This window comes from uncultured Brachyspira sp., from assembly GCF_910578695.1.
Taxonomy (GTDB): Bacteria; Spirochaetota; Brachyspiria; order Brachyspirales; family Brachyspiraceae; genus Brachyspira.
Genome location: NZ_CAJTQJ010000007.1, coordinates 1 through 94,411, shown reverse-complemented (window position 1 = coordinate 94,411; position 94,411 = coordinate 1). Strand labels below are relative to the sequence as shown.

The 94,411-nt window shown below is 27.1% G+C and carries 74 protein-coding genes and 2 pseudogenes; 26 read left to right on the top strand and 50 right to left on the bottom strand.

Translation table 11 applies throughout. From position 1 onward, the window contains the following. Window positions 1-148: 148 nt before the first annotated feature. Entirely contained in the window at window positions 149-1,582 is a 1,434-nt protein-coding gene (pyk, locus tag QZ288_RS03995) for a pyruvate kinase (RefSeq protein WP_295155265.1), read from the bottom strand. 142 nt (window positions 1,583-1,724) lie between these two features. Between pyk and QZ288_RS03990 the strand changes: the two genes are divergently transcribed. Further along, window positions 1,725-2,264, top strand: a complete 540-nt coding sequence (locus QZ288_RS03990; RefSeq protein ID WP_295155262.1) for a hypothetical protein — start codon at window positions 1,725-1,727, stop codon at window positions 2,262-2,264. On the opposite strand, the gene rsmA is transcribed toward QZ288_RS03990, so the two are convergent. The 4 genes from rsmA to QZ288_RS03970 all read right to left on the bottom strand — a co-directional run bounded on the left by rsmA (window position 2,261) and on the right by QZ288_RS03970 (window position 5,561). Then, window positions 2,261-3,106, bottom strand: coding sequence for a 16S rRNA (adenine(1518)-N(6)/adenine(1519)-N(6))-dimethyltransferase RsmA (gene rsmA / locus QZ288_RS03985; protein WP_295155258.1), 846 nt, complete (start codon window positions 3,104-3,106; stop codon window positions 2,261-2,263). The two genes, QZ288_RS03990 and rsmA, sit on opposite strands and share 4 nt — an antisense overlap. Further along, window positions 3,096-4,649: a hypothetical protein gene (locus tag QZ288_RS03980; RefSeq protein ID WP_295155255.1), complete on the bottom strand. Its 1,554-nt coding sequence runs from the start codon at window positions 4,647-4,649 to the stop codon at window positions 3,096-3,098. The genes rsmA and QZ288_RS03980 overlap by 11 nt, the downstream gene beginning before the upstream one ends. A 167-nt stretch (window positions 4,650-4,816) precedes the next feature. Further along, on the bottom strand, window positions 4,817-5,245 hold the full coding sequence (locus QZ288_RS03975) for a tetratricopeptide repeat protein (protein ID WP_295155251.1): 429 nt from the start codon (window positions 5,243-5,245) through the stop codon (window positions 4,817-4,819). 10 nt (window positions 5,246-5,255) lie between these two features. Further along, a complete protein-coding gene (locus QZ288_RS03970) occupies window positions 5,256-5,561 on the bottom strand; it encodes a hypothetical protein (protein WP_295155226.1) in 306 nt (101 codons plus the stop codon). A 210-nt stretch (window positions 5,562-5,771) separates the two neighbouring features. Here QZ288_RS03970 and QZ288_RS03965 point away from each other — a divergent pair, with 210 nt between their 5' ends. The 4 genes from QZ288_RS03965 (at window position 5,772) to QZ288_RS03950 (ending at window position 10,365) form a co-directional block, all read left to right on the top strand. Continuing rightward, entirely contained in the window at window positions 5,772-6,425 is a 654-nt protein-coding gene (locus QZ288_RS03965; protein ID WP_295155223.1) for a hypothetical protein, read from the top strand. A 14-nt stretch (window positions 6,426-6,439) separates the two neighbouring features. Beyond that, complete coding sequence (locus tag QZ288_RS03960) at window positions 6,440-7,177, top strand: hypothetical protein (RefSeq protein WP_295155220.1); 738 nt, start codon at window positions 6,440-6,442, stop codon at window positions 7,175-7,177. 232 nt (window positions 7,178-7,409) lie between these two features. Further along, the gene (gene gyrB, locus QZ288_RS03955) at window positions 7,410-9,320 is read left to right on the top strand and encodes a DNA topoisomerase (ATP-hydrolyzing) subunit B (RefSeq protein ID WP_295155217.1); all 1,911 of its coding nucleotides are present in this window, start codon (window positions 7,410-7,412) and stop codon (window positions 9,318-9,320) included. 73 nt (window positions 9,321-9,393) lie between these two features. Continuing rightward, entirely contained in the window at window positions 9,394-10,365 is a 972-nt protein-coding gene (locus QZ288_RS03950; protein WP_295155214.1) for an NAD(P)-binding domain-containing protein, read from the top strand. A 272-nt stretch (window positions 10,366-10,637) separates the two neighbouring features. Here the strand turns inward: QZ288_RS03950 and QZ288_RS03945 are convergent, their stop codons facing one another. Both QZ288_RS03945 and QZ288_RS03940 read right to left on the bottom strand, forming a co-directional pair. Continuing rightward, window positions 10,638-12,485 (bottom strand): bifunctional UDP-sugar hydrolase/5'-nucleotidase, encoded by a 1,848-nt coding sequence (locus tag QZ288_RS03945; protein WP_295155211.1) that lies wholly within the window; start codon window positions 12,483-12,485, stop codon window positions 10,638-10,640. Window positions 12,486-12,556: 71 nt separating this feature from the next. After that, window positions 12,557-12,919 (bottom strand): hypothetical protein, encoded by a 363-nt coding sequence (locus QZ288_RS03940; protein WP_295155208.1) that lies wholly within the window; start codon window positions 12,917-12,919, stop codon window positions 12,557-12,559. 239 nt (window positions 12,920-13,158) lie between these two features. On the opposite strand from QZ288_RS03940, the gene lexA reads away from it, so the two are divergent. Further along, the gene (gene lexA, locus QZ288_RS03935; RefSeq protein ID WP_295155205.1) at window positions 13,159-13,785 is read left to right on the top strand and encodes a transcriptional repressor LexA; all 627 of its coding nucleotides are present in this window, start codon (window positions 13,159-13,161) and stop codon (window positions 13,783-13,785) included. A gap of 25 nt (window positions 13,786-13,810) precedes the next feature. Here the strand turns inward: lexA and QZ288_RS03930 are convergent, their stop codons facing one another. Both QZ288_RS03930 and QZ288_RS03925 read right to left on the bottom strand, forming a co-directional pair. Next, window positions 13,811-14,308, bottom strand: coding sequence for a YajQ family cyclic di-GMP-binding protein (locus QZ288_RS03930; protein WP_295155202.1), 498 nt, complete (start codon window positions 14,306-14,308; stop codon window positions 13,811-13,813). 66 nt (window positions 14,309-14,374) lie between these two features. Beyond that, the gene (locus QZ288_RS03925) at window positions 14,375-15,865 is read right to left on the bottom strand and encodes a glycogen synthase (RefSeq protein WP_295155199.1); all 1,491 of its coding nucleotides are present in this window, start codon (window positions 15,863-15,865) and stop codon (window positions 14,375-14,377) included. Between the two features lie 165 nt (window positions 15,866-16,030). On the opposite strand from QZ288_RS03925, the gene QZ288_RS03920 reads away from it, so the two are divergent. Further along, window positions 16,031-17,557: a UDP-N-acetylmuramoyl-L-alanyl-D-glutamate--2,6-diaminopimelate ligase gene (locus tag QZ288_RS03920; protein ID WP_295155196.1), complete on the top strand. Its 1,527-nt coding sequence runs from the start codon at window positions 16,031-16,033 to the stop codon at window positions 17,555-17,557. A gap of 34 nt (window positions 17,558-17,591) precedes the next feature. Here QZ288_RS03920 and QZ288_RS03915 read toward each other — a convergent pair whose 3' ends face one another. Genes QZ288_RS03915 through rplI form a run of 3 tightly spaced genes read right to left on the bottom strand, consistent with a single transcriptional unit; the run spans window position 17,592 to window position 20,371 of the window. Further along, on the bottom strand, window positions 17,592-18,398 hold the full coding sequence (locus QZ288_RS03915; RefSeq protein WP_295155193.1) for an ABC transporter permease: 807 nt from the start codon (window positions 18,396-18,398) through the stop codon (window positions 17,592-17,594). Between the two features lie 21 nt (window positions 18,399-18,419). Next, window positions 18,420-19,820 (bottom strand): replicative DNA helicase, encoded by a 1,401-nt coding sequence (gene dnaB / locus QZ288_RS03910; protein WP_295155190.1) that lies wholly within the window; start codon window positions 19,818-19,820, stop codon window positions 18,420-18,422. 26 nt (window positions 19,821-19,846) lie between these two features. Further along, window positions 19,847-20,371 carry a 50S ribosomal protein L9 gene (rplI, locus tag QZ288_RS03905; protein ID WP_295155187.1) on the bottom strand — a complete coding sequence of 175 codons (525 nt, stop codon included), beginning with the start codon at window positions 20,369-20,371 and terminating at the stop codon, window positions 19,847-19,849. A gap of 196 nt (window positions 20,372-20,567) precedes the next feature. On the opposite strand from rplI, the gene QZ288_RS03900 reads away from it, so the two are divergent. After that, window positions 20,568-21,083, top strand: a complete 516-nt coding sequence (locus QZ288_RS03900) for a flavodoxin family protein (RefSeq protein WP_295155184.1) — start codon at window positions 20,568-20,570, stop codon at window positions 21,081-21,083. Window positions 21,084-21,150: 67 nt separating this feature from the next. Here the strand turns inward: QZ288_RS03900 and QZ288_RS03895 are convergent, their stop codons facing one another. Both QZ288_RS03895 and QZ288_RS03890 read right to left on the bottom strand, forming a co-directional pair. Continuing rightward, window positions 21,151-21,963 carry a TatD family hydrolase gene (locus QZ288_RS03895; protein WP_295155182.1) on the bottom strand — a complete coding sequence of 271 codons (813 nt, stop codon included), beginning with the start codon at window positions 21,961-21,963 and terminating at the stop codon, window positions 21,151-21,153. 28 nt (window positions 21,964-21,991) lie between these two features. After that, window positions 21,992-22,330, bottom strand: a complete 339-nt coding sequence (locus tag QZ288_RS03890; protein WP_295155179.1) for an HIT domain-containing protein — start codon at window positions 22,328-22,330, stop codon at window positions 21,992-21,994. Window positions 22,331-22,519: 189 nt separating this feature from the next. Between QZ288_RS03890 and QZ288_RS03885 the strand changes: the two genes are divergently transcribed. Both QZ288_RS03885 and QZ288_RS03880 read left to right on the top strand, forming a co-directional pair. Continuing rightward, window positions 22,520-23,326 (top strand): ZIP family metal transporter, encoded by an 807-nt coding sequence (locus QZ288_RS03885; protein ID WP_295155176.1) that lies wholly within the window; start codon window positions 22,520-22,522, stop codon window positions 23,324-23,326. A 24-nt stretch (window positions 23,327-23,350) separates the two neighbouring features. Then, window positions 23,351-24,286, top strand: a complete 936-nt coding sequence (locus QZ288_RS03880; RefSeq protein WP_295155173.1) for an alpha/beta fold hydrolase — start codon at window positions 23,351-23,353, stop codon at window positions 24,284-24,286. A 39-nt stretch (window positions 24,287-24,325) separates the two neighbouring features. Here the strand turns inward: QZ288_RS03880 and QZ288_RS03875 are convergent, their stop codons facing one another. The 6 genes from QZ288_RS03875 to QZ288_RS03850 all read right to left on the bottom strand — a co-directional run bounded on the left by QZ288_RS03875 (window position 24,326) and on the right by QZ288_RS03850 (window position 34,471). Beyond that, window positions 24,326-25,054 (bottom strand): hypothetical protein, encoded by a 729-nt coding sequence (locus QZ288_RS03875; RefSeq protein ID WP_295155170.1) that lies wholly within the window; start codon window positions 25,052-25,054, stop codon window positions 24,326-24,328. A gap of 114 nt (window positions 25,055-25,168) precedes the next feature. Beyond that, window positions 25,169-32,140, bottom strand: a complete 6,972-nt coding sequence (locus QZ288_RS03870; protein WP_295155167.1) for an ABC transporter — start codon at window positions 32,138-32,140, stop codon at window positions 25,169-25,171. A gap of 95 nt (window positions 32,141-32,235) precedes the next feature. After that, window positions 32,236-32,571 carry an STAS domain-containing protein gene (locus QZ288_RS03865; protein ID WP_295155164.1) on the bottom strand — a complete coding sequence of 112 codons (336 nt, stop codon included), beginning with the start codon at window positions 32,569-32,571 and terminating at the stop codon, window positions 32,236-32,238. A 121-nt stretch (window positions 32,572-32,692) separates the two neighbouring features. Then, on the bottom strand, window positions 32,693-33,214 hold the full coding sequence (locus tag QZ288_RS03860; protein WP_295155161.1) for a hypothetical protein: 522 nt from the start codon (window positions 33,212-33,214) through the stop codon (window positions 32,693-32,695). 7 nt (window positions 33,215-33,221) lie between these two features. Next, window positions 33,222-33,752, bottom strand: coding sequence for a hypothetical protein (locus tag QZ288_RS03855; protein WP_295155158.1), 531 nt, complete (start codon window positions 33,750-33,752; stop codon window positions 33,222-33,224). A 134-nt stretch (window positions 33,753-33,886) separates the two neighbouring features. Further along, window positions 33,887-34,471: a TetR/AcrR family transcriptional regulator C-terminal domain-containing protein gene (locus QZ288_RS03850; RefSeq protein ID WP_295155155.1), complete on the bottom strand. Its 585-nt coding sequence runs from the start codon at window positions 34,469-34,471 to the stop codon at window positions 33,887-33,889. A gap of 304 nt (window positions 34,472-34,775) precedes the next feature. Here QZ288_RS03850 and QZ288_RS03845 point away from each other — a divergent pair, with 304 nt between their 5' ends. Continuing rightward, entirely contained in the window at window positions 34,776-37,955 is a 3,180-nt protein-coding gene (locus tag QZ288_RS03845) for an efflux RND transporter permease subunit (RefSeq protein ID WP_295155152.1), read from the top strand. Between the two features lie 149 nt (window positions 37,956-38,104). Here QZ288_RS03845 and QZ288_RS03840 read toward each other — a convergent pair whose 3' ends face one another. The 3 genes from QZ288_RS03840 to QZ288_RS03830 form a co-directional block, all read right to left on the bottom strand. Continuing rightward, on the bottom strand, window positions 38,105-39,574 hold the full coding sequence (locus QZ288_RS03840) for a hypothetical protein (RefSeq protein ID WP_295155149.1): 1,470 nt from the start codon (window positions 39,572-39,574) through the stop codon (window positions 38,105-38,107). A gap of 186 nt (window positions 39,575-39,760) precedes the next feature. Beyond that, window positions 39,761-40,510, bottom strand: coding sequence for a GNAT family N-acetyltransferase (locus QZ288_RS03835; RefSeq protein WP_295155146.1), 750 nt, complete (start codon window positions 40,508-40,510; stop codon window positions 39,761-39,763). A gap of 142 nt (window positions 40,511-40,652) precedes the next feature. Beyond that, window positions 40,653-42,425, bottom strand: coding sequence for a SpoIIE family protein phosphatase (locus QZ288_RS03830; protein WP_295155143.1), 1,773 nt, complete (start codon window positions 42,423-42,425; stop codon window positions 40,653-40,655). Window positions 42,426-42,578: 153 nt separating this feature from the next. Between QZ288_RS03830 and QZ288_RS03825 the strand changes: the two genes are divergently transcribed. Further along, window positions 42,579-43,556, top strand: a complete 978-nt coding sequence (locus QZ288_RS03825; protein WP_295155140.1) for a tRNA-dihydrouridine synthase family protein — start codon at window positions 42,579-42,581, stop codon at window positions 43,554-43,556. A gap of 68 nt (window positions 43,557-43,624) precedes the next feature. Here QZ288_RS03825 and QZ288_RS03820 read toward each other — a convergent pair whose 3' ends face one another. Both QZ288_RS03820 and nagE read right to left on the bottom strand, forming a co-directional pair. Next, window positions 43,625-44,356: a PTS transporter subunit EIIB gene (locus QZ288_RS03820; RefSeq protein ID WP_295155137.1), complete on the bottom strand. Its 732-nt coding sequence runs from the start codon at window positions 44,354-44,356 to the stop codon at window positions 43,625-43,627. Window positions 44,357-44,482: 126 nt separating this feature from the next. Beyond that, window positions 44,483-45,943, bottom strand: a complete 1,461-nt coding sequence (gene nagE, locus QZ288_RS03815) for an N-acetylglucosamine-specific PTS transporter subunit IIBC (protein WP_295155135.1) — start codon at window positions 45,941-45,943, stop codon at window positions 44,483-44,485. Between the two features lie 196 nt (window positions 45,944-46,139). Here nagE and QZ288_RS03810 point away from each other — a divergent pair, with 196 nt between their 5' ends. Next, window positions 46,140-46,604, top strand: coding sequence for a PTS glucose transporter subunit IIA (locus QZ288_RS03810; protein WP_295155132.1), 465 nt, complete (start codon window positions 46,140-46,142; stop codon window positions 46,602-46,604). Between the two features lie 49 nt (window positions 46,605-46,653). On the opposite strand, the gene QZ288_RS03805 is transcribed toward QZ288_RS03810, so the two are convergent. The 5 genes from QZ288_RS03805 to QZ288_RS03785 form a co-directional block, all read right to left on the bottom strand. Then, window positions 46,654-47,991, bottom strand: coding sequence for a sigma-54 dependent transcriptional regulator (locus QZ288_RS03805; protein ID WP_295155129.1), 1,338 nt, complete (start codon window positions 47,989-47,991; stop codon window positions 46,654-46,656). Beyond that, window positions 47,984-49,180, bottom strand: a complete 1,197-nt coding sequence (locus tag QZ288_RS03800) for an ATP-binding protein (RefSeq protein WP_295155126.1) — start codon at window positions 49,178-49,180, stop codon at window positions 47,984-47,986. The genes QZ288_RS03805 and QZ288_RS03800 overlap by 8 nt, the downstream gene beginning before the upstream one ends. Before the next feature lie 58 nt (window positions 49,181-49,238). Next, window positions 49,239-50,597 carry a TldD/PmbA family protein gene (locus QZ288_RS03795; RefSeq protein ID WP_295155123.1) on the bottom strand — a complete coding sequence of 453 codons (1,359 nt, stop codon included), beginning with the start codon at window positions 50,595-50,597 and terminating at the stop codon, window positions 49,239-49,241. 2 nt (window positions 50,598-50,599) lie between these two features. Next, window positions 50,600-51,988, bottom strand: coding sequence for a TldD/PmbA family protein (locus QZ288_RS03790; RefSeq protein WP_295155120.1), 1,389 nt, complete (start codon window positions 51,986-51,988; stop codon window positions 50,600-50,602). A gap of 156 nt (window positions 51,989-52,144) precedes the next feature. After that, window positions 52,145-53,086, bottom strand: a complete 942-nt coding sequence (locus tag QZ288_RS03785) for an ADP-ribosylglycohydrolase family protein (protein WP_295155118.1) — start codon at window positions 53,084-53,086, stop codon at window positions 52,145-52,147. A gap of 96 nt (window positions 53,087-53,182) precedes the next feature. On the opposite strand from QZ288_RS03785, the gene QZ288_RS03780 reads away from it, so the two are divergent. After that, window positions 53,183-53,578, top strand: coding sequence for a secondary thiamine-phosphate synthase enzyme YjbQ (locus tag QZ288_RS03780; protein ID WP_295155115.1), 396 nt, complete (start codon window positions 53,183-53,185; stop codon window positions 53,576-53,578). A 63-nt stretch (window positions 53,579-53,641) separates the two neighbouring features. Here QZ288_RS03780 and QZ288_RS03775 read toward each other — a convergent pair whose 3' ends face one another. From QZ288_RS03775 to QZ288_RS03765, 3 genes are all read right to left on the bottom strand, one after another. Next, window positions 53,642-54,319: a hypothetical protein gene (locus tag QZ288_RS03775; RefSeq protein ID WP_295155112.1), complete on the bottom strand. Its 678-nt coding sequence runs from the start codon at window positions 54,317-54,319 to the stop codon at window positions 53,642-53,644. Window positions 54,320-54,327: 8 nt separating this feature from the next. Further along, entirely contained in the window at window positions 54,328-55,014 is a 687-nt protein-coding gene (locus QZ288_RS03770; protein ID WP_295155109.1) for a hypothetical protein, read from the bottom strand. Window positions 55,015-56,203: 1,189 nt separating this feature from the next. Next, window positions 56,204-58,141, bottom strand: a complete 1,938-nt coding sequence (locus tag QZ288_RS03765) for a hypothetical protein (RefSeq protein ID WP_295155106.1) — start codon at window positions 58,139-58,141, stop codon at window positions 56,204-56,206. A gap of 276 nt (window positions 58,142-58,417) precedes the next feature. On the opposite strand from QZ288_RS03765, the gene QZ288_RS03760 reads away from it, so the two are divergent. Further along, the gene (locus tag QZ288_RS03760; RefSeq protein WP_295155103.1) at window positions 58,418-59,188 is read left to right on the top strand and encodes an HAD-IIA family hydrolase; all 771 of its coding nucleotides are present in this window, start codon (window positions 58,418-58,420) and stop codon (window positions 59,186-59,188) included. A 343-nt stretch (window positions 59,189-59,531) separates the two neighbouring features. Further along, window positions 59,532-60,473, top strand: a complete 942-nt coding sequence (locus QZ288_RS03755) for a DMT family transporter (RefSeq protein WP_295155101.1) — start codon at window positions 59,532-59,534, stop codon at window positions 60,471-60,473. A 114-nt stretch (window positions 60,474-60,587) separates the two neighbouring features. Here the strand turns inward: QZ288_RS03755 and QZ288_RS03750 are convergent, their stop codons facing one another. The 9 genes from QZ288_RS03750 to QZ288_RS03710 all read right to left on the bottom strand — a co-directional run bounded on the left by QZ288_RS03750 (window position 60,588) and on the right by QZ288_RS03710 (window position 72,633). Then, entirely contained in the window at window positions 60,588-61,145 is a 558-nt protein-coding gene (locus tag QZ288_RS03750) for a flavodoxin domain-containing protein (RefSeq protein WP_295155098.1), read from the bottom strand. A 162-nt stretch (window positions 61,146-61,307) separates the two neighbouring features. After that, on the bottom strand, window positions 61,308-63,344 hold the full coding sequence (gene obgE, locus QZ288_RS03745) for a GTPase ObgE (RefSeq protein ID WP_295155096.1): 2,037 nt from the start codon (window positions 63,342-63,344) through the stop codon (window positions 61,308-61,310). Window positions 63,345-63,494: 150 nt separating this feature from the next. Continuing rightward, complete coding sequence (locus QZ288_RS03740) at window positions 63,495-64,703, bottom strand: OmpA family protein (RefSeq protein ID WP_295155094.1); 1,209 nt, start codon at window positions 64,701-64,703, stop codon at window positions 63,495-63,497. Between the two features lie 18 nt (window positions 64,704-64,721). Next, complete coding sequence (locus tag QZ288_RS03735; RefSeq protein WP_295155092.1) at window positions 64,722-67,565, bottom strand: methyl-accepting chemotaxis protein; 2,844 nt, start codon at window positions 67,563-67,565, stop codon at window positions 64,722-64,724. Window positions 67,566-67,657: 92 nt separating this feature from the next. Next, window positions 67,658-69,070 carry a F0F1 ATP synthase subunit beta gene (gene atpD / locus QZ288_RS03730; RefSeq protein ID WP_295155090.1) on the bottom strand — a complete coding sequence of 471 codons (1,413 nt, stop codon included), beginning with the start codon at window positions 69,068-69,070 and terminating at the stop codon, window positions 67,658-67,660. 64 nt (window positions 69,071-69,134) lie between these two features. After that, complete coding sequence (locus QZ288_RS03725) at window positions 69,135-70,040, bottom strand: inositol monophosphatase family protein (protein WP_295155088.1); 906 nt, start codon at window positions 70,038-70,040, stop codon at window positions 69,135-69,137. 28 nt (window positions 70,041-70,068) lie between these two features. Then, window positions 70,069-70,848: an MlaD family protein gene (locus QZ288_RS03720; RefSeq protein WP_295155086.1), complete on the bottom strand. Its 780-nt coding sequence runs from the start codon at window positions 70,846-70,848 to the stop codon at window positions 70,069-70,071. A gap of 32 nt (window positions 70,849-70,880) precedes the next feature. Beyond that, window positions 70,881-71,660 carry an ABC transporter ATP-binding protein gene (locus QZ288_RS03715; RefSeq protein ID WP_295155084.1) on the bottom strand — a complete coding sequence of 260 codons (780 nt, stop codon included), beginning with the start codon at window positions 71,658-71,660 and terminating at the stop codon, window positions 70,881-70,883. A 1-nt stretch (window position 71,661) separates the two neighbouring features. Beyond that, window positions 71,662-72,633, bottom strand: coding sequence for a type I phosphomannose isomerase catalytic subunit (locus QZ288_RS03710; RefSeq protein WP_295155082.1), 972 nt, complete (start codon window positions 72,631-72,633; stop codon window positions 71,662-71,664). Between the two features lie 302 nt (window positions 72,634-72,935). On the opposite strand from QZ288_RS03710, the gene frr reads away from it, so the two are divergent. Genes frr through QZ288_RS03695 form a run of 3 tightly spaced genes read left to right on the top strand, consistent with a single transcriptional unit; the run spans window position 72,936 to window position 75,114 of the window. After that, a complete protein-coding gene (gene frr, locus QZ288_RS03705; protein WP_295155080.1) occupies window positions 72,936-73,484 on the top strand; it encodes a ribosome recycling factor in 549 nt (182 codons plus the stop codon). Next, window positions 73,481-74,203 carry an isoprenyl transferase gene (locus tag QZ288_RS03700; protein WP_295155078.1) on the top strand — a complete coding sequence of 241 codons (723 nt, stop codon included), beginning with the start codon at window positions 73,481-73,483 and terminating at the stop codon, window positions 74,201-74,203. The genes frr and QZ288_RS03700 overlap by 4 nt, the downstream gene beginning before the upstream one ends. A 5-nt stretch (window positions 74,204-74,208) precedes the next feature. Next, window positions 74,209-75,114 (top strand): phosphatidate cytidylyltransferase, encoded by a 906-nt coding sequence (locus tag QZ288_RS03695; protein WP_295155076.1) that lies wholly within the window; start codon window positions 74,209-74,211, stop codon window positions 75,112-75,114. Between the two features lie 154 nt (window positions 75,115-75,268). On the opposite strand, the gene QZ288_RS03690 is transcribed toward QZ288_RS03695, so the two are convergent. The 4 genes from QZ288_RS03690 to QZ288_RS03675 form a co-directional block, all read right to left on the bottom strand. Then, a complete protein-coding gene (locus tag QZ288_RS03690; protein ID WP_295155074.1) occupies window positions 75,269-76,858 on the bottom strand; it encodes an amidohydrolase in 1,590 nt (529 codons plus the stop codon). A 36-nt stretch (window positions 76,859-76,894) separates the two neighbouring features. Further along, a complete protein-coding gene (locus tag QZ288_RS03685) occupies window positions 76,895-78,778 on the bottom strand; it encodes an ATP-binding cassette domain-containing protein (protein WP_295155072.1) in 1,884 nt (627 codons plus the stop codon). Window positions 78,779-78,859: 81 nt separating this feature from the next. Next, window positions 78,860-80,275, bottom strand: coding sequence for a UDP-N-acetylmuramoyl-L-alanine--D-glutamate ligase (murD, locus tag QZ288_RS03680; protein WP_295155069.1), 1,416 nt, complete (start codon window positions 80,273-80,275; stop codon window positions 78,860-78,862). 111 nt (window positions 80,276-80,386) lie between these two features. Next, window positions 80,387-81,265 carry a cation diffusion facilitator family transporter gene (locus tag QZ288_RS03675; protein WP_295155067.1) on the bottom strand — a complete coding sequence of 293 codons (879 nt, stop codon included), beginning with the start codon at window positions 81,263-81,265 and terminating at the stop codon, window positions 80,387-80,389. Between the two features lie 204 nt (window positions 81,266-81,469). Here QZ288_RS03675 and fabD point away from each other — a divergent pair, with 204 nt between their 5' ends. Further along, window positions 81,470-82,384 carry an ACP S-malonyltransferase gene (gene fabD / locus QZ288_RS03670; RefSeq protein WP_295155065.1) on the top strand — a complete coding sequence of 305 codons (915 nt, stop codon included), beginning with the start codon at window positions 81,470-81,472 and terminating at the stop codon, window positions 82,382-82,384. A gap of 124 nt (window positions 82,385-82,508) precedes the next feature. Here fabD and ahpC read toward each other — a convergent pair whose 3' ends face one another. Next, the gene (ahpC, locus tag QZ288_RS03665) at window positions 82,509-83,072 is read right to left on the bottom strand and encodes an alkyl hydroperoxide reductase subunit C (protein ID WP_295155063.1); all 564 of its coding nucleotides are present in this window, start codon (window positions 83,070-83,072) and stop codon (window positions 82,509-82,511) included. A gap of 251 nt (window positions 83,073-83,323) precedes the next feature. On the opposite strand from ahpC, the gene pepF reads away from it, so the two are divergent. Continuing rightward, on the top strand, window positions 83,324-85,144 hold the full coding sequence (pepF, locus tag QZ288_RS03660) for an oligoendopeptidase F (protein ID WP_295155061.1): 1,821 nt from the start codon (window positions 83,324-83,326) through the stop codon (window positions 85,142-85,144). A gap of 98 nt (window positions 85,145-85,242) precedes the next feature. Further along, a pseudogene (locus tag QZ288_RS11755) lies at window positions 85,243-85,446 on the top strand (TM2 domain-containing protein). A 120-nt stretch (window positions 85,447-85,566) separates the two neighbouring features. Here QZ288_RS11755 and QZ288_RS03650 read toward each other — a convergent pair. The 3 genes from QZ288_RS03650 to QZ288_RS03640 all read right to left on the bottom strand — a co-directional run bounded on the left by QZ288_RS03650 (window position 85,567) and on the right by QZ288_RS03640 (window position 90,767). After that, entirely contained in the window at window positions 85,567-89,181 is a 3,615-nt protein-coding gene (locus tag QZ288_RS03650; protein ID WP_295155057.1) for a DNA translocase FtsK, read from the bottom strand. Between the two features lie 36 nt (window positions 89,182-89,217). Next, window positions 89,218-90,027, bottom strand: a complete 810-nt coding sequence (locus tag QZ288_RS03645) for an undecaprenyl-diphosphate phosphatase (protein ID WP_295155055.1) — start codon at window positions 90,025-90,027, stop codon at window positions 89,218-89,220. A gap of 113 nt (window positions 90,028-90,140) precedes the next feature. Then, window positions 90,141-90,767, bottom strand: coding sequence for a hypothetical protein (locus QZ288_RS03640; RefSeq protein WP_295155053.1), 627 nt, complete (start codon window positions 90,765-90,767; stop codon window positions 90,141-90,143). A gap of 87 nt (window positions 90,768-90,854) precedes the next feature. Here QZ288_RS03640 and QZ288_RS03635 point away from each other — a divergent pair, with 87 nt between their 5' ends. The 4 genes and pseudogenes from QZ288_RS03635 to QZ288_RS03620 form a co-directional block, all read left to right on the top strand. Then, window positions 90,855-91,598: a hypothetical protein gene (locus QZ288_RS03635; RefSeq protein WP_295155051.1), complete on the top strand. Its 744-nt coding sequence runs from the start codon at window positions 90,855-90,857 to the stop codon at window positions 91,596-91,598. A gap of 10 nt (window positions 91,599-91,608) precedes the next feature. Further along, window positions 91,609-92,508 carry a tRNA pseudouridine(55) synthase TruB gene (gene truB / locus QZ288_RS03630; RefSeq protein WP_295155049.1) on the top strand — a complete coding sequence of 300 codons (900 nt, stop codon included), beginning with the start codon at window positions 91,609-91,611 and terminating at the stop codon, window positions 92,506-92,508. Between the two features lie 228 nt (window positions 92,509-92,736). Further along, window positions 92,737-93,852 (top strand): aminopeptidase P family protein, encoded by a 1,116-nt coding sequence (locus QZ288_RS03625; protein ID WP_295155047.1) that lies wholly within the window; start codon window positions 92,737-92,739, stop codon window positions 93,850-93,852. Window positions 93,853-94,223: 371 nt separating this feature from the next. Beyond that, window positions 94,224-94,411, top strand: a pseudogene (locus tag QZ288_RS03620) (class I SAM-dependent methyltransferase); the annotation flags it as partial.

Genomic DNA, 94,411 nt, shown 5'->3' with positions numbered 1-94,411 from the left:
ATGAACATATTATTATATATTCATATCTTAAAATCAATTATTTTGTGTAGATTTTGCCATTATGTTTTTCTTTTGCCGCCAAAATTTTATTTATATTATAAAAACATATTATAAAAAAGTATTTATTAATATAAAAATAGTATATAAATTAATGTATTATAACTACACGAACACTATTTTCCTGCCATCTTCCCTGCCATTTGCTTCCGCTGACAAGTATAGCAGTATCGCCGTGTTCTGCTAAATTATGCTTAACTAATGTATCTTCTAATATATCAATTTGTCCGCCATGACTAATACCTGCACTGAAATTCAAATCCTCAGGCATAAGTATAGTATAAACATTATGATATATAGAAAGCATATTACATAAATCAGAATCAGCAGACATAAAAACAATAGCAGTTTTAGGTCTTTTTTTAGATAAATTTTTAACAGTAAATCCAGACCTTGAAAGTGCAATTATCACTTTATTATCTAAACAATATGATAAATATGAAGCACTGTCAGATAAAGCATCATTAACTCCCATATCCGAATATGATAAATTATCATGCAGAGATTTTGTAATAGATTTTTCTGCAGCTTCTACTATTGAAACCATAGCCTTAACAGACTCTATAGGATAATCTCCTGAAGCAGTTTCAGCAGACATCATAACTACATCAGTACCGTCCAAAACAGCATTAGCAACATCGCTAGCCTCAGCTCTTGAAGGCACGGGGCTTTTTGTCATACTCTCAAGCATTTGAGTGGCTATAATTGTGATTTTTCCCATATCATTAGCCATCTTTAATATTTTTTTCTGCCAAACAGGAACTTCTCCGAAAGGTATTTCTACGCCTAAATCTCCTCTTGCCACCATAACTCCGTCGGAATTCTTTATTATATCTTCTAAATTTTCTAAAGATTCTGTATTTTCTATTTTTGATATAATACCTACATTCCTAAAATTATTATCATCTAAAATTTTTCTTAATCTGATAACATCTTCAGCTCTTCTTACAAAACTCATTCCTAAATAATTAGCACCGCTTTTTGAAGCAAATAAAGCATCGCTTATATCCTTTTCTGTAAGAACCTCTGTTGTAACATGAGCACCGGGAAGATTAATTCCTTTTCCGCTTAATATAGTTCCTCCTGTTATAACTTTGCATACCACAAGTTTAGAAGCCTCATCACTAGATTCTGCTATTAATTGTATAGTACCGTCAGCTATCAAAAGCATAGAACCAGCTCTTACATCGTATGCTATATTAGAATGAGTTGTGGGAATAATATTTTCATCATTAGTTTCTTTATATCCGCTTAATTTTACTATATCTCCTTCTTTTACAAATATAGAATCTTTCAATTTGCCTATTCTTATTTTAGGTCCCTGCAAATCAGCAAGTATAGCTACAGGCTTCTTCAAATCGCTTGAAACTTTTCTTATTATATTTATCCTTTCTAAATGTTCCTCATAACTGCCGAAAGAAAAGTTTAGTCTGCATACATCTGCACCATTTTCTATAATCTTTTTTACCATATCTTCATTTGACCATCTTGGTCCTAAAGTCGCTATTATTTTTGTTTTTCTCATTATATTTTTACATATCCTTTAAAAATTAAATATTAAAAAATTATATCAAGTATAATATAAAAAAAATATTTATTTTTGTAAAAAAAATAAATATATGATAATTTTTGCTTTAAAAATATATATTATAATATATAATAAGTCTATGAATAAAGTAATAGTAAAATTATTGATTGTAATGATAATATTGTCATTATTTTCATGTATGCAAAAAAATAAAACTATAACTCTTGCAGATATAGAAATGGATATACCAGAAGACTTTAAAGCAGGTTTTTTAGATGGAACAGTTCAAATTGATAATACAGTAGCATTTCACGAATCGTATGGTGTAGAAAGACATACAGCAATATATACTATTGTATACACTAAATATAAGCCTATGTACAGCGGAATGGTGAGTTTAGAAAAAGCAAAAAATAATGTTATAAATGGTTTGAGAAATCATTATGCTGCAAAAGAATTCAGAGTAGTTTCAGAAGAAATTTCTAAAAATCTTCCGAATTCATACGAGGTTTTAAGCAGTTTCTATTACGGACCTAATAAAACATATCATAAATCTCTTATAATGATGCATGATAACGGCATACTTCAAATAATGTGTATGTATAATGCAAATAGCAAGAAAGATGAAAAAACAATAAATAATATTATTCAATCTGTTAGAATTATAACAAATAATTAAATATATTCTGATACAATATTAGAAAGTTCTATTACTTTACTTAGATGCAAAGTTTCTCCTCTTATATTTTCATCTATATTTGATTTTTTTAGTATTTTATCAATATTTTCTTTATTTATATTTAAATACGGAGAATTAATAAAATTATTTTTTATAGTTTTTCTTCTATTATGAAACAAAGTTTTTGCCACTGATTTAAATACTTCTATCATATTAATATCAACTTCCTTCGGTATGATGCTTATTATAGAAGAAGTAACTTTAGGCACAGGGTAAAAAACATCTTTAGAAACATTATACTCCAATTTAATATATGACATAAAGTTGGCAAATAAAGTCAAAGAAGAATAATTTTCTGTATTTTCTATTGCTGTTAGTCTTTGTGCAAAATCGCTTTGAACCATAAATACAGCATAATTCCATTTATTATAAGATTTTTCCAAAAGCCATTCCATTATAGGACTTGCTATATTATAAGGTATATTTCCATAAATATCATACTTATTTTTTAAGCTGCATATATCAACTGTTAATATATCTTTATGTATTATATTAATATCATCAAATTTTTCTTTTAAATGATTATATAAAGCATTATCATATTCTACTATCATAAGTTTTTCTTTATATATAGAGTAAAGCATATTGCTTAAAGCTCCAAGTCCGCCCCCTATTTCTAAAGCATATTCTGACCTTGATAAATTATCTGGTATAATACTTGCAATATTATATGCAATATTTCTATCGCATAAAAAATTCTGACCTCTGTTTTTATTTGGAAATATAGATTTATCTTTTAAATATGATATTATATCTCTCTTTGAATATAAATTATCTAACATCTCTAGGTATTCTTACCATTTGGAATATAACAAAGAATGTAAAAAATACTGATAAAACTACTATAAGAACAGTAGTTATAGTAATATGCGAAAACATTATCATTAATGCAGCAAGATAATTTATCAATACTCTATAAACTATAGAAAATAATAATGTCCCTAAAACACCTGTAATTCTATTATAAAAACGGAACTTTTCTGCAGCTATAGAAAGCCTGAATCTAAATGAATAATAAGCTATTATTACAAATAATAATAAATATGTTACTGGTTCTATATTCTTTATTAGAATCTCTAAATTAATCTCTTTATCTGAATAACCAAATTTTGTTATTTCCTTTCTTAAGGTATACAAATCAAATAAACTTATATATTTTAAATTTAAATAGCTGAAATTTTTTATAATATTTAATGTGCTATATGATATATTTATAGGAATAATTTTGCTGTAAGAATCATCATAAATATATTCATTTTTATTAGAATCAAAATATGCTTTCAGTACAATATTTTTTATATTATTAGTTGATTTATAAGAATCTGCTACCTTTCCAAAAAGAAAATTATCGCTTCTTATAATCTTTAATTCATCATCTAATTCTATAAGAGAAATATCAAATATATACAAATGGTTTCTAAATACAGCACTGCTTGATGATGATAATAAAATATTTTTTCCAAGCATTAAATTAATTCCATTATGATTATATTCATGAGAATATTTTAATAAATCAGCATCATCAATATAAGCCTTTCTTAATTCTCTTGCTTCTCTAATAAAGAAATCATACATACTTACAGCATCTCTTATTATAGAATAATAATTATTTACTTCAGGAATTTCAGGAGCTTCTGAATAAATTTTAGAAATACTATTATAAGCATTCCATAAATTTCCGCTTTCATACATACTTATAGTTTCTGACAGTCTTGCATATACAGATATATCTTTAGCCGTATTTCCATAATAAATGGGCTTTTTATTTCTTGCTATACTGATTCTATTTAGATAATATAATGCCAAAGGATTATTTTTATCTAAATTCAATATATCAGTAAAATATTTATTTGCATTATTATAATTAGATAAGCTGAATTCTCTAGTACCAAGACTCATTAAATTATTAATATTTTCTGCTTCTTCTCTATGCATTCTCTCATAATGTTTTTTCTTTTCTTCTTGTATAGTTTTTATCAAAAGCAAAGTATTTCCGTCATTTTTATCATAAAATAAAGCTCCTTCTGCAAAATTATATGCCTCGTCCAAATTTCCAAGAGCTAATTGCTCTCTGGCTAATTCATAAGCTTCATTTTTTAATTTTAATTCATGTTCATAATATATATTTGCATCTACTGCATTATTATGATTATTAAGACTTGAAATAAGAAAATCTGTGAAATAAAAATCGTATAATATATAAAATCCAACTAAAATAAAAATAACAGATATTGGAACTGCTATAACTTTAGAAATACTTTCCTGATTCAAATATTTAGCTTTAAAAAATGAAAAATAGATGCATAAAGATATTATATACGGCATATAACTCTTATAAATTATCAAGGTGTACAAAATATATGTAATTAGAGAATAATTTCTGCCTTCTCCTCTGGTATATAAAACATATATTAAAATTATAACAAATACACTGAAAACACTAAGTATAAGAAAGCTTAGTATAATACTAGAGGTAATGCTATGTTCTTTTTTCATGAGTCTATATTTTCTTCAGTATTTGCTTCCTCTTCTATAACTTCCAAAGGCTTTAATTTAGGCTTTTTTTCATAAATATCCTGCATAACCTTCTGGGCTAAAATTCTCGGAGGCAAAACTGTAAAATTATTTATAACTATATTAAAATATTTTAAAGCCTCTTCATACTTATTTTGATAATAATAGCAAAAACCTATTTCATAATATGCCCATGCTACATCTTTAGCATAGTTATCTCTGTCAAAATTGTCTATTATATACTGATAATAGGCTATAGCATTTTTATAGTTTTTACCAAATTCATTATATGCTTTTTCAGCTATTATTTTAGGATAATTTTCTTCCTCCACAGAAATTTTAACTGCTGAAGCACATGAAATTAATAAAAAAACAAGTACAACTAAAAAAACAAAACTTTTTTTCACTAAAAATCCATTATTTCTTTATAGTATAAACTTCATCGCGTACAGGCAAACTTTTTCTTAAAGACTTAAGGAAACTTCTCAAATCTCCCATCTCTTTATAATCATCACATTTTTCTACTGTTCTCCTAGATACCGTAAAGTACTTGTACATTTTTTCTTCCCCAAGTTTTTTACGCCATTGCTCCTGTGTGCATTTTACTCTAAGCAAATATTGGTTACCGTCTATACCGCTAGACTTTCTAAACAAGATGCAATATCTGCAGTTGGCACAATATATGCCTGCTTCTGACAACTGTTCATTTTGTTCTTCGCTCATAAATACTACCATAAATATATTTATTTTTTATATTACAAATATAATATATTTTAAGATTAAAGTCAAGATTATAATTCTCGTAATAAAGCTTAGAATATATTAATACTTGCAAGCTTAGTCAAATAAAAAAATATGCTATTATTTTTTTATTATTGCTAACTAATATTTTTTATTATTGCTAGCTAAAAATATTACGAGAATAATAAAAGTATGAAAAAAATAATATTAATAATAATTACACTATATATTTCTGCATATACTCAAAATGCAGATATTAATTTTCAGGATATTTATAATAAAATGAAAGAAAAATATTCTTCAATGTATCCTAAAAAATTTGAGGCATATATAGACGGAAAAATAGTTCAAAGACAAATAGATACTATACCAGCCAAAAGCTATACAAAAACAAAAAATGATATAAAATTAAAATTCACTTTCTCTCAAGGAAATAAACCTTCTATCATATTGGAAAATGTTGATAGTTTTTACAGAAATATGTTTTCTGTATTTGAAGGTGCATTAGAAACTATAGGTTTTTATACTTTAGTCGCAGATGCTGATGATTATAATTCCTTATCAAAAAAATTCACTTTTGAAGCTGTAAAAGAAAATAAAAATGACTATTATATAACATTAAGAGCAAAAGGACAGAATGCAGATTACAGCGTAAATTATACAGTAAATAAAAACACTTATATAATAGAAAGAGCAGAATATTATAATAAAAAATCTAAAATATATGATGTATATATTTTTTATGAAGAAATGAATAATTATATACTTCCAAAAACTATTAAATATAAAAGTTCTGACGGGAAAGTAAATTCCGAAATAGAATTTAATGATATAAAAACTTATTAAACGGATGCAAAATTATGAAAAAAATACTATTAATTATAACTTTTTCAATATTAACTATACCTCTGTATGCTATTGATGTGCAAAGTTTATTTAATCTTTCAGGCAATGGAGAAATAGTTTATTATAAAAGCGATGATATAAATAATGCCGATTATACTCAGGCAGAAAAATTAAAATCCGAACTTCAAAGCAAGGGATATAAAGTATATTCTATAGTTATTGCTGATATACTTCATAAAGTAGGAAATGAATTTATAGCTTTAGTATCCTCCGTTCAGGGTGATAAAATTTTAATATATAATAAAGATAATGAAGAGTTTTCATATAAAGCGGATAAAATAGGAAAGAATGCAGCTGTAGATTTAGAAAGTTTTTATGATAAGCAAAATGAAGTAGGAATAATAAAATACTATATTATAAATGATAATGGAACAGACAGAGAGATATATATGTATATGTTTAGAATAGACGGTTCTAATATAAAATTTATTGCTGATATAGTTTTTTATAAAGAAATTAATTCTATGAAAAGTTCTGTTATTACTCAAATGGATAATATATTTAAAGATATTGACGGAGACGGGATATATGAAATGCTGGTAGAATCCAAAGAAATAGTGGGCGGAAGTAATGAAAGAATTGAATATCAAATATACAAGTTAAGTAAAAGCAAAGGCAAATATGAATGCATTATGTCATCTTGGCTTGAAGATAAGCCTGTAGATTTATCAAAGTATTTTAAAGAAAAATAATTAATATAAAAATTATGAATGTCTGACATTGTTAAGAATGTCAGGGATTATAGGCATAAAAAACATTAGATGAATTATTAGACATTTATATAATAAAGCAAAAATATTCTAATATTTTTATCAAAAATACTGTAATTTAAATTTGTAATATTACTTTATTCATTATATAATATGCATATTAAAGTTTAAAAATAATAAATATTAATAAATATTTAAGAGGAAAATTACAAATATGGCTGCAGAAAAAACATATAGCTCGAAAAATATTCAAGTTTTAGAGGGATTAGACCCTGTTAGAAAGCGTCCTGGTATGTATATCGGTTCTACAGGCATTCAAGGTCTGCATCATTTAGTATATGAAGTTGTAGATAATAGTATAGATGAAGCTATGGCAGGATATTGTAAGAATATAACTGTTACTATAAAAAAAGATAATATAATAGAAGTAGAAGATGACGGAAGAGGAATACCTGTTGATATGCATCCGAAGCTTAAAATTTCTGCTTTGGAAGTTGTAATGACTAAACTGCATGCAGGCGGTAAATTCGATAATGAAACATATAAAGTATCAGGCGGTTTGCATGGCGTAGGAGTATCTGTAGTTAATGCTTTAAGTACAGAATTAATAGCCGAAGTGAGTAAAGACGGCAAGCTTTATAAACAAGTATATCATAAAGGTGTTGCTGAAGAACCTGTAAAAGAGGTTGGAACAAGCTTAAAAACAGGAACTAAAGTAACATTTAAAGCAGATGCTGATATATTTGAAACAACAGAATATGACTATAAAATACTTGCAAATAGATTAAGAGAATTAGCATTTCTTAACAGAGGAATAAAAATAACACTCAAAGATGAGAGGGAATCCAAAACTATTAGCAATGATTTTTATTATGAGGGCGGTATAGAAATGTTTATTACCCACCTTAATGAAAATAAAAAAACATTGCATGATAAGCCTATATACCTTCATAAAAATGAAGATAAAACAGATGTAGAAGTTTCTATGCAGTATGTTGATGCATATAATGAAAATATATTCAGTTATTGTAATAATATTAATACTACAGAGGGCGGTACTCATTTAGTAGGATTCAGAACTGCTTTGACTAGAGTTTATACTGATTTTGCTAAAAAGCTTGAATTGGATAAAAAAAATAAAATAACATTTATGGGAGAGGATACCAGAGAAGGATTAGTTGCTGTAGTATCTGTAAAAATACCTAATCCTCAATTTGAAGGACAGACAAAAACAAAATTAGGCAATACAGAGGTTAGAACTGTAACAGAAAAACTTGTAGTTGAAGGCTTGAATGATTATTTTTCGCAAAACCCTAAAGTTATAAAAGCTATTTTAGAAAAAATCATATCCGCCGCACAAGCGAGGGAAGCTGCTAGAAAGGCAAGAGACTTAGCAAGAAGAAAAAATGCATTGGAAAGCGATTCATTACCGGGAAAGTTAGCCGACTGTTCAGAACAGGAAGTTGATAAATGCGAAGTATATCTTGTAGAGGGAGATTCTGCAGGCGGTACTGCTAAAGGAGGAAGAGACAGACATTTCCAAGCTATTTTGCCTCTTAGAGGTAAAGTATTAAATGTAGAAAAAGCAAGACTTGATAAAATAATAGATACTGACAGTTTAAAGCCTATTATTGCTGCATTAGGATGCGGTATTGGGGCATCATTTGATATATCAAAAATAAGATACGGAAGGATTATTATAATGGCTGATGCTGATATTGACGGCTCGCATATAAGAACTTTGCTTTTAACTTTTTTCTTTAGGTATATGCGTCCTTTGATAGATTTAGGACATATATTTATAGCCGTTCCTCCCCTATATAAAATAAGTTTCGATAAGAAAAATTTTGTATATGCTTATTCTGATGAACAGAGAGATAAAATATTAGGCGAAAATAAAGACAGAAAATATGATATACAAAGATATAAAGGTTTGGGCGAAATGAATGCCGATCAATTATGGGAAACTACTATGAATCCTGAAACCAGACTTATGTATCAAGTAGTTACAGAAGATGCTGAAAAAGCTGATCAATTATTTTCTATGCTTATGGGAGATGAAGTTAAGCCTAGAAGAGATTTTATTGAATCTAATGCAAGGTATGTTAAAAATTTGGATGTTTAATATTTCTTATATTTTTATTGTATATTTTTTTTTAAACTAGTATAATACAAATGCATACTAAAGGAGATAATAAATGGATAATAAATATGACTTGATTATTGTAGGAGGCGGACCTGGAGGAATTGCTGCTGCTGTTGAGGCTGCTATACTAGAAATGCCTAAAGTTCTTTTAATAGAAAAGGGAGATAATCATTCTACTACTATTAGAAAATTTTATAAAGATGATAAAAGAGTAGACAAAGACTATAAGGGAGAAAGTTTAGATTTAAGAGGAAATATAAAATTTGAAACTGCAACTAAAGGCGATGTATTAGATTTATTCAGTGAATGCTTGTTTGGAAACTATATAGAGGCTATGTTTAATACTGAAGCTGAATCTATCAAAAAAAACGGAGAATATTTGGAAGTAAATACTTCTGATAATAAAAAATATATATCAAAATATGTTGTAGCTTCTATAGGTAAAATGGGAAAGCCAAATAAGCCTGATTACCCTATACCTGCCAACTTAAATAATGCAGTGAATTTTAATATTTATAAATGCAAAGAAAATGAAAAGGTATTAGTAGTAGGAGGAGGCAACTCTGCTGTTGAATATGCTTATTTGCTTGGTAAAGATAATGATGTTACTATAAATTATAGAAAATCAGAATTTACAAGACCAAATGAAAAAAATTTGGAAACTATAAAAGAGGATATCTCAAGCGGAAAGGTAAAAGCAAAATTAGGAATTGATATTAAATCTATAGAAGATAAAGAAGGAAAAATTTTAGTTCATTATAGTGATGGTACAGATGATATTTATGATAGGGTTATATATGCTTTAGGAGGATCTGCTCCTGTAGATTTCTTGAAAAGATGTAATATAGAATTAGATGCGAATGGAGTGCCTATGGTTAATGAGAATAATGAAAGTTCTGTGCAAAATCTATTTATAGCAGGAGATATACTATATAAATCAGGCGGCTCAATAGCTAAGGCTTTGAATGCAGGATTTGATATAGTAAAATATATACATAATTTAATTAATACTAAAAATGCTTAATTCATCAAATAAAAAAACTTAAATTAATTTAAACTGAAAATTTTGTTTTTGTATAAATGAAACAGCTAAACAGCAGATAATTTTATGATAAAACAAAAAGTGAAAAATATTTTTTGTTTTTAAAATCTATATTATAAATTATTTTAAACTATATAAAAAAAATATTCTCTCTAAATAATAAAAACTCTAAAGTTTATTATATTATCATATTTAGTAAAGAATTAAAAAATAAGTAATTAATATAAACTTAATACTTTTTATTTTATTAAATTTTAATTATAAGGATACAATAGCTTATAATCTTTTTTCTTTGCAGCTTCAACATAATTTTCAGGCACTGCTTTCCAATTATTAAGTTTTTCTACTGTAACAGCATTATTTTGTTCTTCAAACCAATTTATTATATAGTATCTCAAATCTTTATCAGTGGATTTTAATACTAAATCCATATTCTGTAATGTTTTTAAATCTATACCTGCACCTTGTATAAGATGTCCGCCGCCGCCGCTTCCTCTATAAGAGTTAATAGCAACTTTATATTCTTTATCCAATTCAAATGCCCTTCCGTCAGATAATGACTCTATAATAACCTTTTCACCATTAGGCTTAGTAACATCAATAGTATAATTTAATCCTGCAGAACTTTCATAATTATATATAGGAGTTACAGTATCATAAGAATTATATCTATTATTAAATATAAGCTCGCCATTTAAATCCTTTTTAAAAGCTATAATATGATCATTAATATCATTCATAGTATTAAACCATCTTCCATAAGAATATTCCATAGCATCTTTAATCTGTTTTCCTGTTAATCTCATAATATAAAAGAAATTCTCATAAGGATATAAATTAAACATATCTTTTACTTTTATAATTCCATTATTTAAAACAGCATCTTTACTTAAAGGAGCGGCAAAAGAAATATCTGCCTTTTCTGAAAGTTCTTTTTCTGCTATTGTAAACTGCAGATTATGTATAAAGCTTAAAAAATAACTGTCTCCGAATACGGCTTCATCTGAAACTAATTTTGTATTTAAATTACCTATATCTCTTCCAACCCATTTTTCTATATTTTTTTTAGCATCAGAAAATTTATATAAAAATTCTTTATCAGCTTCAAATTTAGAAGGATCTACAAGCTCTCCTTTTAATTCAGCATTCCATAATTTATTATCTTTATCATATTTCATACTAACATCAATAGAAACAATATATCTCGCAGCATTAACTCCGCCGTATATAGGAACTATTTTTCCGCTTGGACTTTTTACTTCTTTATTTTTTTGTTTTGTAATTTCATCATACCCTAATCCGCTCCATCCTTGATGATCATGTCCTACAAGTACAATATCAAAACCATCAACTTCTTCTGCAACTAACTGACTTGCATTCTCATTTTTATATCTTTCTTTATCATCTGTATAATTAGCACCTGAATGAAAAAGTCCTATAAGCATATCAGGTTTTTCTTTATCTTTAATTATTTTAACCCATTTCTTGGCAGATTCTACCATATCTTCTGCAGCTAAGCCCTCATATAAAACTTTAGGTAATTGTCTGTCTATTGCAGGCTCTATAAGTCCAAGAACAGCTATTTTTACTCCGTTTTTTTCTATTACAGCATAAGGCTTAAAATACGGATTTTTAGTATTTTCATCTATTAAATTAGCAGATATTAAAGGAGCTTTTAACTCTTTTGCCATTTTATCATAAACATTATGTCCTGCTTCTATATCATGATTGCCAATACATACTGCATCATAATGCATATAATTTAAAACTTCTGACCATATATGAGGCTCATTGGTAGATACAAAATTATAATAATAAACTGTAGGCTGTCCCTGAAGAGAATCCCCATCATCTAATAAAAGTATTGTTTTTCCTTCATTTTTTAAATGCTTCAAATATGAAGATACATGTGCCATAGAAGTATTTTCTTCTTTATCTGTAATAAAGTTATATGGAAATATCATTCCGTGAATATCAGTTGTCTGAACTATAGTGAAATTTACTTCTTCTTCAGGATATACTCTATCATTAGAATTACATGATATAGTTGTAGTAAGCAGTGTTGATAAAAAAAGTCCCATTATTAAATAACCTCTTTTCATATATATACCCTATAAAATAACTCAGCCTATATTATTATAGTATAGTAAAAATATGATAAAAAAACTATAAATTACTCTATTTTTAAAACTTTTTTGACAATATCAATATTATATATTATGAAATTTACAGAGTTAAATATATAATACGAAGTAAATATGATTAGAAATATTAAAAATACTCTTTTTATAACAGTTTTTGATTTACTGCTTTTATCTTCAGTCCAAAACAAATCTATAATATCTTTCTTCTTTCTATTATTGGAAGATTTATTTTTTTTGCTATTTTTGCTGTTTTTTTCTTGCTTTTTATTTTTTAATAAAACCCTAAAAATCAAAGATATGATAATATAAATTAAGCATGCAAATATAATAAAATTGAATATCAAATAAAAAGTCATTATTTGTTCAATATCATTCAAATTAAATTTTTCCATAATACTAATCTCCTAATAATATCTAATATAACAATTATATATCAAAATTACAATAGCTTGCTATTATGATGTCAGTCTTCAGCAAAATTATAAAACACTATAATTTTTTATATTGAGACTCCTAAATCATTATTTATTTTAATCAGTAATTAATATTATTTTTTTATATAAAAACTTGACATCATATTTTTATATAGTATAATAAGAAATACTGCATACAAATATAAAGAGGTATACCTATGACTGAATTAACAGACAAACAAAGAGATATTTTTTATTTTTTACAAAAATTTACCAATGAAAACGGCTATCCTCCAACAGTTAAAGAAATTATGGTGCATTTTAATTTCGCTTCTCCCACTGCAGTAACAACACATCTAACGGCTTTAGAAAAAAAAGGATATGTAAAAAAAACAGGTAAAAGAGCAAGAGGGAGTGTCCCTATAAACACATTTAACAAAGGCAATCATAATATGATAAAAATACCGCTTTTAGCTAATGAAGTAAAAGCAGGACTTTTAATGGACGCAGCAGATGAATCTATAGAAGAAACATACTCACTGCCTAAATCTATAGCTCAGAACGAAAATAATTTTCTTATGAAAGTAATAGGGGATTCGATGATAAATGCTTGTATAAAAGAAGGCGATATGGTATTAGTTCATCCTTCAAATGAAGCTGATAATGGCGATATTGTAGTTGCTAAAATAGATAATAATGGCAATGAAGAAATAACTATAAAAAGATTTTTCAGAGAGAGAAACTATATTAAATTAATATCAGAAAATAATAGTTATCCTCCTATAGAAAAAGAAAGCATTTCAATAGTAGGAAAAGTAATAGGACTTATAAGATTAAAAATATAAAAAAGGGGGGTTATTCCCCTTTTTATTATCTGTAATTTGTAAACTGCAAAGGTATAGGATAATCTTTTCCCTTAATCATTGTAATAACCGACTGCAAATCATCTTTTTTAGCTCCTGATACTCTAATCTGTTCATCTTGTATGCTTGCCTGAACCTTTAATTTCATATCCTTAATGTCTTTTACTATCTTTTTGGCTAAATCTTTATCTATGCCGTTAACTATTTCATTAATCTCTCTTACAGCATCTCCTGCTGCTTTTTCTTTTTTCTTCTCTCTCAGGCATTTTTGATTCAAGCCTCTTTTAATAAATTTTTGAAATAAAATATCTCTAACTTGATTAAGTACAAAATCGGCAGGTGCTAATATAGTAATTGTCTTTTCGCCTTTATTCAATTCAATTTGTATGTTCTGTCCTTTGAAATCAAATCTATTATCTATTTCTTTAACTGCCACATTAACACAATCATCTATAACCTGCATATCAACCTCAGAAACTATATCAAAACTAGGATCTTTTGCCATAATAAACTCCTTTAAATAAATATTTATTAATATTCAAGCATTAATTTTTAATATAAAATCATATTATTATTTAACTAATAATTTTTTATAAAGCTTAACATATTCCAAAACGGTTTTCTGAAGAGAATAATCTTTATTCATAGCATTAAGTATAAGTTTATCCCAAACATTTTTTTTATTATAATATAAATCGAAAGCTAAGTCCATAGTATTAACAAAACTTTTTATAGAATAATCATTAAAACTAAAACCTGAAGCCTTATTTATACTCTTATTTCCATTATAATTTATAACAGTATCTTTAAGCCCTCCGACTGCATGAACTATAGGCAAAGAACCATATTTCATACTATATATCTGATTAAGTCCGCAAGGCTCAAAACGGCTCGGCATTAAGTACATATCGCTTCCTGCTGTTAATCTATGTGCTAATGATTCATCGAATGCAAACAGTACTTTTATATTTTTTGCTCTGTCAGCCCTGTCTATAAAATCTTTCTCAAAGTCTTTAAGATAATTATTTTTGCTGAATAAGAAAATAAAATTAGCATTATAAGATGAAAGTTCAAAAAAAGACTGATATATCAAATCAAGCCCTTTCTGAATATCAAATCTCGATATCATAGTTACAAGAGGATAATTTTTATTTGAAAAATTGAATTCTTTGTAGAGACTATTTCTTATAAGCATTTTGTTTTTTATAGAATCTATATCATAATTATTTTTTATATGCTTATCTGTTTTAGGATTCCAAGAATTATCATATACGCCGTTAAGAATTCCGTATAATTTATAAGATATATCCATAAGCAGATTATTCATTCCGCATCCGAATTCTTCTCTTTGAATCTCTAAAGAATATGAAGGGCTTACAGTTGTAACTATATCGGAAAGTATAATTCCAGCCTTAATAAAACTTACATAACCGTAAAATTCTAATCTGCTATGAACAAAAAATTTCCAAGAAATATTAAGAAGAGGATATATATTAGTAGGAAAATTTCCCTGATATGCCAAATTATGAATAGTAAAAATAACCTTTATATTTTCTAATGCCTTTTCTTCATTATAAACTTCTTTTATATAAAGTGCAGTTAAAGCAGTCTGCCAATCATGAATATGAACTATATCCAATTTAAATTTTTCTTCTTTGTATAAATGAATAATAAGTTTAATGACAGCCTTTGAAAAAAGTATAAATCTCCCAGCATTATCAGGATAATCATTGCCATTTTCAGAATAAATTCCATTTCTTTTAAACATACTGTCTTGTTTAATAAAATAAATATCTACATTATCATTTTCAGGATGTTTTATTTTTGCTATCTCAGTTTTTATTGTTTCTTTGCCGTATTCTATTTGAAACTCAGCAATAATATTTTTCTTACTTATTAATTTATAATTCTGCTTGTATAAAGGTATCAGCAAAGAAGCATTGATTTTAGAAGAACCAAATTTCATAGAAGATAATACCAAAGGAAAACTTCCTGCAATATCTCCTAAACCTCCTGTTTTGGAAAAAGGATATGCTTCGCTGGATACCATAAATATATTCATAAATTACTTCCATAAATATTTTACTATGATATAGTTATATATCTTTTAAAGTTAAAAATCAAGTAATTTATTTTTTATAATATTGATATAAAATAATATATAATTTTTTACTATAAAATTTATAAAATTGTTTATAATATTATAAAAATAAAAATGGGAAAAAATATGAAGTATTTTAAAGAATTAATTAAAGACTATAAAGTATCAAAAGAAAAACAATTAACAGAAGAATGCTTAAATACAGAAATAAAAGGCATATCATATAATTCAAGACTGATAAAAAAAAATTATTTATTTACAGCAATAAAAGGCTTAAAAGATGACGGACATAAATATATAGAAAATGCTGTAAAAAATAAAGCAGTCATTATAATATATGATAATGCCGCAGATAAAAATTTAATAAAAGAATTTAAGAGAAAATATAATAAAGTATATTTTATAGCCGTGAAAAATCCTAGAGAATGTCTTGCATATATTTCAGCAAAGTTTTTTGATGAACCTACAAAAAAAATCAATACTATAGCAATAACAGGAACCAATGGGAAAACCACTACTACATATCTATTAAAGTCTGTACTTGAAGCTAGTAAATATAAAACAGCATTAATAGGTACTATAAAAAATATGATAGGTAAAAGCGAAATAAAAACAAATCTAACAACTCCTGAATCCATTGACTTAGAAAATATATTTTATAAATCCTTAAAAAAAGAAGTATCTCATATAGTTATGGAATCATCATCTCAGGCACTTGCTATGAACAGATGCGATTATTTAAATTATGATACTGCCATTTTTACTAATATAACAGAAGATCATCTTGATTATCATAAAGATATGCAAAGTTATCTTAAAGCCAAATTAAAACTATTTTCATTATTAAAAGAAAGCAGCAAAAAGAAAAAATTAGCAATAATCAATATAGATACAAATAATTTTAATCAGATATATAATTATATAAAAAAACTAGGAATAAAAATTGTCACTTACGGAATTAATGAAAATGCTGATTATTACGGAAAAGTAATCTCATTAAATTCAAAAAATACAGAATATGAATTCTATGCAAAGGGTAAATTTATATCAAAAGTAAAATTATCAATGCTTGGAAGATTTAATATATTAAATTCACTGTCAGTTTTAGCATATATTTGCGAATATAAATTAGATATAGAAAAATCAATAAAAGCAATGAGAAAAGTTCAGGTAGCAGGAAGATTTGAAATAGTAACTAAAGAAAAACATCCGTTTATAGCGGCAGTTGATTATTCACATACTCCTGACAGTTTAGAAAATATTTTAATAGAAGCTAGAAAATTAAATCCTAATAGAGTGATAACAGTATTTGGATGCGGAGGAGACAGAGATAGAAAGAAGCGTCCTATAATGGCACAAATAGCAGAAAAATATTCAGATATTATTATACTTACTGCTGATAATCAAAGAACAGAGAATATTAATCAGATAATGAATGATATTGAAAAAGGATTTAAAAATAATAATTATAAAAAAATAATAGACAGAAAGGAAGCTATATTTGAGGCTGTAAAAGAAGCTAAAAAAAATGATATAGTTATAATAGCAGGAAAAGGTCATGAAACTTATCAGATATTTCCTGATAAAACTATACATTTTGATGACAGAGAAGAAGCAAAAGAAGCTCTAAAAAAATATTATCCGAATATTTAAATATAATAAATGAGCAGTATACAAAAAATTATAATTACATTCCAAACATACCAAGTATAGAAACAAGTATATAATCAGTCACAAGTATTATCATAAAGCTGTAAACAACACTTGTAGTAGTAGCCTTACCTACTCCTTCAGCACCGCCTGAAGTTTTAAATCCGTAAAAGCAAGATATAAGCATAACTTCAGCACCGAATATAGTAGACTTAATTAAACTTCCGATAAAATCACCAACACTAATAACAGCAATAGCCCTGTCAAAATAATGCATAGGATCGCTTCTTAAAACAAATACAGTAACAACAGCACCGCCCAAAACACCTATAACATCTGCAGAAACTGTAAGCATAGGAAGGGATATTACAGCAGCCCAAAAACGGGGAACAGCAACATATTCTATAGGATTAGTATATAAAGTTTTTAAAGCATCTAACTGCTCGCTTACCTGCATAGTGCCTATTTCAGCAGTAACAGAACTCCCTACCCTTCCTGCAAATATCAAAGCAAGAAGCATAGGCGATAATTCCTTAACCATAGCCTTACCAACCATAGAACCTACAAACTGAGATATACCCTTAAGTACGCTGTCAAGCACAACTGCTATTTGTAATGACATAACCATACCTGTACAAAGCACAGTAACAGCTGCAACAACAAAAGAATCAACCCCCATTCTTATTATCTGTTCTTTCAATAATTTAAAAGAGAATGTACTTCTAAATGTATATTTGAATACCTCTATAATAAGAGAGGCAAATTCTCCTAAATATGCAAGAAAATAACTAATTTTACTTTTTATGCCTTTTCGTAATTCTATCTTTACATCAAATAATTCCATAATAAAATTACTCCTATAATATTAAACTGTGCTATTATTATAAATATTTTCAAATCTAGTTTGGTCAGCTATGAAATTAAGAGGCAGCCCATCTAATATAGCACCATTTCTATGTTTTGCAAGTATTACTTCTATTTGATTTGTTTTTTCATCTATTACTTCATCATCTTTTTCTTCTTTACTTGGCTTTTGTCTATGAAGAAACATTACAATATCAGCATCCTGCTCTATAGAACCCGACTCTCTCAAATCTGAAAGTCTAGGTTTATCCTGCCTCTGTTCAACAGCCCTTGAAAGCTGAGCCAATGCTATAACAGGTACATTAAGCTCTTTTGCTAATGCTTTAAGTCCTCTTGAAATATCAGCAATTTCCTGTTCTCTGGTACCATTTTTTCTTGAATGAGATGCGGAATGTATAAGCTGAAGATAATCAACAACTATCAGTTTCAAATCAATTTCTTTTCCCGAAGTTTTACTTATCTCTGCAAATTTATATTTCATCTGCCTAGCCTTTCCTCTTATTTCCATAATAGTTAATTGGCTGGAATCATCTATTAAAAGATTAGCCTGAGATAAGCTATTAAATGTTTGTCCGAGTTTTGTCCATTCCTGCTTTTCTATATCTCCGGACCTTATTCTGGATAAATTTATTCTTGCCTTGCTTGATAATAATCTTTCAACTAGCTGCATACGGCTCATTTCAAGAGAAAAAAAACCTATTCCAAAACTAACTGTTTCTATATTTGTAATAACATGTTCTATTATATTAAGTGCAAAACTTGTTTTACCTACAGAAGGTCTTGCCGCCAATATTATTAAATCTGAAGGCTGAAAACCGTGCGTAACTTTATCAAGTCCTATGAAACCTGAAGGAACTCCTGTAACTGTACCTTTATGCTTTTTTCTGCTTTCTATTGTAGTTAAAGCTTCATAGAGTAAATCCCGTATATGAATAAAATCATTATCTAGTCTTCTTTGAGTAACTTCAAATATTTTTTTCTCAGCAAAATCAGCAATCTCTTTAGTTTCAGCATCTTTTGCCTCATAAGCCGATTTTTGTATATCCTGAGAAACTGTTATCAAATCCCTTAATAATGATTTTTCTGCAATAATCTCAGCATAATATTTTGCATTCTGATGAAAAGGCGTTCCGTCTATAATACGAAATAAATATGCTTCATCATTTTGTATAATTTTATCAAATAATCCGTTTTCTTTAAGATATCTTAAGGCAGTTTCCTGATTGACTGCTATGCCTCTATTATGCATTTCTAAAATGCTTTCATAGAGCATACGATTTCTTTCACTGTAAAAGTCAGTAGATTTTATTTTAGATATAGAAGCCGATATAGCCTGAGAGTTCTGAAGCATTGCACCCAATAGAGACTCTTCAGCCTCTATTGAGCAAGGTGTATTATTCATTAAATATTATGCCTATTAATTGTTTATTAAACTTCTGCAGAAACAGCTGCATTTTCTTCTTTTTTGACTTCTTCAGCCTCTTTAACCTCTTCTGAAGCAGCTTTCTCATCTACATTAACAACTTTTATTTTTATATTAGCATTAACACTATGATATAATTTTATTTCTACTTCAAATTCGCCCAATTCTTTTATATGCTTTTCCATATGAACATCGCGTTTATTTATATCAATTTCTTTTTCTTTCAAAGCATCAACTATAGTCTGCTGGCTTACAGAACCGTATAATTTTCCGTTTTCAGCAACTTTCATAGGTATAACTACTGTAATATCTACAATTTTACCTTTCAAAATTTCTGCTTCCATTTTTCTTTTAGCTCTCTTCTTCTCTAAACTCTTCTGCATTTGAGCTAAAGTTTTTAAATTAGCAGCATTCTTTACTACTGCTATATTTCTTGGAATAAGGTAATTTCTTGCATAGCCGTCTTTTACTTTACATATATCACCTTCATAACCTAATGATATAAAATCTTTTTTTAAGATAACTTCCATCTGCCTTCTCCTTTATTTACTCTATTAATAATATAATAAACTTCGCTTTACAATTGATACATTATATCATAATAATATTATAATAGCAAGCATTAAATTATTACTCAAAAAAATAAGTAAATACCGCTGTATAGTATATTGATAAACTTTGAAAAAATGCTATAATAATTAGACTATTCTAACAAAGGAGTTAAAAATGAAATATTCTATTATTTATACAAGTAAAAGCGGAAATACTGAAAAATTAGCATTAGCAATAAAAGAAGCTGCCAATGGAGAATGTCTGCAATGCGTAAAAACTAATGCAGCTGATAATGCTAAAATTGATGATTCTGATTTAATATTTGTAGGGGCAGGAAACTATAGAGGAAATTGCGATGATGCGGCAGGAAAGTTTATGCAGACATTAAAAAACAAAAAAGTATTTTTATTTATGACTGTCGGATACGGCAATAATCAAAAATACTATGATAAAATGATTAATCCTTCTAAGGCTTTCTTGGATTCTTCTAATACTTTAGTCGGCACTTATGTTTGTCAGGGGCAGTGGATGGAAGGACAGAAAAAAAATTTAGAAAATATGCTTTCCAAAGCTTCAAATGATGATGAGAAAAAAGCTATTCAATCTAAATTAGGAAATTATGATAATGCTATGGGACATCCTGATGCTGATGATTTAAATAAATTAAAAGAAATTGTTAAATCTATATAATTAAAATAAGTTCTTATAATTAAGATAAATTATTATAAGAACTTTTTATTTTATTTATTATATTTACTTATATTCTATTTAAGTCTATAGGAAGTTCTAATACTCTCACAGCATTTTCTAAAGCAGTTCTCATAATATCCTCGCTCTTCTCACCTCTAACCTCAGATAAAACTTCTACCGTATACGGAATGAATGAAGGCTCATTTGCTCTGCCTCTAACCTTTTGAGGAGTTAAATAAGGGGAATCGGTTTCTATTGTAAACATATCTTTAGGTACATATTTAACAGCATCTCTTATAAAATCATTTTTCATATATGTAGCTGAACCCGAAAAAGATAATATATATCCCAAATCCAAAGCATTTTTAGCATCTTCAATATTTCCGCTGAAGCAATGAAATATTCCTCTCTTAGGCAAATCCGCTTCTTTAAGTATTTTAAAAGTATCTTTAAAAGCATCTCTGCTATGTATTAATATAGGAAGCTCAGTTTTTTTTGCTGTTTTGCATAAAGCTCTAAAAAACTCTTTTTGTTCATCTTTATTTTCATCATTATGATAATAGTCAAGCCCTATCTCTCCTACAGCATATATTGATTTATTTCTATTTTTTAATGTTTTTTTATTTAAATTTTTTATTTTTAATTCAAAAGCCTTTAAAGTATCTTCATCATTTTCATTTGCATAATCAGGATAATAGCCTATACTAAAAAATACTCCCTCAGCATCGGATAATATAAACATACGCTCGCCTATATCATCTGGGTGAACTCCTATATCAATAAAATAAAATATACCTGCCTTATTGGCACGTTTTAAAACTTCTTCTAATTCCTTACTCTTCTTTGATATATATGTTAGATGGCAGTGACTGTCTATCATTATATTTACTCCAATTATATCTTATTTTTTATTCTTCTAAATTATCTCCCGAAAGTATATGAAAATGAACATGAAATACTGTCTGCCCTGCTCCAACTCCGCAATTATTAATTATTCTAAAAGACTCTAAACCTTGTTCTTTTGCTGTTTCTTTTATAGTTTCTAAAATATTTCCCATTAAAATATTATCTGTTTCTAATATATTTTTAATATGCATTTTCGGTACAGCAAGCAAATGAACTTTAGCTTTAGGATTCAAATCTGAAAATACTACACAGTATTCATTTTCTTTTATAAAATTTGAAGGAATTTCTCCGCTTATAATTTTACAAAATACGCAGTCTCCATCTTGATTAAAATTCGGCATAATAAAATCTCCTTAAACATAAATAAAAAAATTATATTATAATAATAATAAATCAAAATAAAAAATTAATCTAGTATTATAATAATTTATTTGATTAAAAATATTCATTAGCAGTTATTATAAACATTGAAAATTAAATTAATAAAATATAAAATATACAGCATATAAATAATCGAAAAAGAGGCAGAAATGATATCAAACTCATCAGCAATTGAATTGGCATTATTTGCAGGAAGTATAACTTTTTTATTTACTGCATTAGGCTCAGGTCTTGTATTTTTATTTATATCAGAGATAAGACCAAAACTATTAGCATCTATGTACGGATTTGCTGCAGGCGTAATGACTGCTGCTAGTTTTTGGTCGCTTCTTGCTCCTTCAATAGAATTATCAGAGAGTACTAATATTCCTAATTGGGTTATACCTGTATTAGGATTTTTATTGGGTGCTTTTTTTATATGGTTATTAGATAAAATACTTCCTCATATGCATATAGTTAATGGAAATGAAGAACAAGAGGGTGTTAAAGTAAAATTATCAAAAAGCATATTATTATTTTTAGCAATAACTTTACATAATATACCAGAAGGCTTGGCTATAGGAGTAACATTTGGTGCTTTTTCTATAGGAGACGGTAAAGTAACATTTAATGCTGCTTTGGCATTGGCACTTGGAATAGGTTTGCAGAACTTTCCTGAAGGTGCTGCTATTTCACTTCCTCTAAAAACTACAGGAGTATCAAAATTAAAATCTTTTTTACTAGGTACTATATCAGGCATAGTTGAGCCTATTGCTGCAGTTATAGGTGCTGTAGCTGTTACAAAACTTACTATTATACTTCCTATATCTTTAGCTTTTTCTGCAGGTGCTATGATGTATGTAGTTGTAGAAGAACTTGTGCCTGAAGCTGTTTTAGAAGAACATAATCATTTCGGAGTATTCGGATTTATATTAGGCTTTGCTATAATGATGGTATTAGATACCGCTTTGGGATAAACTATATTATTATGGAGAATTATAATGATTTCAGTATTATATATAATATCTTTTATTATAATTTTAATATTAATAATTTTAATAATAATTTCAAATCATTTTGTTAATAAAATTTTAATAAAAACTAATAAAAAACTTTTTGAAAAAGATGAAAATAAAAAAGAAGAAAGCGAAGAAAAAAAATTAAAAAAAGAAAAAACAAAAATATGGTTTGAAACTTATCAAGAAGATAAATACACAATTTCAATCGATAATAAAAAACTTCATTCTCATTTTATGAAAAACAATGAAAGTAATATATACATTATAATTGTACATCCTTATGAAGGCAGAGGCTCTTATATGAAATATTTTGCTAAGCAGTTTTATGATATGGGATTTAATATATTGGCTGTAGATTTAAGAACTCACGGAGAAAGCGAAGGTGAAATATATTCCCTTGGATATTTGGAAAGACTTGATGTGCTTGCTTGGATAAAATATATAAATGATAATTATAATAATACTGAAATAATTCTTTACGGAATATCTATGGGAGCAAATGCTGTTATGATGTGCTGTAATGAAAATGAACTTCCTAATAATGTAAAAGCTGTAATAGAAGATGCAGGATTCACAAATGCTTATGAACAATTAAAAAGAAGAATAGATATAGCTTATAAATTTTCTTTTCTTCCTATAGTTGAATTTACATCATTAATAGCTAAAATAAGACTTGGATTTTCATTTAAAGATATTGATGTAGAAAAAAGAGTGTCAAAATCAAAAATACCAATTCTTTTTATACATGGAGATAAAGATGAATTAGTAGACTGTAGTATGTCTTATAAATTATATGAAGCCTGCTCTTCAGAAAAGCAAAAACTTATTATAAAAGAAGGAAAACATATATCAGCTGTATTTAATGATGAATATTTATATTGGAATACTATTAAAGATTTCATAAATAAGTATATTTAAAAAGGCAGGATAATTTTTTTTATCCCGCCTAATAATAAATTAATCATCTACAAAATAGAAACTTATCTGACCTCCAACATCAAAAGCTCCTAAATCATTTTTATTGAATGCAGCATCTGTAACCTTTCCAGGTCCGAAATCATATCCTGCATAAAACCCTATACCTAAAGCAGTTTCATCGCTGAAGTAAAATAAATAATCTAATGTAAGTTTAACATAAGGAATTATAGGCATTTTATATTTATTTTTAATATCATTAAAAGTATAATATGTATTAGAATTTTCAAATTGATTATATGCTGTATTATAATTTTGTGTGGCTTCTCCTCCGTATAATGGAATTTTTATTCCTGCTCCAAAGCCTATAAAAAAGTTATATACATTAATTTTTGGAAGTATGCCTATAACTAATGTATCAAAATAATAAGTAGTTTTAATATTCTCATATCTATCTGTATTGCCGACGCGTTTGCTTTCATTGTAGGCATAAACATCTCTATGATAAGCCAAATCTAATGATAAAGAAAATCCTAAATAATTATCAAAACCATTGTATATACCAGGAGTTATGCCCACACCCCATTCAAAAGCAGAACCTGAAGTTAATTTTCCTTCACTTTTATTAGCTCCTAATTTATAGTCTTGATAGCTTTGCGAAATTGATGCTCCTAATGGTACATATAAACCTATGCCTGCATTAAAATCAGCAAAAAGAGCTTGAATTTGCATTATAAAAATACTAAAAATTATTATGTATATCTTTTTCATAAAAACACCCTTTATTAATATTTATGATTATATTATAATATATTGTAAATAAAATGTCAAGAAAAAGTAAATATTTTTTACTAAAAAATATATTTTTAATTAAAAAAGTAAAATTTATTTAGGAATTCCAGGTAATATATAATCAAATAAAGCATAGTTAGCCATATATAAAGTACTTCTATCATTTGGATTTATAGCATTAATAGGAACTCTATTATTTTTTATATATTTATATGAATCAATTATTCCCTTATCAAAATTTTGATACAAATACTTCATTACAGTATAATAATCGCCGGAAGAATCAGAAGTATATGTAAATAAAAGTTTAGTATCATTTCTGGATTTTAAATATGCATTTATATCATTATTTCTAGCAGGAGATAAGAAAATATCCATATCATCATAAGGCTTATCTCTATTAGTATCTATGCCTATATAATGCATTAAATCAGTTTTGCCTGCAGGGTTTTCTAAAGATTTTACAGCAGAACTTTCCAATGAAGTATAAAAATTGGTTTCTATATTTAATTTAATAGACGGCTTTCCAATTTCCAAAACAGATGAAGGTGAGTATTGGAATTCTCTTATTTTAACAACATCATTATTTTTGAATGCCTCTAAATATGCAAAAGGCACTGTAAATAAATTAGCAGCTGAACCTGTTATATATATTCTTTCAGCTCTTTGAGAATCATTAATAATATCTGATGAGAGCATAGCACTTTGAATAGATTTTAATGAGTTTCTTCTATCCCTTGCTCTTGATACATTAGTAAAATCATTTAAATATTTATTAAGTTTATCTCTGTCTATTAAAATGGATTTCTTAACTTCTGCATCGCCTACAACATAACTGTATGCAGTATATTTATTATTTTCATAAGAATAAAATATAAACATCGTATTAGTATTTTCATTTGAAAATATTTCATAAGCATTTTTTATATTATCATCAAAATCGCTTTCAGGAACCCGTATCTTATTTAAAAGTCCGTATATATAAGCAGAATTAGTTTTGTATAATGAATAAAATCTATCAGCAAAATCAGATACTGTTTCATTTTCAAATATATATCTATTTCCATATATATAATTCATAGTAATAAATATATCATTTTCATTAGTTGATTTAGAATCTATTATAGTATTTGCAACTGTTAATACTTCATTTGTGTTTTGCATTCTATTTAATAAATTTGTTATACTATCAATAGAAACCCTGCCGTATATCAAATCATAAAGAACAGCAACTTCTAAAATTTTCTCTTTATTATTTCCATCAGCTCTTCTTGCAATATAATTTAAATACCTTACATTTTCTTTAGCATCATTTTTTGCTTTCAAAAATCTCGATAAAGTTCTAGGAGTAAAATATTCATCTATCAAATCATAATTATCATTAGTATATAAATACATAAAATGCAATGCTATATTAGCTCCTTTTACAGCACCTTCTTCTCCCATTCTTCTATAAACAGGAAGCATTGATTTTATAAATCTATATGCATTAGAATCGCTTATATTACTGTAAGAACTTGAAAAGAATTTATACCCTTCTTCAGAAAAATAATAAGCTGAATTTGTATCTTTTGCATTATATCTGTCTTCAACTATTTTAGCATAATTAAGCATTTTTTCATTATCGCTTTGAGAATAAGCTATAACATTAGACATCATTGTCATACTAGGCGATTTGCTTGCAGCATAAGAATTATAAAGCCTCATTTTAAATTCATAAGCAGCATTAGATAATGAGGCAATACTGTAGTCAGGTTTTCCGTATACGGTAAACATATTATTATCATAGCCCATCATACTCTCTTCTAAAGAATTTGTAGACAATTTTCTGAAATAATTAGTATAAAAAATCATTCTGGAATTTTTTTCATCATTTCCTACTACTAAAGCTATATTATTCAAATTTCTTAAAACCCTTCTATTGTTTGTAAATGTAGCTCTATCGCAATAAACTATATAAAGATTTTTTTTCATTACATTAGATATATCAGAAGCATTTGCACCTGTTATATCAGTGACTAACGGAACATAAGAATTTGAAGCTAAATCTTTTAATTCTATAAATCTAAAATTACCTATACGCCTTCTTCTACTTTCTGAAGCGGTATTAGTTAATAAGGCATTAGAAGATAATGAATTAGAAGATAAATATTGATTAGTATTATATTCAATATTTCTGTATAAATTATTATTATCATATTCAGCAGAAACATCGTTAGCATAATTATAACTATAAATATTATTAGTGCTGTTTGTATTGCTTGCCATACTCATAGTATTTATTTCTCTTTGAGAGTTTCTAGCAGTTTTATAGAATGATATCAATTTACTGTCTATATAAGCGGTTTTAGGAGGAAGCATATATTCTGTAGAATCATATAATTCCCTCACAAAAATATTCTTATTGCTCATAATAATAGGTCTGAATCCTATATGAGTAACATAATTTTTAGTTTTAGGCATATCATTGCTTTGAATATAAAAATAAGTCTTTCCGTTTTCTCTTACAAATCTATAGCCTAAATAAGTATCCCAAATGAGAGTTTCATCTTTACGCATAGACTTATCAATATCTTCAGGCTTGAAATCGCATACAACTATAGGTTCTATAGGAGTATTAGAAAATTTTTCTAAAGCCTCTTTTTCGTATGCCGCAATTTCTTTTAACATAGCAGTCTCTGTTTTACTGTCATAAGGCGTGGAAACTGCATTCAAATATCTTTGATAAGAATAAATAGCCTTCTCATAAAGTTTATAATATTCTCTAAGATAGTAATTATTTTCTCCTAAAGTATAAAGCCTTCTGTCTAAAAATTTCCTTCTCATATTAATAGCATCAAACATAGCAAGTATATTAAGGCTGGCATCAGGATAACTGCCTTTCAAAAACTCTATAACTTTATATTTAGCCTGTCTTAATATAAAATTATTATCCTCAGCAAATGTTATCATAAATACGCTTTCTCTCATTCTCTGAAGTATTCTAAATACATATTGTATAGGATAATCTAAGCTGTCAGGATATATATTTCTATACTTTATACTGAAATCAATTAAAGTAGTTAATATTGCTATTTCTTCAACTGCAAATGCAGATGCCTGTGCTTTTGAAAATGCTGACATATATTCACGTGCTGCTTCTTCTATATATCCTGCTAATTCATAAGCTTTAGCCAAATTATATCTTATAATAATTTCTGTCTTTAAATCTACTGGAAAGTTAGAGTTTGATGATAAAATATACTTATATCTGTCAATAGCATCTTTAAGCATAGATAATCTTTCAACATTTATATCATGATCAGTTATATCCGAAGGATCATTATACTGTTTTTTTCTATTATTAAAATTAACATTATTATCTGCAGTAAGTTTGAAAGCCATTATATATTTAAAAGCCGCTATATGAGAATATAATAATAATCTGTCTTTTGTACTCACAGCATTATTTGTAGATAATATTTGAAGCGTTTTTGTTGTATTGAATAACTCTATAAAAAATTCTCTCTTCATAGAAGTTAAATCATTTTCTGATAAATATCTTAAATATAAAGAAGATAAACTTAAATAATTTTTAGCATCATTTTGAGCATTTTGAAATTTAAGACTAGGATTATTAGCTAAAGCCTTTTCATCTATAGTTTTTTCATATTCTTTTATAGAAGTTCTAAAAGACATTATAGAATTAGACTGATCTCCCTGCTTATAATAAAGATAACCCTCATTATTATAATATGTAGAAAGCATAAGAGGCTGTATAGATTTCTTCGGCTTATCTTTAATAACATAATTTCTATACGAATATAGGGCTTCTCTTGCCTCAGAATATCTGCCCATCTTTTCATATAATTCCTGATATATAGAATAAAGCATTTGCTGTTTATCAACATTAAGAGGCTCTCCGGGTATATATCCTCCTAAAGAAGCAAGTCCTAAATTTACTATATTAATATTTGCACCATATAAAGTTATACTTAAATAGTTCGGCGTATAAACAGATGAATCTAAACTATCAATTTTAGCTTTTACTTTATCGCAGTAGGATAAGGCATTATTATAATCCTCCAATTTAAGATAGCAGGCGGCAAGTAAAAGCTGATTAAGTTCATTTTTATTAACATCATTTTCTGTGAGTTTATCTCTTTCTAATAATGATTCTATAGCTTTTTTATAATCTTCCTGTTCTATTGCAGCTATAGATGTATAGCCTACTATTTTGTATATAGATTCCTTATCTCCTAATTTTTCAAATAAAGAACGCGAAATATCATATTCTCTATAAGCACCTTTTATATCATTATTCATCCATAAAGAATATCCATAGAAAAAATGATACCAAGCCCTGCTCTTATCAGTACCTACTTTATTCAAAAGACTTTCAGCCTCTTTATACTCATTTGCAGCATCTGAATATCTTCCGTTTATTAAATAAGAATTAGCAAGCATTATAGAAACTATACTTGGTTTAGTTTTTACTTTACTCTTTGCCATTATTAATGCATCTATAATATCAGCATCTAAATTTGCAGTTTGAAATGCCAGCATATTATAACCTATATATGTATTATTAGTTGCAGAATTATCTTTATATGCGGGTACTAATTCCATTACGCTTTTATATACTTTTTCATCTTGCAGAACCTGCATTTTTAAAGCCTGAGCAAATGTAAGCATTTCAGCTTTTTTTATATAATAATTTTCCTCTTCAGGATATAAGAATATGGCAAAATCAATATAAGATACAGCATTATTAACTATAGAATTAAAAGATTTATTTAAATATAAATAAAATCCGTCTTCTCTTTTTTTATCGCTTATAACATAACGCTCTTTACTATACTGTTTTAATAATGCCATTCCATAATATCTGTTAGCCAAATAATAATAGGCATTAGCTAATTCGGCATGTGCCTCATGAGATGAATATCTATTCTCCAAAATTGTTTTTTCTCTTTCAGCAATAGTTTTTTCTAATGATTCTATTGTACTGTATGCCCTAAGCCCGCTTTCTATAACTCTTGCAGAAGAAGAAGCATCAGTAGGATTATATTTCAAAGTTTCATTATAATTATCATAAGCAGCTGTATACTTACCTTCATTGTATGCTTTATCTGCTAAAGATTTATAATAATCAGCTAATATCTCTTTACAATTTTCAGCTTCATAAGTAGAATCAAAATTCTTACCGCCTGAACTTAAAGCATTTTTAAATAAAGCATAAGCTCCGTCATCTTTTTGAGCTAACAAAACTTTAGCATTTGCATAATTTCCCAATGCAAGCATTATTTCATTTTTAGATTCAAGATAAGGCTTAAATAAATTAACAGCAGCATCATAATTTCTTGAAAGTATAAGTCCGTCTAAATATATAAGTCTTGAAGCAACTGCCAAAGGTGCATAAGGATGAGAATTATCTATTATAACATTATATGGAATATTTGAATCCCTAATAAAATCTTTAGCTATTTCTAATCTGTCTGAAAATATTAAATCTTTTCTTCTATAGGGCTTATTATAAATATTACTGTCTTTGGGATATTTATAGCCATTATCTTCAACTGAATGTTCATATAATTTTGCAATTAACATATATAAATCTTTGCTTATATCAAGATTCATAATATTATCAAGTATATTTAATGTATCTTTATTTTTATTATCAGCTTTATACTTTTCATTTGCTGATATATATCCAGCCCAAGCTGTCAAATTAGTAATTTCTAAGTTATTATTAGTAAAAAAATATTCATTAGTATAATAATTTATATCAAACCAATTATTATTAGTATCAAATATATTATCTATTTTAGAAGTTAAAAATCCTGCCAAAGTATCTTCATACTCTGATATTAAAATTTCTTTAGAATTATTATATTCTTTAATATTATTATTAGAATACGATGATATCATCATATTAAAATATGCTTTGGCAACATTATTTTTATCCTCATTAAAAGGAAAATATTCAGCAAATCTTTCTATAGCACTGGATTTTCTATCGTATGGAAGCTCTATAAAACTATTGTACATACTTTGAGAATTATCATCTTTTATAAAATATTCTTTAGTAGAGCCCATAGTTACTATACTAGTACCATCTTCGCTTACCACATAAGCCCCTACCAAAGCAGAAGGATATGCTACATTAAAAGTAGTTAATTTAGTATCCTCATCTAATACATAATATTGATGCGTAGTCAAAGAATATGACATTAAACGCCTTTTATCATAGTATGTTAAATTTCCGTCTCTATCAGAATCTTTTTCTATTTCAAAATATATGATAGTATCATCATTATAAAATGCAGGATTAAATTTGAATGTTTTTGTATCTGTAAGTATATTTAAATTAGTTTCTGAATTAGAATCCAAATCTAATATTGCTAACTGAGAAAATGTATCTCCTATTTTTGAAGTTATAAATGCTATCTTCGTATCATCAAAAGAAAATGTAGGAGAAGAAGCTTCTATATCTGACATCTTTTTAACTTCTTTGCCATTAGGCTTAACTGTAAATAGCTTTTTTATTCCTGCATCTCTATCTGAAATGAAAGCTATAATATTACCTTTATGAGAAATAACAGGATCTATATCATAGCCTTTATAATCTGTAATTCTTATTATATTCTGCTCTAAATTTTCTAAATTATTTTTTGAAGTTCTTATACCGAAATTGACAAGTTTATATAAATAAATATCTCCGAAAGCATCATCTCTAGTAGAAGAAAAAACTATATATTTTGATTTCTCATCAACAGAAACCGATTCGTCTATGCTAGGACTTCTAGTTAATCTATAGGATTCCAAAGTATAAGAATCTATAGCAAAAATATCTGTATTTCCTGCATTTTCTCTTGTATAATATATCCAAGTACCTTCGCTGTCAATTACTGCATCTAATGCAGGATTAACTTCTCCTGATGTTAAAGAATATCTCTTATACTCTTTTAGAAAAGGTCTGCTCATAAATGCTGTATCAGAATTTTTCTGACTAGAAGCACATGCAAATAATACAAAAGAAAATAATAATAATATTTTTAATTTTATATAGCATTTAAATTTCATAGTATATTTCTACTTTAGTTTATATTATTAATAATAGGATAGATATTTAATTTATGGAATTAAGCAGTAAAATACAAAAAAATCAGTATAAAATATTATTCAAAAGATGAAACAGCTTCATCTGTATTTTCATAAACTTCAAATAAATCTTCTAATTCAACTGTTTTTAATATTTTCTTTATTATATCAGGAACGCATGCTAATACTAATTTTCCATTTTTATCTTTAATTTTCCTCATTATAGAAATAAATACTCTTATACCGCTTGAACTTAAATATTCAATGCCTGATAATTCTAATATTAAATAAACAGAACCTGATTCTACTAATCCCTCTAATTCTGATTCTATAGATACAGATAAATTAACATCTAATTTACCAACTAAATGCACAATTTTAACTTTTCCTTTATCTTCTATATTTAAACTCATATATATCTCCTTAAAGCTTATAATTATTTAAAGTATAGCAAATAAAAAAAATTAGTCAATATACTTAAATATATAACAGCAATTAGCAGAAATTGTAATATAGTTTAATGAAAAATTAATATTAAGATAATATGCCTATCATAGCTTTCTTATCCCAATTTATATCGGAATATTTAGGGGACGGAAATGTACTCCATTTTACATTTTTATTAGATTTCCAATTTTCTTTATTTTCAAAAACACCATTAAGCTTCATCCATTCATTTAGTTTAGTATAGTAAGAAGGCTTATAGGCATAAGTATAGTATAATTTATTATCTTCAACAATATATCCTTCCATAAATACTACTTTTATAGAAGGATATTCTGAAAAAACAAGCATAAATTTATTTAAATAATCTGTATTGCTATAAACAGCCATATTATTATATCTTGCTTTTATAAAAGTTAATTTTTTGCTGTTATTTATAATAAGTTCTCCGTCTTCTTTAAATAAATAATTTCTATCTTCTTCATTATTTACAGTCCTATTTTTTACTAATTTTATCCAAGCATTATCATAAGAAATAACTGTATTATTATTTATAAAAAATAAAACAGTAAGAACCAATAGTATAACTAATATAATAAAAATATAAGACATTTATTTTTTAATACAGCTCTCCTGCATATTCGGCTTCAGACCAGTCAACATCCTCAGGCTGAGGTACAGGATAGGAAGTCCAATTTGCATTTGTATTAGCAACCCATCTGTTATCGCTATAAACAGTATTAGCTTTTTTCCAAGCCTCTAACTTTCCTTGATATTTTTTTGTGTATTTAGAATATCTCATTATTTTTCCTCCCTCTATTGAATAGCCTTCCACCAAATTAATACCTAATGCAGGAGCATTTTCATAGAAAGTAGAAATAGGAAGCTGATAAGTATAATATGCATGAGTATCTGTTCTCGCTCCCATAAATTTATAAAGTTTTACAAGCATAAGGGGAGATCTTCCAGAAACTAATTCTAAATCTCCTCCGGGTCTTCCTTCGTATAAAACACCTTTCATATCAATAGTTTTTTTAAATATAAAACTAGCCCAATTCTTTGAATAATCACTCTCTTTTGTTATATTTTGAGCATTTAAAAAATTAAATGAAATAACGAATAATAATACAAAAAAAATCATCTTCTTCATAAATTATATTCTCCTATGCTTATATTAATAAAATCATATTATAAATATAAATGTAAAATGATAATATTATTTTTTTATATTATCGGAAATGATAAGTTTATTAATAATTAAATCAAGACAAATATATAAAATTATTAAGAAAAAACTCTCTGCATAATAATATCTGATATATATCCTGCTAAATCTTCAACAGATATAATGCAGTCATTAACAATCCAATCTGTAATAACAGATATAAAAGCTCCTGAATAAAAACTTACCATAACAGATATAATATCCTCTTTTTTTGGTCTTATGGTTTTAAAATCTTTTATTCCTTCTAAAACATAAGAAGCTAAATATTCTCTTAAAATTTCAGTAACACTTCCGTCTTTATTATTTTGAAATATTATCTTTAAATATTTTTTATTCAAATAAAAATACTGAAGTATTTTTTTCATTATATCTATATGAAAGTCTTTTAATTTATTTTCTATTTTATATCGATTTAAATCTTCTAAAAATTTTTCCTCATACTCATCTAATTTAGATTTTAATAATTCATATTTATCATTATAGTAGGTATAAAAAGTACTTCTATGTATATTCGCTTTAGCACAAATATCAATTACTCTTATGTCCTCAAAAGATTTTTCTTCAAGTAAAATTCCTAATGAATCCTCAAGAAGTTTTTTTGTTTTTTCTACTCTTGCATTGTTTTTATTAGAATTATTTTTCATATATAGAATATCCTGCTAATTTGTATTAATAACATATTATCGCACTGTATTTAGTATATTATAATTCAATAAAAAGTAAACTATAATTATAAATAATTCAATAAAAAATGAGAATTAACATTAGAATAAACAACAATATAACATTTATGTCTAAAAATAATGCTAGTTTATAGACATATTTTTATTTTTGTCAGAACATAAATTATATTAATTTTTTATCCGCAAGTATAAATTCATATTAAAATTTATTATAATATATTATAATAATTAAATAATTAAATAATAATTACTAGGTTATGATATAATGAAAAATCTAATATACTTTTTTGCAAATAATAGAATACTCGTAAATATTATAATATTTGTTTCTATTATGATAGGTTTATATTCATACTTTAATATAGATAAAGAATCATTTCCTTCAACAGATTTAGAATTAATGATTCTGCAGGTTATTTATCCGGGAGCTTCGCCTTTGGATGTAGAACAAAATGCAGTTATACAAATAGAAGATCAATTAAGAGCTATATCTGGAATAGATGAATTTACTTCTGTAATAACAGAAAATGCTGCTGTAATATTTGTAAAATTGGATATGGAAATAGATACAAGAAAGGCTAAAGATGATATTTTTAGAAAAATGCAAAGCGTTCCTGATATGGCAGAAGAAGTTCAGACTATAGAAATAACAGATATAAATCCTAAACTTACGCCTATATACAATATAGGAGTGCATTTCAAGAAAGGCTATAATGGAGATGAAAAAATTTTATATGATTTCAGCAAAGAATTAGAAAGACAATTAAAATATGTTGATGGCGTTGCTGATATAAAAGTGCAGGGAAGAACAGACCCCGAAATAAAAATTTTAGCTGACCCTCAGAAATTGCAGGAGTATTATATTTCTCTTACTGATATAGTAAACTCATTATCTGCAAGAAATATAAGGGCTACAAGCGGAGATTTGAAAAAGCCTATATATATGGATTTGGAAGAAAATGAAGAAGAAAAAACTATAGTTACAATGGGACAGTTTGAAAATCCTTCAGAGGCTGCAAATACTGTTGTACGCTCCACCTTCAATGGGCAGAGAGTAAGAATACAGGATATGGCAAAGGTAGACAGAGGTTTTGTTGAAAAGTCTATTTATGTTAGAATAAATAGTATAGAGGGATATTCTTTAAATATATTGAAAAAAGAAAATGCTGATATAGTAAAAACCACAGAAAATATAAATGCATTTCTAAAAAATAATCAAAATTTAATACCTGAAAATATTGAGGTTACAGCTATGGGAGAAACTTCAAGAATGGTATTAGCACTTACAAATGCAGCTGCAAGCAATTTAATATTCGGATTTATTATAATATTGATAGTTCTTTTAATATTTTTAGATTTTAAAAGTGCATTATTTACAAGCATAGGAATGGTAGCTGTAATATTTATTACTTTCTCATATATAAATTTTTCTGATTTAACATTCAATATAATATCTCTCGCAGGAATAATAACAGTTATGGGAATGGTTGTTGATAATAGTATTGTGGTATGCGAAAATATATATGATTTTAAAAAATCTGGTAAAACAGGAATTGACGGTACTGTAGAAGCGGTTAAAGATGTAGTAAATCCTATAATGGTTGCCACTATGACCACTATTGTTGCATTTATGCCTATGCTTCTTACTAAAGATGTTGTAGGAAAATTGATAGCCCCTTTTCCTAAAGTTGTAGTTGTAGCTTTGATTGCGAGTTTTTTTCAGGCTGTATTTTTACTGCCTAATAATCTTCAGGATAAAGCAAAGAATAAAGGCAAATTAAAATTCTTAAAAAATATAAAAAATCCTTTAGACTTCGATAAAGAAAAATTATTCAATATTATAAAAAATCCTTTTAATAAGGCTTTAAAAATATTATTAAAATTCAGATATTTAGTTGTGCTGTTTTTTATACTTCTGTTAATATTCTCTTTTTTCCTAGCTAAAGACAGTCTTAAAAAATTTATTATAATATATGATACAAGCTCAGACAGCATAATGATAAATATAGATTCAGGAATAGGAAACTCTATCAAAAATACTATGAAATATGCTGAACAGATAGAAAATATTATATACAAATCTGTTGATGCTGAAAACTTAATTGCAGTTAATAGTATTGTAGGAAAACAGATTAATCAAAATATAGTAGATATTTCTGAAGAATCTGCAAATCTCGCTGGAATAACAATTTATCTAATACCGTCTACCGAAAGAAAAAAAACTGCTTATGATATAATGGATGATATAAACTCTGAATTAGAAAAAACTTCATTAAGAAAAGAACTTGATGCTTTAATGGTATCGGTTAAACTTCCAATGGATCCAGGCAAAGCGGTAGATATAAAAATAGTAGGAAATGATATAAGCCAAACTAGAAAGGTAAGAGATGAAGTAAAAGAATATTTGCTTAGCCTAAACGGCATTATAAATTATTATGATGATGATAAAATAGGAAAAGATGAATTAAGAGTATTATTTAATTATGATGAGATAGCACAATTAGGTATGAATGTTGCCAATGTTGCAAATGAACTTAGAACAGCATATAGCGGAACGGTTGCTACATATATTCAGCAAATGGATTATAGATTAGATTTTAGAGTGCAGCTTGACAGAGATTATATATACAATACAAATGTACTTAATAATCTTTTAATACCAAATGTATATAATAGACTGCTTTATTTAAAAAATATTGCAAGCATAGTAGAAACTAACGGAGTATCTGCCATAAGGCATTATAATGGACAAAGATGCATAACTATTACAGCAGATTTGATACAAGGACAAAACACCTCCATACAAATTATGTTTGCAGTAAAAAATAAGTTTAAAGACATAAATCAAAGATATCCCGGTATAATAATAGGTTTCGGAGGAGAAGCTGATCAAACTGTAGGAGCTTTAGACGGACTTGCAGCCGCATTATTTATAGCAATAGTTTTAATATATTTAATACTATTATTACAATTCAAAAAATTTGTTCAGCCTTTAATGATAATGTTTTTAATACCATTTACATTAACGGGCGTATTCATAGCTTTCTATATTCATAGAATGCCTATGTCTTTTATAGGATTTATAGGTATTGTAGGATTATGCGGAGTGCTTGTTAATGACGGCATTATAATGATAGACTTGATAAACAAAATTATAGAAACAGGAAAAATAAACCCTTATGCTTTAAACAATCCTAAAAAGTTTGCATTTGATTCTATAGCTGAAGGTGCTTCTCAAAGACTTCTTCCAATATTTTTAACTACAGTAACTACAGTTGGGGGATTAATGCCTACAGTTTACGGTATTGGAGGAGATGCTGATTTGATAGTACCTATAGTTATGAGTTTAGCCTATGGGCTTATATTCTCAACATTAATAACATTGATATTTTTACCTTGTATGTTTATGATAGCTGTAGATTTAAAACTTATAAAATTGAAATAATGTAAATATATAATTAAATCTTTGTCAATATAAAAATAACAATATTATTTTTATATAAATTGAGTTAAGATTTAATATTTTATAAATTAAAAAAATTGATTTTTTATTTATAATCTTTCATATTTTTCTATCTTTCTATCTTTCTATCTTCAATATCCTTCAATTAGCCATTCATTATTATACTTTTTTACTTGTAAACTTAAAAATCTGCCCATATCTCTGTTACTTATACATGCAAACTCTTTTCCGTTATCATTTGAATAAGTTATTATATCTTTAAGCTTCATCTCATTAGTTATAAAATCAAGCATATAATCATATTCCTGACTGCGAAAAAACCAATCAAACTCCATACCCTCAGGGGCTCCGTCATTTTGCTTATTCTCTTGCAAATACTTTTTTACTTCTTCAAAATTATTTTCTAAATATTTAATATAGCTGTCAGAAAAATACCCTGAGTTTTTAAATTTAGATATATATAGATATACATTCTCCATATTAATCTCATAATATCCGCCGCCCTCAAAATCGAAATCTACAGTTTTATTAAAAATATCATTTAATTCACTGATATTTTCACCGTACCATTTGCATGCATTATAATATACTTTTTCTTTAGTGCTTTTATCATTAGCCTCCACAATTTCAGGCACTCTTTTATATATGCCGGAAAATCCATAGCTTCCATTATTTTCAACTAAAACTAAAGCATCAGAGCTTATAGGAGTTATATCTATCATATATGTAAAATCAGCACCTGAAACTTCTCCATACTGCATAGAATCTCCGAATATTTCACAATAAGGCTCAGCATACTGATTTTCTTCTAATATCATTTTGCTTATATCTGTGCTTTGAATATTAGTTATAGTTTGTCCTTTTTCATTTGCAGTTATATTAACAGCATAGAAATAAAATGTTCCGTCATCATCTTTCTTTAACTCAATAAAAGAATTATTATTTGAATATATACCGTCAAAATTATATTCATCAATGTCACCTGCTTCTTCAGGTTTATAATCTGATTTTGATATTAATATACCTCTTGATATTCTATTATACTCATTAAAAGTTACATCAGCTTTATTCTCATAAGGAAAATTATCAAAATTAGGACTTTCTTTTACTTCTCCGTAATAGTAATTAGAATAATAATTTTCCCTCTCCCATTTAGTCATTATAGTTTCATTTGGGTCGCCTTCATATCCTTGATAATTATCTTCATAAAGAAATCCATTTATTACTGAATAGCCTCTATAATTTGTAGCTATACTGCTTGGTCCTTTTTTATACCTATCTTGTATATTATAAGTTTCATAATAATAAGCATTAGTTCCGTCTTTTGAAGATTCAAAGCTGTAAAGAGCATCAAGCAATTCTAAATCTCCATTCTCTTTGAAAGTATATTCAAAATCTCCGTCTATCACTATTTTATTCTTTATCTTTTCTAAAAATGCTGCATCTTCTTTTGATAATATTTTTGCTGCAGGTATAGTTTCATTTGATTGTATATCTTCATTTGTATTAACATCATCAGCAGTAGTTTGAGTATCTATTTTTTTACTGCATTGAATTATCATTAAAGACATTATTATAATAAATAAAAATATTTTATTCATAGTTTTTCCTTAAATATATTATTAAAACAAGTATAACATATAAATGTATTTATTTAAATATTTTTACTATATAAAATATTTAAAGACACTGTTTCATTTTATCATAAAAGCTTTGATTGTAAGCGGGTCAATCTATAATTTAAATAAATGTTCTCTTTATATACTAAAATTGATTCTAATTCTTTTTTACAGATTAAATTTTTTCTTCAAAAATGATTCATTAAGAAGATGATTAGTTTCAAACTCTCCGTTATAAAAAACAGCATAATTATTAAATATGCATGGAATATTTTTAGATTTTTCCAAACTATCAACAGCAATTAAATTTAATGGTATATTATTTTTATTACAATATTCTTTTACCTCTTTTATGCAGTTAGATATATAAGGACATTGAAGCGTATAATATATAGTAAACTCTTTATTTTTTATTTTCATCTTCTTAGCACTTTCTGAAAAATAAGGCTTTTTTCCGTTAAATGATAAAGCTAGAAGTTCATAGTCATTTCCTGCAGTATCTGCAACTTCAAATCCGTATTTCATAAAAAATTTCTTTTCAGAGAGAAACGGTTTTTTCTTTTTTGAACTTAGAACACATACTCCATACTTTCCTTTATCTTTTGCATCATTTATACAATATTCAATGAGCTGCTTTGCATATCCTTTCCCCTTAAAAGATCCAGCCACCCAAAGACAATAAATATATAAATAATTATCTCCGATAATAGGAACCCATGCTTTTTCCAAAGGTGCATATTCAATAAATATCTTTCCTTTTTCATCAAGTTTACGAAAAACATGTCCCTCTGCAATTCTTTCTTTTAACCACTCTTTTTTTGCAAATACTCCGTCTTTATGCTTTTTATCGGAAATTGCACAGCATAAATGTTCTTTATCAATATTATTTATTGTTAGGTTTATAAATTGTATACTCATAATTTTATATTTATTATTGTTATCGATAAACTCGCTTTAGAATAGCTAATAACTAAAGTTATTAGCTGCTCGTTTATCTTTATTATTGTTATCGGATAAACTCGCTTTAGAATAGCTAATAACTAAAGTTATTAGCTGCTCATTATAATAACCTTGCTACTAAAAGAGTAACATCATCAAATTGAGGAGTTTTTCCTCTAAATAAAACTGTTTCATTAACTATATCATCTACTAACTCTTTTGCATTATCATAATCATTTTTAAGTATAGCTTTAAGTCTTTCTTCTCCATATTCTTCTTCAGACTGATTGAATGTTTCTGTTATTCCGTCGGTAAATAATATAATAGTATCAGAACTAGAATAGGTAAGCATTTTATTTTGATATGAAGCATCTTCAATAAATCCTAAAGGCTTTCCATGAGTATGCATTTCATATATAGAATCTAAAGTGCTAATCTCATATTTTTTTATCAAATACTGAGTTAAATGTCCTGCATTAGAATATGTAACAGTTTTATTTTCTGTATCAATAACTAGAATGAAACAGGTAACAAACATACCATTATTAGAATCTTTATATATATGCTTATTAACTGCCTCTAATATTTTAGCAGGGTCTTCCATCTCAGAAAAATAAACTCTAAGTATAGAACGAGTCATAGTCATAAAGAATCCTGCCCCCAAGCCTTTGCCTGACACATCAGCTATAACGAGTGCATATTTACTATCGCTGATTTTAATATAATCATAAAAATCGCCTCCGACATTTTTACTAGGAATGCTTACAGCAGCAATATCAAATAATCCGTTACTTGGAAACTCCTTAGGTAAAACGCTTTTTTGAAGCTGCTCTGTAAAATTAATCTCTTCAGCCAAAGACTCTTTTATTTTTGATTCTTCAGATAAAAGTATATGCATATAATTTTCGCCAATCTGCTGAGCCAGCATTTCCAAAAGCGATAAATTACTTAAATTAAAAGCCTTATCAATGTTGCGTTCAGTAGCTGATAGAAAACCTATAATCTCATCTTTTCCAACTATAGGTGCAACCATAAAACTATTTCTAGTATATCTAAGATTTTTATTAGGTCTGAATCTTTTATCTTTATCCACATCAAATGAATAAATAGGCTTTTTAGTGCGAAGTACCTCAGAAAGCACATTATCATCAACGGTTACAACTCCGTATTTAATAACATCCTCATCAATACCAATGCCTGCTTTGAATTTGAAAACTCCATTTTCTTTTAATATTACAGATACTCTATGAACCTCGAATGCCTCGCAAACTATACTTATATTATCATTAAGTATCTCTTCAATAGTATCGCATTTATTAATTGATATTGACATCTGATATAATGCACCGACTTCATAAGCCCTTGACTGTGCTCTGTCATACACCATTTTATTAACCAATGCTAATGACACTATATTTGCAAATAATGACATTACAATAGTATCTTTTTCTATAAATTTACCATTCTTTTTATTAATTAAAAATAAAGAACCTATATTCCTCTTTCTCACTTTCAAAGGCACGAATAATATATTTTTTAATTCATCTCCTAGAATTTCTTTCATTGGTATAAATGCTGAATCTTCCTGAGGCTCATTAGAATATAAAGAAGATGATGTCATATATGCTCTTACAGATAAGGGCTTTTCTTTATCTATAATATGTCCGAAAAATTTACTCCCAAGAGGTCCTATAGATATTTCATAATGAAGATTATGCAGTTCCTGATCTACTAAATATAAAAGTATAGAGTCTGTATACATTATAGTTTTTATTTCAGATATAATAGTAATTAAAGTTTCATCATGATCATTACTAGAATTCATTCTTTTGATAATTCCTGAAAATACTTCCAATTGTTTTTCAGGATCATCAACTATATCATATATATCCACAAATTACCTCTATTTTAACAGTTAGAATGCACTATACTATTATATAATATTGTATTTTATAGTCAACATATATTTATTCTTTTTATACCCTTGAAGTTTTTTAATTAATTGTTTATAGTATATAAAATTTAAATCAATCAATTTAAGAAAAATATGAATAGAAATATAATAATAGAAAATGTAAATATACCCTCAAGATTCTTTTTAGCTCCTATGGCAGGCTATACAGATTATGTTTTTAGAAGGCTTTCAAGAAGATTCGGTGCAGGGCTTCTTACAACCGAGCTTGTGAGTGCAGCTGCATTAGCAAGACAAGTGAAAAAAACTTATAGATATATGGAGCATAAAAAAGATGAATATCCTATATCGCTTCAGCTGTTCGGAGCAAATGAAGATGATTATAAAAGAGCTATAGAAATAACTGATTTAAGCGGTTTTTCTTTTATAGATATTAATATGGGCTGTCCTACCAAAAAAGTCATAAAAAACAATGGAGGGGCTGGGCTTTTAGAAGATACTGATAAAATGATTTCCATATTAAATTCAGTCAAAAGTGTATCCCCGCTGCCTGTAAGCGTAAAAATAAGATTAGGACTTAAAAGAGGAGAAGGAGGAGAAATAGAAAGAGCCTTAGCATTAAAAGAAAACGGGGCATGCTTTCTTACATTGCATGGAAGATATGCAAGCGATTTATACAAAGGAAATGCTGATTGGGAGGCTATAGCGAAAACAAAAGAGGCACTAGGAAAAGATTATATTTTAATAGGAAACGGAGATATAAAAAATAAAGAAGAGGCTATAAAGGCATTTAATATTTCTAAAGTTGATGGAATAATGATTGGAAGGGCTGCTATAGGCAATCCTTATATATTCAGAGAGCTTAATACAATATTTGATGATAATGATATATACAATAATGATATTTCAGAAAATGATAATTTAAAAAATATTATAGAAGAGCATATAAACGGATGCTGCATACTATACGGAGAAATAAGCGGAATACATTTTATGCGTAAATTTATTATGAAATATCTTACAGGATACAAAATGGAAAATAAAATAGAACTTATGAAATGCGAGAGTAAAAAAGAAATATTTGAAATATTGGATAAGATTATAATGAAATAATATAAAAGTTATTATTATAAATAGCAAAAACTTAATATGGCTATACCCTCTTTATTTTTTTATTAAAATTAAATTACAAATTTTTTAAGCTCATCAGCAAGCAAATTGGCATTAGTACCTGTAATTATATGAATCTCATTATCATTTATCTTTTGTACAGCAGGATAATATTTTTTTATCTCTTCAGTATTAACTTTATTAATATCTTTTATTTCAAGTCTTAGCCTAGTAGCACAATTATTTATATTAGTTATATTTTCTATACCGCCAATCATAGGAAGAAGAGAAATCGTTTTTAAACTTATACCTTCATTTTCCAATAATTTTTTTAAAGACTGAGCAAGTAAATTAGCATCAGTGCCTATAATTATATGAATCTCATTATCATTTATCTTTTGTACAGCAGGATAATATTTTTTTATCTCTTCAGTATTAACTTTATTGATATCTTTAACTTCAAGTCTTAATCTGGTAGCACAATTATTTATATTAGATATATTATCTATATTACCAACTAATGGAAGAAGCAAAGCCGTTTTTAAGCCTATGCCTTCATTTTCCAATAAACTTTTTAAAGATTTTGCAATCAAATTGGCATTGATACCTGTAACTATATGAATCTCATTATCATTTATCTTTTGTACAGCAGGATAATACTTTTTTATCTCTTCAGTATTAACTTTATTAATATCTTTAACTTCAAGTCTTAATCTGGTAGCACAATTATTTACTTTTAATATATTTTCTTTATCTCCAAATAAGTTTAGAGGAAGCATAAACTTTATATTATCTTTCATCATAAAAAACCTCAAATACTTATAATAATCATATAATACTAACATAATATTAATTTTATTTCTAGTAATAAAAAAGACCTGCAGTAATAAGTACTGCAAGTCTAATTTAATATTAATAAATCAATTCTATTATTTATTAACTAATTTTTTAAACTCATCTGCTAAAAATTGAACATCTGTGCCTACTATTACCTGTACAGAAGTTTTTCCGGGAGTAAGTACGCCTGGAAAAGATTTCTTAATTTCAGCATCTTTTATTATAGAATTGTCTTTAACTTCAAGTCTTAATCTGGTAGCACAATTATCAACATTAACTATATTTTCAGCACCGCCTAATAAAGGAAGCAAAAGAATAGCTTTATCTGCATAAGATTTATTAGAAACAGTTAAAATTATACTCTCATCAGAATCATCATCTTCTCTTCCGGGAGTTTTTAAATTAAATTTTCTAATAGCAAAATCAAATATAATATAATATAATATAAAGAATACTAAACCCTGTACTATAAGCATATACCAATTGCAAGCTAACGGATTTCTAGTAGATAAAATCAAATCTATAAATCCTGCAGAAAATCCGAAACCAGCCATCCATTTGAAGCTGGCAGCAATGATTAATGATATGCAAGTTAAACCAGCATGTACTAAATATAAAGCTGGTGCAACAAACATAAATGAGAATTCTATAGGCTCTGTTACGCCTGTAAAAAAACTAGCAAAAGCAGCCGCAAGCATTATAGATCTTATATTAGCTCTGTTTTGAGGCTTAGCATTTTTAATGAATGCAAAACAAGCACCTACTAATCCGAACATCATAATAGGAAAAAAGCCAGCCTGATACATACCTGTTTGTCCTATAACAGCGTTTCCTGCATCTATAGAAGCCTGCCCTCCCAAGAAATTAGGTATATCATTAATACCTGCAACATCAAACCAGAATACTGAATTAAGAGCATGATGCAGTCCTACAGGAATTAAAAGCCTATTAAAAAATCCGTATATTCCAGCTCCTATAGGACCTAAACCTATAATAGCTTCGCCAAATGCTACTAATCCTCCGTAAACGACTGGCCATATTAACATCAAAATAAAAGACACAGCCAGCATAACTACAGAAGTTACTATAGGTACAAATCTTCTTCCGCTGAAAAATGCTAAAAATTTAGGAAGCTCTACATTACAAAATTTATTATATAATATTCCCGCAATAACGCCGCAAAGTATGCCTACAAACTGATTATTAATCTTAGCAAAACCCGGAGCTACATCAGCAATATCTTTGCTTTGAATCATAGCAACTGAGGCAGGAGATAAAAGAGTTGTAACAACTAGAAAAGCGACAAGCCCTGCTAAAGCTGCAGCACCATTTCTATCATTAGACATACCGAAAGCAACGCCGATAGCAAAAAGTATAGGCATATTATCTATAATAGATCCGCCCGCTTTAATAAAGAAAGCAGAAATGGGGCTTTGAGCACCCCAGCCGTTTGGATCAATCCAATAACCAATACCCAATAAAATAGCAGCAGCAGGCAGTACAGCTACAGGAACCATTAATGACTTACCTATTTTTTGCAGATAATTAAACATATATCCTCCATAAAAATTAATTTTTTCTTCATAATTAATAGTATAATACTTATTTTATGCTTTATCAAGCATTATGCTATTTTTTAATATCATCATAATTTATATACTAAAATACAATATATTTTTTATAGAATTATTTACTTTAAAAACATTTATGATAGAATATAAACATAAATAAATTTGAGGAGGAATTCGTATGGGATTATTCTCTAAAAAAATTGAAATAAAAAGCCCTATTAAAGGCAAATTAGTAGATGTTACAGATGTTAAAGACGAGGCTTTTTCCAGTAAAGCACTTGGCGAGGGAATGGCTGTAATACCTGAAGAAGGAAAAGTTTATTCTCCTGTAGACGGAGAAGTTATTACAACTGTTAATACGAATCATGCTATAGGATTATTATCTAAAGGAGTTGAAATATTAATACATATCGGAATGGATACTGTTAAATTGGGCGGAAAGCATTTTAAATGTTATGTAAAAGAAGGCGATAAAATAAAGGCTGGAGCTTTGCTGATAGAATTTGATAAAGAAGAAATAGAAAAAGAATATGATATTACTTCGCCTATTATAATACCTAATTTTTCCGAATTGAAATCATTAAATAAAACTGAACATAGAGATGTTTCTATAAATGATGTTATAATGACTATTTCTAAATAAAAGCCTGCAATTTTAAAGGAGCTTTTTTAAGCTCCTATATTCTTATTTTTTATTTTATATCCTCTTTTAATTTTCTATATAGAGTAGCTCTTTCAATTCCAAGTATCTTTGCAACTTGTGCTTTATTAAAATTATTATGACTAAGCAGATAATTGATATACATTCTTTCAAGCTCTTCTAATGTAACATCATTTTCCACTACAAAATTTTCATCATTATTTTTTAATGCCCAATCAGGTATATTTCCCTCATCTATTTTACCATCTTTGCACATAACAACCATAGTTTCAATAGTATTTCTTAATTCCCTTACATTTCCTTCCCATTGCAATGATGATAATATTTTATACACTTTTTTATCAACAGATTTTATATTTATAGAATGAACATTTGAAAACTCTTTTATAAAATTATCTATTAAAAGCGGTATATCTTCTCTTCTCTCTCTAAGCGGCGGCATTTCTATTTTTATAACATTAAGCCTATAATATAAATCTTCTCTAAACTTACCCTCTTTTATTTCTTCAGACAATATCTTATTTGTAGCAGCAATTACTCTTATATCAACATCAATAGAACTATTTGAACCCACTCTCTCTATAACTCTCTCTTCAAGCACCCTCAAAAGCTTAACCTGAACAGTTTGATTAATTTCCCCTATCTCATCTAAAAATATAGTACCCTTATTGGCGGCTTCAAACCTTCCTATCTTTTTATCAATAGCACCTGTGAAAGAACCTTTTTCATGTCCGAATAATTCGCTTTCCAAAACACCTTCAGAAAGTGCAGCACAGTTTACAGTTATATAAGGCTGTTTTGCTCTGTCAGATATTTGATGAATGGCATTAGCAACTAATTCCTTACCTGTTCCGCTCTCTCCTTCTATAAGTACAGTAGCTTTAGTTCTAGCCACCTGTTTTACTGCCTCATAAACTTTCAGCATTTTAGGACTATGCCCTATCATTCCATAAAAACTTTCATTATAATCAAGCCGTTTTTCTAAAGTTTCATTAGTTTTTTTTATATTCTTACTTTCCAATGCTCTTGCTATTATAAGAAGCATTTTATCAAGATTAAAAGGCTTTGTCATAAAATCATAAGCTCCAAGCCTCATCATATCAACTGCCGTTTCTACATTACCATGACCTGTAAGTACTATTACAGGTATATGTTTGTCAAATTCTAAAATATCTTTTAAAAATTCTTCACCTGTCTTTTCAGGCATTTTTAAATCAGTTATAACTAAATCTATCCCGCCTTTATAAACGGTTTCTATTCCCTTTTCGCCATTATCTGCAGTTACAACTTCATAGCCCTCAAATTCTAATGATTTCTTGATGCCGTCTCTTATATTTTTTTCATCATCTATTACTAATATTTTAGGCATAATCTAATAAATCCGTCTGTAAAAATTTTTGATTCTCCTGATGCAAAGGAAGTTTTATTATAAACTCGCTTCCCACACCATATTTGCTTTCTATAGATATACTGCCGTTATGTGCTTCTACTATACGAACTACATTTGTAAGCCCTAATCCTGTACCATGTCTTTTAGTAGTAAAATAAGGCTCAAATATTTTATTTAATGTTTCTTCTTTCATTCCAATTCCTGTATCTTTTATACTTATAACAGCATAATTATCAATAGTTTTCAATTTTATATAAATATATTTTTTCTTATTCTGATTATCATTATCACTCATAGCATCTATTGCATTTTGTATTATATTAATTAAAGACTGCTTTATATATCTTTCATCTAATTTTAAAATTAAATTATCCTTATCAAATTTTATATCTATGCTTACATTATTTTTTTCTATCTCATATTTTAAAAATGAAACTGTTGATAAAATAATATCATTTATATTAATATCTTCAATATTAAGCTCTAATTTGCGTACAGAAAATAAAAAAGAATTGATAGTATCTTCAAGCCTGCTTATTTCCTCTTTTATAATATCAGAATACTCTTTAAAATCTATATAGCATTGACAATTATTATCCATATTTTTTTTTATTATCTTTTCTATAAGCTGTATATATATTGAAATAGATCCTAAAGGATTTTTTATTTCATGTGCTACTCCCGCTGCAAGAGTTGTAAGAGATGCTAGCTGCTCTGCTCTTTTAAGTTTTTGAGCACTTTCATAAGTTTTTGTTATATCAAATGCCTTTATAAGGGTGCCTATGATTCTTCCCTTATCTCCTATAGGCAGTATATTTATCTGAATTATTCTATCATTTTCATCATCTTTTAATAATTTAGTATCTGATATTTTATCTTTTATAAGTTCTAATACAGATTTTACTATATCATTTCCAATCATATATTTACTTATAGATTTTCCTTCTGAGTTTCTTGGTATAGAAAACAAAAAACATGCCTTTTTATTTATTCCCTGTATTAAGCCTTTATCATCTATAGCTATTATACCCTCTTCAAGATTTTCTATAATGATATTTTGAGAATAAAAAAGATTTGACAGTCTTTTAAATACTTTCTTCTTTTCAATGTCAGAAACTTTATCGAAATTCTGCAAAAATTTATAAAAAAACTGATTAGTACTATTCATTTTATAAAGTATAATAAAAATAAAAAAAACTTCAATACTGAAAAAAATAATATAAAGTTTATGAAGCAAATGATAATTCCCTAATCAAAGCACTAGGCGTATATATAGATGAATGATGATAATCGGTATCATCTGCAAGCATTTCTATATTATTTAAAAAGTCTAATATATTTCCTGAAACTATAAAAGGACTTACTGTATAGGACAATTTGCCGTTTTCTATTTTTATGCCTTCAGCCTGTAAAGAAAAATCTCCGCTTATTGCATTAACTCCTGAATGAGTGCCTGTTAAAGAATTTACTAATACTCCATTTTTAATTTGGGAAATCAGCTCCTCTTGAGTATTATTTCCATCTTCTAAAATCAAATTATGACATGATATACCTATTGAAGTTTTGAATCCTCTTGAAGCATGCGATGTTGTTTTTACGCCGTCTTTTTTAGCAGTATAATTATTATATAGATAGCTATTTAAAATACCGCTGCTTATTATATTCAAATCTTTAGTTTTAGAACCCTCTCCGTCAAAATTAGTATTGGCTAAGCCTTTATCATACATAGGAATATCTTTAATATTGATAATACTGCCTGCTATTTTTTGATTTAATTTGCCTTGAAGAAGAGATAATTTCTTTTGAACTGCCTCAGAAGAGAATAATCCCAAATAAGCACCTAGTATAGTTCTCATAGCCTTACTTGTAAATACTGTTTTATACTTACCGCTTTCTATAGGCTTAGCCGATAATTTATTTATAACATTGTCAGCTATATTCCTTGTAAAAGCATCAATATCAAAAAAAGCATCTCTTGAAGAATAAACATCAAAAAAAGTTTTTACTGCATTACTGTCTTTTGCTATTACTTCTCCATAGTATGATATGCTGTTTTTTTTCTCTTCTTTGCATATACCATTGCTGTTTATTATGCATTTAGTAAAATTATATCTTGCTAATCCTGCAGAAGGAACATTAACTATTCTTTTGTCAAATGAATATAATTTATCTTCTATAGATAATGATATTTCTTTAAGTTTATCATTTGATAAATTAATTATATCTTTATTAATCATATCATAGCTTTTTTCTTCATCATCTTTATCTATAAGCATATTATATTCAGGCTCAGAATCAGCATAATATAATGAAGTTTCTGCATTATCAATAAGACTATCCATATTAATATCAGAACTTATTTTTTCAGTAAAACTTATGCCCGCTTTTCCATTTTTAATTAATCTTAAGCCTATTCCTCCTGATTCAGCATAAGTATATCTATCTAAATCTTTTTCTCTTACAGTAAACTCCTCTTCTCCGCTCACTGACATATAAATTTCTATTTCATCAATATCTTTTGCTTTGTTTTTAACTATATCATATACTTCTTTTATTCTATTCATAAAGCTGCTTAATTCTGACATTATTATCTGCCTCCCACAGTAAGTTCTTTAACTCTAATAGCAGGCTGTCCGACAGTAGTAGGCACAGAACCTGAAATACTTCCGCAAATACCGTCAGCTAATTCTAAATTAGATGAAACCGCTTCAATATTCATAAGAGTTTCATCTCCCCGCCCTATAAGCGTAGCACCTCTCACAGGTTCAGTAATTTTTCCATTCTCTATTAAATAACCTTCAGAAACTGCAAAATTATAATCTGTTGTAGCAGGGTCAACCGAACCGCCGCCCATCTTTTTAGCATAAAGTCCGTATTCTATGCTGGAAATTAAATCTTCAAAACTTGAATTTCCTTTATCTATAAATGTATTTCTCATTCTAGAAGTAGGAGGATATTTATAGCTTTCTCTCCTCGCACTTCCTGTAACTTTCTGATTCATCTTCATAGAACCAAGCTCATCAACCAAATAATTTTTTAAAATACCATTTTCTATTAATACAGTTCTCTGAGCCTCATTACCTTCATCATCAATATTATAGCTTCCCCAAGCATTTTTTATAGTGCCGTCATCAACAGCCGTAACAACATCAGAAGCTATTTTTTCTCCCAATTTACCGCAAAATACACTGGCATTATCAGCAACAGATGTAGCCTCTAAAGCATGTCCGCAAGCTTCGTGAAATATTACTCCGCCGAATGCATTATCTATTACAACAGGATATTTGCCTGATTTAGGATATTTTGAATTAAGCATTTTTATAGCAGAATTAGCAGTTTCCATAGCCATATCTTCTAAATTAATGTCCTTTATTACTTGAAATCCGTCTAATGCGCCTTTTGTTCTGCTTGCTGTCTGAGTATTCACTCCATCGCTTGCCATTGACATCATAACAAGTCTTATATAAGTTTGAGAATCTTCTTTTAATATTCCATTGCTTGCACATACTAAAATATTTCTCTGCTTTTCCATATATCTGGCATTAACTTGTTTTATTTTATCAGATACTGCCCTTGCTGTTTTATCCAAATATGAAAGAACATCTATTTTTTCATCAAAATTAATATCAAAGGGATTTATATGCAGCGGATGATTATTATTTTCATTTGACTGAATAAAATCCTTAACTATATGCTTCTTATCATTTATAATTGAAGCTGCACTTCTAGCTAAATTAATTAAGTTTTCATTACTTATATCATTTGAATATAAATATATTGTTTTTTTATTAACTATAACTCTTAAGCCTACGCCATAATTATTTCCTAAATTCATATCATCTGCTTTAGAATCTAAATAACTTATTGAGTTTATTTTAGTATCTTCAAAAAATATATCAGCATATTCTCCCCCATTTTTTAAAGCTTCTTCTATAACAGAATGCAGAAAATTTTTATCAAAATTAAAATACTTCATTAAATGACTCCTTTAATAAATAATTATTTTAATTAACATATTTAATTATATTTATACAATAGTTTTAAATTAATATTCTTAATATATGATATTTATCATTTTACAATATAGCATATAATAAAATTATTTACAAGTTATATTAAATAATAACTATTACTAATAATTAAATTTATTGCAAATGGATATTATTAAATCTTTATTAAGCAAAATATCAATCCATTCTCTTGGTATACTCTCAATGCCATAATAAAGCCCTGCAAGACCTCCTGTAACTGCTTCAATAGTATCAGTATCATTACCTAAATTAACTGCTTTTAATATAGAAGCCTTATAATTATTTGTATTTAATAATATCCAAATAGAAGCCTCTAATGTATGAACAACATAACCTGTACTTTCTATACAATTTTCTGATAAATTTTTAAAATTTGATTCAAATATCCTATCAAAATAATTTAACTCTTCTTCATTTTTATAATATTCTCTTGAATCATTAAGTGATTTCTTAATAGCATTTTCTATATCAATATTATTTATCAAATTAATAGCTATTGCAGTATATATAACGCAAGCAATTAAACTTCTTTTATGAGAATGAGTTAATGAAGAAACATTATACAATATTTTTATAATATTATCATCAAATAAATTACCATTAAAATATTTAACTATATAAAAAGACAAAGGTAATATTCTCATTAAAGAACCATTTCCATTACTCATTTCATCTGACATTCCGCAATTTATAGCATCAATATTTTTAGTTTTATAATTTATAATAGCTTCTGAAGTTGTAATGCCTATATCAAAAGTATCATTATCAGCTGTATAATATGCATAATCATACCATAATACAAATTTATTCATAATATCATTATAATCAATTTCTTTATTATTTAAACTATCAAGTAAACATAATGTTAAACTTGTATCATCAGACCAAGTACCAGCTTTTTTATTATGTGTACCATTTCCTATCATATCAAATGCAGGATATTTTTTCATTCTATCCCTAGAAATAAATTCATAAGGAACACCTAAAGCATCTCCAATTGACAAACCCAATATAGAACTTTTCAATTTATTAATCAAACTCATATTAACCTAATAAAAAATTAAAAATATATTGAAAAATATAATGAATAATTGTACTATACTTTTTACTATATGTCTAATAAAATGGAGTTTAATAAAATGTGTACAATAAATATTAAAACAAAATCAAGATTCGATATAATTGATATAACAAAAGAAGTACAAAAATGTATAGATGAAGAAAAAGTAAATAATGGAATTGCAGTTATATTTGTGCCTCATACTACTGCTGCTATAGGCATTAATGAGAATGCAGACCCTGATGTTGTTTTTGATATGAAAAATGCTTTTAATAAATTAGTACCTCAGAATGATAATTATAGACATAGAGAGGGAAATTCTCAAGCTCATCTATTATCATCTTTAGTATCTCCAAGCTTAACTGTAATAATAGAAAACTCTAAAATAGTACTAGGCACTTGGCAGGATATATATTTCTTTGAATTTGACGGAGCAAGAAGTAGAAAAGTATATCTGCAAATTATTTCTAAGTAAAAAAATTATATATAGAAAATAACAGGGCTTTATTTAAATATTAAAGCCCTAAATAATATTATTTTATTTACTTAAAAAATACATTCCAAATTGAATGCCTATATCAAATGATGCTAAAGAGTCCTGATTAATAGTAATATCTTTTAATATTCCTTTTTTATCTATATTAATAGGAAAATCATAATTAGCATATACTCCAAAAGAAAACATAAATTTCCTTTTAGTTTTTATTAAAAAATCTACTGATGCTTTAACATACGGTATATAATAAGTTTCAAATGAATCTTTTATATCTCCAAAATCTAATGAATATTTATTTTTGTCATATCCTTTTTCTTCTCTGCTGTATTTTAAAGCTAAAGGCAGTTTTATTCCTCCGCCTACACCGATAGAAAGAAATCCTATATTAATTCTAGGAAATAAACCCAAAGATAAACTGCTGAACTTATAATTTTCTAAAACTTTATTGCCTTTAATATTATATTTTAATTCATATCTGTCTTTGCTGTATCCTATATCAAGCAGAAAAGCACTTGACAATAAATCATTATATCCCCAAAATATACCGGGCTGAATAGAGAAAGAACTGTCGAAATCTCTAAAATCTGTTGTAAATATTTTATCTCTCTCTGTAGTTGCACTGCTTGCACCAAAGCTTCCCATAAAACCGATTACAAAATCAGCAGCATAAATTACATTAAATGAAAATAAAATTGATAATAATATAAATAACTTTTTCATATTAGCTCCTAATAATAATTTTTATCAATATTCAAATTAATATAATATCCAAATTGAATACCTATATCTAAACTGCTTATAGAAGATTTATTGATTAAAATATCACTCATATAATTATTATCTTGAAAATGTATAGGAAAATCATAATTAACATATACACCAATAAGAAAATAATTAAAAATACTAAAATCAATAGAAAATCTTAAATAAGATATAAACACTTTCTCAAATATATCATTTAAATCTCCAAAAGTCAACATATAGCTTCTATATAGGCTTGGCTTATCTATTTTATATGAAGCTGATACAGGAATCTTAACTCCGCCTCCTGCTCCTAAAGATAAAAAACCGAAATTAAATCTTCCGTATCCTCCTATTAAAAAACTATCAAATTGATATTCTTCTATAGCCCTTTTACCTTCTATATTATATTTTAAACCATAAGAATCATGATAATATCCTAAATCAGCTAATATAGAAAAAGACATAGAATATGATATAGGCTGATTAATGCCTATTGAAAAATTAAATCCTACATCAAAATCTCTAAAATTAGCAGGAAATATTTTTGATGAATTTGTAGTAGTACCGCTAATTGCAAACTGGCTTGTAAAACCCAATGACAAATTAACTGCATTTAAATTGAGAGAAGCAATTAAAATTAATATACTTATAAAAAATATTCTCTTTCTCAAAACAAACCCTACTATAAATTTTTATATTATATATTTAAAGTATATTAAAATATAAAATAAAGTCAATAAAATAACAATATAATAAAGAGAACTATATATACATAATTGTATAAAAATATGAACTTTATATACCTTTTTAATATAGTTATTAATATATTATATAAAAAATTAAAAATTATAATAATATCAAATATAATAAAATAATGATAAAAAAATCTATTAATACATATATACAATAAAAATATAGAAAATAAAAAGCCTGATATATTTGAAATTATATATATGATATACTCTGTCTTATTATATTTTTTATCTATTCTAAATAAAAACATATTAAATATAAAAAACATAATGAACAGTAAATAAAATAAAATAAAAAATTTAATATACTGATTATATTTAAAACTAAAAACCATAACAGCAATGGATAAAGCACTTATAATTAAAGAGATAGTTCTTGAAATACTTATAGATAATTTGGTATTAATCATTTTATTATACATTATATAAGAAAAATAAATTAAAGAAATTTTAAATACCGCCAAAATAGATAAAGCTATTTTTAAATTTTTCATATCATTTCTTATTAAATATTTAAAAATTCTTTTATCATTCAAATTTAATAAAAAAGCTATAGAAAATACTATAACTAAAATTATAAAAAATATTAAAAAACTCCATATTATAATTTCAGCAATCATAGTATAAAAATCATATAATTTTGTAAATTTCTTAATATCATATTTAATATACGACATACCAACTATAAAAAGCATAATAAAATTTGCTGATACAATATTAATTATAAGTTTAATCAAAATATTTATATCTTCAAATACATTAATTAATAAATCATAAGAAATATTATATAAATAAAATGCTGTTAAAAAAATTAATATAAATGATATCAGCATAGATTTTACACTAATAGGATTTAATACAAAAAGAAATGAGAATATAAAAAATGATAAAGGAATTATCAAAGAAAAAAATATTTTTATATAATAAATAAATTTTTCTGTAATGATATTTTCTAAAATATTTAAATCTATATTAGTATTTAAAGGCATAATGCTAATATTAAATATAAAAGTAACATATACAGCAGAAACTAATAATATAAAACTAATTCCTATAATAGCATTAAATTTTTTATAAAAAGGAGTATCTATATTTATATTATTCACTATTAATTATCTAAACCTAATATATTAAGCATTTCATTTTCTATATTTACTATATCGCCGTACTCATCTTGAATAGCCTTTATTTCAGCCCTTTTACTTTCTAAAAGTTTTTCTTTTTCATCTTCTTCATTAAGTTTTTCTCTATCTCTATAATATATATCGCTTATTAATTTATCTGCCGCCCTCAAAGTTTTATCCGATACTATAGCTATATCAGAATCGCTTTTTACTTTATTCATATCAAAACCTGCATCCATTTTTAATGCCCCTTGCGGAACACCATTTACAATACTGCCTTTCCATATTAATTTAGGCTTGAAAGTATAATTTTTATATTTAAACTCATCAACATTAACAATATCATTCTCAGAAAATATATCCTGAGCAGTATTTGCTATTGGATTTACAAGAAGTATTTTATTTTTTCCATTTTCTGAATATAGTATTTGAAAATTATTAAGTCCCTGTTTGCTGCTTCCGTTTATAGATTTGGCTATAGTGCTTTCTAAATCTAATTCTAAATTATCTTTCAAAACCAAAGTATATGATGCCTTTCCTCCGCCGCCTATTGAATTATCATAACTTCCTCTAAGCATTATTTCATCTTTACCGTCATTATTTATATCGCATAAGAAAAATTCAGGCTTATATATTGGAAATGATAATATTTCATTTAAATAAGATGTATATTTATCCATATTAAATTTGCCATTTAAAATAAACTGAGAATCATCAGCAATATCTTTTACATTAGAGGTTTTAGCTTTTTCTAATTTAGAATCATCTCCAAGACGAAAATTAAATATTTCTTCTGTTTCAAAAGAAGCATATCTAGTATTTTCTATAAATGAAGGATTAAAATAATATATTTCTTTAAGTTTATTTTCATAAATAGAATAAACAAATGTATTTTTATTGAACTCTAAAAAATATAACTCAGAAAACTCATCATATTTTTCATTCGGATATGTATTATCAATATAATAAAAATTTTGATAATATACAGGAAGCTTCATTTTATCTCTGCTTAAATTTTCTTTGCTGTATGTTCTGATATACTTATTCATTATATTAGTATTTACTATATCCCTTATAACAGCAAAATAAGATTTATGAGCGTCGCTGTCATATAATATAGAAGATAAATTATAATTATTTTCATTATAAATATCCAAATACCCTGTACTTTTTGATATATATTTTAAAAATCCATTCTGATAAGCATCGGCAATCAGCTGCTCTGCCCCTAAATTTGAAGGAGCTTCTATTATATAATTTATAAGCTTCATACTATTAGAGTATATTTCATTTATATTATTGCCTTCATTTACAATCCCTATCATCATATTAATATTAGTAGAATCTAATTTTCTCCACTCTTTCAAATAATTCTGTATTTCATAAAAATTATACAAAGAATCCGAAGCCATATATGATAAAAATAAAGCTAAATAAATATCAGCATCTTTATTATTTATACTTAAAAGAAGTTCTCTTGCTTTTTTCAATGCTAGGTTCTGTTCAACATAATTATATTCAGAAGCATAATAATGCGACAAATCTCCGTCATATAAATCTCCTTTAGATACACTATCATTATAAGGATTATGATATGTATTAGATATATAATCCACAGCATATTTTTTTATATCATTATCTCCTACAAGTTTTTTATTAAGAAAATCTTTGTTTCTATTTATTATATTGCTGTAATTTATATCATGATAATAACTAATCAAAGCATTGCTGAAATTAATTTTATCAACTCTTACAGATTTATATACATATTTCATATCAAATGAAACATTATCTTCATTTTGAATATTTATGTTATAATCATTATTGATATTTAAATCATTATTTGATGATTCATTTTTACTGCAGCTTGAACAAATTAATACAATAAATAATATAGAAATATAAACCGCTTTTTTTAACATAATACTCCCATAATCTATACTAATAAAATATGTTTACTTGCTGTATATTATAAATAAAATAATTTTTTTTACAAGTATTATATATTACGCTACATTTAATACAAATAAAATATAAAATTCTAATTGACTTTTTATTTTATATTTATACAATTTATAGGTTAAAAATTAATATTAATTTTAGACAGTAAAAATATAGTATAAAATTTAGTTTTATTTTTTATAAAAAATTTTACTATTTTTATTATACTTATTTAATATAAAAATGGAGAGAAATCAATGATTAGTATAATATCAGATATGGATGGAGTAATATACAGAGGGAATAATTTAATAGATGGTGCAGAAGATTTTATAAGAATGCTTTTATATAAGAATGTGCCTTTTTTATTTTTAACTAATAATGCAGAACAAACTCCAATAGATTTAAAAAGAAAATTAGAATCATTAGGAGTTAATGGCTTACAAGAAAAACATTTTTTCACAGCAGCACAAGCAACTGCTATATTCTTACAAAGACAGCTTGCAAACGGAACAGCTTATGTTATAGGCACAGGCGGACTTGTAAGCGAATTATATAATGTAGGATATAGTATCAATGATGTTAATCCTGATTATGTTGTAGTTGGAAAAACTAATGCATTTAATTTTGATATGCTTCAAAAAGCTATTCATCTTATTAATAAAGGGGCAAGATTTATAGGATGCAATCCTGATATAGTAGATCCTGCTCCCAATGGCGAATTGGTGCCTGCAGTAGGTCCTATACTTGCTGCTATAGAATATGCAACAGGTAAAAAACCGTATATAGTAGGAAAGCCTAATCCTATTATGATGTCAATAGCAAAAAATCAAATTAATGCTCATAGTGAAAATACATTAATGGTAGGCGACAGAATGGATACTGATATATTAGGAGGACTTGGTGCAGGTATGAAAACAGCTCTTGTACTTTCAGGGGTTACCACTAAAGATATGATAGAAGAATTTCCATACCGCCCTAATTATGTATTTAATTCTGTTAAAGAAATAAATGTTGATAAATTATAATTAATATTTTAATAAGGCATATTATATTATTAATGCATAGTATATATTATTTTTATTATATATTATTAAAGAAACAATATTTATAATAATATTAGTCTATAATAATTATATGCTCTAAAATATAAAATTTTTAAATATATGTTTTTTTTAATTATTATAAAACTATATACAAAATAAACATATTAAATTATATTTTCTTTTTTTAATAAACTCTAATATGATAATGCATTTATTAAAGTTTGAAGGCATTTGATAATATATTATATAGTAAAAAATAATTGCAAAAAAATAATTTTATAATAGTATAATACACTGATTAATTTTTTTAATTTACGGACTTTTTATGTCAGATAATAATAAATCAAATAATAATTTAGGTTATTTATTTGCCATATTAGCAGTTATTATATGGAGCACCAACTTTATAGCTGCAAAATATCTTACAAATTTAATGCCTATAGAAATCTCATTTTATAGATGGCTTGTTACGCTAATAGTATTAACCCCATTTTGTATAAAAAAACTTCCTGAAAATATAAAATATATAAAGGGAATGCGTATAAAAATAATAATAATGTCAATACTTAGCGTAACTTTATTTAATACATTTGTATATATGGCAGCACATACAAGTAATGCTGTAAATATGTCTTTGCTTGCATCTTTATCACCTGTTGTAACAGCATTGATAAGCAGAGTAGTATGGAAAACTAAATTAACTATATATCAGAAAATAGGCTTATTATTGGTTATAATAGGGGTTGTAATTTTAATAACTAAAGGAAGCATAGAAGTTCTAATGAAAATGCAGTTTACTGTAGGAGATATTTATATGCTTTTCGGTGTTATAATATTTTCTGTATATACATTAATTCTACGAATAAAGCCCAAAGAAATACCTCATCATATTTTCTTTTATATTATGGTTATTATAGGATTTATACCATTAATGACAGTGATGATATTTATGTATATATTAAATAATGTAAATACTTTGAATACTTCATCTGCTTTAATACTTGTATATATAGGAATATTTCCGTCTGCATTAGGATTTATATTATGGAATATAGCCGTTTCTAAAATAGGAGCTATAAAAGGTTCTATAATATATGATTCCGTACCATTTTTTTCATCTTTACAAGCGGTTATATTATTAAATGAAAAATTATTATTGTTTCAGGTATTGGGAGGAATATTAATGCTTATTGGAATAATATACAGCAGTATAGGCGATAAAATATCAGAAAAAATAAAAAACAATAAAAATAAAAAAATCAATTAAGTTTTATTAATACATATTTTTTAGTATTGTTTTAAATAAAGATTTTTTTTATCAGAAGCTGTATTCTAAAGTCTCATGATAGATTATATAATTATATTTTTAAGCATTTAAAAATTATGAATTATTTTTTTCTTTAATTTTATTTTTTATATCAAGCACTATTTCTTCTACAGAACTCTTATTAAGAAAATCTATTTTTTTGCCGTAATTTTCTAATAATATTTTTTCATCTTCTGTTTTTACTGCTTTTTTAGATATTATTCTGCTTAGCATATACATCATTAATGCATGATGAAGTTTTAATTTATCAAAATCTATACTTCCTCTTAAAAAATAAAATTTCATATTATCTTTTTCATCAGATTTGAAATTTTGATTAACAGCATTATCATAAATCTCTTTATGTTCAGGATTGGTAATACCCACTACAACACAATACAGATTCTTTCTGCCTTTTAATTTATTATAAAATTTTTTAATTCCTTTAACAGATGAGAGTTTTCCTGCATACAAAGCACCCGCAAAAACAATAAAATCATAAGTATCTAAATTCTGAAAAGATACATTATCAATACCATAAAGATCCCCGTGAAGTTTATCAGCTATCCATTTAGCATAGGTTCTTGCAGCACCGTATTTACTTTTATAAAGAACAGCAATTTTATTTGACATAATATTTATCCTATTATTAATTTTTTATTTTCTATTATTAATTTTTTTATTTCATAAATACTAATAACTTATATATAGTGTTATCACTCTTTTTTATTATATACAATTTTTTTAAATATACAAAAACCTTAAACATAATATCATAGCTTAATTAATTTTTTTTTAAATATTAACAGCATAAGATAATACTCCATTAACTACCTCTTCTCTCAATTTTCCGCTTTCAACTAATTTTTTTAATAATTCATTTACTCTTCTTTCATCTTCATTAAAACTAATTGATATCATACGAATTGTATCAGGCTGTCTTATCAAAAAATTTATTATATCTTCTTCAGTTATTTTTTTTGTATTTCCTTTAGCATTTTCAGATACGCTAGGAATATCTATTTTAATGCTGCATTTTAACTCAAAATATTTTTTAGCTTTTTTCATTTCTTCATCATTTAATGCTAAAGCCTTATTATCAGAGGTTCTTCTTGTAGCTGTAACAAGCTGTATCATATCGGGTTTTATCTGTTTGGCTATTTTTATTATATCATCAAGCTCTTCTTCGCTGTCATTAATTCCTTTTAGTAAAAATATTTCAAGCCAATATTCGCCTTTAAAAACCCTTCTAAACTCTATAAGCCCATTAACCATACTGTCAAAATCTATTTCTTTGTCAGGCTGATCTATAAGTTTAAAAGTATCAATATTTCCTGCATCAAGAGAGGGTATTACCAAATCCGCCATAAGCAAATTTGAACGCATTTCCTGTTTATAGAGTAAAGAACCATTTGTTATTATGCATACTGGTATATCAGTTATCTGCTTTATTTCATAAATAAGTTTTTTTAAATTTTTATATAAAGTAGGTTCTCCTGAGCCTGCGAATGTTATATAATCAATATTTTTATTATTAAGCAAAGCCTCTTTCAATTCATATATTATCTCATCAGCAGAATAATAATCCGCAAGATTAGTTTTTGTATTTTCCTCTGAACCTAATTGACAATATATGCAGTTATAAGAGCATGTTTTATGCGGTATCACATCTATACCTAAAGAGTTTCCAAGCCTTTTTGAAATAACAGGACCGAACACCCTTTTAGTTTTTAATTTAGATTTATTTTGATTAAGCAGCAAAGGTTCTTTTGTATGCTTTACAGTATTATCATATCTTTCCTCATTTGCCTTATAAAATGCATTTGTCACTTTATCAAGCAGTTCTCCGTCCAAGCTGAATACAGATAAAGCAAATATTTCAGGCTCTTCATAATGAGATTCTTTATTATTTTTATATTCTTTTTTTACAGCTTTTTCTATTTTTTTTAGTTTTTCTTTTATTTCATCTTCTTCAAGCATATCAGTTTTATTTAATACTATAATAGACTTTTTCTTTATTAATTCTTTACTATACTGTTTTAATTCATTTCTAAGTTTTTTATAAGTATCAGCTGCATCTTCATCAGTTAAATCTATAACAAAACATAAAGCCCCTGTTCTTTCAATATGCCTTAAAAAAGTAAGTCCAAGCCCAGCTCCATTGCTTGCTCCTTCAATAATACCGGGAATATCAGCAATAACAAAACTTCTCTCATAATCCAAATAGCAAACGCCTAAATTCGGGGTAAGAGTAGTAAAAGGATATGATGCTATTTTAGGATTAGCTCTTGTAAGTCTTGCAAGCAAACTTGACTTTCCTGCATTAGGCATACCTACAAGCCCTATATCTGCTATAAGCTTAACCTCAAGCCTTATATTTAATTTTTCGCCTTCAAGTCCATGCTGTGCATAATCTGGTGCCTGATTAACAGCTGTAGCATAGAATTTATTTCCCTTTCCTCCTTTTCCTCCTCTTGCTGCAGTATAGCTTTGTCCGTCTTCAATTAAATCAGCCAATATATTATCAGTATCTTCATCATAAATTACAGTACCTATCGGAACTCTTATAATAACATCATCTCCCCTTTTTCCGTCGCTAAGTCTTGCCTTTCCTTGTTCTCCGTCTTTTGCTTTAAATTTTTTTCTGCTTTTTATTTTGCCGAAACTATTTATTCTAGCATCAACTCTTACAATAACATCTCCTCCGTCTCCTCCATTTCCTCCGTCAGGTCCTCCCATAGGTACATGTGCCTCTCTTCTAAAACTTACGCTTCCAGCCCCTCCATGTCCTGCCTCTATCTCAAAGCTTACTACATCTATAAATTGATTCATATTTATTATTGCCTTAAATTTATTTTATTATTAGAATTATTTGTTTTAAGGATTAATTATATTACAAAAAATTATTTTATCAATAGTTTTATTAATGGCATAGTTAATATAAAAAATATATGCTTTATAGAATTTTATATAAAAGTATTATCATCTCAATTTGATTATAATATCAACTCTTCTATTCTTTTTTCTTCCGTCGGCATTATCATTAGAAGCTATAGGCTCATCATCAGCAAGCCCTTTATAAGATAATTTATCATGATCAAGATTAGGCAGTATATAATCAGCTACAGACTTTGCTCTTTTTTCAGATAATTCCTGATTATACTCTTTTCTTCCTGTATTATCTGTATGACCTTCTACTATAATTTCTCTGTCAGGATAGGTTTCTTTTATAGCTTTAATAATATTATCTATAGTATTTTTAGCATTAGGCTTTAAAGTATATGAATCTGTATCAAAAAGAATCTCACCAAGTCTTAATGCTAAGCCTTCAGGTACTGTATCTATAGTAACATTATCATCATTATAAAGATTATCTTCAAGTATTTTTCTATTATAATCCTCTTCTTCTTTTGTGATAGCATCATATATTTTATATGTGCTTATAATATTCATTTTATACTGAAGACTGGCATAGGATAATTCTTTACCATATCCGAATAATATTTGATATCTTTCCTGCTGAGATACGGGAATATTTTTTTCCATATCCCAAAGAAAAGTACCATAATTAAAACCGTATATTCTTTCAGGATATCCTTTTTTTGAAAGACCTGCCTGAAGCAAATCTTTATCTGTCATAATATGATACTGTATAACAGCATTTCTATTTCCATTATCATTAGTTTCTACATCAGCAAATAAATAATCTGAAGAAAGTGCCATAGTAAGATTAGGAGCATTATTTACTCTTATAATTTCTATAGATTCCCTATTCCAAGATTCTGTGAGTTTAACTTCATTATCTGGAAAAGTCGGAATATGTCTCACATTGGGCATAAAATAATTATAAGGCACTTCAAATTTTCCATTAGTATGAATTATAAAGTCGCTTGTATGCTCTTCGTCAAGATGAAAAACATTCTCTCCTTTCATCATTCTAAAAATTTTAAATACTCCGCTTACTCTGTATCCGCCTTTAGGTGCAATAGCAATTACTGTTAAATCAACTATATTTCTTTCTTTATATGTAGTTTGAAGTATTCCATTTTCATAATATTCAATATCAGCAGTTTTTACAGATTCTATTCTCTTTCCTTTTTCTAAATTCCAATAGAATTTATGACTTATTTCAGAATATACTATATTAAAGAGTAATAGCTGAAATATAATAAAAATGACAACTTTTTTCATAAACTATAAAAATAAATATTATTTGTTTTTACTGCTTTCTTTCTTTAATTCTTTTAATCTCATCTTTTCTTCTCTTAATCTCTCTTTCTCTGCTTTGCGTTCTAACCTTAATCTTTTTCTGTCTACTAAAGTTTTTTTAGTATTTTCTTTAGCAATATCATCATCAGTTTTTTCTGTCTTAAAAGAAATAACTAATTTATACAGCTGCAAAAATATATATTGAAGCTCCTTAATCCTTTTATCCATAGTTTCCATATTACTGCTGCTGGTATTAGAAAGATTAGAAACATTTTCTATTGAATTTACAAGTTCTTTCATCTCTGTTTCTGTAGCATTAACTACATTAACTACATCTTCAGCTAATTTATCTACACTTGAAATATTATTGCTTACAGCAGAACTCATCTGCATTTGCTTTAATGAAAGCTCCTGTACATCTTCAGTAATATTATTTAAATTGCTTATATTCATTAATATTTCTCTTCTGCCTATATCAAGCTCATCATTAGCTCCCGATATAGTTGCTATCAAATCTGCAAGAGTATTGGAACCCTCTAATATCTTCTCCATAGACTCAGAACTTTTAAAAGCTAAAGATACAGTATGATCTATTGCCTGAGTAGTTTCTTCAATTATTTCATTGATTATCTTAGAGTTTTCGCCTGTATCCTCTGCTAATTTTCTAATTTTATCCGCTACAACCGTAAAACCTCGTCCATGCTCTCCTGCATGAGCAGCCTCTATTGCAGCATTCATAGCCAAAAGGTTTGTCTGTTCTGCTATATTATGTATTACCTGAGTAATATTTGTTATCTGTTTAGAATACTCCTTAATACTTTGAATAGAGTCAACAACAGATTCTCCTATATTACTTCCGTCTTGTGCTTCTGTATAAAGTATTTTAGCATAGTCATTAGCTTTAGTTGCCCCATGACTCACTGTTACAATATTAGCCATCATCTGCTGTACTGAACTGCTGGTTTTGGCTACAGCTTCTGACTGCTGCTTCATCTTATTATTAATATCATTGATATTTTCTAATAATAGCTGAACTGTTTCATTAACTGCTGTAAATCTAGTTCTCTGCATAAAGCTTACTCTGGCAGCATTGGCTGAAGATTCCGCTATTTTTGCTGAATTTGATAATTCTGTTTCAAACTCTTTATATATAGTATTAAAATCACTTATACTTATGCTGATAGAAGCCCTCATATTTTGAATATTTCCAGTCAAAGTATAAGCATTATTTTTTACGCTTACTATAATATTCTTAACTTTTTCTAAAAACTTATTGAAAGAATGTACAAGTTCGCCTGATTCATTATTATTAACAACAGGAAGCCTTATAGTTAAATCTCCTTCGCCTTCACTCAAAGACTCAGAAATATTTTTAGCTAATACCAAAGTTTTTCTTAATGAAAATATTAAAGCTAATATAACTATTAAAAATAATAATAAGCCTAAATATATAATTATAGAATTTTTTATTATAGTGCTTCTAAATAATGGATTTTCATAAACATTCTCAAGCTCCCAAATACTTATGATATTTAAATTATTAAATAGCGAATATTTTATAAAAAATCTATCAGAATTCCTTATATTAAGAGCTTTTGCTTTACTAATTTTAGTATTATTATTGGCAATATCTTTTATCTCTCCTCCGATAATAGGATTATCCAAATCTTTTTGTACAGAACCTATTAATCCTGGATTATTAGAATCTTTTATAACATAAAGATCATCGGCTATAAAAATATCTAAATTTTCTTTTAAAGAAGTATCCATTAAGAAATCACGGTAAACAGAGCTTTTTACTTCTAAAGTAATAAAACCTACATTGGTATTATTAAGTACGATAGGATTATAAATATAAAAAGATTCTGAGTTCTGTTCTATGCTTATTAAAAAATTAGTATCATTAAAAAGTTTAGATAAAATATTGTCTGAAATATTCAGCCTGAAATTTGTACTTATTGTAGCCAAATTATTTACATAATACCGCCAGTTTATAAATATATTATCTGCCCTTGCATCATTAATATTGATATTAATATTTTCAATATCATTAAAAAATATAGAAAAAGATGATATATTATAATCATTAGCATATTTTGTACTTAAAAAAGAGGATAAAACATTAACATAATTATCCAAAGTATAATTATTTCTTGATAAAACTCTCATATATGTCAGTAAATTTTCAGACATATTTACATAATTTTGAATAGCATCAGATACATTAATAACAAAATTATCCGCATAGCCTTTTTTCAGCATCGTATTATATTCTCTGTTATAAATAATCTCAGATCTATAATGCATACCATTAATTAAAGTAATAATAAATATAGTTGTAGCCATACATATAGGCAGAAAATTATATATCATAGGCAGATAATATTCTCTTTTAGCTGTCTTTTTATACAAAGGTCTTACCAAAATATTAAAGCATATAGAGGAAACAGACATAGCTATAGCAATCAAAAATATAACCATTATAAGCCGTATATTGAGTATTTCAAATAATGTTATGCTTCCGTCTAATATATAAACTGTATAAGAAACAACTGCCACCAAAGCAACAGCAATGCCTGATTTTACTACATATATAATGCCTAATGGTATAGATTTTCCTTTTTCTATTTTTAAACAGTCAAAAAATAAGCTTAAAGCTGTAGCTAAAGCTAATAGAATAATAAATAAATATACATATATTTTTAAAGAACTTGACTGCTGATAAATTGTTTTTAATAACATAGAATATGATCCGACTGAAATAGCAGCCATAATTAAAAAAGATATTGGTATATAAATCTTTAATCCTTTTTTTAATCTATCTTCGTTTATTTGAAAAATCATACCATTCACCTATGAAAAATTACATACTGTTTCAATTGTCGGTAAATACCGCCGTTTATTTAGCATAAATAATAATTAACTATTTAACTATTTTAACTATGCATAGTCTTTGCTTTAGAAACAGCCTCTTCTATAGAACCAATAAATCTAAATGCCTGATCAGGCAAATCATCATAATCTCCATTACAAATGCCCTTAAAACTTTTTATAGTATCTTCTAGTTTTACATATCTTCCTTGAAGCCCTGTGAACTGTTCTCCTACAAAGAAAGGCTGACTTAGAAACTGCTCTATTTTTCTAGCCCTTGCCACTACTAATTTATCATCTTCCGAAAGTTCATCAGCACCAAGTATAGCTATAATATCCTGCAAATCTCTATATCTTTGAAGTATATGCTGTACATTTCTTGCTACATCATAATGTTCCTGTCCTAAAATATTAGGATCTAATATTCTGCTTGTCGAAGCTAGAGGATCTACAGCAGGATAAATACCTTTTTCGCTGACATCTCTTGATAATACTGTAGTAGCATCAAGATGCGTAAAAGCTGCAGCAGGTGCAGGATCCGTAAGATCATCTGCAGGCACATAAACAGCCTGTATTGAAGTAATAGAACCATTCTTAGTAGATGTTATTCTTTCCTGCAATTGCCCCATTTCGCTGGCTAATGTAGGCTGATAACCCACTGCTGAAGGCATTCTTCCAAGCAATGCAGAAACTTCGCTTCCAGCCTGAGTAAATCTGAATATATTATCTATAAATAAAAGTACATCTAATCCGGCAGAATCTCTAAAATATTCAGCCATAGTAAGTGCTGATAAAGCTACTCTAAGTCTTGCTCCCGGAGGCTCATTCATCTGTCCGTAAACAAGACAAGTTTTATTTATAACCCCAGATTCTTTCATCTCTGTCCATAAGTCATTACCTTCTCTAGTTCTCTCTCCGACTCCTGCAAATACAGAATAACCGCCATGCTCGCTTGCTATATTATGTATAAGCTCCATTATAAGAACAGTTTTTCCTACCCCTGCTCCTCCAAAAAGCCCTGTTTTACCGCCCTTAATATAAGGTGCTAACAAATCTATTACTTTAATGCCTGTTTCAAAAATTTCAAGTTTAGGTTCTAAATTTTCAAATTTAGGAGGAGAAGCATGTATAGATCTGTACTCTTTAGCTGTTATAGGCTCTCCTTTATCAACAGTCTGTCCCAATACATTAAATATTCTGCCTATAGTTTCATTTCCCACAGGAACCATTATATGACTGCCTGTATCAAATATATCATCATCTCTTGATATTCCGTCTGTAGATTCTAATGCTACAGCTCTTACTCTTCCTCCGCCTAAATGCTGCTGTACTTCGCAAACTATATGTCTTTGTATGCCTTCTATTTCTTTATCTATATAAAGTGCATTTAATATTGCAGGAAGATGTCCTTCCTCAAATTCTGCATCTAAAGTAGAGCCTACAACTTGAACTACTTTACCTCTTTTTCCTTCTGACATAAAAATTCCTTATATAAAAAATCATAATTTTTATACTGCTTTTATTTTATTATCTATTGCAAACTTATTCAAGTACTTTAATCATCTCTTTATGAATTTTTTTATTACTTGCTATATACTGTTTCTTTGAAAAAATATCATATTCTTTCATATTTATGTTGCTTACCATACCGCCTGCCTGCTTTAATATAATTGTTCCTGCACATATATCCCAAGGAGAAAGTCCGTATTCAAAAAATCCGTCAGCTGCACCTTCTGCTACCATACATATATCAAGTGCCGCAGATCCGTCTCTTCTCAAAGCTAAAGAATATCTCACCATATTGGCAAAATCTACCATTCTGTCATGAAGAAAATCCTCATCAGTACTGACATCATAATAAAAACCTGTTATTATAAGAGATTCTATTAATCTATTAGCAGAACTTACCCTAATAACATTATTGTTCTTATATGCTTTAGATTTTATATGTGCCTTATAAACAGTATTAGTTAAAGGAGCATATACTACCCCTAATATAGGAATACCCTTATAAGCAAGCCCTATAGATATACAGTAAAACGGATATCCGTGTATAAAATTAGTTGTTCCGTCAATAGGGTCAACTATCCAAGTAAATTTTTTACTGTCATTTTTATTAGATTCTTCACCATAAAATCCGAATTTAGGATATCGTTTTAATAAATATTCTCTAATAATTCTTTCATTTTTTAAATCTATTTCAGTAAATAAATCAGTTTTCCCTTTCTTAGAAACTTTTTTAGGACAGGAAAAATATTTTAAAGAATATTTACCCGCTTTGACAGCTATACGCTCTGCATCTTTCAAACATTTATTTAATTTAGATTTTGGAAATTCTTTTATCTCTTTTAATATATTATTATATTCTATTTCATTATCAGATAATTTTGATTTCTTATTTTTATTAGAAAAACTTTTTGTGAAGAGAGTTATAATATCATCTATCATATTTTCCTCCATAAAATGTAAAGTATTATTATTTATTTTCAGTTTCCCTAAAAAGCAAAACTGAAGGATTATCTTTCAATTTTTGACTAAATACTTTTAAATTATTAACTATTTCATTAAAATTAGTATGAACCTGAGGGTCTTTTATTATAGCACCTATAGTACCATTTCCTTTTTCTACATCATTAACAACATAAGACAAATCTCTTGCAATTTTATTTACATAAGATAATGTTTCGCTTACATTAGAAATAGAACTTCTAATATTGCCTTCATTAGTTCCTATAATCTCAGTTATCATATCAATAGTTTGGGAAAGATTATTTAACACTCTTGATATTTCATCAAAATTAAAATCTTTACCTAAATCGCCTATAGACCCTAAAGTAGTTTCTATACTGAAAGGCTCAACACCTTTTACTACTGTGCCTGCAGGAATACTAGTCATACCTGTAGTAGTGGATACAGGAGGAGATACCATTATATATTTTTCTCCAAGTCCTAAACCTACAGTTTGTATAGAAAATTTTGTACCTTCAGGAAGTATAACATTTTTATCAGTAATAAATAAAGTTACCCGTATAGTTCCGTCCGGATTGATACTTATTTTTTCAATAAAACCTATCTGAATTCCGCCTCCTCTGTATGAAACCTTACCATTTTCCTGCAAATCACCAATGAATGCATAATCTACATACAGTCTGTACCCGTCGCCTTTTAATTTTATTTTGCCTAGTAATATTATAGCACCTATAAATATTATAAAAGTAATAATAAAAAATACACCTAATTTAACTTTATTTTTCATAACTGTTTCCTTATTATAAAATAATATATAATTTAGTCTTTCGGTCTGATAGTTTCTATATCTTCGCCTTTTTTGGCTATACTGCTCATAAAGAAAAATTTTAAATGAGGATTATCAGTTTCATGCAAATGATCAGGATCTCCCCCCTCTATAATTTGCCCCTTATGCAGCATAACAACTCTGTCAGACATTCTAAATACACTAGTCATATCATGAGTAATAACAATACTTGTAACATTAAGTATCTCCTGCATCTTTACTATCAAATCATCTATAACCCTTGACATAACAGGATCCAAACCTGTAGTAGGTTCATCATAAAGAAGTATTTCAGGATCCATAGCTATAGCCCTTGCCAAGCCTACGCGTTTTTTCATACCGCCTGAAAGTTCAGAAGGCATTTTATGTTCTATATTAGGCATACCTACCATTTCAAGAACTTCAGCTACTTTTGCCTTTATCTTTTCTTCAGGCATATTCTTTTTAATTCTTCTAAGTCCGAAACTTACATTCTCATAAACATTTAATGAATCAAATAAAGCAGCTCCCTGAAACACCATAGCAAACTTTTTTCTCACCTCTGTAAGCTCATTATCAGAAATTTGATTAATATCCTGTCCGTCTATAACTATCGTGCCGCTGTCAGGCTGAAGCAAGCCTATCAAATGTTTTATAAGCACGCTTTTTCCGCAGCCCGAATTCCCTATAACAGATAATGTTTCTCCCTTATTAACTTTAAGATTGACGCCATTAAGTACTTTCTGAGTACCAAAGCTTTTATATACATCTTTTAATTCTATAATATCACTCATATTATAAAGTTACCCTCAATAATTTAATTCCATTATCGCTTTCTATATTATAAACACCTAAATCTGCAGGTATTAAAACCGTTTTTCCAATATTAAGTACAATTCTATTATAATCAGATTCTATAATTCCTTTCCCTTCTAGTATAATGATTATCTCAAAGCTCTCTTCTATAGTGCTTGAAGAAAAATTATTATTTATAATATACTCTTCTGCAGTAAAATATTCATTTTTAAATATTGTATTTATTTCTAAATTATCATTTTTTATTTTGTTTTCTTTTTTTGATTTTAAACCATAAGAATTAATATCTTTTACAGCATTAAATGCATCTTCTATATGAAGCTCTCTATAATTACCATTTTTATCAGTCCTATTCCAATCATAAAGTCTGTATGTAATATCGCTAGGAGTTTGTATTTCAGCTATAACAATATTTCCAAGTATAGCATGTATGCATCCGCTTGGTATATAAAAAGCATCTCCCTTTTTTACATCAAAATAATTAAACATATTCTCTATATTCTGATTATTATTAACAGCTTTTTTTAAATCTTCGCTTGAAACATTTTCTTTTAATCCAATTAAAAGTTTTGCCTCTCCGTAAGTTTCCATAACATACCACATTTCATTTTTGCCATGTTTATTATGTCTTTTATTTGCATATTCTTCATCTGGGTGAACTTGTATTGATAATTTATCCTTTGAATCTATAAGTTTTACAAGCAATGGAAAATAATTTTCTTTGAATTTTGTACCTAAAAGTTTTTCTCTATATTCATTCACCAAATATGATAAAGTTTGTCCTTTTAATTTGCCATTAGAAACTATATTATTGTCATTGGGTAAATCGCAAATTTCCAAGCTTTCACCTATAATTTTATTTTTATCGAATGGTTTTGAATATACTGCAGATAGAAAATTTCCGCCCCAAATAACTTCTTTTGCTATTTCATCAAATTCCAATAAGTACATAGTATAATTGTATAATATAAAATAAATAATTCAATATATTTATGAATATTTTTTGCTATATATATAATCCTATTTCTTTAATGTTTGTATTCTTTTATATAAAAAGTGAATTTAAAATTATATAAAAAATGAATTTAAAAATAGAGAAGTAAAAAAAGAAATTAAAAAAAATAATTTAAATTAAAAAATATATAAAAGCTCATTTTTAATTAAACATTAAAGAAAAAATAATTAACTTGACAATAGTAATATATTAAATTATACTTAACTGCAGTAAAATATTTTTAAAGAGGTTTTTATCTATGTCAAAGGAATCATATAAAGATAGGATGGAAAAAGCAATTTCAAGTTTGCAAAATGATTTAAAAGGTATAAGAACAGGAAGAGCAAATGCTTCTATATTAGACGGAGTAAAAGTGGAAGCTTATGGAAGCAGTATGCCGTTAAAACAAGTTGGTAATGTTTCAACTCCTGATTCTAAAACTATTATGATACAGCCGTTTGATAAAGGACTAATCGGAGACATAGAAAAAGCTATATTAAAAGCTGATTTAGGTTTCAACCCTTTCAATGACGGAGGAAATATTAGAATAGTAGTTCCTGAACTTACAAAAGAAAGAAGAGAGGAATTAAAAAAAGGAGTAAGACATAGAGGAGAAGAAGCTAAAATCGCTGTAAGAAATATAAGAAGAGATGAAAACGATAAAATAAAAAAAGAATTAAAAGATAAAACAATTACAGAAGATGAATCAAAATCACAGGAAAAGAAAATACAAAATGACACTGATTCATATATAAAAAAGATTGATGATTTAATTAATTCAAAAGAAAAAGAATTAGACACTATATGATTACAGATGAGTCTAAAATACTTTCGCATGTAGCCATAATTATGGACGGTAATGGAAGATGGGCTAAATCTCATAATAAAATCAGAAGTATCGGACATAGGGCTGGAAGTGAAAATGTAATTAATATAGTAGAAGCCTGTTCTGAACTTAATATAAAATATTTGACATTATATGCATTCTCTACAGAAAATTGGAAAAGACCTGAAGAGGAGAAAAAAGCATTATTTAAATTATTAAAAGAATTCTATAAAAAAGAGATAAAAAGACTAATTTCAAATAATATTTTAGTAAAACATATAGGCGATATAAATGCATTTCCAAAAGATACTATAGCTGTTATAAAAGAAACTGAAAAAGAAACTTCTGAAAAATGTAAGAATCCTATACTTACTGTAATACTAGCTTTAAATTATGGTTTTAGAGATGAATTAAAAAATGCATTAAAAAATATATGCTATGAAGCAAAAAACAATAAAATAGATATAGAAAGTATTGATGAAAATTTTATAAGAAATTATTTATATACAAAAAATATCCCAGATCCTGATTTGATAATAAGAACTTCCGGAGAATCAAGACTAAGTAATTTCTTGATGTATCAGGCATCATACAGTGAATTATATTTTACTGATATATTATGGCCTGACTTTTCTAAAGAAGATTTTAAAAAAGCTGTAGAAGAATATTCAAATAGAAATAGAAGATATGGAGGACTATAGTAATTATGAAAAATAGATTAATATCTGTAGCACTTACATTGCCGTTATTCAGCATAATTATATTTTATGATAAAGTTATATATCTATTTCATATGCTTATATTATCTATATCTATATTCAGTGCATCAGAAATATTCTATATGGCAAAAGTACATAGACAAAAAAATTTAAGAACTGTAATAACTACTATGATAGCTATGGTATTAGGCTATGCTATAACTATGTGCGGAGTAAGTATATTAAAAGGAGACTTTTCTAATCTCTACAAAATAGTAGAAACTAAAAACCCGTCTATGGATTTATCATTAGTAATGGTTTTTGCTTTAATAGCAGTTTTATTTATCATAAATATGTTTAAAGTTAATGTTTCTACTTTTGAAGAAAAAGGAAGAGCTATATTAACAGCAGTATTTTGCTTTATATATGTAGGTTTAGGAGTATGGCATATATCTCTTATGCGTTTTATGCCTAGCGGTAAATATTATATAGTATTTATTTTATTATGCTCTTGGCTAAGCGATACAGGCGGCTATGTTGTAGGAAGAAAATTAGGAAAGCATAAACTTTCTAATAGTGCATCTCCAAATAAAAGCTATGAGGGCTTAGTCGGTATGTTTTTATTTACTATACCAATAGGAATTTTATACTATTTTCTATACTCTAAAGGATATTTAACTTTTATATTGGGAAAAAATATACCTAATTTTTCTATTCAGCAAATAATACTATTAACATCAATATTCACATTAACAGGATTTCTAGGAGATATGGGAGAAAGTTTAATAAAAAGAATGTATGATACAAAAGATTCGAGCAAATTATTTCCAGGTCATGGAGGAGTATTTGATATATTCGACAGCGTAATATTAACTGCCCCAATATCATATTATATATTTTTACTATTACAATAAAAATATTTAAAATTCATATAAAAAAGTATGTGTAAAAAAATATAAAAAATATAATAATAAAAAAGGACTAGGTAAATAATTACCAAATCCTTTTATATATAACAGTAATTAATTAAGTTATAATAGTAATTAATTAAATTATAATAGTAATTAATTAAGCACTATAAACTATGTCTCCGTCAATAATAGTTTTTAGTACTTTAATATTTTTTATTTCATTAGTATCTGTCTCAAATATATCTTTATCTAAAACTACAAAGTCAGCCAATTTATCCTCTTCAATACTTCCTTTAATATCATCTTCAGACGACATATAAGCACTTCCCATAGTATATAAATAAACTGCCTCTTTAACTGTAAGTTTTTCCTGAGGCATCCAGCCTGATTTGGGCCAGCCATTTAAATCTTCTCTATTTACAGCACAATGTATTCCTTCCATAACACTAATACCGTCAATAGGTCCTGATGAACCAAATCCTATATTTATTCCTATATCTTTGGCTGTTTTATAAGCATAACTAGTAGAAGCCTTTTGCTCTCCAACTCTATCTTCAACTATATGCATATCATAATGAAGAAATATAGGCTGATAATAAATACCAACATTAAGTTCTTTCATTTTTTCAAATAATTTTTTATCTGTTATCTGGCAATACATCAAGCCATTTCTTCTATATTTGAAATCTTTAGTATCCTTTATTTTTTCTATTGCATTTAATGCCATATCTATAGCTCCGTCTCCTGTAGCCTGTATAGCCAAAGAATAATCCAAACTATTAGCATAGGCAACTAATTCATCAAGGTCTTCCTGCTTATACTGAGAAATGCCTCTAAATCCCTTAGCATCATTATAATCATCTTTTAGAAGAGCTGTTCTTGAACCTATAGCACCGTCTATAATAAGTTTTATGCGTGAAACTTTAAATCTTTCATCATTAATATACTGATAATAATAATACTGTCTGAAATCATCTATATCTTTTTTATCAATAAACTGAGCCTGTTCGCATACTCTTATCTTTAATTTTTTCTCTCTATTTAGTTTCTGATAAGCATCTATAATTTTTCTATAATCAAAATCAGGAAGACTTCTTAAATCATCTGTCTGAACGGAAGTAATACCCATTTTGAAAAAAGCTTCCTGAGTATCTAATATTATTGATTTTAAAGTATCTATTTCAAGTGATTTTAATTTTGATAATATTAATATCATATCTTTAGAACTGATAAGACCATTTTCAAAATCTATACTGTCAGATTTCATTTTTTCATCAATACCGCATATTTCAAGTGCCTTGCTGTTTGCAGCTATCATCTCTCCGCAGCATCTTCTAAAAGCAATAGGATATTCATTTGAAATGCTGTCTAAATCATTTTTTGTAAGCATTCTTTTCTCTTCAAAATAATCTTGATTCCAGCCCCAGCCTATAACCCAGCCTCCATGCTTTTTGGAATCTTTTGCTAAATCTATTATTTCTTTTATGGATTTGCATTTGCTTAAATTAAGCATAGTATTAAAGCGTGCATATTCAACAAAACGAACGCAGCTGTCATTAAATCCGGGTACAACCGTTCTGCCTTCTAAATCTATTATATCTTCTATATCTTTACAATCAGAATATTGTTTTAATACTTCTTCATTACTTCCTGCAAAAGCTATTCTTCCGTTTTCAACAGCTAAAGCTTCATAAATATTATCATCTTTATCCATAGAATAAATTTTAGCATTTTTAAAAATTCTCATTTATTATCCTCCATTAACTATTAAAGTGGTATTTAATCATAAAATAGTCTTTATATTATCTATTTCCTCATTAACTAAAAGCCATTCATTTTCTGTATCCTCTATAAGCTTCTTTATTTCCGATAAACGCCTGCTTTTATAATCATCATAATTTGAAGAAGTTTCAAAAAATTCCAATATTTCAGCCTCTTCTTTTTTATAAGCCTCTATTTCTTTTTCATATTTTTTTATCAGAGATTCACATTTAGAAAGTCTGCTTCTAATTTTTTTTCTCTCTTCATAACTATTATTTTTATATTTATTACTATTATTTTTATCTTCACTACTATTATTTTTATCTTCACTACTATTATTTTTACCTTCACTACTATTTTTTTTATCTTCACTACTATTTTTTTTGCTATGATATTCTAATTCTTTTTCTTCCTCTTCTAAAGCATTAAGCCTCACACTATAAACATAAGCCTCATAATCTCCTGAATAAAGAGAAAGTTTTTTATCTTTAACTTCTATAATGGTATCAGCAAGCATACTTGCAAATGTTCTGTCATGCGAAGTAAAAAATATTGTTCCGCCATAATCTCTAAGTGAAGAAGCAAGTGCCTCAACAGTTTCAAAATCTAAATGATTAGTAGGCTCGTCCAAAATAAGCACATCGGCACACTGAGTAATAGCAGCAAGAAGCGAAAGCCTTGCCATCTCGCCGCCGCTTAAAACTTTAACATCTTTATTAACATCATCTCCTGAAAATAAAAAACTTCCCAAAAGAGTTAAAAGCTCCTGATTTAATAATCCCTGCTTAGCATTTTTTTTCAAATAGGAAAGCACTGTATCATTATAAGTTACATTTTTATAAGTATCCTCTCCGAAATATGCTGTCTTTATACCATAAGAATAATTATATGTACCTGATACAGGCTTGATTCTTCCTGCTATAGTTCTTAAAAAAGTGGTTTTTCCCTCTCCGTTTTCTCCTAATACAGCTATTCTGCTTCCTCTAGGTATCTCTATTCTTTTGCTCTCAGCAATTATTTTTTTACCGTATCCTACAGCTAAATCATCAGATATAATAGCAAATCCTTTTTTTGCAGGAACTTCAGGAAGTTTAATTCTAACATTTTTTGCAGGATGAGTAATTTCTATAGTTTTCATTTTCTCTATCTGCTTAATCCTAGACTGCACTGCCTTTGCCTTAGTAGCTTTATATCTGAATCTTTCGACAAATCTCTCTAAATGTGCCTTTCTTTCCTCCACATTTTTATTATATTTTCTTATTGTATATTCTTTTTCTTCTTTATATTCAAAGTAATCTTCTATATTTCCGGGAAAATATGTTATTTTTCCATTTTCCATTTCTATAGTTTTTTCGCATGTAGTTTTTAAGAATTCTCTGTCATGCGAAACTATTAAAAAGCCTCCGTTATAATCCATTAAAAAATTTTCTAAATCTATTAATGTATTTAAATCCAAAAAGTTTGAAGGTTCGTCTAATATCAAAAAATTAGGCTCATCAAGCATCATCTCGGCAAGTTTTACCCTCATTCTGTATCCGCTGGATAGATTCCCTAAATTATAATTAACTTTTATATGATCTATTGCGAATCTGCTTGCTATTTTTGAGCATTTCCAAGATTCTTTTCCTGTAACTCTTGTAAGATAATCAATTACTTTTTCATTATCATCAAAACCGCCCTGCTGACGAAGGTATCCTATTTTTATGTCATTAGAAAATACTATCTCTCCGTCATCAGCTTCTTCAAGCCCCATAAGTATTTTTAATAATGTTGTTTTTCCAGCTCCGTTTCTTCCTATCATTCCTATTTTAGATTTCTCTTCTATTAGGAGATTGACATTATCAAGCAGTACTTTATGAACAAATCTTTTAGATATATTAACTATATTTATAATACTTCTAGCCATTTTATTTTTCTTAATTTTTTTATGGCATTAATTTTATAATAATTTAAAAAAATATTCAAATATAAAAATAAAATAATTATATTAATTTGCAATATTATTTTCAAGTTTATGAACTAAACTTTTAAAACATTTTCCGCGTTCTTCATAATTTTTAAACATATCAAAACTAGCACATCCCGGAGACAATAAAACCGTATCTCCATTTATAGATATAGCAGAAGCATAATTAAAAGCATCTGTAAAATCTTTTATTATAATTTTATTTTCAAAATGCAGCATCTCATCAAGGGACTCAGCAGCCTCTCCAATAAGTATAAGTTTCTTTACCCTAGCTTCTATAATATTATTTAAAGATGTAAAATCTATATTCTTATTTCTGCCGCCCATTATCAATATAATATTTTTATCAAAAGATTTTAAAGCACTCATTACAGCATTCATAGATGTTGCTTTTGAGTCATTAATATATTTTACTCCGTTTATTTCAGAGACAAATTCTACCCTATGTTCTATACCTTTAAAATTATTTACAGCATTTTCTATATACTCTACTGGTATTTCATTTTTTAAACATATCAAAACTGAAGCTAATATATTTGATATATTATGCCTGCCCAATACTTTTCTATTCTTTATAGAAAATAATTTTTCATTCTCATAATATATATAATCATCTTCTTCATTATAGTAAATATCAGTAAATTTGCTTTTTATGGAAAATGTAAGAAGCTTCATCTTGCTGTTATTATTAAGTTCATTATACCAAAGATTTGTATATACATTATCATAATTGAGTATAAGAAAATCGTTTTTATTTTGATTTATGCTTATATTTTTTTTTGCATTAAAATAATCTTCTATATCCTTATATCTGTCAAGATGATCTTCAGCTATATTTAATACTGCAGCTATATGGCTGTGAAATTTTTCAAGAGTTTCTAATTGAAAACTTGAAAGCTCTAATATAATATCCTCATCATATTCTATAGTTTCAACTTCTTTAGAAAAAGTATTTCCAACATTGCCTAAAAGTCTTGCTTTTTTATATGAGCTTATTATTTTATGAACTAATGTAACAGTAGTAGTTTTTCCGTCAGTGCCTGTAACTGCAATATAATTTCTATTTGGAAGAAGATTATATGCAAATTCAATTTCGCCTATTATTTTTATTTTTCTTCTTTTAGCTTCTTCTACTATAGGTATTGTATGGGGTATGCCCGGAGAAATAATTATAAGAGTGATATTATCTAAAATAAATATTTCCTGATTTCCTAAAAATAGCTTGGCATCTTTATCTTTCAAAGCATCTATACTGTCTTTTAATTCTTCTTCTGTTTTACTGTCGCTTAAAGCATATTTAATATTAGATTTTAATTTTTTATTTATATCATATAATATATTGGCTATACTAATGCCGCTTCTTATAGTTGCACCTAATATTAATATATTCTGTTTTTTTAGAACTTTTATATATGTTTTATTCAAATCTAAAATCATTTTCAGCACCAAATTAAAAAATTATAATGTTTATATAACTTATTATAACAGAAGAATGATAAATTTAAATGATTTATTTTTTATAATAAAATAAAAGTTTATATTCTGTTTTTATTTATATGTTTCTATATGTATAGTAGGTTCTATACTTAGTTTTTCTCTTATAGCATTTTCAAATATAGTAGCTTTTAAATGTGCCTCATAAACTGTCATATCTTTAGGAAAACGCATATGAAAAGTTATTTCACTATGATCGCCGTAAGTATGTATATGAAAATGATGCAAATTAGAATCAATATTATCAATATTAATTTCTTCAGCTATTTTTTTAATATTTTCTATAATTTCTTCAGAAGGATGTTCTCCTATAAGAGGCTTTACACTTGATTTAATAACATCAAAGGCAGCATAAAATATGACTAATGCCACTAATATACTCAAAACACTGTCCATCCACCATAAATTATTACCAAATAAAATACCTGCTAATATTATTATAGATGTAATGCTGTCGCTTCTATGATGCCAAGCATCAGCATATAAAGATTTAGAACCTGATTTTCTATAACCCCAAAAAGAATACTGAGCTAATAATTCTTTTACAAGTATTGAAACTATCATAGCTATTATTGAAATCATAGTAAAAGAGGCTGATTTTTTATTCATAATATTTTCAATTGCCTCAGAAAAAAAAGTATATCCGATAAATACAAGCATTATTCCCACTATAAAACTTGTTATAAGTTCTATTCTTCCATGTCCGAAAGGATGTTCTTTATCAGGAGGTCTTCTTGAAAATATTCCGCCTATTATAACAATTACACTGCTTATACAATCGCTTAATGAATGCCAAGCATCCGCCATAATAGAAAGAGAACCTGTTATTATACCTGCAAAATATTTAAATAAAAAAAGCAGTACATTAATAATTACAGATATAATGCCCTCTGAAATCATATATTTAGATTTTTTTTCATTGCTGATATTCATACTTTTTATCCCATTTTTTATATAGATTAAATATAATCAATTTGATATAAATTTCAATTATGAAAACATAAATTGTTATTTACAGTTTAGAGTATTTTAACTTTTAAAAAATTAATATCTTGATAAAAGCAGATTTTTTTGTTAATATTTGAAACGCTAATAAAAAATAAAATTTATAATTTATATAAAAAAAGGAGAATAAATATGCCGAATATAGCATTTCTATTTCCAGGTCAGGGCTCTCAAAGTGCCGGTATGGGAAAATCTTTATATGATAATGTAGCCGAATCTAAAGCAGTATTTGATAAGGCTGCTAATATTTTGGAAGATATTGATATTAAAGCATTATGCTTTGAAGGAAGCGAAGATGATCTAAAAAAAACAGAAAATACTCAGCCTGCATTGGTTACGGTAGGCATAGCTGTTTATGAAGCATTAAAAGCTAAAGGAGTTAAAGGAAATTTATTTGCAGGGCATAGTTTAGGAGAAATTACTGCTCTTTCTGCTGCTGGTTATATATCTTTTGAAGATGCTGTAAAAATTGCAAGAACAAGAGGATTATTGATGGCTAAAGCAGGTGCTGATGCCCCTTATGGTATGGCTGCCGTATTAGGATTAACTTATGATGATGTAAGCAAATGCATGCCTGAAAATAAAGAGGTTGTTGCCGCTAACTATAATTTAAAAGATCAAATAGTTATATCAGGATTACTTAGTGCTATAGAAACAGTTACTCCAAAACTTAAGGAGGCTGGTGCTAAAAGAGTTATGCCTCTAAAAGTATCCGGTGCTTTTCACTCTCCTTTTATGAAGCCTGCTGCTGACAGCTTGAAAGATTTTTTAGAAAAGATAGAATTGCATAATAATGATAATAAAGTTTTATCAAATGTTACATCAGAAGTTCATAACTTTGATTCCATAAAAGAAAATCTATACAAACAAATGTTTTCTACTGTAAGATGGTATGACAGTATGATAAATATTCAAAAACAAGGCATCACAAAAATATTTGAATGCGGACCTGGTAAAGTTTTAATAGGTATGAGTAAAAAAATCACTCCTGATATAGAAGCATTGCCTGTATTTGATATTGATTCATTGAATGCAGCTGTTAATTAAAAAAATATTTCAGCAAATAAAAAAGATGGGATTTATTTGAAAAATATTTCCCATCTCTTATTTTATAAGCATAATAATATATATTGTCTGTAATTTAATAATTTATATATATATTATTAACAAATTATAGTTTTCCAACTAAATCTATTCCGGGTTTTAAAGTTTTAGCACCCGGCTTCCATTTAGCAGGGCAAACTTCTCCTCCATGTTCAGCTACATATTGAGCAGCCTGCACTTTACGCAATAATTCATTGGCATCTCTTCCTATTCCCATATCATGCACCTCATAAGCTTTAATTTCGCCTTCAGGATTTAAAATAAAGCTTCCTCGTAATGCTTTTCCTTCGCCTTCTACATATACTTCAAAAAATTTAGCCAATACTCCTGCAGGGTCTCCAAGCATTATATATTTAAGATTCTTAATAGTATCTGTAACATCTGCCCAAGCCTTATGTACAAAATGTGTATCCTCAGATACTGAATACACTTCGCAATTAATTTTTTTCAAATCATCATAAACTGTCTGCAAATCTCCCAATTCTGTAGGACATACAAATGTAAAGTCTGCAGGATAAAAGAAAAATACACTCCATTTTCCTAAAACATCTTTAGTTTCAACTGTTTTGAATTCGCCGTTTTGATAAGACTCAACTTTGAAATCTATTAGCTTTTTATTGATTAAACTCATATTATAACTCCTTTTATTAATGATTGAATAGTCTAACAATATATTAAATAATAGTTTTGTCAAGTGAAAGAATATATATATTAGTAAAAATTACTAAAAAGGCAGTATTTTTTTTATTATTGCTACTAATTATTGTTTTATTATTGAAAACTGTCAATTTATTTTTATTATTGCTTGATAAAAAATTATTATATAAAACAATATTTTATGTTATAATTTGCCAAATATATTATTTAAGGAGTAAACATTATATGAAGAATGAAAACAATACGAATGTTTTAATAGAAAGAAAAGATGTCAAAATAGAAGATACTTGGGATTTAAGTTTATTATATAAAAATGATGAAGAGTTTGAAAAAGATTTTAAATTCATAGAAGATTTTTCAAAGGAAGTTATAAAGTTTAAAGGCAGTTTATCAAAATCAGCATCTGAATTAAAAAACATATTAGACAGTATTATGAAAGCATATATTATATTAGAGAAATTAGGCTCTTATGCATTCTTAAAACAAACAGAAGATTTAACAAATAATGACTCCAATATAAAAGCAGCAAGATACTATAAACTTTCATCAGAGCTTTCTGCAAATCTTAGTTATTTTGAACCTGAATTAATGAGTATAGAAGATGAAAAAATTAATTCTCTTTTGAAAGATGAAGCATTAAAAGATTATTTAATTTATTTAAATAAAATACTAAAATATAAGCCTCATACATTATCAGAAAAAGAAGAAAGAATATTAGCCCTTCAAAGCGAATTATCTTCAACAGCTTCAAATGTTTTTGATACTTTAAATGATGCTGATTTAGATTTCGGAGAATTAGAGTATAACGGAAATAAAATTCCATTAACTCATGCATCATTTTCAAGTTTTCAGGAAAGCCAAGACAGAGAAATAAGAAAAAATAGCTATAATCAATTTTATAAAGAATATGATAAGCATAAAAACACATTAGCAGAACTATATGCAAGTCAAATAAAGCAGGATATTTTTGACGCTAGAATAAGAAATTATAAAAGTGTAAGAGAAATGGAATTATTTAAAGATGATATACCTGTTAGCGTTTATGACAGCTTAATTGAAAGCGTACATAATGCCTTGCCTGTAGTGCATAGTTATTATGAATACTGTGCATTAAAATTAGGAATAGATGATTTCAGACAATATGATAAATATGCCCCTGTTGTGAAAGATATTAAAATATATAATACATTTGATGAAGCAGTAGAAATTTTAAATAAAGCCTTATCACCTTTGGGCGAAGAATATGTATCTATTTTGACAAACGGACTTAATTCAAGATGGGTTGATAAATATGAAAATAAAGGAAAAACCAGCGGAGCATTTTCTGCAGGCTGCTACACTTCAGAGCCTTATATATTAATGAATTTCAGAAATGAAAGTATTGAATCTCTATTCACGTTAGCACATGAAGCAGGACATAGTATGCATAGTTATTACAGCAGAAAAAATAATCCTTTCCAGCATCATGATTATACTATATTTGAAGCAGAGGCGGCATCTACTTTCAATGAAAAACTTTTATTTAATTATCTTATGCAAAATGAAAGCAAAAAGGAAGTTAAAGCATTTTTACTTAATAAAGATATAAACGGATTCATTGCAACAGTATTCAGACAAACTATGTTCGCAGAGTTTGAGCATATAATTCATAAAGAAGCAGAGGAAGGCAATCCTGCAACATTGGAGCTTATAAGAACTGTTTATAAAGATTTACTAAAAAAATATTTCGGAGAAAAAGCAGTACTTGAAGAGACAAGCGATTTAGAGGCTTTAAGAATACCGCATTTTTACCGTTCATTTTATGTTTATAAATATGCTACAGGTATGTCGGCTGCTGTTGCTTTATCTAACGGAGTGCTTGAAGGAAATGCTAAAGGAGATTTCACTAATAGAGATAATTATTTGAAATTCTTAAAAAGCGGAGGAAGCAGAACGCCTATAGAAAATTTCAAAGCTGCAGGCATTGATATGACTAAACCTGAAGTTGTAGAAAGTGCATTAAAACTATTTGCTAAAGAGGCTGAAGAATTAAAAGCATTAAATTAGAAAAAATATAAAATACTTCTATTTTTTATAATCTAATATATACTATACTTTCAGAGCTTAATATATACTTGAGTATAAATAAATTTTAAGGAGAATATATGGAAGTTTCAGATAGAAGCTGGGTTATTACATTACTTCTTGCTATATTTCTTCCTGTTCATAGATTCTATGTCGGAAAAATAGGAACAGGAATACTATTCTGGCTTACTGCCTGAGGTTTCGGTATATGGTACATTATAGATATTATAATGATACTATTAGATCAATTTACTGATAAAGAAGGCAGAAAATTAAGAAAATAATTTTTAAAAATAAAAACAAGAGAATTAATAATATATTAGTTCTCTTGTTTTTTAAGATAGGTATAAATATTTGATAGTTTCTCATTAATTTAATTTATTCAATTAATTTATTCATCTAATTTACTCATCTAAAGTTATTAAAACTTCTCTAGGCTTGCTTCCATTTTCAGGTCCTACTATACCCTGACGCTCCATTATCTCCACTATTCTGGCAGCTCTATTATAGCCTATTTTTAAACGTCTTTGAAGAAATGATGCACTAGCCTTTCCTGTTCTAGCTACCAACTGCACAGCATCTTCCCAAAGCTCCTCATCAAGTATATCTTCCTCATCAGTATTCTTATCATCAGCATCGCTTCCCTCTAAAGCAGCAATAAGACTCTCATCAAACATAGGAGGCATCTGAGCTGATAAATAGTCAACAACTTTTTTTACCTCATTATCAGAAACAAAAGCACCCTGAACTCTATCAGGCATCTGACTTCCTGAAGCACAGAATAAAGCATCTCCCTTACCCAATAACTGCTCTGCTCCTGACATATCAATTATAATTCTTGAGTTAGTTTTATTAGGTACTTGGAAAGCTACTCTGGTAGGAAGATTCGCTTTAATAACTCCTGTAACAACATCTGCAGAAGGTCTTTGAGTTGCTATTATCAAATGTATTCCTACTGCCCTGCTCATTCCTGCCAAACGAGATATCAAATCTTCAACCTCTTTTGATGCGACAACCATCAAGTTATGAAGCTCATCGATAACAAGAACTATATAAGGAAATAATTCTAAAGGCTCTCCGTTAAATTCTGTTTCGCCTTCTTTTAATAATTGTCTTACTTTTTCATTGTATGTCTTAACATTTCTTACAAAAAATCTCTCCATTCTCTCATATCTTTTCTCCATTATATCAACAATATATCTTAATACTATAGTAGCTTTTTTCTCATCGGAAACTACAGGCGACATCAAATGAGGTATGCCGTTATATATAGAAAGTTCTACTCTTTTTTTATCTACAAATATAAACTTAAGCTCATCAGGTCTGAACTTATATAAAAGAGAAAGTATTATCGTAGAAAGACAAACACTTTTACCTGAACCTGTAGTACCTGCTACAAGCAAATGCGGAGCTTCCGACATATCTGATACAACATTATTTCCGTATATGCCTTTGCCTAATACAAATGGTATATCAAGTTTGGACTGTCTGAAATCAGTACTTTCTAAAACATCTCTCAAATAAACTGCACTTCTCACTTTATTAGGTATCTCTATACCTATAACAGAGCGTCCGGGTATAGGTGCAATTATTCTCACACTTTCAGATGCTAAAGCTAAAGCAATATTATCTGTAAGATTTGATATTTTTGAAACTCTTATTCCTGAAGCTATTTCTAATTCATATCTAGTAATAACAGGTCCTCTTGATACTCCTGTTACCTTTGCCTCAATATTAAAATCCAATAATGTATGCTCCAACTGCATTGCTGTCTGTTTAATAGATTCCATCATAGCACCGTCATTAATAGGTATAGATCTGTTTAATAAATCAAAAGGCGGATATTTATAATTTTTATCAACATATTTTGTATCAAAGTTAGACTGTATACGCTCAGCATCTAAATTCTTGATAGATTTAGTGCCTATTATCGATTTCATAGGCTTAAGTGTATCAACTGTTTTTTGAGATTCTATATTTATAAATCCTGATTCCTCATAAGGAGTATTATTTATATTTTCATTATCAGTATTAAAACTAGTATATGATTTTGTTTCATTTTTTTTATTTTCTAATTCATTTGATTTATCATCAATTATATTATCTAATTTATCATTATTTTTTTTATTATTATCTTTGCTGCTATTATTATTTTCTTCTAATGAATTATTATCATACTCATTTATTTTATTATCTTTATTATCTTTATTATCATTTGAAGATATTATATTTCTAGTTTTTAATCTAATATCTTCTATATTTGAATCTGCATTTGAATTTGCATTAAAAAGCTCCTCTTCATCTAAATCAAATTCATCTATTTTACTGTCAGTATAATTATTATAATTCGGTATATGATCAGCTCTATTGTATCCTCTTTTAGAAGCATATCCCATAGCAAATTCAAATGCTTCTTTTTTATTTTTATTAGTATTATTTGAAGTTAAAATATATTCTTCTTTGTTATTTTCAATATTGTTATTTTCTGCATTATGCTTATTTATAGTTTCTATCATAGTGCTGATATTATCATAATCATTCTCTTGATAAACATTATTTCTTTTATTTTCTTCAATTAATCTCTGCAATTTTTCAAAGCTGTCTTCTTCTTTAGTTTCTCTTTCTTCTGTTTCTTCTTCTTCTGAATATTTATATGCATCATTATTATTATAATCATATATAAAATCTTCATCATAATAATTTTCTGTATAATTTTCTTTGCTATTTGCTTTTATATACTGCTCTTCAATATTATACTTATTATAATTATTAACAGAATCATCATAAGCTGCCCTTTTAAAATCCGACTTTTTTAAATAATTAATATTATAATCAAGTTTTTCAAAATAATCATTTAAATATTCTCTGCCTTCTTCATTTTTTTTTTTATTTATAAAGTCATTATAATAATTTCTGTAAAAATCATCCTGCATTTCAATACTGCTTCTATAATCAGCTGTACTTTTATTTGCTTTATCTTTTCCAAATACAGCCTCAGCTAAAGTTAATCCTAAATCCTCTTCTGAATGTTCTAATGTATTTACATTTATTCCATTGAATTTTGTATTTCTTAATTCATTTACAAGAAAATCAGCTTCTTTATTATTTATATCTGCTTTACTAAAAAAATTATTTACAGAATCATTTCTTCTTAAAAGCTTCTCTCTGTATTTTTTTTCATCAAAATCATAATTAGAATTTTCTATCTTTTCTATAAATTTTATATTTTTAAACTCTAATTCAGAAACATCTTTAGTATAAAATAAAGGCATATAATCTTTTGTATATACTTTCTCTTTATTATCTGTATGCAAAGAAGCTTCAGACTTCATTTCTAAATCTTTTATTCCATTAACAACCTTTTGTTCTATGTCTTTTATCTTTTCCAAATCTACACTTTTAACTATATTTTTAAAATAATTTACTAAATCCATTATAGAAACTTTTGCAAAAATAATAGCAGTTATCAGAAAAGAAGATAATACTATCATAACAGCACCTGTCTTTCCAAATAAAGAAACTAAAGAACCACCTATAATCTTACCTAATATTCCGCCTTTATTATAAAAATCTAAACTTCCCAAAAATATATTAAGAAGTATACTAAAAAGTATCATTAATATAGATGAAGATACTGCAGATATTAATATTCTGTCTGCGGAATTTTTTAATATAATATTGACTCCTGCATATATAAAAAATGCAGGTATAATATAAGAAGCAAAACCAAATGCTAAAAATGAATAGCTTGATATATAAGCTCCGAATATGCCTAATAAATTTCTTATTTCTTTATTTGAGCTTAAATCTTCCATATTCATACTTAAATATGAAAGCAGAAGTATTCCTGCAAATAAAAGACATAAAAAACCTATTATATCAAAAAAAAGATTTCTATTTTCATATTCTTCTTTAATAAAGTCATCAATAGAGTCATCAAAAGCTTCTGACTTTTTTTCTAATTCTCTTTGTTCTGCTCTTTTTTGTATATTTAATTTATTTTTAAATAGCTTCATCATATAAAACTCCAATACCTATATATAAAACTCCAATAACTATAACTGCATAAAATAAAAGAAAACTGCCATTCCAGCAATCATACAATAAAAGCCGAAATAGAAAAGTCTGCCTTTTTTCAAAAATGAAAGAAGTAATTTCAATGCTATAATCCCGAATATAAATGCTGAAACAAATCCAGCCAAAGAGTATGTAATATTAAAATCAGCAATATCTTTTATTGATAATAATAAAGCTCCGAATACTGCAGGCAATGATATCAAAAAAGAAAATTTTCCAGCTAAATCTCTATTTAATCCCAAAAATAAAGCAATGCTTATAGTTAATCCAGACCTTGATATTCCGGGAAATACAGCAATAGACTGTGCCAAGCCTATTGTAAATGCATTCCTATATGTCATAGAATATAAATCTTTCAAATCATCGCTGTAAGTATTTTTATCTAATTTTCTAGTAAGAAGAAGCACCGAACCTGTTATAATTAAGTTAAGCCCTATTCTTGATAAATCTATATTGCTTAAATATTTTTCTAATAATAATCCTGTTACAGCAATCGGTATAGAAGCAACTATCACCATTAAAGACATTCTGAAGCCTTCATTATTTTTACTTGCATTATTAATATCTTTCAATCCTGTGAAAAATCCTGCAATAGCATTTATTATATCTTTATGAAAGACTAAGCAAACGGCTAAAAAAGTTCCAAAATGCAGAGCAACTTCAAATGATAATATATTTTCTAAATGAAAATCTATAAAATATTCTATTATTCTTAAATGTCCTGAACTTGATACAGGAAGAAATTCTGTTATTGCCTGAATTAAGCCCAATATTACAGCTTTAATCATTAAACTACCCCATTGTTTACATAATATCGATATAATTTTCGGATAGTTTAAAAAAAATAATAGTAAAAAATTATGTAAACTGAATTATGATAATATAGGCTTTTATTAATAAATCATTCTAAAACAGTTTCAATAACAACATTATATTCATTAGAACTATAGCTTTCTTCCAATATATAAGCTTCATTTGTAAGGCTTACAGCTTTGTTAATATCTATATCATTGCTTCTTAATATTTTAAATAATGATTCGTATGCTCTTTTTAAAGCATTTTGAGTGAGCATTTGTCTTGTATAGGCATTTAATTTTGCAGTTTCTGATATTTCTATAGAAGCATTAGCTCTGAAAATTTTTTCATCTACACTGCCCTCTTTCTTTAATTTACTTAGTACTTCTAATGTTCTATCATAAAGGCTGTCATCTTTAATATTTATTTCAACATAATAATTATCATTTTTTTTATACTCTTTTATTTCAGCTATATCCTTATTATTAAAATCTATCAAATTATAATCTTTTAAAGATACAGCAACTATATTAAAATCATTTCTACTTATAATTGAAGCTGTTTCTTTGGCTATATTATAATATATGCTGTCAATAGCCTTTGATTTGCTAGCTTCAAAACTCAAATCCGTATAAACTTTTGAATATAAATATCCTTTTCTAATATTATTCTTTGAGCATGAAACTAGTAATAATAATAAAATAATGATTAAATACAGCTTGTTTTTTTTCATAATATATAATAAATTATCCTTTTATAATTTAATTATTTTAACTTTATCATATTTATAATTGTAAAACAAGTACATAAGGATTTAATATTGAATATAAAAATATTTGCATTATTACTTATTATAGTAATGCTTTTATCATGTCATAAAAAAGAGGATAATTTTCTTGAAGATACTGCATCTTTAGATAAAGCATATATGGATACACTGCTTATAATCAGAGATGTTAATGATACTAAGAGAAAAGAAGCAATAGAGAAATTTATAATTGTATGGAATGATTTTAAAAAAAAATATTATAATTCCAATAAAGAAGACCCACAATGGAAAACAGATTTTGATTCTCTTCAGGATATACTTATACGCTCTCATTATTATATATCAAGCAAAGAAGATGAAAGTGCAGGATATTCGATATTTAATGATATTAAGTATGTATTATCAGATTTAAGAAAAAGAAATAATGTTAATTGGTTTTTTGATAATTTAAACTCTATATACAAAGCAGCATACAGAGTAGGAGAACTTTCAAAAATATATGCAGGCAATAATACTATGCTTACTTCAGAAGAAGAAGAAAAATTGATTGCGGTATATTATCTGCTTGATGCTGCCGTAAAAACAACAGTATCAGAATTTGATAAAAGCAATATACATCTTCTTCATTTATCTCAGCAGCAATTAGGCACACTTAAGCATAATATAGAAACAATAGATGATTTAGTAAAATCTATAGGAAATGATTTATTTTCAAAAAAATACAGCAATATTTCTAATATATCAGAAAATATTTTAAATATATATTTTAACTCTCTGCAGATAATAAGAGGATAATTAAATAATAGTGAAAGGATTTTGCATTTTAAATAAACCTGCAGGCATAACCTCTTTTGATGCCGTAAAGAAAACCAAAAAAATATTAAAGCAGAAAGAAAATATAATAGAAAAAAAAGCAGGACATGCAGGCACATTGGATCCTTTTGCCGAAGGAGTATTGATATTAGCATTTGCAAGATATACAAAACTATTTTTTTTATTTGATGATTTAAATAAAGAATATATTGCTGAAGGAGTATTCGGAGAAAGCAGAGATACCGATGATATAGACGGAAATACAATAAAAAAATCAAATAATAATAATAAATTAAGTTTTAAAGAATTAGAAAATATAATAAAAACAAATTTCAAAGGAAATATAATACAAAAACCTCCTATATACAGTGCTAAAAAAATAAATGGAAAAAGAGCTTATGATTTGGCTAGAGATAATAAAAGTTTTGAATTAAAAGATATTAATGTTTATATAGAAAGCATTGAATTATTAGAATATAATTATCCCTATTTTAAAATAAGAACTTCGGTAAGCAAAGGCACATATATACGCTCAGTAATAAGAGATATAGGAGAGTTTACAGGAAATCTTGCATATACAAAAAAGCTGATAAGAACTGCAATAGGAAATTATAATATTAATTTATCATGCACTATTAATGATATAGATTCAAATAAAATACTTTCATTCTTTGATATGTTTAAAAATTTTGATAAAATAGAAATAGAAGATACTTCAGATATAAAGCAGATATTATGCGGCAATACAAAGATAATAGAAAATATAAAAATAAATAACAGATATGCAGCATTAACTGATAATAAAAATAATCTCATTGCCCTAATAGAAAAAAACATAAATGAAAAAAGTATAAATGAAAAAAATAATAAATATGCATTTATAGATATTTAATAAAAGATATTTAATAAAAGATATTTAATAAAAAAAAATTCTATTACATTAAAAAAATAATATTATTTCTATTAATAATAATTTATAAGTAAATTAACATAATACAAAATCAATATTTGATTTTTTTTGCAATAGATATATTATATTAATGCTGGAGAAGATTTCATATTTAACTTCGGCTCATTTATTATCAATATAAAAAGAAATAAATATATTATGGAGTTTAAAATGTGCAAATTAACTTTAACTGAAAGCGGAGAAAATAAAAAATTTAATTATGATGCAAGACTAGAAAGATTATTAAAATTAACAAATGAAAATCTTCTCATCACTAAAAATGAAAATATATTCTATCTTACAGGCTTCAAAGGCAGTGCAGGCTGGCTTCTTATAAGCGAGGGTAAAAAATATTTATTTGTAGATTCAAGATACTGCGAACATGCTTCTAAAGTTACACATAAAACTACTGTTATACTTGTAGCAGGCACATATTATGATGCTTTGGCTGAATTTTGTAATGAAAAAAATATAAAAGAGTTATATACTGCTAAAAACGGACTTTATCTTTCTGATTATGAAAATATAGTTTCTTCAATGGTTAATAAATCTATAAAAATAGGAATAAGCAAAGCTAATGTTGATAGCATAAGAAATGTCAAAGAAAAAGAAGAGATAAAAATAATTAAAGATAATTTAAATAGAGCAGAAAAAGCGATGACTAAAATGCTTGCCTTTGTAAAAGAAGGAATAACAGAACAGGAATTAGCGGCAGAACTAGAATATCAAATGCGTAAAGAGGGAGGAGATAAAACAGCTTTTGATACAATTCTGCTTTTCGGCGATAGAACATCTCTTCCTCATGGCGTGCCTTCGGATAGAAAATTGAAATTAGGCGATAATATACTTATGGACTTCGGATTATCAAAAGACGGTTATAAAAGCGATATAACAAGAACTTTTTTCTTCGGTAAAGGAAGCAGTTTTGAAGATATGAGTAAAATATATAATATAGTTAGGGAAGCACATCAGAAAGGCATAGAAGCAATTCATTCAAAAGTATTAGGAAAAGAAGTTGATAATGCGGCTAGAGAAATAATAAAGAATAATGGATACGGACAGTACTTCGGTCATGGATTAGGACATAGTGTAGGACTTGAAATACATGAAGACCCTAGACTTTCTCCTCTTGCTGAACATACTCTTGAAGGCGGATGCATAGTCACAGTTGAGCCAGGAATATATGTACCCAATTTAGGAGGAGTTAGAATAGAAAATATGGTTATAGTAACAAAAGACGGAGGAGTTTCTATGAATGATACGCCTACCGATTTAATAGTATTATAATGTCATAAAAATAGAAATATTATATTGAAAGTGTATAAAGCCTGATATTTACACTTCGCATCATAATATATAAATACTTGTATGTATTATAGTATTTTTTATCAAAACTAATTATTTTTAAAGAAAATTATTTTTTATCATATTAAATAAAAATATAGTTGACTATTTTTTTAATTTATGTATAATATTTCAATGAATTATATTAATAATCAGCAATCAGCAATCAGCAATCAGCAATCAGCAATCAGCAATCAGCAATCAGGCAGACTTATCTAACAAGCAAATCTAAATATACAAAAAAAATTTATCAACTCAAATACATCCTTTGTATTTTACAAAATAATATATCTAATTCATTTTAAGGGTTTTATATGAAAGAGCATATTTTAGATTTATTTTTGAGAAAATATAGAATTAATATGGTAAAGCCTACAATAAAAAAATATAATAACTGCAGATTACTTGATATCGGCTGCGGTTGGGAAGCCAGACTTCTAAAATCTATTGAAGACTATATAGAATATGGTGTTGGAATAGATTTTAAACCGCCTGAGTTAAA

Excerpts from the sequence above, each read along its gene's own strand:
- pyk (WP_295155265.1), bottom strand. The coding sequence starts at position 1,582 with ATGAGAAAAACAAAAATAATAGCGACTTTAGGACCAAGATGGTCAAAT.
- QZ288_RS03990 (WP_295155262.1), top strand. The coding sequence starts at position 1,725 with ATGAATAAAGTAATAGTAAAATTATTGATTGTAATGATAATATTGTCA.
- rsmA (WP_295155258.1), bottom strand. The coding sequence starts at position 3,106 with ATGTTAGATAATTTATATTCAAAGAGAGATATAATATCATATTTAAAA.
- QZ288_RS03980 (WP_295155255.1), bottom strand. The coding sequence starts at position 4,649 with ATGCCGTATATAATATCTTTATGCATCTATTTTTCATTTTTTAAAGCT.
- QZ288_RS03970 (WP_295155226.1), bottom strand. The coding sequence starts at position 5,561 with ATGAGCGAAGAACAAAATGAACAGTTGTCAGAAGCAGGCATATATTGT.
- QZ288_RS03965 (WP_295155223.1), top strand. The coding sequence starts at position 5,772 with ATGAAAAAAATAATATTAATAATAATTACACTATATATTTCTGCATAT.
- QZ288_RS03960 (WP_295155220.1), top strand. The coding sequence starts at position 6,440 with ATGAAAAAAATACTATTAATTATAACTTTTTCAATATTAACTATACCT.
- gyrB (WP_295155217.1), top strand. The coding sequence starts at position 7,410 with ATGGCTGCAGAAAAAACATATAGCTCGAAAAATATTCAAGTTTTAGAG.
- QZ288_RS03950 (WP_295155214.1), top strand. The coding sequence starts at position 9,394 with ATGGATAATAAATATGACTTGATTATTGTAGGAGGCGGACCTGGAGGA.
- QZ288_RS03945 (WP_295155211.1), bottom strand. The coding sequence starts at position 12,485 with ATGAAAAGAGGTTATTTAATAATGGGACTTTTTTTATCAACACTGCTT.
- QZ288_RS03940 (WP_295155208.1), bottom strand. The coding sequence starts at position 12,919 with ATGGAAAAATTTAATTTGAATGATATTGAACAAATAATGACTTTTTAT.
- lexA (WP_295155205.1), top strand. The coding sequence starts at position 13,159 with ATGACTGAATTAACAGACAAACAAAGAGATATTTTTTATTTTTTACAA.
- QZ288_RS03930 (WP_295155202.1), bottom strand. The coding sequence starts at position 14,308 with ATGGCAAAAGATCCTAGTTTTGATATAGTTTCTGAGGTTGATATGCAG.
- QZ288_RS03925 (WP_295155199.1), bottom strand. The coding sequence starts at position 15,865 with ATGAATATATTTATGGTATCCAGCGAAGCATATCCTTTTTCCAAAACA.
- QZ288_RS03920 (WP_295155196.1), top strand. The coding sequence starts at position 16,031 with ATGAAGTATTTTAAAGAATTAATTAAAGACTATAAAGTATCAAAAGAA.
- QZ288_RS03915 (WP_295155193.1), bottom strand. The coding sequence starts at position 18,398 with ATGGAATTATTTGATGTAAAGATAGAATTACGAAAAGGCATAAAAAGT.
- dnaB (WP_295155190.1), bottom strand. The coding sequence starts at position 19,820 with ATGAATAATACACCTTGCTCAATAGAGGCTGAAGAGTCTCTATTGGGT.
- rplI (WP_295155187.1), bottom strand. The coding sequence starts at position 20,371 with ATGGAAGTTATCTTAAAAAAAGATTTTATATCATTAGGTTATGAAGGT.
- QZ288_RS03900 (WP_295155184.1), top strand. The coding sequence starts at position 20,568 with ATGAAATATTCTATTATTTATACAAGTAAAAGCGGAAATACTGAAAAA.
- QZ288_RS03895 (WP_295155182.1), bottom strand. The coding sequence starts at position 21,963 with ATGATAGACAGTCACTGCCATCTAACATATATATCAAAGAAGAGTAAG.
- QZ288_RS03890 (WP_295155179.1), bottom strand. The coding sequence starts at position 22,330 with ATGCCGAATTTTAATCAAGATGGAGACTGCGTATTTTGTAAAATTATA.
- QZ288_RS03885 (WP_295155176.1), top strand. The coding sequence starts at position 22,520 with ATGATATCAAACTCATCAGCAATTGAATTGGCATTATTTGCAGGAAGT.
- QZ288_RS03880 (WP_295155173.1), top strand. The coding sequence starts at position 23,351 with ATGATTTCAGTATTATATATAATATCTTTTATTATAATTTTAATATTA.
- QZ288_RS03875 (WP_295155170.1), bottom strand. The coding sequence starts at position 25,054 with ATGAAAAAGATATACATAATAATTTTTAGTATTTTTATAATGCAAATT.
- QZ288_RS03870 (WP_295155167.1), bottom strand. The coding sequence starts at position 32,140 with ATGAAATTTAAATGCTATATAAAATTAAAAATATTATTATTATTTTCT.
- QZ288_RS03865 (WP_295155164.1), bottom strand. The coding sequence starts at position 32,571 with ATGAGTTTAAATATAGAAGATAAAGGAAAAGTTAAAATTGTGCATTTA.
- QZ288_RS03860 (WP_295155161.1), bottom strand. The coding sequence starts at position 33,214 with ATGTCTTATATTTTTATTATATTAGTTATACTATTGGTTCTTACTGTT.
- QZ288_RS03855 (WP_295155158.1), bottom strand. The coding sequence starts at position 33,752 with ATGAAGAAGATGATTTTTTTTGTATTATTATTCGTTATTTCATTTAAT.
- QZ288_RS03850 (WP_295155155.1), bottom strand. The coding sequence starts at position 34,471 with ATGAAAAATAATTCTAATAAAAACAATGCAAGAGTAGAAAAAACAAAA.
- QZ288_RS03845 (WP_295155152.1), top strand. The coding sequence starts at position 34,776 with ATGAAAAATCTAATATACTTTTTTGCAAATAATAGAATACTCGTAAAT.
- QZ288_RS03840 (WP_295155149.1), bottom strand. The coding sequence starts at position 39,574 with ATGAATAAAATATTTTTATTTATTATAATAATGTCTTTAATGATAATT.
- QZ288_RS03835 (WP_295155146.1), bottom strand. The coding sequence starts at position 40,510 with ATGAGTATACAATTTATAAACCTAACAATAAATAATATTGATAAAGAA.
- QZ288_RS03825 (WP_295155140.1), top strand. The coding sequence starts at position 42,579 with ATGAATAGAAATATAATAATAGAAAATGTAAATATACCCTCAAGATTC.
- QZ288_RS03820 (WP_295155137.1), bottom strand. The coding sequence starts at position 44,356 with ATGATGAAAGATAATATAAAGTTTATGCTTCCTCTAAACTTATTTGGA.
- nagE (WP_295155135.1), bottom strand. The coding sequence starts at position 45,943 with ATGTTTAATTATCTGCAAAAAATAGGTAAGTCATTAATGGTTCCTGTA.
- QZ288_RS03810 (WP_295155132.1), top strand. The coding sequence starts at position 46,140 with ATGGGATTATTCTCTAAAAAAATTGAAATAAAAAGCCCTATTAAAGGC.
- QZ288_RS03805 (WP_295155129.1), bottom strand. The coding sequence starts at position 47,991 with ATGCCTAAAATATTAGTAATAGATGATGAAAAAAATATAAGAGACGGC.
- QZ288_RS03800 (WP_295155126.1), bottom strand. The coding sequence starts at position 49,180 with ATGAATAGTACTAATCAGTTTTTTTATAAATTTTTGCAGAATTTCGAT.
- QZ288_RS03795 (WP_295155123.1), bottom strand. The coding sequence starts at position 50,597 with ATGTCAGAATTAAGCAGCTTTATGAATAGAATAAAAGAAGTATATGAT.
- QZ288_RS03790 (WP_295155120.1), bottom strand. The coding sequence starts at position 51,988 with ATGAAGTATTTTAATTTTGATAAAAATTTTCTGCATTCTGTTATAGAA.
- QZ288_RS03785 (WP_295155118.1), bottom strand. The coding sequence starts at position 53,086 with ATGAGTTTGATTAATAAATTGAAAAGTTCTATATTGGGTTTGTCAATT.
- QZ288_RS03780 (WP_295155115.1), top strand. The coding sequence starts at position 53,183 with ATGTGTACAATAAATATTAAAACAAAATCAAGATTCGATATAATTGAT.
- QZ288_RS03775 (WP_295155112.1), bottom strand. The coding sequence starts at position 54,319 with ATGAAAAAGTTATTTATATTATTATCAATTTTATTTTCATTTAATGTA.
- QZ288_RS03765 (WP_295155106.1), bottom strand. The coding sequence starts at position 58,141 with ATGTTAAAAAAAGCGGTTTATATTTCTATATTATTTATTGTATTAATT.
- QZ288_RS03760 (WP_295155103.1), top strand. The coding sequence starts at position 58,418 with ATGATTAGTATAATATCAGATATGGATGGAGTAATATACAGAGGGAAT.
- QZ288_RS03755 (WP_295155101.1), top strand. The coding sequence starts at position 59,532 with ATGTCAGATAATAATAAATCAAATAATAATTTAGGTTATTTATTTGCC.
- QZ288_RS03750 (WP_295155098.1), bottom strand. The coding sequence starts at position 61,145 with ATGTCAAATAAAATTGCTGTTCTTTATAAAAGTAAATACGGTGCTGCA.
- obgE (WP_295155096.1), bottom strand. The coding sequence starts at position 63,344 with ATGAATCAATTTATAGATGTAGTAAGCTTTGAGATAGAGGCAGGACAT.
- QZ288_RS03740 (WP_295155094.1), bottom strand. The coding sequence starts at position 64,703 with ATGAAAAAAGTTGTCATTTTTATTATATTTCAGCTATTACTCTTTAAT.
- QZ288_RS03735 (WP_295155092.1), bottom strand. The coding sequence starts at position 67,565 with ATGATTTTTCAAATAAACGAAGATAGATTAAAAAAAGGATTAAAGATT.
- atpD (WP_295155090.1), bottom strand. The coding sequence starts at position 69,070 with ATGTCAGAAGGAAAAAGAGGTAAAGTAGTTCAAGTTGTAGGCTCTACT.
- QZ288_RS03725 (WP_295155088.1), bottom strand. The coding sequence starts at position 70,040 with ATGATAGATGATATTATAACTCTCTTCACAAAAAGTTTTTCTAATAAA.
- QZ288_RS03720 (WP_295155086.1), bottom strand. The coding sequence starts at position 70,848 with ATGAAAAATAAAGTTAAATTAGGTGTATTTTTTATTATTACTTTTATA.
- QZ288_RS03715 (WP_295155084.1), bottom strand. The coding sequence starts at position 71,660 with ATGAGTGATATTATAGAATTAAAAGATGTATATAAAAGCTTTGGTACT.
- QZ288_RS03710 (WP_295155082.1), bottom strand. The coding sequence starts at position 72,633 with ATGTACTTATTGGAATTTGATGAAATAGCAAAAGAAGTTATTTGGGGC.
- frr (WP_295155080.1), top strand. The coding sequence starts at position 72,936 with ATGTCAAAGGAATCATATAAAGATAGGATGGAAAAAGCAATTTCAAGT.
- QZ288_RS03700 (WP_295155078.1), top strand. The coding sequence starts at position 73,481 with ATGATTACAGATGAGTCTAAAATACTTTCGCATGTAGCCATAATTATG.
- QZ288_RS03695 (WP_295155076.1), top strand. The coding sequence starts at position 74,209 with ATGAAAAATAGATTAATATCTGTAGCACTTACATTGCCGTTATTCAGC.
- QZ288_RS03690 (WP_295155074.1), bottom strand. The coding sequence starts at position 76,858 with ATGAGAATTTTTAAAAATGCTAAAATTTATTCTATGGATAAAGATGAT.
- QZ288_RS03685 (WP_295155072.1), bottom strand. The coding sequence starts at position 78,778 with ATGGCTAGAAGTATTATAAATATAGTTAATATATCTAAAAGATTTGTT.
- murD (WP_295155069.1), bottom strand. The coding sequence starts at position 80,275 with ATGATTTTAGATTTGAATAAAACATATATAAAAGTTCTAAAAAAACAG.
- QZ288_RS03675 (WP_295155067.1), bottom strand. The coding sequence starts at position 81,265 with ATGAATATCAGCAATGAAAAAAAATCTAAATATATGATTTCAGAGGGC.
- fabD (WP_295155065.1), top strand. The coding sequence starts at position 81,470 with ATGCCGAATATAGCATTTCTATTTCCAGGTCAGGGCTCTCAAAGTGCC.
- ahpC (WP_295155063.1), bottom strand. The coding sequence starts at position 83,072 with ATGAGTTTAATCAATAAAAAGCTAATAGATTTCAAAGTTGAGTCTTAT.
- pepF (WP_295155061.1), top strand. The coding sequence starts at position 83,324 with ATGAAGAATGAAAACAATACGAATGTTTTAATAGAAAGAAAAGATGTC.
- QZ288_RS03650 (WP_295155057.1), bottom strand. The coding sequence starts at position 89,181 with ATGATGAAGCTATTTAAAAATAAATTAAATATACAAAAAAGAGCAGAA.
- QZ288_RS03645 (WP_295155055.1), bottom strand. The coding sequence starts at position 90,027 with ATGATTAAAGCTGTAATATTGGGCTTAATTCAGGCAATAACAGAATTT.
- QZ288_RS03640 (WP_295155053.1), bottom strand. The coding sequence starts at position 90,767 with ATGAAAAAAAACAAGCTGTATTTAATCATTATTTTATTATTATTACTA.
- QZ288_RS03625 (WP_295155047.1), top strand. The coding sequence starts at position 92,737 with ATGTGCAAATTAACTTTAACTGAAAGCGGAGAAAATAAAAAATTTAAT.